We start from the raw sequence: 115,343 nt of genomic DNA, 5'->3' as shown, positions 1-115,343 counted from the left end.
CCTTCGGCCTCTGGGCCGGGGGCCGCTTCCCGGCGAAGGACATTCCCCTCTACGTGATCGCACAGGTGATCGGGGCGGTCATCGCAGCCGCCTTGCTCTGGTATATTGCCAGCGGCGCGCCGAATTATGCCGGCGGGCTCGCCTCGAACGGTTTCGGCGAGCATTCGCCGGGCCATTATGCCTTCCACGCCGGGCTGGCGATCGAAGTGGTGCTCACCTTCATGTTCCTGCTGGTGATCATGGGATCGACCGACAGCCGCGCGCCGGCCGGTTTCGCGCCGATCGCGATCGGGCTCGGGCTGACGCTGATCCACCTGATCTCGATCCCGGTGACCAACACTTCGGTGAACCCGGCGCGCTCGACCGGGCCGGCTCTGCTCGAGGGCGGGATCGCGCTCCAGCAGCTCTGGTTGTTCTGGGTCGCGCCGATCGCAGGCGGCATCCTCGGCGGGATCGTCTACAAGCTGCTCGGCGCCGAGGCCGCGAAGCGCCCGCCGATCGAAGGCGAAGCGCTCCCGGGATAATCCGGTTCCTCCCCCGCTTTGCGGGGGAGGATTTCGGTTACGCCGCGGCGCCTTCCTTCAGCCGGTTGGCGAAGCTCTTGCGGAGCTTCCGCAGCTTGGGCGGGATCACGGCGAGGCAATAGGGGTTACGCTGACCCTCGCCCTGCCAATATTCCTGATGGTAATCCTCGGCGGGATACCATTCGCCCAGCGGCTCGATCGTCGTGACGATCGGTGCCGGCCAATCGGGGCGGGCGCGATCGATCGCCGCTTCGGCCTCGACCTTCTGCGCTTCCGAATGCGGGAAGATCGCCGAGCGATATTGGGTGCCGACATCGTTGCCCTGGCGGTTGAGCTGGGTCGGGTCGTGCGTCCCAAGGAAGACGTCGAGCAACTCGCCATAGCTGATCTGATCGGTGTCGAAGGTCACCCGGATCGCCTCGGCATGGCCGGTGTCGCCGCCGCACACCTGCTTGTAGGTGGGGTTGGGGACGGTGCCGCCGATATAGCCGCTCTCGACCTTGCTCACGCCGATCACGTCGTTGAACACCGCCTCGGTGCACCAGAAGCATCCGCCGGCGAGCGTCGCGGTTTCGACTGTCATTTCATTCTCCTTGTCGCGCCCAAGATAGGTGGGGCTTGGCGCAGCGCAATCGCCCCTCTAGGCGAGGCGCGACAAAGGGAGATTGGCATGCGCGACGGTACGGTGCTGGTGACGGGCGGTGCGGGCTATATCGGCAGCCACGCGGTGCTGGCGCTGCTCGATGCGGGATGGAAGGTCGTGGTGGTCGACAATCTCGTCACCGGCTTCGACTGGGCCGTCGACAAGCGCGCGAAATTGGTCGTGGCGAATATCGAGGACGAAGCGACCATCCGCGCGACGATGCGCGACGAAGGCGTGGTCGCAGTGATGCACTTCGCCGGCTCGGTGGTGGTGCCGGAATCGGTGTCCGATCCGCTCAAATATTACCGCAACAACACGGTCGCGAGCCGCTCGCTGATCGAGAGCGCGGTGGCGAGCGGGGTTAAGCATTTCATCTTCTCCTCGACGGCTGCCACCTATGGCATTCCCGAGAAGGTGCCGGTTTCGGAGGACAGCCCGAAGGTGCCGATCAATCCGTACGGCATGTCGAAGCTGATGACCGAGTTCATGCTGCGCGACGTCGCCGCGGCGCATCCGATCAATTATTGCGCGCTGCGTTACTTCAACGTCGCCGGCGCCGATCCGCAGGGCCGCTCCGGCCAGTCGACCGCAGGTGCCACGCACCTGATCAAGATCGCGGCCGAGGCGGCGACGGGCAAGCGTGACACGGTGTCGGTGTTCGGCACCGACTTCGCGACCGAAGACGGCACCGGGGTGCGCGACTATATCCATGTCACCGATCTCGCCGCCGCACATGTCGACGCACTCGACCTGCTGATCGCGCGGCCCGAGGAAAGCCACACGATGAACGCGGGGTACGGCCGCGGCTTTTCGGTGCTGCAGGTGCTCGACGCGGTCGATCGCGTGACCAACCGCAAGATCGAGCGCCGGCTAGAGGGCCGTCGCGCGGGCGATCCGGATGCACTTGTCGCCGACAACAGCAAGATCCTGAGCACCTTGCCGTGGCGCCCGAAGCACGACGACCTCGAGGGGATCGTCAAGGACGCGCTTGCCTGGGAGCGTAAGTTGGGGGAGCGCTAGGGGCGCTTCGCAAACAGCTTGAGCTCGATCCCCCACCAGAGCAGCGCCCAGCAGCTGCCGAACGCCCAGCCCGCGAGGACGTCGCTGGGCCAGTGGACGCCGAGATAGACGCGGCTGATGCCGATCAGCCCGACCAGCAGCATCGCGACGGCGAGCACGAAGCCGCGCATCCGCCAGCCGCGCACCACCGGGAAGAGCAGGGCGGCGAGCGTCAGATAGACGATCGCACTGTTGGCGGCGTGGCCGCTCGGGAAACTGCTCGACGCTTCCTGCATCAGTTGCTGGACGAGATCGGGGCGTGACCGGGCGATCAGCACCTTGACCAGAGTCACGGCGAGTGCGCCCAGTGTCGTCGCGGCGACGACAAGCGCGGCCGAGCGGAACCGCCCCTTCAGCGCGAGGAACGCGGCGGTGACCAGCACCACCATCGTCAATATGGTCGAGCTGCCGAGCGCAGTCACGTCGCGCACCGCCGAGGGGAGCCAGTGCGGGCCCAGCGGCTGTTCCGGGTGTCCGGGCACCCGCATCGCCAGCATGATCGCGTGGTCGAGTTCAGCCGCGTCACCTTCCATCACTTCACGGCCGAATCCGATCAGGCCCAGCAGCAACAATGCCACTGCGCCCAGCGCGAAGATCGGCCAGGGGATGCGGCGCGATGCCGCAGTCTCGGGCTTCAGTTCGACCACGGATTCGGGGGGCGGACCTTCCATCCGCCTCCTAATGCCGGAACAGGATCAGAGTTGCACCCGCAGCGTCGCACGCAGGTCGCGGCCGGCGAGCGGGGCATAATCCTTGAGCACGCTGGTGTGGCGGCGCGCCTCGACATCGAAGATGTTGTTCGCCGAGAGCATCAGGCTGGTGTTCGAGCCCGCGCCGAACGGCTTCCACGAGACCGAGGCGTTGACCAAAGTGAAGCCGCTGGTCGGCGTCTCGAAATCGGTGACGCGATCCTGCTCGAAGCTGTGCTCGACTTCGACCCGGCCGGTCAGCGCATCCGATTGCGCTTCGAGCCCGCCCATCATGCGGAGCGGCGGGATGCGGGGCACCGGGCCCTGATCGACGATATCGGCGTGGACGTAATCGGCGAGCGCATCGGCGTTGATCGCGAAATTGCCGAGCTGGGCGAGCCGCGCGGAGCCCTCGACTTCGAAGCCGTAATAACGGGCATCGGCCTGGTTGTACTGGAACACCGGCAGATCGTCCTCGATCGCGCCGGTTGGCGCGTCGTAGATATAGTCCTTGAACCAGTTGTAATAGGCTGCGGCCGACAGGCTCCAGCCGTCGCCCGAACCCTTGAGCGTGCCTTCGATGCCCCACGCTTTCTCGGTGGTGAAATCGGGATTGCCGATCTCGAACGCCTGCGTGCCGGCGTGCGGGCCGTTGGCGAACAATTCCTCCTGCGTCGGCGCGCGTTCGCTGCGCGAGACGTTGATGCCGAGCCGCAGATGGCTGGCAAGCGCATAGCTGGCGCCGAGCGAGGCGGAGAGGCTGTCGAAGCTGCGGTCGAGCAAGGGGTTGCCGATATCGGCATCCGCCTGCGCGCGCAGGCTGTTATGCTCGTAGCGCAGCGCCGCTTCGGCCTTGAGTGCGCCGAAATCGAGCGACTGGAGCGTGAACAGCCCAACCTGGCTGCTCTCGGTGCGCGGCAGGAACTTCTCCTCGCCGACGATGCGCGTGTTGCGGGTCGAGAATTGCCCGCCGGTCACGCCTTCCCATTCGCCATGCGTCTCCTGGACCAGTTCGAGCCGCCCCTCGAGGCCTTGGCTGTAAAAGGTCGTGCCGACTTCGCCGGTGTTCTCGATCTCGCTGTGCTGATAGTCGGCGGCGGCGAGGCGCAGGCGGATCTGGTGGATACCTGCGGTCTCGGTGGTGATGTCGCCGCGCACGTCGAAGCGCGTCTGCTTGGCATGCAGCCGGACCGCTTCGGCCTCGATCGCCGGATCGAGCGAATAGCGGATCGGCACGCCGTAGAGGCTGTCGTAGCGCGAGACCGAGAAGCCCAGGCTGCCGCGGTCGTCGACGATCGCCGCGCCGGCGGCAATGTCCCAGGTGCGTGCCGCGGTGTTGGGAACTTCGCCCTTGAGACCGGCCGGCGCCTGGATGTCGGGATCGGCGCTCGCCGCGGCCTGCGCGCGCAGTTCGGGAGTCAGCACATAGCCGCCGCTGCGCATGTCGCCGGTCTTGGTATAGCTGCCATCGGCATGGACGACGAGCTTGCCCGCGACCGGCACGTCGACGGCGCCCGAGGCCGAGCGCTCGTCGGACGCGCTGCCATAAGTCGCGATCCCGTCGGCGTGGAGCGGGCTCTCGGGCACGCGGCGCGGGATGCGACTGTCGATGACATTGACCACGCCGCCGATCGACGAGGGGCTGAACAGCAAGGCAGAGGGACCGCGCAGGACCTCGATGCGATCGGCGGTGAGCGGGTTGATGATCGCTGCGTGATCCGCCGACGTGTTCGACACGTCGATGCTGCCGATCCCGTCGATCAGCAGCCGCGCGCGATCGCCGGTGAAGCCGCGCAGGACCGGCCGCGAGGCATTGGGGCCAAAGGACGTCGCCGAGACGCCGGGCTGCGAGGCGAGCGTCTCGCCGATCGTCGGGCGCATTTCGCGGGTTAGTTCCTCCGCCGCGAGAATCGCGGTGCCGCCGAGCACGTCGGCAGTGGCGCGGGCGCGCGTGCCGGTGACGACGATCTCTTGATTGGGCTGATCATGGTCCTGCGCGTCGGGATCCGGGGCATCGGCGGATGTGTCCGAAGTCACGGGGCTCGATGGCGTCTCTTCGGCATGAGCCGGCAGCGCGATGAAAGTGGCGGTGGCAAGCAGAAGGCTACGCAGCATGAAAAGATCCCCGAACTCCAGGATGTGCTGCGTTGCGGTAACGGCGATGATATAAAGTATCAATAGCCTTTGTCGCTTTATGCTACGGTTGGGCCGGGCACGACGGCGGCGTTATTCGTCGCTATTCTCGAGGCGTGGATCGAGCCGGGTCGCGCGCTCCCAGTCTTCGCGGGCACGCCTGGTTTCGCCTTGCCTGCCGAGAAACAGGCTGCGCTGATAATAATTGCGCGCGACATTGGGGGCGAGCCGCACCGCTTTGTCCAGATCGGCGAGCGCCTTGCCGGTGTCCCCCTTGCGCTCCCGGGCGAGGCCGCGGTTGAGCCAGGCGAAAGCGAGCCCGGGCGATTGAGCGATCGCGCGATCGAATGCGGCGATAGCGGCGTCGTTGTCGCCGTGCCACGCTGCCGACAGCCCGTCGGCGACGTGCGCCGCGACGCGGCCATTGCGACCGCGGGCGGCTGGATCGACCAGCTTTTTGCAGGCGGAGAGGTTCTGCGCGGAGTCGCGCACCGTGCAGGCATCCCACGCGCCATTCTCGGCGGCCTTGGCGATCGAACGAACGCGCTTGGCTTCCGCACGTTGGGCGAAACCGCGAGGCGCCATTCGCGAGGCCGTGACGACGACGGCTTCGTCCTGCACCTCTGCGGTGCGCGCCGCCATCTGGGCCGGCGCGGGCGCGGGTTCAGGCGCGGGCGGCGGAGGCGGCGGGGGCGCGGCCGGGGCCGGCATGGATTCCGTCGGCGGAGGCGGGAGTTCCACCGCCATCTCGGCGACCTGGCCCATGGCGCCCGGTTTCGCCGCCCGGCTGCCACGCTCTCGCGCAGGCGACGAGGGACTGGCGAGCGGAATTTCCGCCCGGGCGATTTGCGCAGGGGACGGCTGTGCAGCCGGTGCCGGCAGGGCCGGCGATCCTGTCGGCGCCGCTTCTCGCGCTGCCGGTTGGGTCGGCTGGCTTTTGGGTGCGATCTGGTCGCCGTTCGACAGCCAGATCGGTACCGCGATCACGCCGACCAGGGCGGCAGTGAGCAATGCCCCGAATTGCGGTCGACCGAGCAGCGACCAGCGCGATGCGGGCCTTGCCGGGCGTGGTGGCGCCGCGGGGGCCGGTCCGCCGCCGTCGAAACGCAGCATTGCCGCCTCGATCGCGGCATCGCGCCGGGTGTTGCGCGGCGGCGGCGGCTCGGGCAGCAGCGCCGAGAGGTCTTCGTCGCCTGCCATTCAGAAGCCCCTGCCCGCGAACATGCGGGAATCGAACGATCGACGACAGGGAACGGAAAGCGGCATCTGCCGACCTTATAGCTGCAATTGCGGGCGGGTCGAATGCGCGTTGGCCGGTGAGAGCCGTGCGGCGGCGATGCGGGATCGCCGCCGCACGGTGTCAGCGCTCCAGCCGCGCGAGCGAAGCGGCGGTCTTGGCCTGGCGGACGAGCTGGACGAACTCCGAGCGATAGCCGAAACCGTCGTCGCCGCGGGCCGCCAGCGCGATCCGCAGCACGTCGTCATAAGTCATCGTGCCGCTATATTTGCCGCCGCGCAGCAGCTCGGCGAAACCCGCCACTCCGGTGGCAAAGCGCGCATCCCGCGGCGCATCCTCGAAGCGGCGGACCTCGACCGCGCGATTGATCGGAGTCGAGATCAGCCGGCTGGTGGTCGACTTGGGCGTCTTGTAGCGGATCTTCACGAAGCCGTATTCGCTGCCCAGCCCGGTCTGCCGCTGTGCGGCCGGAGTCGAATAACGCAGGTCGCCTATCGCGCGCGGGCCGCCCATCGGCACGATTTCGTAGAGCGCAGTGACGGTCTGTCCCGATCCGACATCGCCGGCATCGACCTTGTCGTTCTCGAAATCCTCGCGCGCGAGCATCCGCGTCTCGTATCCGATCAACCGATACTCGGCGATGGCGGCGGGGTTGAACTCGACCTGGATCTTCACGTCCTTGGCGATCGGGAACAAGGTCGACGTCGCCTCGTCGACCAGCGCCTTCCGCGCCTCGCCGACCGTGTCGATATAGGCGGCGGCGCCGTTGCCGTTCTGGGCGAGCGTCTGCATCAGCGCGTCGTTGTAATTGCCCATGCCGAAGCCGAGCACCGACAGGAACACCCCCTTGCCGCGCTCGCGCTCGACAAAGCCCTTGAGCTCGTCCTGGCTGGTGATGCCGACGTTGAAGTCGCCGTCGGTCGCGAGGATCACGCGGTTGACGCCCTGCGGATCGAGATTCTGCTCGGCCAGTGCATAGGCCTGTCGGATGCCCTCGGCGCCGGCGGTGCTGCCGCCCGCGCCGAGCCGCTCGAGCACCGCGAGGATCTTGCCCTTGTCGCTTGCCGGAGTCGGCTCGAGCGCAGTGCCGGCGCTGCCCGCATAGGTGACGATCGCGACGCGATCGTTGCCGTTCAACTGGTCGAGCAGCATCGACAGCGATTGCTTGACGAGCGGCAGCTTGTTGGGCGCGTTCATCGAACCCGAAGTGTCGATCAGGAAGACGAGGTTCGCGCGGGGGCGGGTGGCGCGCTGGATCTCATAGCCGCGGATGCCGATGCGGACGAGCTTGCGGCCCTCGGTCCAAGGGCTCGGGAACACCGCGACATTGGTGCTGAACGGCTGATCGGCCGAACGCGCCGCGGCATAATCATAGGGGAAATAGTTGATCATCTCCTCGGTCCGCACCGCCGCGGGCTGAGGCAGGGCGTTGCCGGTGAGCGAGGCGCGCACGAACGAATAGGAGGCCGTGTCGACGTCGATCGAGAAGGTCGAGACCGGCTCTTCGCGCGCGACCTTGAACGGGTTCTCCGCGACGGTCGTGAATTTGTCGCGGCCGACGTCCTGATAATAGCCGGGCAGCGCGACGCGGCGATCGGATGACGCCATAAAAGCCCGTTTCGCCAGGCTCCCGACCGGCGCCATTGCCATCACCGGTGGCGGGGGCGGTGCCGGGGAGGGCATCGGTTCCGAGGCAGCATATTGGGCCATGTCGGCGGTGCGGGCGCGCTGCTCGGCGGCGGAACCGGGCGTCCTGGTTCCGGTGACGACGACTTCCTCCGCCGGCGCGGGCGCGGCGGCCTCTTCGACGGCGGTTCGGGTGCAGGAGGCGAGCAGCATGGCGGAGAGCCCACCGGCGATCAGAAGACTATTGCGGGGCATGAGACACTCCCTGGCGAAAGCGGTGCAGAATTGCCCGCCTGTCACTGGGACGCCGCCCGGCCGGATTTCCTTGGGAGCCGGCCAAAAATATTTTCAGGCGCCGTCGCCTTCCGATCCGAGCATCCGCCGCACCTCGTGCATCCGCCACGATATCGTCGCCTCGGCTACGCCGAGAATTTCCGCAGCCTCGGCATGGCTGAGCTGCTGGCCCGCCACCAGCACCACGGCGTCGCGATAGGCCGGTTTGAGCCGCGCGATCGCGCTCCGCACCCAGATCGCGTCGTGCAGGTCGCGCCCGTCAGGTCCGCGCGTGAGGCCGGCGACGACCGCCAAACGTTCGGTCAGCCCGCGAAACGATCGACGCCGGCGCTGCAGATCGCGGCAGGCATTGAACACGATGCCGCACAGCCAGGTGCTGAACTTCGCCTCACCGCGAAACATGGCGAGCTTCTCGACGAGCACGCAGCACACGTCCTGCGCGACATCGTCGGCATCGGCGCGCGATCCGGTGAGTTGCCAGGCGAGGGCGTGGATGCGGTTATAGTGCCGGTCGAGCAGCGTCGCGAACGCGGCTCGATCGCCGCTCACAGCCGCGGCAACCAGCCTGGCGTCCGAATCTTCTCCCCCCTCCGCCATCAGGGGCTGTGTGCCTCATTCAGGCCGGCGATGCCAATGGTGGCTCAGAACCAGAGCCGCACGCCGGCAACGAGGCTGGTCGTGGTGGGATCCTCGCCCTCGGCGCGTGCGAAATCGGCGGTCCGGCCGGTCTTCGCCTCATGAGAGATGCCGACATAGGGCGCGAACCGGCGTGTCACTTCATAGCGGAGCCGGAGGCCGAGCTCTGCGTCGCTCAGTCCCGAACCGACGCGGTTCTCGGGCACGTCCTGCGCCGACAGGTTGAACTCCACCCGTGGTTGGAGGATCAGCCGCTGGGTGATGCGCTGGTCGTAATAGCCTTCGAGCCGCCCGAGCAGGTCTCCCTTGTCGCTCAGGAACAGCGCGCCCTCGACTTCGAACCAGTACGGCGCCAGTCCCTCAAACCCGATTGTCGCATAGCTTCGGTCCGGTCCGGGCCCGAAATCGTGGCGGACGCCGGCCTGCACGTTGAAATAGGGGCCGATCGCGCGGCTGTAGAGCGCCTGGACTTCGGCGCTGTCGAGTCGGTCGCCGAACACGCCTTCGCCTTCGGACTTGAGCCAGAGACGGTCGATGTCGCCGCCGATCCACGCTTCACCGTCCCAGCGATAGCCGTCGCGCCCCTGCTGCGCTCGATATTCGGCGAGGTTGAACATGATTTGGGAGAAGGTCCGGCCGCCCTGCTCGCGCATCATCTGCGCGCGGGCACGCGCCATCTCCTCGGGCGGGAACTGCCGGTCGGCATAATGGTCTATCGGCGGGAGCGGCGCGGATGCATCGCCGGCGGGGAGTGCCGTCCCGGTCATCTCCATGCCGCCATGGGCCTGCGCCGCAGCGCCGTGCTGGCTGTGATCCTGCATGTCCATGTCCGGCATCGGCTGCGCGGCGGGCGGCGCCATGTCCATGCCGGGCATCGTCCTATGGTCCATGCCTTCCATGCCTTGCGCGGGCTTTGCCGGCTGCGGTGCAGGCCTGGCCGCAGGCCGCGCCGGTCGTGCAGCCGGCCGGCTTGCCGGACGTTTGGCCGCCGGTTTTTTCGCGGGCTTCTTGGCTGCCGGCTTCGTCGTCGGAGGCGTCTGCATGCAGGGCATGTTCATGCCCTGATGCTGCGAATGATCCTGCGCGCGCGCCGGCTGGGCAAGTGTCAGCGCGCTGGATGCCGCGAGCGCCACGACCAGCCGGTTCATGCCCCGTCTCCCTTCGGCCGCACGCTGACGATGCGCATCATGCCCGCCTCCATGTGGTAGAGCAGGTGGCAGTGGAACGCCCAGTCGCCGACCGCGTCGGCAGTGAAGTCCCACGTCACCTTTCCGCCGGGCTGGACGATCACCGTGTGCTTGCGGGGGGCATGATCGCCGTGCCCGGTCACCAGCTCGAAGAAGTGCCCGTGGATGTGGATCGGGTGGCTCATCATCGTGTCGTTGATGAGGTTCACGCGAACCCGCTCGCCTTCGGTGAACGGGATCGGCTCATGTTTGTCCGACATCTTCTCGCCGTCGAACGACCACATGAACCGCTCCATGTTTCCGGTCAGGTGGATGTCGATGCTGCGCGAGGGCGCGCGGACGTCCGGGTTGCGATCGAGCGCCATCAGGTTCCTGTAGACCAGCACCTTGTGGCCGACGTCCTCGAGGCCCTGGCCGGGCTCGCCGGTGCGATCCATCGGCATCGGCGCGATCGTCTGCACGCCGGGCCCTTTCCTTACCTGGGACGCATTGGAGAAGTCCCGCATCTTCATCGCACCCATGTCGGTAGCCGGCTGCTGGCCGGACGGTTCGGCCGCGGCGCCGTGATCCATGCCCGCCATCGATCCGTGGTCCATCCCCGGCATGGCGCCATGGTCCATGCCCATGTCCTTCATCGTCGCGAGCGGGCGTTTGCGAAGCGGCGGCACCTCGCCCGCCATTCCGGCACGCGGCGCCAGCGTCGCGCGCGCCATTCCGGAGCGATCGATCGCCTCTGCGACGATCGTATAGGCCTTGTCCTCCGCCGGTGTGACGATCGCATCATAGGTCTCGGCGACACCGATCTGGAACTCCTCCACTTCGACCGGACGGACGTTCTGGCCGTCGGCTTGGACGATCGATAACCTGAGGCCCGGAATCCGTACGTTGAAATTGGTCATCGCCGAGGCGTTGATGATGCGCAGCCGCACGCGCTCGCCCGGCCTGAACAGTGCGGTCCAGTTGTCGCGTGGGCCGTGGCCGTTGACGACATAGGTGTAGACTGCGCCGGTCACGTCGGAAATGTCGGTCGGGTCCATCCGCATGCCGCCCCAGTCGAGCCGCTCCTTCAGGGGCTGGTCACGGCCCGCGAGCAGGCCGGCGAGCGTCTGGCGCTGGAAGTTGAAATGGCCCGGATCGACCTTGATCCGCCGGAAGAGCGTATCCGGCGAAAGCGCGCTATGGTCCGCGAGCACGAGGACATGCTCGCGGTCCGACCGGACGGGATCGGAGTCGGCGGGATCGATCACGATCGGTCCGTAAAGGCCGAGCTGCTCCTGAAACCCCGAATGGCTGTGATACCAATACGTGCCGCTCTGCCTGATCGGGAACTCGTAGAGATAATTCGAGTGCGGCTTGATGCCGGGGAATGAGACGCCGGGAACGCCGTCGAACTGAGCGGGCACGAGGAGGCCATGCCAGTGGATCGAGCTGTCCTCGTCGAGCTCGTTGACGACGTTCAGCCGCACCGTCTGCCCCTCCCGCAGCCGCAGAAGCGGCGCCGGCACCGTATCGTTGATACCGATCGCGCCGGAACTGCGGCCGTCGACGACCAGCCTCTGGCGTGCGATCCTGAGCGTGATGTCGCTTCCCGAGAGCGTCGGCAGCGGCCGCACGATCCCCGGCGAAACCGTCTGTGCCCAGGCCGGCAGCCAGCCTGACAATGCCAGGCCGCCTCCTGCCAGCGCGGCGCCGCGAAGCATCTGGCGGCGATCGATCCTGTTCTTCATGTGTGTCCCCGTGACGGGCCTGAGCCTATGATTGCGATACGCGCGTCTGCGGCGATGCCCTCACGCCCCGTATCTTTTTCGCGCCAGCCCGGATGGGGTTTGACATCGTGTCAGAGTCAAGACGGACCGAAGCCGCTCCGCTTCAGCTGTTCGGAAAGCCTGGCGCGGGCGCGGCGCACCCGGGTTTCGACTGCCTTTTCGGTGATGCCGAGGATGGCCGCAGTCTCCGCCTGGCTCATGTCCTCGACCGCGCGCAGCACCAGCGGTTCGCGCAAGGCGGCGGGAAGCTCGGCGATCGCCGCGGCGACACGGCGGATTTCGGCGCGGTCCGCCGCCTGGGTATCCGGAAGTGCGTGATCCTCCGGCACGGCGCTCCCGGCATCGAGCGGGAGGGCGAATGCGAACATCCGCCTGACCGCGCGGCGGCGCCGCCAGTCGCGGCACTTGTTGAGCGCGATGGTCGAAAGCCACCCGCGCATCGGACGCACGCGATCGTATCTGCTCAAAGCCCGATACGCGGCGACGAACGTCTCCTGGACGAGGTCCAGCGCTTCCTCGGGATCGGCGATATTGCCGAGGATGAGGCGGTAGAGCGCGTCGCGGTGGCGGCGCATGATCTCGGCATAGGCCGCCTGCCGCCCGCCAAGGGTCAATGCCGCCAGCTCGCCGTCATCGAGAAGAGACAGGTCGAGGCTCACCGCGCGTCGGCGGTCAGCGCCTTCACCACTGCCCGATCGAATCTCTCCGCCTGATCCGGGCGCAGGATCTGCCGCATCGCGAAGACGTGCGCGAGCGTCGCCTTCTGGAGCTCGCCCATCGCCGTATGCGACCCGTCGACCGCGGCGACGACGCGCGGTCCATTGCCATGCTCGGCCTGAATGGCGTCGGCAAGCCGCGCATTGGCCGCGCGCAGCTCGAGTTCGAGCGCGTGGCGCCGGATCGCGAATTGCCGCTCGATCGCCTCGAGCCGTGCCGCCTGATCGGCATCGAGCTTCAGCTGATGGTGCAGCACCTCGTGCAGCTCGGACGCCGGTGCCCGCGCCGGGATCAGCATACGGCCAGTGAACACGCCGGCCACACCTGCGAGGAAGGCGATCAGCGCGATGCCGATCGTCCAGCGCCCGGGCCTCACCGGTCGCCTGCCAGCAGCGTCGACGGGGCGAGCGGGCTCGCCGGCCCGAAGGGCGACAGCGCTTCCGACGAGGGCGAGGCGATGACCGGGCTGCCCGCGGCGATCCCTAGCCCGAGCGCGGCCAGGCCTGCGACCACGCCGGCGCGCAGCCGTTGCGATGCTTGTCCGGCGAACGCCGCTTCCTCGCGGACGCGTGCGAATACTCCGTCCTCGATCGTCGTGAGGCCGGGATGCGGCGGGGCGGCCGCCAGCCTTCCCAATGCTTCGTCCAATGCCTTGTTCATATCGCCGCTCCGCGCCTTATCCACTCTCTCTACGCAAAAGCGGCGCCGATCCCTCGCGGATTCTGGCGCAGGCGCGGATCGGAACCGGGCCGCGGCGGCGATGAGGGGTGCGCTGCGGTCGTGCGTATAGAGGTAAACCGGCAAGCGGCTGGTGTCCCCGGAGTGTCGATTCAAATGCGCATTGCCCCTCTTCTCGCGATTGCGGCGCTGATCGCGGCGCTGCCTGCTTCTGCCCATCCCAGGCTGCTCGCGGCGACGCCTGCGGCGAATACCGCGGCAGCGCCGACCGCCCGGGTTCAGCTGGTCTTCTCGGAGCGGCTGGTACCGCAATTTTCGGGCGCCGAAGTGGTGATGACCGGCATGCCCGGCATGAAGATGCACGGACCCACGCGCCTGCCGGGCAAGGCGGGCCTTGCCGAGAATGGCAAGACGCTGGTGGTGACCTTCGCCAAGCCGCTGCCCAAGGGCAGCTACCGCGTCGACTGGCACGTGGTCTCGGCCGATACCCATCGGGTGCAGGGCAATTACAGCTTCGAGATCCGATAGGCCATGGACGCGATCGGCATCGCGGTCCGGTTCGCGCTCTATTTCGATCTGGGAGCCTTGTTCGGGCTCGCAGCATTCGGCCTCTACGCGCTTCGCGGTGAAGAGCGGAGGTCGGGCGCCGGAATCGCATTCCGGCCGTTGATTGCCGGCGCGGCGCTGCTCGGCCTGCTCTTCTCCGTGCTCGGTCTCGCTGTGCTCGCCGCGGGCATGGCCGGCGTGCCTTTGGCTTCGATCGATCGCGAATCGGTCGAAATGATCCTGGCCGGAACCGGCGTCGGCACCGCGTGGCTCGTGCGCATCGCGGCACTGATCCTCGCGCTCGCTTTCGCGCTCGTCGGGCGCAACCGGCCGGTCGCCGCGCTGACGGGCGCAGCGCTGGCAGGGGCGGTCGCACTCGTGAGCCTCGCCTGGGCGGGCCACGGCGCGATGGACGACGGCGCAACCGGGTGGCTCCATCTGGCCGCGGACATCGCCCATCTTCTGGCGGCGGGCGCGTGGACGGGCGCCTTGATCGCGTTGCTGCTCCTCGTGTTCCGGCGGCGCGGGCTGATCGATCGCGACCATCTGATCCTGTCGCACCGTGTGCTGGCAGGCTTCTCGACCACGGGCACGATCATGGTCGCGGTGATCGTCGCGTCGGGTCTGATCAACGGCTGGATATTGGTCGGGCCCGCCCATGTCATCAGGCTTCCAGCCACGCTCTACGGCCAGCTCCTTATCGCGAAGCTCCTGCTGTTCGGGGCGATGGCGGCGCTGGCCGCCACCAATCGCTTCAGGCTCGTGCCGGCGTTCGAACGCGCGCTAGCCCGGGCAGACCATGTCGCCGCGCTGAACGCGCTTCGCCGCAGCCTGGCAATGGAGACCGGATGCGCGCTCGCCGTGCTCGCACTGGTCGCATGGCTCGGGACGCTCGCGCCACCCGCGACGGGGTGACGGCAGGACATGCGGGTGCCGTCCGAAATCGGCGCTTGACCCTGACATGATGTCAGACCTTATCCGGAGCGGCGTTGGAGGAACCGATATGAACAGCCACGACGCACATGCCAGCCATGACCATGGCCACTGCCACAATCACGCCGGAAAACGGAGGGCGGCCGGTGCCGAGCCCGAAGCGGTACCGCCGGGGACAATCTGGACCTGTCCGATGCACCCCGAGGTGCGTCAGGATCATCCGGGCGCCTGCCCGATTTGCGGCATGGCGCTCGAACCCGAAATCGCGAGCGCCGACGCTGGACCGAGCGCCGAGCTCGTCGACATGACGCGTCGCTTCCGGATCAGCCTCGCGCTCGCGATTCCGGTCCTCATCCTCGAGATGGGCGGCCATCTCTTCCCGACGCTCCATCATCTCGTGCCGGAACGTTCGTCGACCTGGCTTCAGCTGTTGCTGGCGACGCCGGTGGTGCTGTGGGGCGGCTGGCCCTTCTTCGAGCGCGGCTGGATGTCGTTGAAGACCCGTAACCTCAACATGTTCACGCTGATCGCCATGGGGACCGGCGTGGCCTGGGGCTACAGCATGATCGCGACGCTTGCGCCCGGCATCTTCCCGGCCGCTTTCCGCGAGGACGGAATCGTCGCGGTCTATTTCGAGGCGGCGGCGGTGATCACGGTTCTGGTACTGCTCGGTCAGGTTCTGGAGCTGCGTGCGCGCGAGCGTACCTCCGGCGCGATCAAGGCGCTGCTCAACCTCGCACCCAAAACCGCACGCCGGATCGCGGCCGACGGGCATGACGAGGAAGTCACGCTGGACCTGATCGCCGTCGGCGACCGGCTGCGCGTGCGGCCGGGCGAGAAAATGCCCGTCGACGGCACGATCGAGGAGGGCCGCTCGGCGGTGGATGAATCGATGGTGACCGGCGAATCCATGCCCGTCGCCAAGCAGGCCGGTGCCAGCGTCATCGGCGGCACGCTCAATCAGAGCGGCGCACTCGTGATCCGGGCCGAGCGGATCGGCCGCGACACGATGCTCGCGCGCATCGTTCAGATGGTCGCCGAAGCGCAGCGCTCTCGCGCGCCGATCCAGCGGCTCGCCGACCAGGTCGCAGGCTGGTTCGTCCCTGCAGTGCTTGCGGTTGCCGTCGCTGCGTTTATCGCCTGGGGAATCTGGGGACCCGAGCCACGTTTGGCCCATGGGCTGATCGCGGCTGTGGCGGTCCTGATCATCGCCTGCCCCTGCGCACTCGGGCTCGCCACGCCGATGTCGATCATGGTGGGGGTCGGGCGCGGGGCCGGGCTCGGCGTTCTGATCAAGAATGCCGAGGCGCTCGAACGGCTCGAAAGGGTCGAGACGCTGGTCGTCGACAAGACGGGAACGCTTACCGAAGGCAGGCCTAGGGTCACTCGGATCGTCACTGCCCGGGGTTTCGAGGAAGCCGAAGTGCTGCGCCTCGCAGCGGCGGTCGAGCGCGCGTCCGAGCATCCGCTGGCTCTGGCGGTCGTCGTCGCCGCGACCGAGCGGGGGGTCACGATTCCGGCGGTGTCGGATTTCGACGCGCCGACCGGCAAGGGCGCGATCGGCACCGTCGAAGGCCGCCATGTGACGCTCGGCAACGCCCGCATCATGCGTGAGGGCGGCATCGACCTGACCGCGATGGAGCAGGCGGCGGACGAGCTGCGCCGCGACGGGGCGACCGCGATCTTCGTCGGCGTCGACTGCCGTGTCGCGGGCGTGCTCGCCATCGCCGATCCGATCAAGGCGACCACGCCCGAGGCGCTTGCGGGGCTCCGCGCCGCCGGCATCAAGGTGGTGATGCTGACCGGTGACAATCGGACCACGGCCGAGGCCGTGGCGCGCAAGCTCGGCATCGATGCAGTCGAGGCCGAGGTGCTTCCCGATCAAAAGAGCGCGGTCGTCGAGCGGTTGAAGCGCGAGGGCCAAGTCGTTGCGATGGCGGGAGACGGTGTGAACGACGCGCCCGCGCTCGCCGCGGCGGACGTGGGCATCGCGATGGGCTCGGGCACCGACGTGGCCATCGAGAGCGCCGGCGTGACGCTCCTCAAGGGCGACCTTGGCGGGATCGTCCGCGCGCGGCGGCTGAGCCAGGCCACCATGTCCAATATCCGCCAGAACCTGTTCTTCGCCTTCGTCTACAATGCGGCGGGCGTGCCGGTCGCGGCGGGGATACTCTACCCCTTCTTCGGCATCCTCCTATCGCCGATCATCGCCGCGGCGGCGATGGCGCTGTCGTCGGCCAGCGTGGTCGGCAACGCGCTGCGGCTCAATCGGACCCAGCTATGAATATCGGCCACGCCTCGAAGGCGAGCGGCGTTTCGCAACGGATGATCCGCCATTACGAGAAGATCGGGCTGATCCCGGTCCCGCCCAGGCGCGACAGCGGCTATCGCGATTATTCGGAGGCCGACGTTCATCGGCTCCGGTTCATTGCCAACGCACGCGACCTCGGCTTTCCCATCGCCGAGATCGAGACGCTGCTCGGCCTCTGGTCGGACCGGAACCGTTCGAGCAGCGAGGTCAAGGAGCTGGCCGAGGCGCGTGCGGCGGAGCTTGGCGAGAAGGCCCGGGCGCTCGAGGCAATGCGCGCGACCCTGCTCGATCTCGCGCGCCGCTGCCATGGCGATGCACGGCCGGAATGCCCGATCCTCGACGAACTCGAAGGCGAGTGACTTCGCCGCGAACCATGCCGTCACAAATCCGCAAAGCTGCCCCCATAGCTGGCGAGGCGACACGAACAGACGAGGCACCTCACATGCGTTTTCCCGGCGTTCCGAAAGTCTCGATTGTTCTCGCGCTCGGCTGGCTGGCGGTCGCCGGCACCCTGCCCGCAAATGCACGGCCCGCCCGCAACGTGATCATCCTGCTGGGTGACGCGGGCGGCCTGCCGACCCTGAGTGCGGCAGGGATCCTCGCGCACGACCGCCCGCAATCGCTGTTCATCCAATCGATGCCGAACATCGCGCTGTCCGACACCTCCTCGCTCAACCGATGGGTGACGGACTCGGCCGCGGGGATGACTGCGATCGTCACTGGCCACAAGACCAATAACGGGATGGTATCGGTCATACCCTCGGCCGACGGATCGGCGGTCACGCGGGTGAAGACTTTGCTCGAATATGCCGAAGAACGCGGTCTCTCGACGGGGGTCGTCACCAATATGGCGATCTGGGACGCGACGCCCGCCGCTTGCTACGCGCATGTCGCGGCACGTTCCAGCAAGGACGAGATCTTCCGGCAATTGCTCGCGCCCCGGTTCGGAAACGGAGTCGACATCCTCATCGGAAAGGGCCTCGCGGATGCGAATGCCTCTTTCGCCAAGCTCGGCACGACCCCGGCGATCGCCTTCGCGGGGGCCGGCTATCGCTTCGGCGGCGATCCGGCTGCCGTGACGCGCGACACCAGGCGCGCCGCGGTCCTGCGGGATGAGGATTTCGCGGCGATACCGGCCGTCGAGGGCGCGATCGCGAGCCTCAGCCGAAACGGCAAAGGCTATTTCCTGATGGTCGAATGGGACATGCACACCGACGATCCCCAAAAGGGGCTCAGGCACGCCGTCGAGATGGACGACCTCGTCCGTCGCGTCAGCGCCATCGCCGGCGAAGACACGCTGATCCTGTTCGTCGCCGACCACAGCTTCGGGCTCAAGATGCGCGGCGGCGTCCGCGCGACGCCCTTTGCCAGTCAGTTCACCGGTGCGGCCGAAGACAAGGAATCCCCGATCGCCGTGGAGGATACCCATACCGGCGAGGAGGTCGTCGCTGCCGCGTCCGGACCCGGATCGGAAAAGGTTCGGGGCTTCCTGCCCAACACGCGGCTTTTCGAGATCATGATGCGCGCGCTGGGATGGAGCGCGACCAGATAATCGCTCGTTACAGACCTTCGCCGGCCGCTCGGATCAGGGACGGAGCCGGCAGCCGGCGGAGATTCGCGCAGGGCTGCACCGCGCCATTGCCTGCCCGGGCAGCGTCACCACGAAACCGAGATGCAGCGGGTCGGGCGCGCCGGGATAATAATCGGTGCTGACGGCCTGCGCGCCGCTCGCCATGGCAGCGCGCGCCTTGGCGAGATCGTGGGCGCGCGCCTCGACCGTGTTGGCGTCGGTGCGGGTCCGCACGATCATTCCCTCCGCCACCCAGCGCCGGATGCGTTCGCCGTCGACGAGCGGGTCCTGCACGATCTGGATCGCCGCTTCGGGCTGGTCGTCGGGATACCAGCCGAACATCGTGCGCCCGGCCAGCGACGGATGTCCGGCGCGATAGACGTCGGACACGGCGGCGCGCACGTCGAGCAGGACATAGATGCGGCCGCGCGCCGCCGACAGCGCCGGCCAGCCGCGGCTGCGCACCGCTTCGCGCAGTGTCGGCGCCGCCCCGCGCACTTCGTCGGGCGTGATCAGGCGCTTGCCCGGCAGCACCGAGCGGATCTCGCCGTCCAGCGCGTCGAGAAGGCGCTTGTCGTCGAGCGGCAAGGGCACGGTGATCCCCGGGCGGCCAGAGGGCGTATCGGCGGCGTTGATCGTGATCATGATCGGCAGATGATCGGGATGCGCGCGCGACCAGCGGTCGACCTCGCCGAGGCAGCCGACCAGCGTCGCGCACGTGCTCAGATAGTCGATATCGGGGATGTGAAAGACCTTGAACCCCGGCTTGAGCATCGCCGCGCGATCGAAGCCGGTATGCTCGCCTGCCGCCTTTGCCCAGGCTTCGCCCTTGGGATCGGCGTAGCGCCCGCCTTCGGGATCGGCGAAGACGTCGATCTCGAGTTGACGGACGCTCGCGTCGAGCTGCCGGCGCAGCGGCACATGGTAATAATCGAGCCCCTCGGCGCTCTTCGGCTCCATCGCGCGCAGCTTCGCCATCACCGCCGCCGGGATCCGCGCCTTGAAGCTGTTGTGCGAGCCGATGACCTGCACGTCGTTCATCGCCGGCGGGGTCGCCGCCGCGCCGGCCAAGGCCAGCGCAGCGACGGTGAGAAGCCCCTTGATCATCAGAACTCCGTCCGCACGCCGAACAGGATCGTCCGGCCCCAATAATGGATCTCATTGTAGCGGATCGGATCGTCGCTGTAGCTATATTGACGCGCGCCGGCGAGGTTGATCCCCTCGAGGCTCACCGTGGTCTTGTCGGTCACCCTGACCGACAGGTTGCCGTCGAGCGAGCCGAACGCATCGACATAGCTCGGGGTGTTGGTGGTGCTGCCGGTGCCCGCCAGATATTTGTCCCGCCACGTATAAGACAGCCGAGCCGAGAGCGGACCGTTGTCGTAGAAGCCGACCAGGTTGAAGCTGTTCTTCGAAAGCCCGATCAGCTGGTCCTTGATGCTCCGGGAGCCCGCGGTGTAGTTCGATTCGACCGACGTATGCGTGTACGATGCCTGGATGCCGAGCCCGTCGAAAGGCTTGGGCAGGAAGGTGAACACCTGGTTGTACGCAGCTTCCGCGCCATAGACCTTGGCGTCACCGCCGTTGACCTGCGTGCTCAGCAGGATCTGCCCCCGGCCCGGGATTTCGACATAGACGTTCTGGGCGGTGATGTAATCGTCCATCGCCTTGTAGAACAGCGCACCGGTCAGCGAGCCCTTGCGGCTGAAATACCATTCCAGCGAGCCGTCGAACTGGGTGGCGACGAACGGGACCAGGTCGGGGTTGCCGCCGCTGCCGGTCGCCGCGTCGGTCGAGACGCTGATCTGCGGCGAGCTTTGCGTGACGTTCGGCCGGGTCAGCACGCGGCTGGCGGCGAGGCGCGCGACGAGGGTCGGGCTCAGTTCGGCGCGCAGGTTGAAGCTGGGCAGCCAATTGTTGAAGGTCTTGGGGAAGCTTGCCGGAGTCGGCGTACTGCCAAGGATCAGCGTGCCGCTCGACACCTGATCGGTGTGCACATAACGAACCCCGATATTACCGGTGATGCTTGCACCGATGGCGTAGTCAGCGCGGACATAGCCGCTCGCGGTCTTCTCCGTCACCACATAAGACGCGCGCTTGTCGCCGTTCGAAAGCGGCGCATTGGCCACCGCGGGGGTGAACAATTTGTCGTAGAAGACGCTGGTGATCGGCACGATCCAGGTGCGCGGCGCATTGCCCGGGACGCCGCTCAGGAAATCGTCATACGGGATCGTCTCATAGCCGTTCGGCGCGAAGCTGTTCAGTGGAACCGGCACGGTGCCCGGATCGACCGTGAAATCGCGCCGCGCATAATCGCGCTTGCGCCAATGATACTCGCCGCCCGCCGCGATCCTGCTCAGGAAGCCGTCCATCGAATGGCCGACGTCGAGGCGCGCATACCAGTCCCAGTCCTTGCTGTTCTTCGGCGCGATGTTGAACGGATATAGTCGGAAATTGGCCGGGTTGGTCGGGTCGACCGGGGTAGTGAATGTCGGGATCACCTTGTACCCGCCCGAAGCGTCATAGGTCAGCGGCGCGTTGAACTGGATGCGGCTGCGCACCGTGCCTTCGGCATAGCTCGGGTGGAAGCTGTGCGCGTACGACCAGTTGACGTTCGCCGTGACGTCCCAGCCCTCGGGCTTCCAGCTCTGCTTCAATCCGACGCTGAGCAGGTCGTGGCGGTTGAGGCTGTATTCGCGCGTGCCCATGAAGCGCACATTGTTGATCGTCGCCGCGACCACGGTGTTCCCCTCGACCTTGACCGATCCGGGCACGACCGAAACGCCGGGATCGTCGGGATAGATGTCGAGGCCGAACTCGTCATAGGCGACGTCGAGCCTTGTGCCGAGCACGTCGAGCGTCGTCTCGAGCTCGTCCGAGGGGCGCCACTGCGCGGAGATCAGCCCCGAATAGCGCTCGCGATTCTCGGTCTCGATCGTCGGACGCGTGCGGATCGGGGTGTACAGGCCTGTCGGAAGCCCGCCGGCAGCGGGAGCGGTGAACCGGTTCAGGATCCAGCCGTTATTGTACCAGCGGTCGTTGCGCACCGCCTTCGACCAATATTGCGCGCCGGCGAGTAGCCCGAAGGTGCCGTCCTCCGACTTGTAGCTGGTGATCGCGGTGGCGTTCGGCTTCACCTTCTCGGTCATCGTGGTGTAGGTGCCGCGCAGGTTGAGCGTGGTCTTGGTGCCGACGTCGAGCGGGTGGAAGGTCTTGACGTCGATATTGCCGCCCAGCGCGCCCTCGGTCATGTCGGCGGTCGGCGTCTTGACCACATCGATCTGCGACACGAACTCGGCGGGCAGCATCTCGAAGCGGAACTGGCGGCCATTGGCGCCGCCGTTCTCGATCAGGTCGTTGATCGCGACGCTGCGGCCGTTGAGCATCGTGCTCTGGAATTGCGGCCCGAGCCCGCGCACGCTGACATAGAGCCCTTCGCCGCGCGGCCGGGTGATCGCCACGCCGGTGACGAGTTGCAGCGCCTCGGCGACGTTCTGGGTGGGGAATTTGCCGATATCGGTCGAGTTGATCGAGTCGACGCCATAGGCGGCCTGGCGTTTGGTCTCGGTCGCCGCGGCGAGGCTGCGCGCATAAGAGCCGGTGACGACGATATCCTCGTCGCTGTCGCTCTGCACGTCCGCCGGGCTGGACGCCGTGTCATCGGCGGCGGCGGCGCCCGCGGTCTGCGCGCGCGCGGAGGGGGCCAGGCCCAGTGCGAACATGGTGAACGGCAAGGTCGCCCAAAGCAGGCGTGAATAGCGCGACATTTTTTGGTTTCTCCCCCGGGCCAGATGGCCGGCGGAGCCGCCAATAGGGTGGCGCTATTGCGGTTTGGCGGCGCAGCCGTTGCAGAACGGTTTAATGTCTCGGGCAGCTGGATGACACCGCACGGGATTCCCGGAGCCGTCCATCCGCAGGTCACCGTGCCTTCCTGCCCGGGCCACCCGGTTCCTCACGAGGCGCCACGCATCGGCCGACCGGCGAGGATCTCGCTTAGGATCCTGACGCTGTGATCGATGCCGCTCTCCGATATCCGGCCATAGCCAAGGAACAATCGTCGCGGACCGGCTGCGGTCGCGCTGTATCGTCCGAGTCCCTCGGTGGCGAAACCACGGCGCAGCAAGGCCGCGAGGATCGCCGCCTCACCGCCCGCGTCCACGTCCTGCGGAAGCTGCAAGGTGACGTGAAGACCGGCGGCTGCGCCTTCCACCTTTAGCCCGGGCAATGCTTCGCGGAGCCGCGTCAGCAGGTGATTGCGGCGATCGCGGTACAGACGCCGCATCCTGCGCAATTGCCGGTCATAGGCCCCCGATCCGATCAGCTCTGCAAGCGCATCCTGATCGATCCGCGGCGGACCCTCGCTCCAGCGGCGCAGTTCGGCGTTCATCGGGCCGACGAGATCAGGCGGGACGACGAGCCATCCCAGGCGGAGCGCAGGCGCCAATGTCTTGCTGGCGGTTCCCGCATAGACGATCCGGTCCGGCGCAAGGCCCTGGAGCGCGCCCACCGGTGCCTGATCGTATCGGAATTCGGCGTCGTAATCGTCCTCCAGCGCCAGGGCATCGCGCTCGCGCAGCCATCGCACCAGATATTGCCGCCGTTCGGCACTCAGAACGCCGCCGATCGGAAACTGGTGAGACGGGGTGACGAACACGGCCTCGGCCCCCGATCCGGCGAGTGCCTCAACCCGCATGCCGTGCGCGTCGACCGGTATCGGCAGGCGCGAGAGCCCGGATCTGTCCACCGAGCTCCATTCGCTGTAACTCGGATCTTCGACAGCAAGGCGCCGCGCGCCACGCGCGTAAAAGGCAGCGCAGGTCAGCGCCCGGCCTTCCGCGAAACCGCTGGTGACGAAGATGCGGGACGGGTCGGCAATCACACCGCGTACGCGTCCCAAATAATCGGCCAGCGCCCGGCGCAGGACCGGGCTGCCGCGCAAATCGCCATAGCCGAGATCGCTTGCCGGAAGGTTGTTGAGCACGGTCCGGATCGCCCGCATCCACGCCTTGCGGGGAAACATGCCGACATCGGGCATGGCGGGGCGGAGGTCGAAACGGATCGAATCCGCGGCCGGTACGTCCTGCGCGTCGGGGCCGGGCGCGCTGCTGCGATCGACGATCACCATGGGCCGGGCGCCCTGCCGCAAGGCAAGATAGCCTTCCGCGGCAAGCTGAGCATAGGCGTCGACCACGAGCGGACGCGAGACGCCGAGTTGCCCGGCGAGTGCTCGCGTCGAAGGAAGGCGGACGCCGCGGCGCAAGGCGCCTGAACGGATCGCCTCGAGCAGCCTCCGGCGCAGCTGCGACCCCAGACTCTCGGCCGCGTCGCGATCGAGTGAGAGGGGCAGGTCGGATGCCGAACTGGTCAGTAATTTTCTCCGAAAACTGGTAATTTTTTTAGGTCCAGTAGCACGGTACAGCCGATGGGCATCCATGCTGGAGAGAGAAAATGGCCATGATCGCTCTTGATGCGCCGGCAGGCGCCGCCCCTGACGAACCGATCCTCACATCGGCCACGCTTGCCCTTTCCGGGTTGATGATAGCGGCGATGAGCGGCTTCTATCTGCTGCTCTCGGCCGTGCCCGCGCACATCGCTGCCCTCGGCGGGGACTTCGCCGCAGGATTGGCGACGAGCGCGCTGATGGCCACCACGATCGCAGGGGAGCTTTTTGCCCCCCGGATCATCGCGCGGTTCGGTCGCGGCCGGGCGATGTTATTGGCGCTCCTGGTGCTGGCCGTTCCGTCGCTTACCAGTTTCTCCGGCAATATTTCGGTGGTGCTGCTGAGCTGCGCGGCGCGCGGCCTCGGACTCGGAGTCCTGCTGGTCGCGGCGTGCGGGCTCGCCGCCACGCTCGCGCCGCCGACGCGGCGGGCAGAGGCCATGGGTATTTACGGCGCGGCTTCGGCGATCCCGGCGATCTTGTGTGTACCGCTCGGGCCCTGGGCTTTGGCCCAATTCGGATCGGTGGCGATCGGAGCTGCCGCTGCCGTGCTGACGCTGGCCGGCATCGTCTGCATCGCCTTTTTACCGCGCCGCGGCGGGGATCCAGAGACGGCTGCCCACGCACATGGCCTGCCGGCGTTGCGCGCCGCCGCCTGGCCGACCACCGCGCTCGCACTCGGCGCGATCGTGATCGGCGCGACCGTCACCTTCCTGCCGCTGGCGCATTCCGAGCTGGGTATGGGCACGATCATGCTGGCCTTGCTGCTGCAGGGCCTGGCATCCGCGATCGCCCGCTGGGGTTCGGGACGGATGGTCGATCGCCATGGCCCGCAAGGCGCGATGATGCTGGGCATCGCGCTGGCGGCCTGCGCGATCCTCATGCTCGCGTTCCCGGGCGATATCGCGGTGCTCGGGGGAATGCTGCTCAGCGGTATCGCGTTCGGGATCCTGCAGACCGCCAGCCTCGCACAATTGCTCGCCCGCGCGACGGCGAGCCAGGTCGATGGCGCAAGCGCATTGTGGAATGCCGCTTACGATGCTGGACTTGGCCTCGGCGGTTTCGCCCTCGGCGCCCTTGCGACGACCTCCGGTTATGCCGCGGCGTTCATGATCACCGGCGGCGGGATCGCAGTGCTTGCCGTGACCGTCTTCCGACTTTTCGAAGCACCGAGGGCGGCGTGCTGCGCTCGGGAATCGCGCTGAGCGCGGGGGCTTCCCTGTGGGGAAAACACCCTAGGTTGGTGCTCATCCGAGGTTCATTAAAATCGCAGATATCCGTCACGTGACCGAGGTAATCACTTACGGTTTCCGGGGAGGGCCGTGCACGGCTCTCCCCGTTATTCGGCCTTTCGGACGCCGCACACGGTATGCTTTCGACCATTGACGCCCAAAGCGGATGGGGGGACGCACCCGACGGCCCTGGTGTGCCAGAGTGGAGGTGTCGAGCATCGCTGAGGGAGGCCTCCGTGTCGGAGGTTATCACGATCGGGTTGGATATCGCGAAGGCTGTCTTCCACGCGCACGGCGTGAATGCGAGCGTGAAGCAGATATTCAGCCAATGCTGAGCCGGAGCAAGCTGCTGGACTTTATTGGGCAGTAGCCGCGCTGTTTGATCGCGATGGAAGCGCGCAGCGGGGCGCACCATTGGGCACGGGGGTTTGTGGCGATCGGGCACGAGGTCCGGTTGATCCCGCCCGCTTATGTGAAGCCATTCGTCAAGCGCCAGAAGAACGATGCCGCCGATGCCGAACCATTGCTCGCCCGTCAGCCAATACAGATCGCGCATCTTCATCTCCTCGCGGAGCCTGAATCAGATCGCGCCGTTCATATCCATGGGTCCTGACCTTGGTTCGGGGCGAGCATCTGCCCTGGATTATATGACACCACAAGGAGCCGGGAGATGAGGAGTACATGAAGATTCCGGAAAAATTGGCGAACGCAATTGGCCATAATGTGCTGTAAGTTCAAGTAAACTCGCTATTTTAATCAATGGCGAAGCGATATGAGTGGAGCTGCCCCGCAGGATTATGCTCAGAGTTATGCTTCTTTATTATTACGCTTTAACGCGATGAATCGGAGTATATCATCTATGATGATAATTTAATTCTACCTGCAGAGGTAGACTCCAAACCGACGCGTTGTATCATGTCTGCCATTGAGGTACTTTCCCTATCGATGGCCACGCGTTGTCGAGTCCATCCAAGCCAAGTCGCACTTTCGCATCTAGGGTTGCCGCAACGGACCTGACGCGGACCATGCGAGTCCCGCGCGATTCTCCGTTGTCGCACCTGGTAGAGTTCTTGGGGGACGGCATGGAAGACCTTCGCGAACCGCTCGCCATGGCAAAGGGTGCGGGCGTCGCCGCGCCCGAGCCACAAGACCTTGTCGGCCAAAGCCGCGCAATCGAGCACATACGCGGCATGATCCGCCGCTTGCGGGGCCCGAGCAGCACCACTTTGATCCAGGGCGAGACTGGCACCGGCAAGGAAGTCGTCGCGCTGATGCTCCACCGCAGCAGCAATCGCGCCAAGGCGCCGCTTGTCGCGGTCAATTGCGCGGCGATCCCCGAGACGCTGATCGAGGGCGAATTGTTTGGCTATGAAAAGGGCGCGTTTTCCTCGGCCAATCACGCGCATCCGGGCAAGTTCCGGCTCGCCGACAAGGGCACGTTGTTCCTCGACGAAGTCGGCGAGCTCAGCGCCGGCGCGCAGGCCAAGATTCTGCGCTCGCTCGAATCGGGTGAAGTCTTTCCGCTCGGATCGACCAAGGCCGTGCGGGTCGACGTCCGCGTCGTCGCAGCGACCAATCGCGATCTCGCCAGCGAAGTCGAGAAAGGCAATTTCCGCGCCGACCTCTATTATCGCCTCGCGGTGATTCAGCTGCTGATCCCACCGCTACGCGATCGGCGCGAAGACATCGTTCCGATCGCGCGCGCACTGCTCGAGCGTATCTGCGCGGAGATCGGCGTTGCGGTGCCCTCCTTGAGCAAGAGCTTGCTCGCTGCGCTCGAAGGTCATGGCTGGCCGGGCAATGTCCGCGAGATGCGCAATGCGCTCGAGCACGCCGTCGTCGTCGCGATGGATCCCGAGCGGCTCGATGTCGACGATCTTCCACCGACGATCGGCGTCGGCCCGGTGCCGTCGGGCGACAGCTTTCCGCCGGGCACCGAACGCGAGACGCTGCTGCGTGCACTCGCGCGCGCCAATGGCAAGAAGGCCGAGGCGGCGCGCATGCTCAATTGCTCGCGGATGACACTGTATCGCCGGCTCGAGCGCGCCCGCCTGGACGATGTGCCGGCGTTTTCGCCAGCGTAACACCTGTCACGGCAAGTGACGGTGCACCGTCACATCCTGCCGCCGCGGCGCATTGGCCCGCCGCACTAACCCGCTGAACCTGCACATATTCCCCGATTGGCACGGCTGTTGCGATGCGGCGGCTGCGCAGGGAGCGCGGGAGATAGGGGATGAGTGAGGGCAAGGATGAGGAGGCACGCGGCGCGCCCGCGGCACCAGCGCCCCTTGCCCGCCTCTACGTCAATCACCTGCAGCTTGCCGTCAGTCTGTCCGATGTGCGCATCGATCTGAGCCAGATCCAGCCAGGGAGCCAGGTGCCGACGCATCAGGTCCGTCTGGTCAGCAGCCCCGACTATCTGTTGACGATGCAACGCGAGATCGGCGGCGCGATCGATCGCTATCAGCAGCAGTTCGGCACGATCGCGGGCGGCGCGCATGGCTGAGCTCGGCGCGGTCAATCTGGTCGGCGAGTCGATCGTGGCAGTGCTGCGCGCACGGCGTTCGTTGCTTCAGGCCGAGGGTCGGCTCGATCCGGTGCCGGCGGCTGCGGAAATCGCGCACGTCCCGCTGTCGAAACTGACCGGCGCCTCTCCGCCTACCGGAGGACTGTCGCTCACTTGCTATCATGTCGGCCGCTCGGACAGCGTGATCGGGCGCGGTCCAATGGGCGATCCTTCGCAAGGCGCCGGGATTTCGCTCGAACTCTCTTATCTACTCGCCTGCTGGTCGACGACGACGCTCGAGGAGCAGGCATTGCTCAGTTGGGCGATGCTCGAACTCGATCGCTATCCGATCCTCGATCAGGGCCAATTGCTCGGCGGCGCGACTTGGTCGCGCGGTGAGAGTGTTCAGATCGTGCCGGACGATTCGGATCCCGAGCGGCTGTTCCGTTTGTGGGAAGCGCTCAAACTCAAACATCATCTGTCGGCGCTCTACAAGGCGCGCGTTATCCGGATCGGTTACCGGCCGACCGTCGATGCGCCGCCGGTCGCGGCCAGCCGCTTCTCGTTTGCCGATGGCGATCCGATCGCGGAGCCGGCGCTGTGACGATGATGCTTGCCCCCGATCTCCTCGATCGGCGCGGACTCGCCTTGCTCGCCTTTGTCGATGGCTATGGCCGGGCCGTCGACGGACCGGTGCAGATACGGGGCGACGGCGTGCAGATCGTGCCCAAGGGGGGCGGCCGCTACGCACTGACCGCGGCCAAGGGCTTCGAGACTTATGCCGCCACCTTCGACAGCGCGCCGGCGCACGCCGCCGCGCCGATCCAGCTCGATTGTACCCCGGCAAGCCGCGCCTATCTACCGCGACGATATAAATTGCAGCTGCCACGCGATGCCGATCCGGCGCACTTGAACCAGACCGGTTCGCTGTTCCAGCCTGTGGCGATCGAATTACTGCCTGCCGCCACTGCGCAACCGATCGGCAGCGCCGTGGTGTTGCGCGTCTCGGTCAAGCGCTCGGACGACGGGCGAGCAGTCGAGCACGCACTGGTCCGCGCGCAGACCGACAACGGCCTGTTCGCGGCGCGTGGGCTCACCGACGCTCGCGGCGAGGCGGTCCTCTTGTTCCCAGTGCTGCCGCTGAGCTTCGCCGGCGCCGGCGCAACGGTCGACCGCGATATCGCCGCGCGCGTGATCGTTGACGCCGATCCGGCGGCCGCCTTGTTCCACGCCCCGGCTGATATGCCCACAGCAGCGCGCGACGCAGCGACGCGGACCGCCGGCCATCCCGATCCCGATGCGCTTGCCGCGGCGCTGCCGGCGAATTTCCCGAGCGGCACGGCTCTCCGCATCGCGGCAGGCCGCCAGTTTTCCCTCGCGCTGACCTGGACGGCGCCATGATTCGCCCGAACCGCACTCGGAAGGAGGCACGCTAATGCCCGAATATCTTGCACCAGCGGTGTTCGTAGAAGAGACGAGCTTCCGCGCCAAATCGATCGAAGGTGTGGGAACCAGCACCTGCGCGTTCGTCGGCATGACAGCGCGCGGCCCGGTCAGCCTTGCGCCCAGCGATCCGACACCGCCGCTGCTGACCAGCTTTGCCGACTATGAACGATATTATGGTGGAGTCGACGACCTCACCATCGGCGGCAATGCGGCGCGCAATTACCTTGCGCTCGCTGCGCAGGCATTTTTCAACAATGGCGGCGGGCGGCTCTATGTCGCGCGCATCCTCGGCGCGGCGGCGGCGGCCGGCGCCGGGGTCGTGCTCAATTCGGGTACTCCCGCCGCCGCCAAGAAGCTGACGCTTTCGGCGCGCACCGCCGCCGGCGCCAAGATCGCGGGCAGCGACGCCAATTTCCGCGTGACCATCGTCGAAAGCGCACTGCCGACGACCAAGAAACTCGCGCTCAAGCAGCCCGCCGGTACCTTGGTCCTCGTCGGCACCGACATGTTCGTGGTCGGCACGACGGACGTGATCGCGGCGACCGACGACGCCTGCTCGATCCTGAGCTATAGCGTGCTGGTCGAGGATCCGACCGGCCCGGTTTATGAAGCGGGCGGGCTCGGCGTGCATCCCAAGCATCCGCGCTTCCTCAACGCCGTGCTCGGCGCCAAGCCGGCTTCGGCAAGCGACGCACTGACCAATCCGATCACGCTCGATGTTGGCACCGGGGCGAGCGCGGCCGAAGCCCGTGCTGCGCTGATGAACACCGCTACCGACGGCGTTCGCGTAGTCTCGCTCACTGGCGGCAGCGACGGAACGGGCGGTCCGAGCGCCGCCGATTACGCGACGGCGCTGGATTCGCTGCTCGCGCTCGAGGATGTCTCGATCGTCGCGGCGCCTGGCGCATCGAGCTTCGCGGCGCCGCTTCCTGCCGCGGTCAATCAAAGCCTGATCGGTCATGCCGAGGCGCGCCGCGCCTATCGCATCGCCGTGCTCGATACCCCACCCGGGCTCGAAGTCACTGCCGATCCGAGCGTGAAATCGCTCAAGAGCCTGATCGACAGCAAATATGCCGCGCTTTATTACCCGTGGATCACGATCGCCAATCCGCTCGCGGCGACCGATCCCAGCCAGCCTTCACTGATCGACGTGCCGCCTTCGGGCGCGGTGTGCGGCATCTATGCCCGCAACGACGTCCAGCGCGGCGTGTGGAAAGCGCCCGCCAACGAGACGGTGACCGGCGCGCTGGCGCTGCAGCGCGACGTTCGCTTCGGCGAGCAGGAAGTGCTCAATCCGCTTGGCATCAATTGCATCCGGGCATTGTCGGGGCGCGGCATCCGGGTGTGGGGCGCGCGCACCACCAGCTCCGATCCCGAGTGGAAATACGTCAATATCCGCAGATACTTCCTGTATCTGGAGGCGTCGATAGACCGGGGCACCCAATGGGCCGTGTTCGAGCCGAACGGAGAGGCTCTGTGGGCCAATGTGCGCACCACGGTCTCGGACTTTCTGTACAATGAATGGGTCTCGGGGGCGCTGCTCGGCGCCAGCCCCAAGGAAGCGTTCTTCGTCCGCTGCGATCGCACGACGATGACTCAGAACGACTTGGATAACGGCCGTCTGATCTGTCTGGTCGGCGTCGCCGCGATCAAACCCGCCGAATTCGTCATCTTCCGCATCGGCCAGAAAACGGCCGATGCCCGCGGATAAGGAGTGAACCCGATGGCACGCGAAACACCCTTCGGCGCCTATAATTTCATCGTCGAATTCGATGGCAACGAGGCTGCCAATACCGCCCTTGGCGGCTTCTCCGACGTGTCGGGGATCGGCACCGAGATCACGCTCATGGAATACCGCCAGGGCAACGATAAAGAGAACCGGGTGCGCAAGATACCGGGGATGCACAAGGCGGGCGACGTCACGCTCAAGCGCGGCATCATGGGCCAAGTCAACTTCTGGGACTGGATCCGCATCACCCGCGTCGATCCCACGCACAAGCGCACCGTGATGATCACCTTGCAGGACGAGCAGCGCAACGCCGTGCTGCGGTGGAAGCTGATCAACGCGCGGCCGATGAAGTTCACCGGGCCCACGCTCGCCGCCAAGGGAGGCAGCGACGTCGCGATGGAGGAACTGGTGGTCGCGATCGAAGACTTGGAATTCGTCACCGAATAACAGCGAGCGAGCGGGAGCCTTCTCATGCCGTTGCCCGGCATCACTTTCACCGCGAGCCGGCCCCAGGCGCCGGGTCTGTCGTCGCGCGCCGATGTCGCCGTTTTCGTCGGCTGCGTCGCCCGGCGGTCGGCGGCGCTGCCGGCTGGAGTGCGCGGGGCGCTGGAGGCCGACGGCTGGACGCCGACGGGGGTGTTCAAGGCGGCGGCGGCGCGGATGGACAGCCTGCTGGGGCTGCCGGTGCCGGTCGAGAGCTGGTCCGAGTTCGATGCGCTTTATGCCTGGGACCGGCGCCCGATGGGCCCCGGTTCGGACCAGATGGTTCCATGCCCGCTGGGCCTCGCCGTCAAGCGCTTCTTCGCCGAGGGCGGCGCAAAGGCCTATGTCGTGCGGACCGGCGATCCGATCGCGCTCGACGATGCCGCCGCGGGGCCCGAGGCCTTCACCAAGGCCAAGAGGCTGCTACTCGCCTGGAAGACCACCAAGCCCGCCGACGCTGCGCTGCGCCAGCCACTCCTCGCCGGACTGAGCGGGCTAGGCTCTCCCAGCGACCCCGCCGATCCCGCAACCTGGACCGGCGCGGCAGTCGCTTATGCCGTCGAGGATGCGGCGCTGTTGCTGCTGCCCGACCTGATCGATTTGTGCGCCGGCGCGCCGCGCCAGGCACCGCCGCCACAGGAGCCACCGGGGCCGCCCGAAGTCTTCAAACCCTGCGCTCCTGCCGCGCCCGAGCTCACCCCCGAAGCACGCGTAGCGCGGCCCGCTCTGCTCGCCCCACGGCTGGATGCGGAAGGCTATGCGACTTGGTCGCGGGCGATCCGCTTCGCGCTCGACTTGCTCGGCCGGCCAAAGGGGCCCGCCCACCGCCGCGACTTGACCTTGGTATCGGCAATGCCTTTACCTTTCGTCGCGGAAGGCGGGTTCAGCGACGGCGAGGAATGCTGGCCGCTCGCTTTGCTCGACCGGCCCGACCTCGCCGGCCCGAAGCTGCGGCTGCTCGACGACGGCGCGGTCGGCAATGCGCGGCTGCAGCTCGCTTATCCGTGGATCGCGACACGCGATTCAGTCGATCTGCCCGAAGCTCTGGAAAGCCCCGAAGGCGCGTTGGCGGCAGTGATCGCGCGCTCCGCGATCCAGCGCGGCGCGTTCCGCAGCGCCGCCGGCGAGCCGCTGCGGACCGTGACTGCGCTCGTTCCCGAAATCGGCTCGAGCGACCTCGCTCGCGGCGTTCCTGGCAAGGCCGACTGGCTCGGCGACCGGCTGTCGTTGTTCGCCGTGCGCCGCGGGCGGATCGAATTGTTCAGCGACAGTTCGATGGCGCCGCAGCGCGCTTGGCGCCCCGGCGGCACCTCGCGGCTGATGGGCATCTTGTTGCGCGCGTCGCGCACCCTCGGCGACGATCTGGTGTTCGAACCGTCGGGCCCGATCCTATGGGGACGGATGCGCGCCGCGCTCGAGGCACTGTGCGATTCGCTGCGCGCGCTCGGCGCCTTTGCCGGGCGCAGCCGCGACGAGGCTTTCACCGTCAACTGCGACGCCGGCACCATGACACAGGCAGATATCGACAATGGTCGCGTTATCGCGACGCTGAGCTTCCTGCCGGCGCAGCCGATCGAGCGCGTCTCCGTGGTCCTGCAATTGATCGAGGCGGCGTCCGAAGCGACGCGGGAGGCAGCCTGATGCCCCTGAGCTGGAGCAAGGACCTCGCCGAGGAAAACCGAGTCCCCTACGGCAATTTTGCGTTCCACCTCGCCGTGGATCCAGTCGAGGGATCGAGCTTCGCGCCATGGGGCACGACCAATGCCGGGCTCGTCGGCAGCTTCTCCGAAGTCTCGGGGATCGAGGCGGTGATGGAGCACAAGGTCATCAAGGTCGGCGGCCATAATTACGGCACGACGATGCGCGCCGGCCCGGTGACCTTCGGGACGGTGGTGCTCAAGCGCGGCATTATCCGCACCCAATTGCTGTGGCGCTGGTGGTCGGTGTTCACTGGTGCCGATGCCGAGGCACGGGGCGGCAGCGTCCCGATCGACGGAAGGCCGGTCAAGGCCAATCGTGGCCATGTCTTGATCGGGCTGGTCCGCGCCGGTGAAGAGACTCAGCGGGTGATGGACTCGAAGAAATTGCCCGAGCCCGCGATCGCCTTTGGCTGGCGGCTGCGCAATGCGATGCCGGTCAAGTTCCGCGTCGGCGACCTCAATGCCAAGGGCACCGATGTCGCGGTCGAGGAATTGCACCTCGTGCATGAAGGCCTGGAAATGTCGGGAGTCCTCGCATGAGCGACACGCCGGCAGCCAACGCCGCCTATTTCACCGGGCCGGGATCCGACACGAACTTCAACGTGCGGTTCAACGTGCAGTTCAATCCCGCGTCGCTGCGTGTCACGCTGACCAACCAGTTCGGCGAGGATCCGCCCGAGCAGCATGCCCGCGCCACCACCGCCAAGCTCGACGTCGAACTGATCTTCGACACCACCGAAGATGGCACCGACGTTCGCGACAAGGTGAAGGAGCTGCGCAGCTTCGCAACGGCGATCCCCGCCACCACCGGCAAGGGCACGCCCAAACCGGCAAACAGCGGCGGAAACAGGGACGAGGCCAATCTCAGCCTGCCCAAGATTACTTTCCATTGGGGCACCGCGTCCTACACCGGGGTCATCGAGTCGCTGACCGAGACGCTTGATTATTGGTCGTCGGACGGCGTGCCGTTACGCGCCACGATCCAGCTCAGCATCAAGGGCGACGGCAAGGCCTTCTTCGACTATAAGAGCAAGACGGCGAGTTATTTCAGCGCCTCCGATCCGGCCTTTACCCCGCCCGACGTGATCGTGCTTCCCGCCGAGCCCAAATTCGCCAGCCTGACTGCAGCCGCCACGCGTGCCGGTGATCCCAAAGCCGGCCGCGCGCTGGCGGCGTTCAACGGAGTCGAGAATATGCGTGCCGGCGGCGGGGCCACCGCGATGGCCGGAGCCGGCGTCAACTTGTCCGCCGCCGCCGGCTTCTCGATGTCGGGCGGGGTCAGCGCGGGCGTGTCAATCGGCTTTGGCATGGGCGCTTCGGCGGGGCTCAGCGCTTCGGCCGGGATCGGCGGCAGCGTCGGAGTCGGCATGGCGGCGGGGATGGGCGGCGGCGCGGGCTTCTCGGCGGGGGCCGGCTTTTCAGCAGGCGCGGGCTTCTCGGCAGGGGCCGGTGCCACGGCCGGTTTCGGCGCGGGCGCGTCGTTCGGCATGGGTTCGAGCATGGGCGGCGCAGGCCTGTCGATGAGCGGCGGGCTTGGCGGCACGAGCGAGGGCGGCGGGGGTTTGTTCAGCTCGACCACCACCAGCGTGACCGGGTTCGATGGCGTCACCCAGACCGACACCAATAGCAGCTTCACTGGCTTCGACGGCACCACGCGTTCGAGCGGAAGCTCGACGACCAGCTTCGGCGGGTCCTCGGCGGGCATGCGCGCGGACGAGGGTGCCTTTGCCGGGCTTGGCATGTCGAAGACGACGAGCTGGAGCTCAAGTTACCAGCCGGAGCGCCTGCTCCCACCGCCGCGGCCGATGGTGACGTCGAGCTCGAGCTTCGACGTGACCGGGCGGCTCGTCGGCGGCGGGGCGGTGGTCGCCGAAAGCTACTCCAGCCGCAGCGTGACATTCTTCTGAAGGGTTCGAGATGGGCGTGATCGTGGAAGAGATGACGAGCGAAGTGGCTGCAGCCGCCGCGCCCGCACCCGCGTCCGCGAGCGGCGGCGCTGCGGCCGGGCTGGCGCGCGACGTCGACATGGACCGGCTCGAACATGCGATGCGGCGCCGGCAGCACCGCATCGAGCGGCTGTGGGCGGACTGACATGGCGCTCGACGACCCCCAGAGCCTGCTGAGCTTCGTGCCGACGCTGGAAATCGGCGGGATGGACTATCCGTCGATCGCGCCGAACCTGGAACGGTTCCGCATGATCGAGGGGCCAGGCGGGATGACCAGCCTCGAGCTGGTGGTGATCGACGCGGCTGGAGTCGCCGATGGCACGGTGACCTTTGCCTCGGGCAGCGGCTCACCGCTTGATTTGGGTGCCGGGATCCGTTTGTTCGCCGGCCCAGCCGAACGCGGCGCGGCGGAAATCTTCGATGGCCAGATCACCGGGCTCGAGGCTGAGATCCGCGAGAATGCGCCACCCTTGCTCACGGTGCTCGCCGAGGACCGGCTGTTCCCGCTTCGCCGCAAGCGCAAGACCAGGCTGTTCGAACAGCAGGCGCTGGGCGATGTCGTCAAGGCAATCGCCCGCGATTACGGCCTCGCCCCGGAGGTCCGCGATGGCGTTGACACCATTGCGCGCGACTGGCTGCAAACCGACGAGACCGATCTCGCTTTCCTGCGCCGCATCCTCGATCGCTTCGATTGCGACATGCAGATCGTCGCCGCCAAGCTGCAGGTCGGGCGCAAGGGCAAGGACCGCCGCACGCTTGTGCCGCTGCAGGCGGGTTCGACCTTGCTCGCCTGCCGAGTTACTGCCGACATTTCCGAGCAAGTGAGTGAAATCCGCATCGCCAGCTTCGATCCGAAGAGCGGCGACGCGGTCAACGAGACTAAGCCGGCGGGGGGGTACGGCCCTGGTGCTGGCAAAAGCGGCGCCGACACGCTCTCGGCCAAATTCTCGCGCGTCAGCCTCCATCTCGGTCGATTCGGGCCGATGACCAGCGGCGATGCGCAGGCGATCGCGCAAACCGAATGCGAGCGCCGTGCCCGGGCCTTCGTCCGCGCCTTCGGTACCGCGCAGGGCAATGGGCAGCTGCGCGTCGGCAGCTGGGTCGAACTCGCCGGGCTCAACCCGCGCTTCGCCAATCAATATGCCGTCACCCGCGCAGTACACCATTATGACCGCAGCGACGGCTACCGCACCGATTTTGAGGCCGAATGTGCCTATCTGGGAGACCCGGCATGAACCCCGTGGGGCTCTTCCCCGCGCCGGCGCAATGGCTTTCGGGCGCGCATATAGCCAAGGTTGTCTCGGTGCAGGACCCGCAGTCCCAGTCGCGGGTGCAGGTCCAGTTGCTGTCGGCCGATCCCGAAGGCGAGGCGCCGATCTGGGCGCGCGTCGCGGTGCCCTTCGCCGGGGATAATTACGGTGCCTTCTTCATTCCCGATGTGGGCTGCGAAGTGATCGTCCAGTTCCTCGCCGGCGACACCACCAACCCGATCGTGATCGGCACCTTGTGGAACGGCGCGACCGGTATCCCCGAGACTTTGCCGGGCAACGCCGTCGATCGCTGGGCGATCTGCGGCAAGAACGGCACGCGCATCGCGATCGTCGAGGAATCCGCGGGTCAGGAAATGGTCGAAATCGAGACGCCCGCCGGTGCCAGGGCGACGCTGACCGATCAGGCCGGTGGCTCGATCAAGCTCGAAGTCGCCGGCAACACGTTCGAGATGAGTACGTCGGGCGTGTCGATCCAGACATCGTCGCAATGCGAGGTCCAGGCGTCGACCGTCACAGTCACTGCCAGTTCGGTGAGCGTCAACACCAGCATGGCGACCTTTTCGGGCACGGTGCAGTGCAACACGCTGATCGCCAGCTCCGTGGTATCGTCGAGCTACTCGCCAGGCGCGGGGAATGTATGGTGACGCCCACGCTCCTCCCTGCGCCGACGCGCCCGCACCCCGCGGTGGCGCGCCGTCTGGCGCGCCAGCTGCCGCCGCAACAGGCGCATGACATCGTGATTCGGCCGCTCGGCGGCGGTGGCGCAACCACGCTGATCGCCACCGCGCCGATCGATAATTTCGTCGAGGCCTTGTTCGATCAGCTCTCCGCCGACGACTGGCGGACCACGCTGGCGGCTATGCACGGTGTGCGCCGCGGCCAGAGCGATCACGTGCTCGAACTCGGTCTGCCGACGCATCGCAAGGCGCAGATCGTGCTGTTCGAAGTATTCTGCCGCCAGCCGGGCTCGCCGCGGATCGACCCGAAGAAGCTCGCCGACAAGGGCATGGTGATCCGCCGCGTCCATGGCAGTCGCTGGGACGGCTGGATGAAGGCGCCACGTTCGATCGCCGGCTGGACCTTGATCCCCGATCCCGATGCCGACCCCGGGGTACGCGGTGATCAGGCGTTCCACGCCGCCAATCGCGCCGCGCGCGCGCTGGTCGCCGCGCGCAGGGTCAAGCCGCAATTCCACGAAGACGTGCTGCCGTTGCATCTCGTTCCGCCCGATATCTGCGCGAAGCTCGGACGGACAATCCTGTTCGGAGTGATCCCGGTCGGCGACAGCACGCGCAGCTCGGCACCGCCGACGCCGATCAATTATGCCGGCATGTCGGGTCAGGCGCGCATCGACCTGGTCGGGCATCTCTCCGAATTCCTCAAGCCGCGGGCGCCGACCAGCTTGCCGCGTCCCGGGCAGGCGCTCCGCCGCAAGTGGAATGCGCTCGAGCCCGCGGGCAAGCGCCCAGACGGCACTGCGCGGCCTGCCGACCAGGGACAGATCAACGCGCTCGGCATCTTCCTCCAGCAATTGAGCGTCGAACTCGACGCCTTCGGGACCAGCGCCGAGGCGCGCGCGATGATGGCGCTGTTGAAGACGATCCCCCTTCCGCTGACCAAGAGTGGCAATCGCGTCACCAGCAGCACCGACGCCGCGACCTTCGCCACCAAGGCAGTGAAGATCCTGATCGATCGCGAGCCCAATGCTAACGACGCGCTCAAGATGCCGCTCGAATGGCCTCGGATCGACACCAATCTTGGCAATCGGCTGACTCAGGCAGCGCTCAATTGCCTATCGCGGCGGCATGCCGATCTCGCCGGCTCCCCCGGCAAGTTCGAGGTCGTAACCGATCAGTTCGTGGTGCGCGGGTTTGTCCGCGTGCGCGGGCATGAAGGCTGTGCGGAGAAACTGGTGTGGAGCGCGGCCAGCGAGCGCTTCCGCGTGCTGCCGTGGTGGGACGGCGACGGGCCAGGCGTCAAGATCAAGCTGCCCGACATGTCGCAGCTCAAAAGGGTCAAGCCCAACGTATCTTTCGAGATGCCGCCGGCGATCGCCAACATGCTCAACGGCGACTTGAAAAAGCTCGCCGACGGCGACGGCAAGACCAGCGGTCCGTCGCTCGGCTTCATCTGCAGCTTCTCGATCCCGATCATCACTCTGTGCGCGTTCATCGTACTCAACATCTTCCTCGGGCTATTCGACCTGTTTCTCCGCTGGATGATGTTCATAAAGATCTGCCTGCCGATCCCAATGCCGGCGCCGCCCGAGGAGAGCGACACATGAGCGGGCCGATCCTCACCTCCTCGCGCGGCGCTGACATCCGTCCGGCGATCGGCTGGCCGCTAATGCCGGTGCCCGATGGCGACGGGCGGCTCGGTTGGCCCGATCTCGAAGCGTCGATCCGTCAGCGCATCGAATGTGTGCTGCGCACCGCGCCCGGCGAGCAATTGATGCGCCCGGAATTCGGGGCGGGGCTCGAAGAGCTGATCCATCAGGCAAACACCACCGAAGTGCGCGCGCGCATCCAGGCGCAGATCGCCGCGGCGGTCGGCGCCTGGGAGCCGCGTATCCTGCTCGATCGAGTCTCGGCGGTCGCCGCCGACGATCCGCGCGAGCTGATCGTCACCATCGCGTACCGCATTCGCGCGACCGGCTCGTCCGGGCAGATCGCGGCGCGCGTCCCCGTGGGGAGTGCCTGATGCCCATCCGCCCTCCCGCCCTAGACGATCGCAGCTTCGACGATCTCGTCGCCGATCTGGTTCGCCGTATCCCGGCGCACACCCCCGAATGGACCGACGCGCGCGAAGGCGATCCGGGGCGGACCTTGGTCGATCTGTTCGCTTGGCTGGGGGATACCATCCTCTATCGCGCCAATCTGATTCCCGAACGCCAGCGGCTCGCCTTCCTGCGCCTGCTTGGCCAGCAGATGCGCGCCGCCGAGCCGGCGGGCGGGCTGGTCGAAGTGGTCATCGACGATCCGCTGGCGAGCACCGGGGTGGTACTGCCGATGCGTTCGGCGATAGCCAAACCGGTGAATTTCGAGTTGCTCGCCGAGCTCAGCGTCCAGCCGGTGACGGGGCGCTGCTATCTCAAGCGCCGGCCTGACGCGCGCGAGAGCGCGGGGCTCGCGGATCTCGTCGCTGATCTGCGCCAGCTCTACACCGCGCCGGGCACCCCGACTGCCTATATCACCACCCCTGTGTTCGTCGACGGCGCGGCCGAGCCCGCGGGGCGCGATTTCGTCCATGACAGCATCGATGGCTGCCTATGGATGGCGTTGCTAGCTGCGACCCCCGACGCCGCCCTAGTCCAGAAGGTGACCAAGATGCTGGGCGGAGGCGACGACAATCGCCGTGTCGCGCTGACCCTCGGGCTGGCGCCGGCGATCACCATGCCCGGCACGCTCGAGGCGATTTCGGCGCGCGCGCCGATACCCTGCGTGTGGGAAATTTGCACAGGGCAGGGCGGCGGCGATCAGTATGTCCCGCTCGAAATCCTCGCCGACGGCACCGGCGGGCTGATCCGCCCGGGCACCACGCGGGTGCTGCTGCCGGGAGCCGATGATTTCGCCGTGCCGACCAACGACGTGCTGGCCGATATCAATGCCGGCATCGGTGATCGTCCGCCGCGGATCGATGATCCGGCGACGGCGGGCCGCATCGTCGCCTGGCTACGCCTCCGCCCGCTGCCAGAAGCGCGCCTGACCTCGTTCAAGCTCTCTTGGGCCGGCGCCAATGCCGGCATGGTCGAGCAGATGCAGACGCTCGGCCGGCAGCAGATCGGCCGCGGCACCGGCAGCTCGGGCCAGAGCTATCCGCTCGGCACGAACTCGGTCGATCCGGCCAGCCTGATCATCGAGGTCGAGGAGGAAGAGGGGATGCGCCCCTGGCGCCAGGTCCCCGACGTGGAGGCGGCGGGACGCGGCGAGCGCGTCTACAGTCTCGACAGCGAAGCCGGAGTGATCCGCTTCGGCAGCGGTGTGCGCGGCGCGGTGCCGGCGCCGGGCCGCGCCATACAGGTGGTGACGATGCGCGCCGGCGGCGGGTCGCAAGGCAATATCCCGCCAGGCGCGCTCAAGGGCCTCGCCGCGCCAGCCGGGGCGCCCAAGCTCAAGCTCAATCAGCCGCTGCCGCTGACCGGCGGAATCGACGCCGAACGGATCGAGGAGGCCGAGGCGCGTATCCCGGCGATGATACGGCACGGCGGCCGCGCCGTGACCAAAAGCGACATTAAGGAACTCGCGTTGCGTACCCCGGGAGTGCCAGTGGCGCGAGTCGAAGTGCTCGAACGGTTCAAGCCGCAACAGCGGCGGGGGGACATTCCGGGAGTGGTTTCGGTCATGGTCGTGCCGCAACGCGCCGGCACGGCGAAACCGTGCCCGCGCGCCGACCGAACGATGCTCGAAAGCGTCTATTCGTGGCTCGATTCGCGCCGGCCGCTCGCCACAGAGCTCTACGTCATCGCCCCCGAATATGTGCCGGTGGGCGTCACCGCGGCGGTCGAGCTGGTCGATTCGAACCAGCGCGACGCAGTGCTCGACATGGTTTCCGAAGTGATTCGCCGCCATCTCTGGCCGCTCGCGCCCGGCGGCCCTGACGGCCAGGGTTGGCCGCTGGGCCGCGCGCTCGACGACCGACTGATCGAAACCGCGATCGCGCGGGTACCGGGGGTACGCAGCGTCGCGCCGGTGCGGCTGTTCCAACGGTCGACGCGCGGGCGCAATTGGGTGCCAGTTGCCGAGGATCGCACCGGGCGCGGGCTGATCACGCTCTCGCCTTGGCAATTGCCCGAGTTGGCGATGCTCTCGGTGGGCGTCGGCAGCACTTCGTCGACCAGTCTGCCGCCGGGCGCCGAGGGCGCGGGCAGCGGCGCCGGCGGTCTCGCCATTCCCGTCGTACCGGAGCTGTGCTGATGGACGTCAACGGCCTGCCGATGTGGGAGCTTGCCGGCCGCGCGGACTTCGGTCTGGCGCCTTCGGCCAAGCCCCCCTTCATCGCGGACCGCCTCCATTTCAAGGACGCGTTCGGCCACGTCCTGCTCTCCGAGCGGCAGCCCGCGCCGGCGTTGGCCGAAGTCGAGACCTGGTCACGCGCCCAGGCATCGGCGCCGTCGCCGGTCGCCGATCAGCTCGGCGGCTTTGCATGGTGGGACGGCACCAGCAAGACGGTGCAGGCTTCGGGCTTCGCGCCGGGAACGATCCAGCTGTTCCCGCCCCATCTCGATCCGCCTTATGACGAACCGGCGAGCATGATCGGCGCGAGTGATCTGGCGCTGGGTGACGACGATGTGCTCTACATCGCCCGCGACGGTGCGCTCACCTGGCGCGACTTGCGCGACCGCTGGCGCCCGGCTCGGATCGCGCGCGATGATTTTCGCGCGGATCTGATCGCGCCGATGGCCGGCGGCGGCGTTTGGGTGTTCGACAAGCTTCACCGGCGGTTGGGGCGGGCGCGGGGCTATCCTCTGCAGTTTGCCGGCTTGCGCGACGCAGATCCGACACGGTTCGACCCGGTCGAGCCCAATCGCAATCCGCCTCGGCTGATCCGCGCGCGGGCTGCGCCGCTGGGGAGCGAGTATGAAATAGTAGCGATGGCGGCTTCCGTCGGCGGCAAGCTCGCCTTGCTGGCATGGGAACCGGGCGAGGACGCCAGCATCCTCACGCTCGAAGGTAATGCCTTTGCGCGGCGCTTTCGGCTGGAGGGGCTGCGCTACCCTTATTCGCTCGCCTGGGTGGGCGAGGATCGGGTCGCGGTGCTGGCCGGCGACAACAACAGGCCGGCGCGCCAGGCTTTCCTCTACCCGATCGAGGGCGCGCCGACGCCCGATGTTGTCACGACACCGAGCGGCCAAATTCATCCGTTGATCAACCCTAGCGAAGCGAAGTTCGCCAACAGCCTCGCTCCTGTGCCGCGTTATCTAGCCGATCCGGAGGCGGGTGTGGCGACCGTCGAGCGCCCGCTCCGCGCGCTTTCCGGCACCAAATTTGCGCGCAGTGGATCGGTGATGATCGGGCCCATCGATGCCGGGAGGCCGGGGTGCGTGTGGCATCGGCTCTATGCCGATGCGGCGGTGCCCGATGGCGGCGCGATTACGGTCAACGCGCTGGCTACTGAAGGCCGCACGCCGCCCAAGCTTCCGGGCGAGGCACAGGCGCCGGGCTGGGCGCCGCATCGCATCGCCCCAGCGCGCGCCGAAGGCATTCCCAACGCCAGCTGGGTGTCGCAGCGGAGCGAAGTGCCCTTCGCCGAAAGCGCGCTGGGCTGCATTCCCCGGCCCAATCGCGCCGGACTGTGGACCGTGTTGCTGCAACAGACCGGCCGCAAAGTGCGCCGCGTCACCGGCCGCTATCTATGGCTGCACGTCACGCTCGAAGGCGATAGTCAGGCGACGCCCGAGCTCGCCGCGCTGCGCGTCTATGCCAACCGTTTGTCATGGCGGGACCAGTACCTGCCGGCCTTTTATCGCGAGCCGCTCAGCGGCCCGGATGCGGCGGCGGCGGGACCGGCGACGCCCAACGACTTTCTCGAGCGGATGCTGCACCTCTACGAAGGCGTGCTGACCGAAACCGAAGGGCGTATCGCCGGATCGTGGCTGCTGACTGATCCCGCAGCGGCGCCCGCGAGCGCGTTGCCGTGGATCGGCAGGTGGATCGGCGTTGCAATCGATCCCGCCGACAGCGCCGAGCGCTCGCGCCAAGCCTTGCTCGCGGCGCCCTATACCGCGGCACTCAACGGAACGTTGGGCGGGCTGCTCGCCGCGCTGGAGCTGGGCACGGGCGGACGCCTCTATCAGGGCGCGCGGATCCATCCCGATGATCGTGCTCCCGCGCCGGGCGCACTTGCCGTCGCCACGGTCGGCGACACGGCGACGCGCGCGTTGGCGCTCGGCATGGCCCAGGGCGGTTCGTGTACGATGCTCACGGGCGGCGCGGTGACGCGCGGCAGCATCGTGGTGGTCGAGGGTTTCCGCCTGCGTCGCACCTTTGCGACGATCCTCGGTACCGACCTCAACGAGGAGGAGGACCCGTTGACGCTCGGCCTGATTCAATCGGGCAACAGCTTCGTCGGCGACACGCTGATCCTCGGCGATGTCGCGCGGCAGGAACTGCTCTCCTTGTTCAGGCCCGAGATTGATCGCGCGCGGAGCGGCGATACCCAGGCAGTGCAACAATTCTACGCGCGGCTCGCGCACCGCGTGCTCGTCCTGGTCCGCGGGGTGAAGGACCGTAACGAAATGGCGCGCTTGAAGGATGTGATCGAAGCCGCGGTTCCGGCGCATGTCGAGGCGAGCATGCATCAGGCACGCCGGCCGTTGATCGTCGGTGCTGCGTCCCTGGTCGGTATCGATTCGTGGCTCGATCAGCCCGAGCCCTTCGAAGCGGTGCGGCTGGGCCGCTCGATCGTCGGCGAGGGCGATTTCGTCGCGGGTTCGGGCGGGCTCGACCCGCGCGCCGACGGGCCGGTGTCGATCCGTCCGACCGCGCGGATCAGCGGACCGAGCGTGGTCAGCGCCGGGCAACGCTTCGTGCTGAGCGCGATCGGATCGAAGGGCGCGCCCGGCAGCAACATTACCCGCCACATCTGGACGTGGAACGATTGAGGAGCAACGACAATGGCGACGTTCAAACCCAATGTGCCGGTGGTCCAGCAGGATCCGGTGGTCAGCGTCGACGTGAGCGCGGCGAGCCCGCTTCCGGTGGGCAAGCACACTTTCATCCTCACCGTGGTCGACGATAGCGGCAACGAGTCCGACAAGGTGTCGATCGACATCATCGTGCAGGATACCGACCGCCCGACCGCGGTGCTCGATCTGGTCGACAAGAGCGGCAACATCATCACCACGCCGATCGTGGCGCCGGGTGCCAGCTTCATCCTGTCGGCCGCGCGTTCCCAGGACGCCACCGGCAAGATCAAGGAATATCGCTTCACGATGGATCCGGCGTAACCGCGATGGTCACGCTCGCGCCCGGTAAGGCTTTCTCCACGTCGCAGCCCTCGGTTGTGGTGGAGAATGTGCTCGATCCGGGGCGGCACGTGTTCCAGCTCGTCGTGACCGACGACAGCGGCAATGCCAGCGCGCCGGTCGATCTGGTGGTGAGCGTCGCCAAGCCCGCCCCGGATACCACGACGCCGCCGACCCGCGCACCCGACCCCGAGAGCCTGACACTCAAACCGACGGTGCTGCGCAATCTGAACCTACGAAATATCAAGCCCAAATAGGAATCGCCGATGAGCACGCTCCTCGCCACCGATCCCCTGGCAGCTCCGCTGAGGCCCGAACGCGTCAATTACGCGACCGGGGTGTTGCTCCAGGCGGAGGATTTCCAGGACGAGCAGACCTATCATCGCGGCCGCCTCGCAATGGCACTGCGCCATATCGCTGGTTTCGGCACGATCGCCGGGCTGCGCGTACGCGCGCCCAGAGCCGGCGACAATGATCTCGAGCTGCGTATCGAGCCCGGCGTCGCGCTCGACCGTTACGGCCGGCTGATCGAATTGGGCGAGCCCTATTGCATCCGTCTCGCCAACTGGTTCGCGGCGCAGGAGACCGGCAAGCTGCGCACCGCAGTACACCGCGCGCCCAATGTCGGCTTTCCTGTCGCAATCGTCGCCGACATATTCCTTTCGGCCAAGGACTGCGCACGCGGAATGACGCCGAGCGTCGCCTCGGGGCCGTTCGATGCGCTTGACGCCCTGGTCCCGGCGCGGCTCGCCGAGGAGCCGCAGCTCGAGCTGGTGCTGCGCGCCGAAGCCGATCCGATCCCGAGCCCGACCAATCACTGGCCCGATGCCGCCGCGAGCCGCGACGACAAGCTCAACGCAGTGCTCGGCTCCTGGGATACCGGACTGACCGGCGCGGGCGACGAAGAGCTCGACCCGCTCGCCGAGCAGGTCGCCGGCACCGATCTGTCGGCGGTCTTGCTCGCCCGCGTGGCGATCCCGGTGCAGCTTGCCGCCGATGCGCCGTCGAGCGTCCGCCCGGTACTCGATGCCGCGCGCCCCTCGGTCGACAACCGTGTCCGCCCCTTCATCTTCCTGCCCGGCAAATGGAGCGGTCGCGCGCCCGCCGCCGGGGCGCTCGTCGAACCTTGAGAGGAACTGATCATGACCGAACTCGCCAAGGCAAGCGGCCGCTCGATCATCGAAGTGGCGGACAGTGTCGAAGCCGCGCGCCTCGCCGGCAGCGGCACCGTCTCGCGCGATTCGCTGGAAGACGATCTCTCCGGCGGTCCGCTGATCCTCGACGGACTGCGGCGGCGGCCGCGCTATTTCGACGGCCGCTTCCTCACCGGTGCCGACCTCACCCGCGACCAGGATTATGTCCGCCAGCGCCAGGCCGACATGGCGCGCGCGAGCGGCGCCGGGGTGATCAGCGGACTGCAGGTCGCGGTCGCCTCCAGCGTCCGCGGCCAATCGGTGCGGATCCAGGCGGGGGTGGGGCTCACGCCTTCGGGCGACGTCGTCATGCTCGGCAAGCGCCAGGACGTGCCGATCCTCGACATGCCGGTGACGCGCCAACTCGACGCCGCGCTGGGGCTTTCGGCCGAGCCGCGAGTGCCGCTCGGGCGGCGCAGCGGGATGTTCGTGCTCGCACTGCGCGCCGTCGAGTTCACGGCCAATCCGATCGCCGCCTATCCGCGCAGCATCACCGGGCAGCGCACGGTCGAGGATGGAGATATCATCGAGGCGACGGCGATCACGCTGATTCCGTACCCGGATCATAGCGGCGCGGCGACGCTCGGCGCCGCGCGGCGCGCAGTGGCCAAGCAGATCTTCCTCGGCAAGCCTGCCGGCGTGTCGCAGGACGCACTGCCGCTCGCGCTGATCGGGCTCGATCGCGGCACGATCCGCTGGATAGATATGGCGATGGTTCGGCGCGAGACCGGCGCGGATTCGGGGGTGCAGGTCGCGCTGGGCGGCCGCCCGCGCGCGATCGCCGAGGCGCATGTGCTCCAGCATCGCACGCACCTGGGCGACGTACTCGATGAGCTGCGTGCGCGTTCGATGCCGCCGGTCTTCCCGGCGGCGCAGGCCTTCGCGGCGCTGCCGCCCGCCGGGCAATTGCCCGCTGCGGCGATTCAGCCGGACAATTTCGGCTTTCGCCAATTCTATTTCCCGCCGACCGTGGATGTCGACATCGCCTTCGTGCCGGTCGACGAGATTGGTGCGTTGGTCGAGGAATCGCTGTCGCTGCCGCCGATCGATCTCGAGGCGACCGCCGAGGAGATCGACGCGACCGGGATATTGGTGATGGTTCCGGTAACGCGCGCGCGCTTCCAACGCTTCGAAAATGCGCTGCCCAAAACGCGCATCCCGGCGCTGGCCGATCCGGCGGCGGCGGCGTCCAAGCCGGCGTTCGACATGCTGTCGAGCCTGATTGCCAAGCGCGTCAAGCGCGCCGAGGCGGCGGTGCGCGATGCCGAGGCCGAGGCGCGGGCGCAGGCGGAGGCACTGACCATGCAGGCTTGGCACGCCGCGTGGCAGGAAGCCATTGCCGCATTGCCGACCACCAACGGCCGCCCGCCCTTGCTGTGGTACACGCGCCGCCGCGCGATCGCGTATGACGGTGCCGCGCTCAACGGCGTTTCGATCAGCGGCGACGACGTGATCGTCGCCGGGCTGGTGTCGCAGACACTCAAGCGGCTCAGACTCGAGAAGCGCTTTGCATCGATCAATGCGCGGGCGACGGCGCTCGGCACCGCGCGGGTGATGGCGCTGCTCGGCGGACGGGCGGTGTCGGGTTCCGACATCCTCACCGCCTCGGTGATCGCCGACCTCGAAGCCGTGATCAAGGCGATCCCGACCAAGGCGGACCTGCCGAAGACCGATCCGGCGCCGACCTCGACCCCGGCTCCGACCCCGACCGGCGACTCGTCTCCCAAGCCCGCCCCCGGCGAGACCCCGCCGATCATTGTCCAGCCGCCGGTGTTGCTGCGGCCGACATTGCTCGACGCGAGCGTGCTCACTGCAGGGCCGTCGCTGAGCAGGGCGATGGCCGCGGCGCCCACCGCGACGTTGACCAAGAAGGAGGAGGCGGCCGAAGCCGAGGCGGCGCCGTCGCTGGTTCCCGCCGCTGCCGCGCTGGCATTGCGCGCGGCCACGATCAACCCTGCGGTGGCCGGGATCGCGCAGCCCGCCAGCGCCGATCTGGCGATGGCGCGCAGCGGCCTCAACCGGCTGGCGCTGGCCGTTTCGACGGGCAATCTCACTGCGCTGGCGGCCGCCAACGACATCGTGCTCGGCGACGGCGAAGTGATGGATGTCGCGCAGGATTATAGCGATCCGCGATTGGGCGAGGGGTTGGCGCGGCTGCAGGCGCAGCTCGGCGAGAGCTGGCCGAGCGCGGCCCAGGCTGTGTGGATCGGCGAGAGTGAGCGTGCGCTGTTGCTCGACAGCGCATTCCGCACGCTGGCGGCGAGCGCCTTGCCCGATCTGGCGGCGGCGATCGGCAGCGCAGTCAACGCCAAGGATGTCGGTGCGATCGACAGTGCGCTGACCAATGGTGCGGCGACGAGCTGAGCGGAGGACGGCACATGGAAGTCACCCAGCGCATCGATCGTTCGTTCGCCGATGAGCATGTCATCGGCTGCGATCCGCCGCTCCGGCCCGACCTGCCCAATGTCTGGCGGCGGCGGATGCATCCTTTCGCCGGGCGCGCGGTGTCGGACAAGGCGCTCACTGCCGAACAGGACGTGCGCTCGGGAATGCAGCGGCTCTATGGCCTGTCGCTCGCGCCGGGCAGCGTCTCGGGGCTCGAAGTAACCGCCGAGCCCGGCGCGATCGGGGCGGCGCCCGAGGTCGCACAGCTGATCGTTTCGCCGGGGATCGCGATCGCGGTGTCGGGCGAGGACGTCAGCATCGGCAGCGCGCGCCGCGTAAAGCTTGCAGACTTGCCGGTGATCCTGCGTGTCGACCATGCTGATGCGATCGAGGACGACGAGGATCCCGATGTGCTGGCCGTTTCGTCGCCGGTGGGGAGCGATCGGCTGCGGCCGGTGCTGCCGCGCCGCATTGGCCGCAACCTCGGCGGGCTCGCCGCGAGTGCGCGCAGTGCGCTATTGCCGCATGTCGCGGTGCTCGTCGCGCGGCCGGTGACCGCGACGATCCTCGGCCGGCCGATGGATGCCTGCCCGCCCGATGCGCGCGACGACGCCTATGTCGACTTGCAGCGCATCGATGGCGCGCAGCTCGCCTTGTTCCTGTGGCCAGGCGAAGTCACTGCGACCGACGGCAGTCCCGATTACGCGCTGCCCAGCTACGACAAGGCGCAGCGCAATCGCCTGGCTTATGCCGCGTTCGACAATGAGAAATTGTTCGGCGAAGACGACATGCATCCCTGGGACGCATGGGGCGTGCCGCTCGCCACGATCGGTTTCAATCCGGACTGGTCGCTGGGCTTTGTCGACCGGTTCAGCGTGGTGCGCACTGGCGGCACACCGGGCAATCGCACGCCTTTGGTGCCGATGACCGGCGACCCGCGGCTGTGGCAGGCGCGGATCGACCAGTTCGTCGGCCAATTGGTCGAGCAGCCGTCGTTCGACGAAGTGCTGCTGCGCGATACATTCGTGCGGCTGCCCCCGGTTGGGCTGCTCCCGCGCGATCTGTTCGATCCCGTGCTCCGGCGCCAGACCTTCTTCCCGGGCAGCTTCGCGCTTTCGGCCATCCCGGTGCCGCAGAGCAACCTCGATCTGGCGATTCGCGAGGCGGCGGCGCTCGCCAGTTACAACCGCAGCGCGCCCGATCGAGTCGAGTTGCTCGTGCCGGTGCCTGACACGGTCTATGAGCCGCGCCTGCTCGAGATCGAAACCGCCGACCCGCGCTTCGCCACCACTATGGCGGCATTCGCCGCCGATCGCGCGCGCTGGCTGGCGACTCGCGAGATCGGCCGCCGCCGGCTCGACCGGCTCAACGAGGCGATTTCGGGCCAGCCGGTGCGCTGGCCGGCGGCCGACCTGCCGATAGGCGAGGACAGCCCCGACCCAGGCGATCAGCCGCCGGTCGAATGCACACGCACGCGACGCTTCGACGAGGCGGGAGCGACGGTGCGGCTGCATACCATGTCTGGCGCGGCGGCATCGCTGCCGGTCGCGAAGAGCGACATTGTGTGGGTGTGGGTGCGGATTCACTCCGCGGCCAATCTCACCGGACTGTCGCTTCGACTCGGCGAGGCGACGAGTCCCGAATTCTTGGCCAATTTCAGCAAAGGCGTATTCTGGGGCGCAGCCGACGGGCTTTTCGGCAATCTGTTCAAAGGCGGCGCGCTGCCGCCGGTCGGCCGCTGGACGCGGCTCGAAGTCCCCGCATCGCAGGCGTGGGATGTGAGCGGTGGCGGGCTCGAAGGCTTCGCAGTCAACGGCGTCGAGTTCGGCCAGCGCGGTGGCCAAGTCGAATGGGGGCCTTTCGGCACGACCGACGCCAGTGGCAATCTCGCCACCTTCATCGCCGACGACGCACCTGCCGGCTCGGCATTGTTCTCCGGTACGGCTGGCCAGACCAATCCGACCGGGGGCTGGCCATGGACGGTGGTGCCCGGACGCGAGGATATTGTCGTCGGGGATTTCGGGACCGTCGAAGCCAATGGCGTTCGCGAAGTCGCGGCGCTCGATCCGTTCCGGGATCAGTGGACGCAAGACTTCCTGAAACAGGATTTCGCCCAGCTCGAGGAACTGGGGCTCGACGCATTTCTCGGCCAAATCCGCGCGCGGCTCGACGCGACCAACGATGCGATCGATCTCGGCTTTATCAGGGCCCGTTCGGACATCTACCGCGTCCGCCAATATATGCTCGGCGCGGATGCCGCCTCGCGGCTGGTGACCTCTCCGACATTGGCCGATCTCTCGGCGCGCGACGAAAGCGCGCGCGCGACCAGCGTGGGCATCGCCAATTTCCTCGATCGCATCAAGGCGTTCGAGCCGGCCACGCCTACGCCCTCAGGGTCCGATTCTGGGACCGAATCGCTTACCGCTGCGAAACCCGCCGCCGCGAACAGCCAATTGTTTGCGGCGTCGTTCGCGCCGCAATTCATGACGCTCAACATCGCATCGCCTTCCTTGACCCCGACAACGGCCAAGGCGACAGCCGAGACGCGTGAACGGACGTTGACCAGCACCGCGGCCGGCCTGCTCTCCTCGTCGACACTGGCTTCCCCCTCCGCGACGGCGTTTTCGACACCGCTTTCGATACTGCCGATCAATGCCCCGATGTTCCGCGCGCCTACCACTATCGCCCCGCCGACGAGTATCGGCCTCGCCAATATCGCGCTGACCAGCAATCGCTACGAACCCGCCGACATCCGCGGTTCGCGACCGGTGGCGGGGCTGGTCGAGCGCACGCTCAGCGTCGCCGAACGGATCAAGCCGTCGGCTTCGGCGATGGCGCTCGATTATGCGATCGCGAGCAAGGCGGCTGTGATCGGGACGCTGGCCTCGCTCATCGCGACTGCTGCCAATTCGCGCCCGCGCGGCATCGCGCTCGGCGACTTGCCGATGCCGGGCTTTCGGACGGCGGCGAGCACAGACGATGATCCGGTCTTCGTCACGCTGGACGACGTGCTCAATCCGCCCAGGAACGGCAACGGCATCTCGCAAGTCGTCGACATGGACACGCTGCCCGAGAAAAAGGACGAATCGTCCTATTTCACGGCGGCGGTGAAGGCGATCGACAACAGCATCGGGATCATGCGGATGGTCGAGGGGCGAATCGCGCTGTTCGAGGATCTGCGCGACAGCATCGAAGCACTTCGCAACGTCGTTCTGGCGCAAGCGAACCAGGCTGCGGCGTGGCTGCGCAGCGTCGATGTCGAAGTCGAGGAAGCGCGCCACGACGTCGCGGTCGCGCAGCAGCTTTATGCCGAGGAACTGGCGCGGGTGGCGGCGGTCAACGCGCGGCGCAGCGCCGTGCTGGAGACGCATGTCTCGGTGATCGCCTGGCGCCGGGTGCGCGAGGCCGATTACCGCGACTCCGCCCCGGTGCTGGAGATGGCCTCGGGGCTGGCCCCCGATCCGGTCATCGCCTGCCGCCGCGAACATCCCGACGTGCCCGAAGAACTCGACGACTATGTCGAGCTGCTGCGCGACGCGCCGGTCAAATGGTTCCCAGCGATCGCCACCGAAGTGGCGCGGATCGACCGGCTGGAAGCGGCGCGCGCCGCCATCGAAGCGATGCGTTATCGCGCGATGCTGCCGATCTTCGCGCGTACCTTCGTCCCGACCACGCGGATCATGTTCGGCGTACAACAGGCGTTCATCGCGCAGCAGCGCGTGGTGCAGGATCGCCGAACGCTGATCACGCAGATCGACTATAGCCGGATCACTGCGCTCTCGCTCGCGCAGACACATGTTCAGATCCAGCAGACGGCGAGCCTCGGCGACTTGATCGACGGGCGGCATCGCCAGCCGACGCTGACGCGCATGGCGACGAGCGAGATGGAAGCGATCGGGCAGGTTGCCGCTTGTCTGCACGCGGCCTTTGCCGAAGTCGCGCCGGTAATCCGGCTGGGCTGGGCCGAGATTCTGTCCGAATTCGACCGGCCCGCGCCGCTCTCTTCGCTTGCCGGGCTGCCCGGATGGCCCGAAGTGCCCTTGGCCGACCGGCGGACGCTGCAGGGCTTTGTCGACTGGTTGTTCGCGCGGATCGACCGCTCGCAACAGGAAGCGGTCAACGCGATCAACGAGCTGGTGCGAATCGCATTGCTGATGAGTGCGCACGCCCCCGTCGACGCGATCATCCCGGCCCGGCTGGTCGCGCCTGCGCCTGCGGTGCTCGGGACGCGCTTCCAGCTGGCGCTCGACATCACGCGTATCCGCAAGGGCATGATCGCAGTGATCCGCGACCGCAACGACCGCATCGTCTCGCGCGCTGTGATCGACGATATCGTCGACGGGCATGCGATGGCAGTGATGACGCAGAACCTGGGCGGCTTGGTTTCGCTGACCAACGATTTGCGTTTCCATCTCGTGACCGGTTGAGGCGATGGGCGTCGCAATCGCGCGGCTGAGGCTTCGCGGGCCGCCCGATCGCGCGGCCTTGGCCCGGTTCGCGATCGAGGACGGGATCCGCACCTCGTGGCCCGACGACGAGCGGCTGGTGTTGATCCGCCGCGTGGCGCTGGGGCGTACGCGGCCCGAGCAACGGCCCGACCGGCGCAGCGCGCAATTCCGCCAGGCCTGGGACCTTGCGACACAGGGGCGACGTCACGGTGGCGAGAGCAACGCGGGCGACTCCAATTGCGTGTGGTTCGCCAGTCACGGCGAGGCGTGGCGGCTGCTCGCGCGCGAACTGATCGCCGGTCGCCGCCCGGTGGCCTGGTACTGGCGACTGGCCGTGCCCGACTGGCAAGGCGAGCCGGCGCGCGAGTGGCTGGCAGCAGCGCTCCGGGAGGCATTGGCCGGGCGCGGAGCGATCGAGCCCGTCGCGCTGGTGGAGGCTGTCGTTGCCGAAGGCGGGATCGATTTGTTGCTTGTCGCGACGGAGCAGATGGCGGCGGGGCCGGTCCGACTTCCACTCGCGGAGACCAACGCCGTCGCGGATGCGGACCGGGCGGCGGAGGCTGCTGCTGCGGCTGCTGGGGGCGATCCCTTGGTGGCGCAACGCTTCGCTAACGCGCCGGTTCTGGCTGTTCGGGAAGCCTTGCCCGAGCGGCTCGTGGCCGCGATCGAGCGGTTGGCCCTGCAAATCGGTCCGGGAGCGCCAATAGCGCGCCGGCTGCTTGAACGGTTGCTGTTGCGTGGAAGCCCGGCATTGCGGCTGGCGCCACAGCAGCTCGCGGAGGCAGTGCGCAGCTATGTCGTCCTGCTCGAGACCGGCCGCGGTCCTACGGCGTCGATCGCGCGCGGGGCTGCCGGGTCGAAAGTCGCCGAGGCTGCCACCCCGGCAACGACGCAGCAGGCAGAGGCGCCGCCGGCAGGAGAGGCGGACGCTGCGGGGTGCGCGGCCGCCATGCCAGATCCGGTGCAGACGCGGGCATTGGAAGGCGAGCCGCTTGTCGCACCGCCTTCGGTCTCGCGCTTGTTCGATGAAGCCACAAGCCCCTTCGCAGGCTTGTGGCTGGTGGTGCCGGTGTTGATCCGAATGGGCTTTCGCGAATGGCTGACCGACCATCCCGATCTCGCCGCGGCCGATGGCGGGCGGCGACTGATCCGCGCGATCGGTCGGCATTTCGGTGTCAATCCCGAAGACCCGGCTTTGCTACCGTTTGTCGATTGTGTTCCCGGCGATCCCGATTTCGCCCGACCTTGGCGAGTCGCGCTCGATTTCCATCTGTGGCGCCGTGCGCGCATCCGCCTTCATGAAGTCGTGTGCCGTCCGGGCTGGCTGCGCCAGACGGAAGAGCGGCTGGTGATCGGCTTCGATCCCGAGTCGGTCGACCTGCGGTTGCGGCGCCACGCGCTCGACATCGACCCAGGCTGGACCGACTGGCTCGGGCTCAGCGTCCGCTATCTTTACGCGAAGCAGGGCGAACCATGACCGCGCCCCTGCCTTCCGAGATGCGCAGCCTGCGCGCGCTCGCGCTCCATATGCTGCGCAGCATATGCGGCGCGAAGGGTGCGCCCGGCCCCGCGGTTTCCGAAACCTCACTCCTCGCATCGATCCGCGGCGCGCCTGCGGAAGCCGACGCCAAGCTTTGCGCCTTGGCCGATCGCTTCGGCCTGAGCGACGGCGAATTGCTCGCGGCCACGCTGGTGCTCGCAGTCGAGACCGACGCTGGGATCGCCCGGCTGGTCGCGCAGGCGCAGAATCCGGTCGGCAGCGCACGCCCGCTTGCCGGGTTTCTCGCCACGATCTTCGCGGCATTCGGGCTCGATTGCGTCACGCTTGCCAGCGGCCCCGTCGCGCGGATCGGCTTGCTCGCCCTGGGCGACGAAGCGGCGCCACTCGCCGAGCGCAGCATCGGCATGCCGCTGGCGCTGGTCGCTGCATTGGGTGGCGGGTGCCTCGAACCCGACGGTATCCATCCACTGCGGATCGGACGCACGGCACTGCCCGAAGCACTCGTCGCCGAAGCGCAGGCACGTGCCGCGCGGATCGCGGCGCGCGCCGAGCCGGCTTTGCTCGTGCTTCGCTCGCCGAGCTTGCGCGAAAGCGAGGCGATCGCCGCGCTGATCGGCCAGACGCTCGCGCTCGCGCCAGTAGTGCTGGGCGAGCAGCAGCACGTCGCGCAACATGTCTGCTGGCTGGCGGCTTCCAACAGCCTACCGGTGTTGCGCCGCGCGCTTGGGCCGGGCGAGCGCTGCCGTGTCGAGGATTTCGGGGTCTGGGATGGGCCGTTGCTGCTGCTTGCCGGGATGGAAGGCGTGATCGAGGCGCCCTTGCCTTCGACCGAATGGGCACTGCCCCTGCCCGAGCGCACCGAGCGCGTGGCCTTGTGGCAAGCGGGTGGAGTCGAGGCCGCCCTGGCTGAGCAGGCTGCCGTCACCTATCGCCAGGGCGCGGGACGTATTGCTGAAGTCGCCGAACGCATGGCCCTGCTCGGAGGCGACGCTCCGGGCTGGGCCGATCTCGTCGCCGCTGCCGATGCCGGGGCGAGCCAGCTCGACTCGCTCGCGCGGCGCTCATCGGCGCAAGTCGCGCGCGAGGATCTGGTAGTGCCGCCCGAGCTGGGCGAAGGGCTCGAACTGCTGATCGACCGCATCCGGCTGCGCGACCAGCTGTCCGAAGGCCTGGGAAGCTCGCTGCGCGCACGCTACCGGCCCGGCGTGCGCGCGCTGTTCACCGGTGAATCGGGCACTGGCAAGACGCTCGCGGTGCACTGGATCGCACGCCGTGTCGGGCTGCCGCTCTACCGAGTGGACCTTGCGGCGATGACCAGCAAGTGGATTGGCGAGACCGAGAAGAACCTTTCCAGCGTGCTCGATGCTGCGCAGCATGCCGATGTCGTGCTGTTCTTTGACGAAGCGGATTCGCTGTTCGGCGCCCGCACCGATGTTGGCGACTCGCATGATCGCTTCGCCAATGCCCAGACCAATTATCTGCTCCAGCGGATCGAGGATTTCGATGGCGTCGCGGTGCTCGCGACCAACAGCCGCGATCGCTTCGATCCCGCGTTCGTGCGCAGGCTCGATGCAATCCTCGAATTCCCGTTGCCGGGGGCATCGGCCCGGCGGGCATTGTGGGAGACGCATCTTGGGGATCGGCATGATGTGACGGCCGAAGAGTTCGACCTGCTTTCGGTGACGATCGACCTCGCCGGGGGGCATATCCGCAACGTCGTGCTCGGCGCGGCGACGCGCGCGCGCAGAGCCGGGCGTCCGCTGGTCGCCGCCGATCTCGCGCGCGCCGCTGAGGAGGAATATGGCAAGCTCGGGCGCTCGGCGCCGCCGCTGCCATGGTAGCCACGGCCACCGCGCGCGCGGTGCGTCCGCCGCCCGCGCCGCGGGTGCCGCACCGGCTCGACGCGATGCCTTCTGCGCGCTCGACTCCGGAGGAGCGCCGCGCGGCACGTGACGCGCGGGCCGCGGCGGCGCGCAGCACCAGCCCGGCGATGAGCGGCGGACCGATGAGTAGCCCGGCTTATGTCGACCCCGCGTCGAGCGCGTTCACTTCCTATAGCGCAATGGTGTGTTCGGCTGACGACCTGGCGAGCGTCGCGCCGCCCACGGCACCGCTGATGTCGAGCGTGGCAGCCACGCCGATCGTCATGCCGCCGACGGGCACGCGGCCGACCGCGCCGACGGCCCGGCCCGCGCCGCCCACTGGCACTACCGGCGGTGCCGGCACCCCAAACGATCCTGCGACCGCGCCTGCCGACAGCACTGCGACGGACGGCGCGACGGCATCCGCAACGGCGCCGGGCGAGGCCGCGGCGGCACCCGCTGGGCCGGGGGGCGCGGCTGCCGCGCGCGGCGGCGGCGGAGCGGGGCGCACGGTCGCCGGCGGTCGTCGCGCGGGAGGACATGCACCGGAGCCGCGGGCCGAGCCGCCGTTCGTGCCGTTGCCGATACCGCCGCCCGCCAACGACCAGGTCCAGATCAGCCGCCAGCCGCTCGAGCGCACCGCCACGCCGTCGCCGCTGGCGATGCCGCACGGTCTCTCGGTGGTGCCCGATGGCGGAACCCAGGACATGTCGCCGGCAGTGCGGCGCTATCCGATCGCGTTCGAGGAAGCCGCGGCGGCGGCGGCGCGCAGTTATGACGAGGTCGTCGCCGCAGGCCGCAACGAGCATGAGCGGCTCCGCTCGCTTTATGCCGACCTCCAGGCGGATGCGCAGCGCCAGCTCGACGATTCGCTGGATAAGTTGCGCGACACCTTGGCCGACGCGCGCTCGGACCTCGACCAAGCCGAGTCCGACGCGGTGTTCCGGCTGGGACTGCAGGCGGACAATGCCCGTGCGATGATCCGCGTCGCAGCGCGGCGGGCGATGGGCACGGTGGCGGCGCGGCGCGCGGCGATCCAGGCGCGGATGACCGCCGCGCGCGAAGCGGCACAGGCCGTTGAAGTGACGCTCGGCGACTATCTCACTGCAGTCGACGTCGCGGGCGCGGCTGCCTCGGCCGCGTTCAGCGGGCTGCAGGCCGATCCCTCGCTCGGCCATGCCCCCAACACCGCCGCCGATTACGCCGATCAGGCGCCGCAGATGCAGGCGGCGGAGAATGAGGATATCGACGTCGCGATCCCGGTGCGCGCCGGCAATCGCGCAACTGCGTTCACCGACGGCACGGCAGTGTTCGCCGACAATCTCAACACCGCGCATACGAATTTCCAGAATGCCGCAACGCAGGCGTTTCAGCCGTTTCAAGGCTATGTCGATCGGCTCGGCCAGGCGCCGGCGCAAATCGCACGGATGCGCGACAATGCGATCAAGCAAGTCGACTCGACCGAGCGCAACTCGGCGGACGGCGTGCGCCGCAGCCGCAATTCGGTCGAGCTCGGGCTGGTCGACCGCCATCGCCGCAGCCGCGAGCAAATCGTCAGCCAGTCGACACGGGCAGCCGAGGGACAGCGAACGAGTATGGCCCGCGCCGGCGACAGCCAGTGGAGGGGCTTCACCAGCCTCGCCAGCGGGCAAGGTGCGGCGATCCTTGCACTGCACGAGCAGATCGCGGCGCAGCGCACCCAGCCGCCGGACAATTTCGCGCGCTTCGTGATCGAATCGGGCGAGCGGACCCGCCGCCTCCAGCGAGAAGCCGTGGACGCCCGGCTCGGCCAGTCGGGCGGCGCGGCGGAGCGGATGCGCCGCCAATTCGCGACGCGCGGGGCACAGATCGCGGCAGGCGCGGACAAGGGCATTGCACAGCTCAATGGCCAGCTGCGCGAGTCGGCGCGCGGCTCGGGCGCGCAGATGTTTGCCCAGATCCTCGCGCTCGACCAGTCGCTGCGGCGGATGGCCGATCCGGTGGCACAGTCGATCGACAATTTCCCGATTCCGGCCAAGGCCGAGCTCGATACGATGGAGAATGCCTTGTGGTCGGCGCTGCGCGACGCGCAGGCACAGGCAGTCGCAGCCTATATGGGGACGCCGGGCCCCGGCAGCACCGGCGAAGCCAATGCCAGCACCCCGCCGGCTGCCTCGACGAGTCCGCAGCCGCCCGCCGGGACCGGATCGAGCCCCAAGGAATTCGTCGACCTTTCCGACGACTACACCGCCGCGCCGGAGAGCGAGCAGCAGATCTTCGACCTGACTCGCTCGATCGCCGAGAGCGTGGTCGGCGACGTCACCCGCCGCGGCGACGGGCTGATGACCCAAATGACGCTGCTCGGGCAAAATCCGGAGCAGACGCTCGATCTGGTGCGCGGGCTCACCTATCGCCGCGGCCAGGCCGTGATCAAATATTATAACGAGGTCCGCCCCGGCAATCTGTGGGACGACGTCGCCACGTATATGAGCTTCGGCAATCTGCTGACCGGCGTGAGCTCGCGGGTCTACAGCGGCGACGCAGTGTATAATTACCTGCTCGGAAACCGCGCGGCGGGGGCGCTGGCCGAGATCCAGGCGGCAACCGAATGGACCAACAACGCCGATCAGGTCCAGGCGGCGATGACGTCGCTCAGCCCTGCCGACATGGCGGCAATGCGCGGATTGCCCGGCGCCGCCGAGATCATGGATTCGGTCGAAAACGACCTGGAAGGCGCCGATCGGCGGATGTTCCAGCTGCTGCGCACCGCCGACGAGACCAACGCCGCCGATCGTGTCGCGGCGGCGCGCGCGGTGCGGACCGAGGCGGCAGTGACGACTGCGCTCGACGAGAATGCCACGCGCGGCGGCGACAATGCCTTCGACGCGATGGAACGCTTTGCGCGCCAGGCGGGGACGAGCCGGCTCGAAGGCGCACGCGATTTCAATCTCACCGCCACCGGCGAGTTCGAGAGCGCCGAAGCAGGCGAGGCGAGGCGTCGAGCCGCATGGGCGAATACCGTCTCGCGGCTCGGCAATGACGGCGCGGTGCGCGCCGACGGCGCGGCGGGAGGCGAGGCATGGCTGCGCGAACTGGCGAGCCGGGAGCGCACCTATAGCGACGGCGACTATCTCTACACCGCCTCGCTGCGTACGGAGCAGGTCGATTTGCTGACCACGCTGGCGCGCACCGGGGCAGGCACCGCCGATACTCGCGCCATGCAGCTCGCGGTCGAGGACAGCCGGCCGGGCGGGGCGAATCGCGAGCGAGTCGAGCGCGCGCTCGACGATCCCGAGCTCAACGACGACATGGGCAATCCCGACGATCCCAATTCGCGAATGTCGCATCCGCGCGATCCCGCGGCCGAACCGAGCCGGCTCGAACGCGCCCAGGCGCGCGAGGCCGAGATGTACCGGGTATGGGATCGCTATCGCAATGGCGGGCGCGACACCGGGCGGACCCTGACCGAGATTCGCGCCGATCTGGGCGGACGGCTGCGACGCGGCGCGAGCGACGAGCGCGAGGGGCGGCTGATCGAATCGCAAGTTACCCGCGGGCTCACCGATCCGACTGTGGCCGCGCTTGCCTTCGAGCACGCCGTCGACCGCTGGGGTACCGACGAGGGCCTGCTGCGCAGCACCTTCGGGCGGATGAGCCGCGACCAGATCCAGGCTGCGGTCGCCGAATATGACCGAACCCACACCCCCGGCCTGTACGAACGGCTCGGGTTGTTCGAGCATTCGGACGACTATTTCACCGAATTATCAGGCGACGACCGGATCGAGATGCAGGTCCTCGCGATGGGCCAGCCGCGCAATCCGCGCGAGCGCGCCGAAGTCAGCCGGATGACGTCGAGGCTTCAGCTCGACAATGCCGGTTGGGCGGGGCAACTGCTCGCCCGCGAGGAGTATCGCCGGCTCGAGGCATCGCACAATCGGCTGATGCGCGTGATGGGAGTCAGCGAAGGCGACGCCGAGCATGTCAGCGACTTCGATGCACGCGGCAATCTGCGTTTCCGCAATCGCGAGGGCGTGATGGTACGTGCCGGGCGCTTCGACGAGCGCGGCAATTTCGCCCCCGCCGAGGGCGACAGCGTGGTGGGGTTCAGCGCGCTGATGGCGACCAACCAGTCGAACGCCCAGGCGTATCGCACCGCCACCGACAATATCGCCAACGCCATCACCACGGCGCTGGTCGTCGCCGCGGCGGTGCTCTCCACCGCATTGACCGGTGGCGCGGCGGCGTCGTTCTGGATCCCGGTGCTGACCACTTTGGGTGCCGGCGTGCTCGGCATGGCGGCGAGCTGGGCGATCAAGGGTGGGCGCTACGGCTATGAGGATGCCGGGCGCGATTTTGGACTGGCGGTGGTGCAGGCGGCAACTGCGGGGCTCGCCTCGGGGCTCAACATCGCGCGCGCCGGCGGGATGGGCGCGCTCCGCGGCGCGCTGGGCTCGAGGCTGATCTCGACCGCGGGCTTCCGCACCGTGACCCTGGCGGAGGAAGTGGTGATCGGCGGTGCGGCGGGCGCATTCAGCGGCGCCGGCACCGCTGCGTTCGACGATCGCGCCTGGGACCGCGGTGAATGGCTCTCCAATATCGGGCGCGGAGCCGAGCGTGGCTTCGGCGGTGGGGTGATGAGCAGTCTCGCCACGGGGCTGACTTCGCGGGCAGTCAGCTTGGGGGCAGGCGGGCTCGGGCGGCTGTCGGGCACGAGCGAGGCGCTTCGGCGCGGCCGCGTGGGGGACGTCGCCACGCGCTTCGGCGGAATGCGCGGCCAGGCGTGGAGCGAGAATTTCGGCACCCGGCTGCTTGGCCGCACGCTGGGCGGCGGAATCGGCAATGCCGCGTCGCGCTGGTCCGAAATCAATTATGACCGTCGTCAGGGCCGCTACGAAGGGACCAGCGCGCAGGCTGCCGACGAGATCTGGGGCGCGGCGGCGCAGGGCGGGATCCAGAGCTTTCTCGAAGGCACGTTCGAACACGCCGCCGATTCGAGCGCGCGGCTGCAGCGCTGGCGCGAGTCCGGAATGCCGCCCGAGGGAATGCCCGGAGGCCGCCCGCCGTCGCGCGCGCCGCCGGAGGAAGCGGGGGTTCACCCACCCAGCCGTGCCCCGCCGGAAGATGAGGCGGGCATGCACCCGCCCAGCCGCGCACCGCCAGAGGAACAACAAGGCGCGCCTGCTCGCCGTCGCGGCGCCGCGCCTGAGGAGGAACTCGCCGTCCGCACTATGGACGACGATGGCAAGGCGCCGCGCCGGGCAGTCGCGGCCAACGATAATCCGCTCGTCGCCACGCATGTCCAGATCGACTTGAGCACCGCCGATCCGAACCTGATCGGCCGCGTCACCGAAGGCACGGTGATCGTGCATCCCGATCCCACTAATTATGCCGGCGCCGAGGCCAATTTTCGCCGCCTGCTCGCCGCCGACCCGACGCGCGAGGCGGCGATCTACCATAATCCCGACACCAACGAATATGTCGTGATCCAGGGGGGACCCCGAGCGGTCACCGCTATCCGGCCGGACGGCGAGATGACCGGGGTCGGCGCGCAGGGCCGGATGGTAGGGCAAGGTGGGCTGGTACGCGGGCGGCGGCCTTGGATCCTGCAGGAGCATTTCCACCCCAACCGGCCGGGCGAAAGCGGCACACGGCTGTCGCGGCGCATGCCCAGCGCGATCGGTGGCGACATGCAGGTGGTCCTCGTCGAATCCGAGATCATGGGCTTCGGCGCGCGTTCGTCGCGGATCCATTTCGATGACAACGGCACGCCCAATTTCACCGATTTCGGCGTCACCCCCGGTCATCCCAAGGGGCCGCTCTGGGTCAATTATCCCGATCCGGTGACCGGAGTGCGGGTCACCGAGCATTTCGCCACGCTCGGCGATTATCATCGCGCGATGGTCAAGCTGACTGGCGACGATGCACGTGCCGCCGCCGGCGGCACGGCGGTGCGCACTGCCGATCACGACGCGCTTGATCCCGCCGGCCCCCGCCGCGCGCTGGAGCGCGGTTCGACCGAGACGGCACTCACCGATGCCGATCGCCCGGTGATCCGCGCGCTGGGCGAGCAGCTCGGGCTCAACGACCAGCAGCGTATGCACCTTGCGGGCCTGCGCGCGGCGGGGTCGACAGACCCCGAGATCGCGCATGCCGGCACCCGGCTCGACGCCACCGAGACTCGGTCGCGGCGGATGGTCCGCGATCTCGGGCTGGTCGGTGAGCCGGATTCGATGGCGCGGCTGCACTTGTTGATGAACGACCTCAGCCTGTCCGAGCCGATCCGGCAGCTGCTCGCCGACACGGTGATCGCCGCGACCCGAGAACATATGATAGCGATGGGTACGCTGGCGAAGGACGAGCCGCTGATCCTGCTCCTCCACGGCGCTCCTGGTGTCACGCCGGGTTCGGGCGCCGTCACCCGCGGCGCGCTGATCCGCGAGCACGGCATCCAATATTCGCACATCCAGGGCGGCTCCAGCGACGATTTCGGGCGCGCTTTCTACACGACGACGCGTGTGGAGGCGGCCGAGGCCTATGCAGTCAAACGGAGCCGCGCACATATGGACCCGCCGCGCGGCGAAGTGTTTCCCTTCATGCTGCGCGGCCGGGATTTCGGCCCGACCGTCGACGTCACTCCCGGCGGAGCCCATCGCGCGCTGTGGGAGCGCTATGTGGTCGAGCATTTCAACGAGTTCGGCGATCCGCGCATGATGCCGGGCGGGCCCGGCTATGACTTCACGCGGCGCCAGCAGGCGTTCGGGGTGATGGATGCCAGTGCGAACCGCGGGGTGGTTTTCGAAGGTTTTCTGCAACATCTCGCGGCGCAGACCGGCCGCCCCGAACTGGCCGCGCCGCATCTGGTGCTCGGCGAGCTCGGCGGGCCGTTCACCACCGGCACCGGCTCGGGCAACCAACAGGCGATCCGCAGCCAGCACATCATGGACATCATGAATGCGCAGCTCGGCTTCCGCCGCGCCGGCGCGGGCGCAGGAGTGGACGAGGAAGGCGCTCTGGCGGTGCGCACTGCCGATGAGGTGCCGGTCACGGCCAAGCCGCTTACCGAAACTCCGAGTGCCGAAGAGTCCGCGCTCGTCCATGCCGCGGTAGCGCCGGCCGTGGCGGTGGCCGCACCGTCACCGCCGCCGCTCATTCCCGGATCGCCCGAGCAGCTTTCCCAGAACCCTTTGCATATTGCCGACACGCCGCAAGGGCGTGCACGTCAGGCGATCGAGCGCGCGATCGCCATGACACCCAGCCCCGAAGTGCAAGAAAAGCTGCGCGGCCTGTTCGATGCGATGGAACCGCAGCACGGGCTGATCGTGGAATATCTGTCCGCGCGCACTCAGGCCGAGCGCCAACAGATCCTGCAGCGCGAGCGCCGAGCGCTGCGCGAGGTGCGCGGCGGCGCTAGCCAATTCGAGAATCTGACCCGTCGCCTGACGTTCCTCAGCGAGTTCGTCGGCGCGCCCTTCCGGGTGACGGTCGAGCATCTCGCCGAGCTGCACCAGATCGGGTTGCCGACGGTGCCCGGCCTAACGCCGGCCGCGGAGGCGCGGCTGCAGCGCTTCATGCTCGAATCGCCGCTGATCCTGCATCTGGTGCGTACCGAGAGCCATCTGGTCGGCCCGCTGCTGGCCAATTTCCGCAAAACGAGCGCCGTCGAGTTCGAATCGCATATCGAACAGCAGCTTCGCAAAAAGGGGCTCGACCCGCAGGCGCGTGCTCGGCTTGGCGAGACTTTCCCGTGGCTTCTCGGCGGCGTTGCGCGGTCGAGCGTGCGGCAGGACCTGACGGGCGTCGCGCGCGGCACGACCGAGATGCTCGGCTACGAACCCGGTGATCGCCATGCTTCGGGCGACCTGCCCATTGGCCCCCATGTCGATCTGCTCGATCCCCGACACCCCCCGATCCAGCCGACCGAGCAACTGGAGTTGGGCACGCGCGTGATCCATCCGGACTATGGCGAAGGCACCGTTGTGGCAGTCACCAATGGGCTGGCCGAGGTCAAGTTCACCAGCAGCAATCCGGCCAAGGCGATCCCCACTTTCGTGCCGCTCGAATTCGGCACGTTGTTCCGCCTGCGCGACCCGATGACCGGCGGAGAATTGCCTGTCATTCCGATTCGCGTCGATGGCGAGCTCCAGAGTGAGTTCCAGCGGCTGCGCGACTATCGCGTCGAGCAGGGCGTGGGTCCCTATATTGGGGGCAAGGGCGACACCGGCACCGTAGCCGTGGCGCGTGTCGGCGACGAGCATTTCGCGGGGACGAATTCGACGATGAAGCTCAAGGATGGGCCGACGATGACCTCGGCCGATCGCGCGGCGATGCTTGCAATCCTGCAGCATCTCGGACTGGCCTCCACCAGCCCGGCAGATGCCAACAAACGTCAGCATTTCACCCATGCCGAATTCGAAGCATTGTATCTTGCCCATCGCGAGCTGGGCACATTTCCGGACGTGGTCGAGCTGTTCGTGGATCGCACGACGTGCGAATCGTGCAAGGGTAATCTCGATGCAGTCGCTGCCTATTTCGGCATCAAGGAGCTTCGCGTGTATCATTACGAGCAGGAGCGGGGCTGGGGCCCTGACATCTATCGGCCGCGGCGGCGATGATCAGCTTCTCGCACGGCGGCACCGTTGAGAACATCGTGCCGGAGGGCGCGCGGCTGGCCTATCTGATCGAGACTGCCGATCCCGAATTCTGGAACGGTGTCACGGGCATGTCGGCATTCACCTATCGCGCGGGCAAGCTCGATCAGACGCTGTATCTCTCGCTGGATCCCGCGCTCGGTTATTACCTGTTGCTCGAATATACCGATCGCAGCCGCATTTATGCGACCGCGGCCGTTCCCGCCGGGCCAGGGCCCGGGCTGATATGGTGGGGGGGCGAGCGGATCGAGCTTCCCGCGGAACGGTTCGTGTCCTCTGCCGAGGCGCATCGCGCGATCGCTTGGTTCCTCGAGACCGGAGATGCCGATCCCGACACGAATTGGGAGCTGTTCTAGTCCGTTTCCTGTCGCTGGATCGGCAGCACCGTCGGAGCTGTCACTGTCCCCGCTTGATCCAGCAGAGGTGCACTCCTGCGTATTGGTTTCGGTGTCCCAGATGCAAAACGGCAAGGGGGCTTCGTTATCGGTGCGCTCGAGGTGTCATTAGATCGGTTGAACAGGTAATCTAGTGCCAGTTGGTGTGGTCTATCTTTAAGTGAAAAGGTATAACCTTAGTTATATGATCCAATGCGCGCGTCATAATTTGGCATGCCGGGATTCTGTGCCGAAACGACATCAGTAACGCCGACTACGTATATCTCACGGGCAATATATATCTTGTTGAATCATCTACGCTTTGGTAGATTTCAATTATGGGGCGCCCGCGGTATCTCAGGACGACATTTTGCCTTCCTCTTTGGCTCGTGGCCATGCAGCCGGCAAGGGCGGACGAGACGGATGGCCCTCAGGATCAGCAGCCGCAAACCGCTGATGAGATCGTCGTTTACGGCCGCCGGCTGGGTGTGTTGCCAGGTGTCCCTCCGGAAAACGAACTCAACGAAGGAGATATTGCAGCGTACGGCGCCAACAGCGTCGGCGATCTGCTCGATCAGGTGGGTGGCGCGGCCGATACGTCCGGTGAAGGTCCCGTGGTCTTGATCAATGGCCGGGAAACCACCGGTCTGAACACGATAAACGACCTCCCGACCGAGGCAATTCGCAAGATCCAGGTGTTGCCGCAACGCGTGGCTGGGCGACTGGGCGAACGTCCAACCCGGCGAGTGATCAACGTGGTGCTCAAGAATAACCACCGGCAGGTCACCGGAAATGCCGAGGGGACTTTCGCGACTGCCGGCGCGGGGCGAAGCTACAAAGCCGAAATCAACTTGTTGCGGCTGAAGGACGGCAACCGCGACAGCCTGGTTTTCCGCAGCGAACGCGTCGATCCGCTGTTTGAAAGCGACCGCGACATCGTCAGCGAGCCATTGACGGCACCCTATGACGCTCGCGGCAATATTTTCGCGTCTGCGATCCCGGGAACGGAGATCGATCCGGCGCTGAGCGCGCTGGCGGGGCAAATAGTCACTGTCGCGCCGATTCCAGCCGGCAATGCGGCGCCGACCCTGGCTGCGTTGGCAGCCAATGGCAACCGACCCAATTTTACCGATGTTCGTGATTTTCGCACGCTTGCTGCCGGCAAGCGTACCTTCTCGGTGAATGGCAACATTGCGCGGCAATGGGGAAAGACGGCGCTCTCGCTCAACGCGCGCGCGGAATGGGCGAACACGGACTCGCAGTCGGGCCTTGCGGGCGTGTCGCTATTGCTGCCGGCCGGTACGCCGTTTTCGCCGTTCACACGCGATGTCAGGATCGCGCGCTACGTGGGCGATGCGCTGCGCCAGCAGGGCCACAACGCCAATCTCGAACTTGGCGGCGATTTCACGACGCCGATCGGCGGCTGGAATTTGCGCGTTGCCGGAAATTGGCAACACCTCGCCGCCAGGACCGATAGCCAGGCGGCTTTCGATCCGATCCCGCTCCAGGCCGCGATCAGCGCCGGCACGGTCAATCCGTTCGGAGCATTGCCCGCCGACCTGACAGGGCTCCGGCGTAATTTTTCGCATTCGCGCAGCGACAATGCGTCCCTGCGGGCCACGCTCTCCGGGCGGGTTTTGGAATTGCCGGCGGGCGCGATGCGCGCCGCGATGACGGCGACGGTACGGACGGACCGGCTCGACGCGAAGTGGGAGTTCCTGTCGGTACCGAACGCGACGGGATTTACGCGAAACGAAGCGGCACTTTCAGGCAACCTCCAAATTCCCCTCCTCGGCGACAAGTCGCCAATCGGCAATCTGGAGCTCGACCTCAACGGCGCGATCCGCAGGTTCAACCGAATCGGGACCGTCGAGGATTTCGGCGTCGGCCTGGCGTGGCAACCGGACAGATCGCTGAATTTCCGCGGCTCGTTCGACATGCAACGGCAAGCGCCTTCGGCCCAGACACTCAGCGACCCGCAAGTCGTCTATGAAAATTACCGTATTTTCGACTTTGTCACCGGACAGACGGTCCAGGTCCGCTACATCACCGGGGGCAACCCCGATTTGCCCGTTGCCAGGCGCAGAATTTGGTCGGTCGGAGGCACCTATCTGCCCTTCGACAACGCCAATCTTATCCTGACCGCCGAATATTCCAGCCGGCGAACCACAAATCTTCAGTCGACGCTCCCTCCCGTCAACGCGCAGGTCCAGACGGCATTTCCCGATCGCTTCGTTCGCGACGCCAACGGCATTCTGACGCTCGTCGACAGCCGGCCGGTCGCCTTTGCGTACGACAATAGCGACCAATTGCACTCGCGGATCGACTTTCATGGTTCGCTCGGAAAGCCCAGCCGGGAACGCGCGGCCGGCTCGAGAAGCGATTCCGACGGCGCTTTTTCCTTCGACGGCCGGCCGCGCTTCAATTTCAGCATCGAGCACAACTGGATCCTCCGCAGCGTGCGTCGCGCCCAGCTCGGCCTGCCCGAGATCGATTTGCTGGCCGGGGGAGCGACTGGATATGGCGGAGGCTTGCCTCGGCACACCGTACGGGTTTCGGCCAATCTCGCCGGTCGGGGTGTGGGGATGCAGCTTTACGGTACCTGGCGCAGCGAAACGCTGATCAGATCGGCCGAAACGCCATCGCCAAGCGACCTCTTTTTTTCCGCGCAGACCAATGTCGATATGCGGCTCTTCGCGGATCTTGGCACGCTGGCGCCGGGCAACGCGGTTCTGAAAGGCGCGCGCCTGTCCCTGGCGGTGACCAATTTGCTCGATTCCAAGCAGCGGGTTCGTGATGGCAACGGCCTGACGCCGATACGGTATCAGCCCTATCTGCTGAACCCGCTGGGGCGCGTGATCACGATCGGACTTCGCAAAGTATTTTGAGGCGCAGCCGGGCGGGCATGCGATCTCTGTGTCAGCAGCAAATGTCGATCCGCCCAGGTCACCGCCGGAATCCAAAGCCCCGCCAGTGTTATCTGGCGGGGCTTTTCGAGTCAGTAAGCCGGCAAAATCAGACCACCGGAACCGTGACCCAATTGTGGCTGCCGTCATTGAGGTTCGGAACCCCGACAGTCGCACCACCATTATACCACTCGGTCGTGCACTTATCGCCGGTATAGCCGTTCTGCTTGGCCCAGGCGCCCGGCAGCTTCGTGCCCGTCTTGCTCGGCGAGATGCAGACCACGACCTGGCCGATGATCAGCGTCGCGCTGGTGTCGAAGCCTTCGCCGGCATCTTCATGCGCGCGGAGCACATTGGTCTGGTCGACGTTGATCGCGGTTTGCGCCTCGTTGCCCTGCAACGCGGGCGGATCATTATAGGCATCGTGATGCTCGGTGTAAGCCGGGGTGCCCTGGAACATGCAGTGCGGATTGGCGTCGCTGCCGCCATGGAACGGGTCGCCCCACCAGGTCGGGAGGTTCAGCGGATCTTCGCCTTGCTTGGTGAAGGCGGCGCAATTGCCCCGGATCGCATCCTCGGAATCGCCGAAGTCGCCGGCGATCACGTAAATGCCGACTGCCGGATGGAAAATGTCCACGGCGGGATGATAGAGCGCCTTGAAGATGTCGCAGCTGAACGCATGGGCGTACGTCGTCTTGAACGTTCCCATGAAATCATAGGTGCTGGCGCTATAATGGCCGCCAACGGCCTGCTTGATCCCGAACATGTTGACGCTGCCGCCGTTGCGATACGGGTCGCCAAGAATTTCGACATGTCCCGGGGTAAAGGTGCCGGCGCCGACGAGGGTGCCTGCAATCGCGTCGGTGATCGAGTGGGTGCCGGTTTCCACAGGTCCGGCAACCCACGTCACCGGGCCGAGCACCACCTGGCCGGACCAGATGTCGCCGCCTGCACCATCGGTGTCGTGCGCCATTGCCGCGGCGTCGCACGTCGCCTGCATTCCGGGAAGAACAACCTGCCCGGGATCGGCCGCCGGCGTCGGATCGACAAGGGTGACCGCGGCGAATGCCGGAATCGGGGCGACAGAGACTGCGAGCGCGACAATCGCGCTGGCAGAGGCTCGAAAGATCGGAATCATGGTCCACTCCTATTTTTTTGTGTGCTCATCGTCTCCCGTCGGCGACTCGAAGTTCGAGCGAGAGGCATGTGCAAATTATGTTTGGAGTTAACCCAATAGTAAATAAGATGTTTACGGATTTGTGGTAAGAATATGGCCTAGTATGAAACTAGAGATATAAGATGCTATCCAAGTATAACTTTGGTTATATTATCTATGTTGTGAATCTATCTCAGCCTTGTTTCTTTCTGAAGGCGTTCCGGACGTGTCGGGCAAAGGGGTCCTTGGGTCTGGCCGAACTGCCTGCGGCAGTCGATCTGCACTGCTCGTCGGTGATCTGATCGAGATGCGCCAGCGCGCACCTGAGGTCATCGGCCAGCGAACTGCCCGCAATGTGCGCCCGGACGAGTTCCAGCATGTCGAATAGCGCCGCCAACATGTCGACAGCTCCCAAAAAGCCGCCGTTAGCCTATGCTCCGTCTAACCGACCGCTATTGGTAGCTAGCGGACGTTCAATTTTGTCCGAAAGGGCAGACTGTCGGCGACGGCAGGACGCGAAGCCTCCGGGCTCGCAAGAGCTAGCGGGGCCGCCAGGAGGGAAATGGAAGGCGTGTAAGGGCGTACGAGTCAATTATCCGATCGACTGTCGGGCGGATCTCGAGTCCCCTGCGCCGGTGTCGGTCAACGGAGCGCGATCCTGTCCGAACAGCAGATAGAGGAACGGCGCCTCGAAGTTGGTTTCGGCCGACTGGCGAATGACGAGCGTGTCCGGCCGCTCACGGAATAGCCGGTCGCACTTTTGTCGCGAACCGCTCGAAATCTTCCTTCATGAGCTTCAGCACCGGCGCGGCGTCGGCGACCGCTACGGCATTCAATCTGTCGCCGCCGAGGCTGTCCTGCCATGCGACGACAGGCTGCAGCTGAAGGCGCCGGTTCGCTCCCGAGGGTATTTCAACCACCGTGTAATAGAAGGTCATGGCGCGCCCATTCTTTGTGCGCATCACCCGCACGAGCCGCTGCGGCATGGCATTCACCATGTAGGTCACACCGTGCGGACCGCCTTCGGATTCAGCTTCCTGCCCGACACGGTTGATATAGTCGCCGACATCGGCGTCGGCCGCGATTGCGCCGAGCGCTACCGATGGCTCGAAATTGAGCATGACGGAGCCGTCATCCATATAAGCCATTCCTCTCGGCAGTGACATGCAGCCACCGGCGGCGAGGACCAGCGCGATCGCACAGATCCTCAGGGCCAGCATTTCTTGCGATCGGTCCCGATGGAATCGTCGATCGAGAATTTCATCGATTCCGTGTTGAAAGTAGCGCCCGGGCAGTTGTCCAGCCAAGTTTCATAGGCCGCTGCCGTGTCGAGCGTTCGTCCGGTCACCTGATAGAACGCGTTGAGGAAGAACAGCTGCAGGCTGAGGTCCATCGACGACCATTGCCCTTTGGTTGCCGTCACTAATGTCTTGAATGACTCGACCGATGGCGCGCGCCGGAAGCGCTCCCGGACACTGAGCGCTTCGAGTGATTGCTCGAGACGGGTTGCATCGCGAGTCGCTTCGCCGATCTCGCGTTGCGCGACCTGGGGATCAGTCAGCCGCTGCATGATCGCAGATGAGCGGTCGCGCACGATCTGGGGGACTGCCAGGTCGGCGCCGATCACTGTCGCGAAAAGATAGGGCACGGCCTCGATGCTCGCTCCCTTGCGGATCCTGGCAGTGCGATGGTCGAACTTAAGCGGATTTTCCCAATAGGTCACCGATTGATTGCAGGGTACCGCCGAGACGACGAGCCCGCCCGTCTGCAGGACTCCGAGCGGCACGCCGCCGGACTCCGCCAGCAGATGTCCGCCGTATAATTGAAACGTGAAATCGACGAGCGTTTTGTTCTTCTCATTGGCCAAGACCGATTGCGCCGCTTGCGTGGCCAGCGCAAGCAAAGGGCCCGCGCCGGGCGCTCCCGCGAGGCCCGAGAGTGAGGCGCCTGTGGAATTGGCTCTGTCGAGCATTTCGCGAACCGCGGTATTCCTCTCCGAGGACACGTCGACCAATCGCAGACGGAAGAGCGGCGCGAATTTGGCGTCCCACGCGTCGTTGCTGTAAACGAGCAGGTTGTTGAAGTTGAGCAGCGAGTCAGGCTTCACGCCGCGCTGGTACCAGACCGCAATGGTCGAAAGTTCGCTTTCCCCGCTGGTGATATCGAGCAGGACGGCAATGTCCCTTCCATCGGATCCGAAGATGAAATCACTCAAGCGGCCGTTGCACTGTTTCAGGGTTGCCGGAACATAGGCGCCTGAAACGACAATACTCAGCGGTTGCCGATTTTGAATCGAGCGGCGGAGGCCGGTCAGCCGTCCATCGGATTTTAGTTCTGCCGCTATCTGATAGGCGTCGACCAAGTCCGAATAGCGATTACCGTCAATGGCGCCAGTCGTCGTCTCATCCGGTTTCATGAACCAGACTTTGTTGGCGCCATAAACCGGTGTTTCGACGGCCGATTTGTCGCCGAGGCCGATCATGCCCCGTTCGGCGCATCCGGCAGAGAAAAGCGCAAGACAGACAATGAGAATTCTTCGCATCCTAGCCCCCTCGAGAGTATCTCCCGCTACAAGAACGCGACTCGAGTAGAATATGAATTTCCCACCCAAGTTGAGATTACAGAAGTTGATATCCACCGTAAATAACAAAGCGTTCGTTTGGCGAGATTTAACCTGGTCGTGCCGGCTTGAAGCGGGTGGGTCTGCCCTTCTCGACGCGCCAGGAAGCTTGTGCAGATCCGCCCGCAAGGGCACGATCACAACCCCGGACTCCAGTTATGACTGGAGGAGTTTTGGGGAGCACGTCAGTTCGAATGAGTTGATTGCATCCGAAAGCGGTCGTTCAAAACGATCGGAGTGCATCCTGGAAACGGCCGTTTAGATTATTGAGAGTCGCCAATGCGGTCGCGCCGGATCGGTCATTTCGCACCGGGCAATTTGATTCCCAGCAGGACCAGCCGGTCGCCGGTGATCCCGAACCAGTGAGGTACGCCTGCGGGAATCAGGAGGACGTCGCCCGGACCAAGTGGCCTTGTCGCGCCGCCCTCGATTCGGCTTCCCTCAACCAAATTGGCATTGCTGACCTTTGAATCGGCCAGGGTGCCGCCCGAAACAAGCGTGCCTGAACCTTCCAGCACGATTGCGTATTCCGCCTCGGCGGGGTGAACAGCGGGGCGGCCTGGTTTCTTCCATATTTCGATCGCCGCCACCGTCGCACCGTCGCGGACCAAGGGGCGCCACATGAACCCTTGCTCCGGTTTCATCTCGGCGAGCATCTGGCGTAGCTGGACCTGGACATCTGCGCCGCTCGAAAATCCAGACGGATCGGCTGGTTCAGCACGGCTCGTCTGCGCGGAAGCGGCGGCGATGCCTGACGAGACGGCAAGCAGCAATGATGTCGCGCCGATCGTGAAGGCTCGAGCCATTGTCTTCACCGCAGCTCTCCCTGGTTCCATCGGGCTTGTGGTCGCCCATGCAAGCGGTTTTCCGATGGTGCCATGGGTGCCGCGATCCGGACAGTCCCAAAACTCACCACCAACGCAGATGTCCGAAAATCAGCCCAGCTCTCCCCTCATGCGTCAGAAGCCCTTCCGTAGCGTTACGAACAGCTGGCGCGGCGCGGCCGGCAGCAGCGTCTGGCCGTCGCCGCTATTGCCATAACCGCCCGAACCCACCGTGCCGATATAATCCCTGTCGAGCAGGTTGGTCACCGAGGCTTCGAGCGCGAAGCCCGACAGGAAGCCGACGCCGGCCGGAACCTTGATGCCGATGCTGGCGTCGACGACGACGCGCCCGTCGACTGACACGTCGTTGAGATAGCTGTAGTAGCGCTTCGACATGTAATTGGCGCCGACGCGGCCAAAGAACAGCTCGCCATCATAGGCGACTTCCCCCGAGGCGATGTGCCGCGGGCTATCCACGACGGTCTTGCCCTCCAGCGGGATGATCGTCACGCCGTTGAGCACGTCGTCGCGATAGGTCGAGTGGTTGTAGGCATAGGAAGCCGTCGCCGAGAGGCCGCGCATGAGGGTCAGCGTGCCCGATGCCTCGACACCCCAGGACCGCACCGAGCCGACATTCTGCAGTTCGGAAGGGCGCCCTTCGATCGGCGCGCCGACCTGGACCCCGAGCTGGCGATCGCTGAAGTCGACATGATAGCCGGCAAGCACGCCCTGGAAGCTAACCGAGCGGAAGCGGCCGCCGCCTTCGATCGTCTTCGAACGCTCGGGCCGAAGGTCGTCGACGCTCGCGACGAAGCTGGCCGGGCTGGTCGCGAACAGCCCGGACGTGCCGGCGGAGACGAACGGCCGGAAATTCTCGGTATAGTTGGCGAACAGCTCGGCATTGTCGGTGACGCGGAACAGGACGCCGACTTGCGGCAGGAACCAGTCTTGCGAGGCGATGCGCCCGGAGGAGAGCGGTCCCGCGACGATCGCATTGGCGCGGTTGCTGACGCGCACGCCCTTCCACCCGCCCGAGAGGGTGAACGCGCCGAGATCCACTCGGTCCATCACATGATATTGGAGGATCTCGGTCCCATAGTCATAGTCCCATTGCGTGAAGAAGGGATCGTGCTGGAACTGCAGGCTGTCGCGCGACGAGCCCGACAGCGTATTCGCCAATCCGTAGAAGCGGCGCGCCTGCCGGAAGTCGTTATTCTCATACCAGCCGCCGATTTCGACGGTGTTCGCGCCCAGTTCGGCGACGAGGCTGGTGATCGCGCCGAGCCGATCCATGTCATATTCGGTGGTGCGGACCGACATCGGCGCGCCGCCCGGCGTCGGGGTATAGGGCGTCCACCACAAGCCCTGGCCGTGGTTGTTGTGGTAATAGCCCTGCAGCTTGACGCGGACCTTTTCGTTCAGCGGCGTCTCGAACGTCACGCCGGTCAGCCAGTCGCGACGCAGGCCGGCCGCATCGTAATAGGCGTCGTCGAGCGTCCCGACCGGCGCCGGAAAAGTGAAGCCATAGGTCGGGAACGGCCGCGTACCAATGCTACCCGCTGCCTGCCACGCCTGATTGTTGGCGATTGCGGCGACGGCATAGGCGGTCTTCCAATCCGAAGCGAAATTGTCCCAGTCGCGCCCCAGCCGCCCGATCATCTCGGCGGACATGTCCTGATAGTCGTTTTCGCGCCGGTCGGAGAAATTGACGAAGGCCGTGATGCGCCCATCGCCGACATCGGCGACGAGCTTTGCGTTGACCTGGTGCTGGCGCTGCTCGCCGTCGCCCTTCCATTTGCCGGTATTGAGATAGCCATAGCTGATCGCGCCGCGCACGCCGCCCATGTCACCGCTCTCGAGCCGCACGAAGCCGCGGTAGGTGTCGTCGCTGCCATAGGTGCCCGATGCCGCCACGGCCATCTCACGCGAAGGATCGCGCGAGGTGAACATCAGTGTGCCGCCGAGATTGCTGACCGATGCGGTCGAGAGATTGCCCGCGCCCTGGCTGACGGTCACCGCGCCGAGATTCTCCGAGATGATCGCGCGGCTGATGTGCAGGCCGTTGTAATTGCCATAGGTCATGTCGCCGAGCGGCACGCCGTCCAGCGTGAAGCCGAGCTGGTTCTGGTTGAACCCGCGCAGCGAGATACGGCTCGACCATTCATAGGCGCCGAACGCATCCGACGACTGGAAGTTGACGCCGGGCAGCTTCTGGATCGCCTTGAGCGGAGTCGTGCCCGGGGTGAGCAGCGCGATGTCCGCCTCGCTGACGGTCTGCATCTGGCGCGTCTCGCCGAAACCATAGACGACGATGTCTGCACCGTTCTCTACCTCGCCATCCGCGGCCGTTTTCTCGTTGACCGGAGCGGCCTCCTGAGCATGCGCGAGCGCAGGCACGAGCGTGACGCTCGCAACGGAGGTGAGCAGCGCGATTACAGAACGGTTCATGATCGATTTCCCCGAATGGTGTCGCGCCGCATTGCAGTGCAGCAATGACTTCCCGGGGTCCGTGCGATGACGTAACGATGACGAAACGATCTCCTATGTGACAACCCCGGTAGCGCCGGTGAATTTGTTTCCACTCGACGGCGTGATCGCCGCTGGTCGCGGCATGCGCGTCCCCTCTCAGGGATTTCGAACTTCGTCCTGGCGGCTTCAAAATCGCCCGGTCATTCAGGCGGTCTGCGAGTATAGACTGGGGTGGACCGGCTATAGTGGATTCCTCGATCGGCGCGTAGACCCGCGAAAGCTGAGGCGTCGTTCGAAAGGGGAGAGTGGAATGCCCGTAGATAAGTTCGCGAACCGCGAAGGCGAGGCGCAGCTCCTGGTAGCCATGACAGGTAAGGCAAGTGCTGCGAAAGCGGCGGAGGGCGACGAGCCGGTGTTCGCATATATTGCCACTTTACCCCAACCGCAGCGCAATGTTGCCGAGCGCATCGATGCCTTGGCTGCCGAAGCGTTGCCGGGCCTCCGACGCGCGGTGAAGTGGGGGATGGCGTATTACGGCGTGGGCGGCGGTTGGTGCTTTTCGTCCGGCGCCTTCGTTGGTCACGTGAAACTGATGTTTATACGCGGTGCGGAGCTGCTGCCTGCACCGCCGGTCACGCCGATCGGTATGGGCAAGTCCGCACGGGGAGTGGAGCTGGCGTCGGTAGATGATATCGACGAACTCCAAATTGCTTCCTGGATGAAGCAGGCCGCCACGATGCCATTTTTCAGCAAGAGCAAGCGGTAGCGAAGCAGAAGTGGAGTTTGTTGTCGCTATCCGTTTCGCCCCACATAAACCTTTCGCGGTTCTTAAATCGATAATCGAGAGGGGGCACTCGCCCATATTGGACATCGTCCGTTTGATGTCCCTGAATTCGTAACCGGCCCTGCCGTCGCTTTTCGATGGCCGTCATCCGCGCGACCCGGAGATGTCATCAAACCGTATTCGCCGGTTCCTAGCTGACTTACCATGAGAGTGAGCAAGATCGCCTGCGAGGGAGTGCTGGGATCCGGTTGGGCTCGGCTGCGCGATCAGATAGCGCGCATGACGCGTCGCGACGACGCGGAGGACCTTCTCCACGATGCCTGGATCGGGATTGCGGTGCGGCAGACGCAGGTGGAGAACCCCGCTGCGCTCCTGGCGCGCAGCGCCGTCAACCGCGGCCTGGACGCATATCGCCGCGAGCGACGCATCGGCGCGACCCTGGTGACGGACGCCGCTGTCGCCGCAGAAGCCATCGCGGATCTCCGCCCACTGCAGGACGAGATATTGATAGTCCGCCATCGCCTCGAACGCCTGAGGGGAGGCGTGGCGCAACTGAGCCCCCGCACGCGCGAGATTTTCTTGATGCACCGGCTGGAGGGCCGTAAATATCGAGAGATCGCGCAGGATCTCGGGATCAGTCAGAGCGCCGTCGAGAAACATATCGCCCGGGCGATGGCGCATCTGACCGATTGGATGGAGAATTGGTGACGTGATCTTCCGCAGTGAGCCGGAAAATGCCAACCGGCAGGCGGGAGAGTGGCTGGCGCGACTGCACGCGGACGATCGCGCGCCCGAAGACGAGGCGGAGTTTCGGGGGTGGCTCAAGGCCGATCCTTCGCACCAGGACGCGTTCGAACGTGCCTCTGCGATCTGGGACGCCGTTGGCGGCTTGCGCAATCGGCCTCTGGCTGCCGAGCCCGATCGTCCGCGCATGTCGCGCCGCATGATATTGGCGGGAGGCGGGGCAGTGATCGTTGCGGGTGCCACGACCTTTGGTTGGCGGGAGGCGCATGCCGGTGTCTACGAGACCGGGATCGGCGAACAACGCCGGTTGATGCTGGAAGACGGCAGCCGGGTGATGCTCGATACCGATACGCGGATCCGCTTCCGGACCCGCAGCGATGTACGCATGCTGTCGCTCGGCATGGGGCGAGCGGACCTGGATATCGCTGCCGATTCCCGTCCGTTCGTGATCGAAATGGGAGCACGACGCGCGATTGCGCAGGCCGGCCGTCTCGATCTGCGCCGCGATGGCGATGCAGTGGCGTTGACCGCGATCCAGGGCAGCGCGCGGATCGACGCCCCGGGGGCCCCCGTGTCGCTTTCCCCCGGTAGCCGTATCGCAATGGGGACCGGGCGGCCGGACAAGCTCGACCGGCCGGAGCTCGACGACCTGATCGCCTGGCAGAGCGGCCGGCTCGCCTTCCGGGACGAGACACTCGCTAATGCGGCGATCGAGATGAACCGCTATACGACACGGGCATTGGTGATCGCCGATCCACAGGCCGCGGCGATGCGCGTGAGCGGGGTCTATCGCGTGGGCGATCCGGAAGCGTTTGCCCGGTCTCTCGCGCTGCTGCTGCCGGTCCGCGCGTCCTCGGACGGCGAGGCCATCCGTATTACGGCGGCCAGCGGAAAATAATTTTCGCGGATGGGGTGGGGAAATCCTGCCCGCGGTCGTCGAGGATCCGGGCGCTCGCGAGGAGCGCGGCACGGGGTACTGAAATCATGACCAGTCTAAAGCGGCAGCTTTGCCGATCGGCGGCGCTCGCGCTCACGCTTTCCGCACTCGCCATGGCGACGACCGCAGAGGCGCAGGGCAACGCGCGCCGGGTTCGCATCACGATCGCCGCACAGCCGATGGACCGTGCGCTGGAGCAGCTGGCGCGCCAGAGTGGCAGCGACATCCTGTTCACTCGCGACGCCGTGGCCCAATTGAGGGCGCCGGCGCTTTCGGGCCAGTTCGACGCCGAGACGGCGCTCCGCCGGCTGATCGCCGGCAAGCCGTTGACAGTGGTGCGGGACGGATCGGGCGCCCTGATCGTACGCGCGCAGACCGCAGCCGCCCGGCAAACGCCGACCAGCGCGAGCGAAGAGCCTGACGAGGACGAGGAAATCGTCGTCACCGCCAACTTCTCCGACGGCGTCGAGCGGGCGCTCGACGTGAAGCGCAATGCGGATTCGATCTCTGACGCCGTGGTTGCCGCGGATATCGGCAAGCTGCCCGCATTCAATATCGCCGAGGCGCTGCAGCGCGTTCCCGGCGTGACGATCGTCCGCGAAGCTGGCGAAGGCCAGTTCATCAGCGTGCGTGGGCTTGGCCCCAACTTCCAGGCGGTGACGTTCGACGGCATGCCGCTGGCGTACAACGAGAATATCCGCAATTCGGGCCAGTCGGGCCGCCAGTTCCGGCTTCAGGTGCTGCCGGCTACGCTGATCGACAGCGTCGTCGTCACCAAGTCGCCGACCGCCGATCTGATCGAGAGCGGGATCGGCTCTTCCGTCGATATCCGCCTGATCAAGCCGCTCGACCGCAAGTCCTTCGTCGCGGCCAGCCTCTATGGCGGCTATGAAGAGCGCACTGACAAGCTCCAGCCCAACGGCTCGATCTCCGCCGGCTGGCGCAACGGCGCGCATACTTTCGGCGTGCTCGCCGGCGTTTCCTACACGAAGCGCAACGTGCAGTTCGATCGCCTGCGTCTCGGCTGGCAGGACACCCCGGTCCCGGGGTTTGGCACGATTCGCGCGCCCGGCGACGCCCAGCCCTATCTCGAGCTGGAAAATCGCGAGCGGATCAGCGCCGTGGCCGGCCTGCAATGGCGCCCAGCGCCCGGGATCGAGGTCAAACTGGACGGTCTCTTTTCGCAGTTCAACAACGAGACGACCGAACGGCGCCTGACCTATTACATCCCGAGCCAGATCGCGCGGCTGGATCCGGCGACGGCTGTGGTGAGGGAGGGGCGGCTGCTGGCGGGCACGATCCGCGGTGCGCGGATCCGCAACTATGCCGAATATATGGACCAGTCGCACCAGAATTTGCAGCTGAACGGTACAGTGAAGCTCGATCTGGCAGGCTGGCGGATCGAGCCGCGCTTCAGCTATGCGCGCGCGACCAGCGATCTCGATACGCCGATCCAGCGCGTGCAATATCGCACTCCTAACGCCGCGGGTGGCAACCTCACCTTCGACTTCAGCAACGATGTGCTGAAGGACGGCAAGGTCAATTCGCTCTTCACCGATCTAGATCTGACCAACGCATCGGGCATGGTGTTCGAGAGCTTCGCGGTGCGCCCGATCAATTCGAAGGATGAGGACAAGACTGCCATCCTCAACGTCGGGCGCGACCTCGATCTCGGCATCGGCGGCTTCACCTTCACAGGATTGCGCTTCGGCGGGCAATATTCGGATCGTTACCGCGACTATCAGCGCCGCGACCGGAACAGCGCCGCGTTACGGCCGGGTGCGGCGCGAACCGATGCCTTTCTGCGCTATCCGGTGCCGTCCAACGCGTTCGACCAGTCGATCGTCAACCGTCAGGCTTGGGCGAATGTCGATTGGGGCCTGTTCAACCGGAACTATATGCTGGGCAGCGAATTCGACGGCGTGAACCCGAGTGCCTATGATTTGGCGCCTACCGCTGCCGACCTTCAGAACTCCTATCGGATCGGCGAGAAGATCGCGGCCGGCTATGGCCGCCTCGATTTCGAGGCGAACGCGGGCGGCGTTCCGCTCACCGGCAATCTCGGCCTGCGCTATGTGCGCACCCGCACCGACGTGCGCGGTACCACCGTGTCGCCGGTTCCCGATGGCAAGGGCGGCGTGACCACCGATGTCACCCCGACGACCACGCGCGCGAGCTATGCTGAATGGCTGCCCAGCGCGAATGCGATGCTGAAGTTCGCCGACAATGTGCAGCTGCGGCTCGGCGTGGCGAAGACGATGACGCGACCGTCGCTTTCAGAGCTACGCAACTCGATCAACACCAACAGCGCGACCGTGACGAGCATCTACAACCAGGGCGCCGCCGCACTGGCGGACCCGACGATCAACCTGCAGGCCACGGCGGGCAATCCCAATCTGCGCCCTTACACCTCATGGAATTTCGACGTCTCGTTCGAATGGTATTTCAACAAGTTCGGCGCGTTCACGGCTGCTGCCTTCCACAAGGACATCAGCGACTATGTCGCATCCGACTTCGAGACGCGCACGTTGGCCTTCGCCGTAAAGGACGGATCGACGTTGCCGGTGGATATCCTGGTCGCCACGCCCACCAATGTCGGCGATGCCAGGATCTCGGGCGTCGAGTTCGGCTACACCAACAAGCTGCCCTTCGGCTTGGGTGTGACCGCGACGGCGACTTTCGCCACGACGAAGCTCGAGCTCAACCGGGCCGGTGTCGGCCTGCAGACCGCGGGCATTCAGGGCGTTTCCGATGTCAGCTACTCGATCACGCCGTTCTTCGAGACCGGACCGTTCGAGATCAATCTCAGCTATACCTATCGCAGCGACTATATCACCGATGCCGGGGCGTTGGTCACCTCGCTTCCCACCGCCGAGGATGTCGTCGCTTATTATCAGAAGGGTTTCGGCATCGTCGACCTGGGCGCCAGCTACCGGGTGAAGCCGAATATCGAGCTCTTCGTCCAGGCGGTGAACCTGCTCGATCAGCGCCAGGTGTCCTTTGCCGGAACCCGCAGTGAATTCACCGAAATCCACACCTTCGGGCGCACGGTGAATTTCGGCGTCCGCGCCAAGTTCTGATTGCGGCCTTCGAAGACCAGGGGATCGCCGCATGCACTGCGGCGATCCCTTGCCGGTTTCACGATTCCAACGCTTCCGGCGAGGAACCGTGTACCAGCCGCGGAATCGATCCGATCATCCATCCGCAGCCGCAACCCGTCGAAGCTGTCCAAGGCGATTTGCGATTCGGGAGATGCGCGATGTCATCGGTTGATCCGTGTCGACGCTTGGATTGGCCAAGTTTCGGAGGATGGATCGATAGTTGATCATTCTTCGATAGCATGGCTGCGCGGGTCGCCTTCCCTGTTGATATATTCGATGCCTAAAGGCCCGGTTCCCCGATTTGAGCGATATACTCGCCTGACCAATGAAAATGTGGGCGATTCTGAGGTGATCTCTGCACCCTTCTATCCGATGCCAGCTGGTGGGGCGTTTCTGTTACCGGCAGTTTGGGCGCTTGCTTGTTGATCAAGCCTGTGCCGATCGGGTGCATATTTTCGCACTCGCATATACGATTATGCGGGATGCGTTCGCGAACATCCATTCAGCCAGCCTCAATGAAGGAATATATCTCGCCGTTCGAATGCCATCAGGTCATCGCGCGTGTTGATGTTGCCCAGCTGATGCGCGATTTCGACGGGGGTCGCTGACACCGCACGCGCCCAGGCGTTGAGCGAACGATCATTGTTCGCCTGAAGCCATGAATGCAGTGCCTCCGCCAGCGCGCAGGGCCAGAGGCCGACCACCGGAAGATCGGCGACATAGGCGGGTCCCGAGACCCCCGACAGCCGATCATGAAGGTTGCGCGGCAGGTCCGGGGAGTCACAGGGCGCACTGAGCACTGCCGCAAAACCCGCCCGCTGCCCATATGCCAAGGCTGCGCATAAGCCGCCGAGCGGACCGAGACCGGCACGTGGGCGATCTTCCAGAGAGGCCATTTCGCGATGCGTTCGGCCGCAGAGGACAAGGGCATCGCATTGCGGACGGAGCGCGTCCGCGACATGCGCGAGAAGCGTCCGTCCGTCGAGCATGGCCTCGGCCTTGTCGCTGCCGAAGCGGCGCGAGCGGCCGCCGGCGAGGATGGCACCGAGCAGTTTCATGCGATCGGCCGCAGCAGGGCGTCTGGGCGGGTGAGCACCCGCAATTCGAGCCCGGCCGTCCGGGCGCGCGCCAGTGCGAGGGCGGTCGGAGCGGAGATCGTGGCGAGCATGGGGCAATCCGATAAAGCGGCTTTCTCCACCAGCTCGTACGAACAACGCGAAGTGAGCAAGGCGAAGCCGTGATCCCAGGACAGCCCTTCGCGCAGCATCGCTCCGATGAGCTTGTCGAAGGCGTTGTGGCGGCCGACATCCTCCCGCACGAGGCGGATGGAACCGGCCTCGGTGCAGGCGGCGGCCGCGTGCACCGCGCGTGTCGCAACGCCGAGTGGCTGCGTCTTCTCGAGTGCCTGCAGCGCAGCGAATACCGCCTGGTCCTCACCCGCCCAGTGCGCTGACCGCGGCGGCAGCGGGCGCATCGCCTGTTCGAGACTCTCGATCCCGCATAATCCGCAGGAGGAATCGGCAGTGCGATGGCGGACCCGGTCCGACACGCGGATCGCCGCGCGCTGCGACAAGGTGAGGCGCAGGATCAGGCCGTGTTCGAGCGCATGCACTTCGGCGTCGAGCATGTCGCCGGCCTCGTCGATCAGCCGCTCGGTCAGCGCGAAGCCATAACCGAGGTCGAGCAGGTCGTCGGGGCTGGCCATCAGCACGGCATAACCAAGGCCATTGCACTCGATCGCCACCGGCACTTCCTCGGCGATCGCGCGCCTTTCCACATCGGCACCGCCATCGGCGCCGATCCGTGCGAATGCGAGAGTCCGCGCAGCGGTCAAATCCGAATCCGCACGGGTACCGATTTGGCCGCGGGAACATGGCTCTGCTCGGCATGATGCTCGACCGGCATCAGCACGTTCGCTTCCGGATAATAAGCGCCGAGGCAACCACGCGGGATGTCGTAGGGGGTGACGATCAGGCCCTCGCGGCGGCGCAGCTTGCCGTCTCCCGCGTCACTCTCCAATGCAACGATCTGGCCTTCGGAAACGCCTGTAGCGGCCATGTCCTCGCGGTTGATGAACAGCACGTCGCGGGTGCCTTTCACGCCGCGGAAGCGATCGTGATAGCCATAGATCGTCGTGTTGAACTGGTCGTTCGAGCGCAGGGTCATCAGCCGGAAGCGTCCTTCCGCGTCGGCGAACCCCGTCGCGCTCAGCCCGGTCGGCGCGAGGAACTCGGCCTTGCCGCTCGGCGTCTGCCAGACGCGTTCGGCCGCCTTGTTGCCTTTCCAGAAGCCGCCGGGCGTGAACAGGCGCTTGTTATAGCCCCTGAAGATCGCCGGGTACGTCGCCTCGATCGCATCGCGGATCCGCCCATAATCGGCGACCCAATTGTCCCAATCGACGCGCGGATTGGGCGGCAGGATGCGCTTGGCGATCTCTGCGACGATGCGCGGCTCGGACAGGAGATGAGGGCTCGCAGGCCTCGATTTGCCGCGCGAGCCGTGGATGCAGCTGGTCGAATCCTCGGTCGAGACCGCCTGTGGTCCGGTCTCCTGAACATCCTCCTCGATCCGGCCGAGGCAGGGAAGCAGATAGGTGATCTTGCCGGCGAAGAGGTGGTTTCGATTGAGCTTGGTCGCGATCTGGACCGACAGATCGAGGCGCGGCCAGGCTTCCTCCATCGCCGCGGTCTCGGGCACTGCACGCAGGAAATTGCCGCCGAGGCCGATCACTGCCTTCACCGATCCGTCGATCACGCCGCGACAGGTCTCGACAGTGTCGAGCCCCTTTTCGGTCGGCGGATCGAAGCCGTACAGTTCCTTCAGCCTGTCGACGGGCACCAGTTCGGTCTTCTCGGTGATGCCGACGGTGCGCTGGCCCTGGACGTTCGAATGGCCGCGCACCGGCGTCGGGCCCGCGCCGGGTCTGCCGATATTGCCGCGCAACAGCAGCAGATTGACCACCATGCGGACATTCTCGACGCCCTTCACATGCTGGGTCAGCCCCATGCCGTAGATGGCGAGCACGGCCTTGGCCTTCGCGTAGACCCGTGCCGCCTGCTCCAGCGCCGACCGCTCGAGTCCGGACTCGCGTTCGATATCGGCCCATTCGGCGGCGCGCGCCGCATCGGCGAAGGCGCGGAAGTCATGCGTGTGCTGCGCGATGAAGTCGTGATCGAGGACCGGTGGGTCGCCCACTGCGAGCGCGGCGTCGTCCCATTCGATCACGAATTTGGCGATCCCCAGCATCGCGGCGATATCGCCGCCGGCCTTCACCTGATGATATTGGGTCGAGATCTGCGTCTCGCCGCCGGTCAGCATCTCGATCGGGCTCTGCGGATTGGTAAAGCGTTCGAGTCCGCGTTCCCTGAGCGGATTGAAGGTGATGATTTCCACGCCGCGCTTGCGCGCGCTGCGCAGGTCGTGGAGCATCCGCGGCGCGTTGGATCCGACATTCTGGCCGAAGAAGAAGATCGCGTCGCAAGCCTCGAAATCCTTGAGCCGCGTCGTCCCGACCGGCACGCCGATCGCCGCCTTGAGCCCGACCGAAGTCGATTCGTGGCACATGTTCGAACTGTCGGGCAGGTTCTGATTGCCGAACATCCGCGCCATCAGCCCGTACATGTACGATGCCTCGAGGCAGGTGCGGCCCGACGAGTAGAAAGCGACCGATTTGGGGTCGAGCGGGCGCAGAGCCGTTCCGATGGCGTCGAACGCCTCCTCCCAGCTGCACGCGACATATTTGTCGGTGGCTGCATCGTAGCGAAGCGGATGGGTCAGTCGGCCGTGCTGCTCGAGGTCATAGTCCTTCCAGTCGCGCAGCTCGGTCAGCGTATGCTGCGCGAAGAATTCCGGCGTGGTGCGCAGCGTGGTCAGTTCCCACGCGGTCGCCTTCGCGCCTTCCTCGCAGAATTCGGCGGGATGGTGATCGGCGGGCTTGGGCCAGGCGCAACTGGTGCACATGAAGCCATGGGGCTTGTTCTGGCGCGCGAGCTGGAGCAGCGCATCGGGCGTGACGCGCTCGCGCGGCAGGATCTCGGCGAGCGAACGCACCGAGCCCCAGCCGCCCGCCGGGCCCGCGAAGGGCTTGATCTCGGGCTTGTCCGAACGCTGCTTCGACATGACGCCTACCCTTTCGCCGCTCGCCTGGAACCGTCTTCTGGACAATCGCCCGGCCTGCGCCAACTACAATAAAATCCGCGAACTGCGCGCGGCCTTCGTCTCAATAGAACCGCGGGATGGGCCCGCGTTGCGGCGTCTGGTCCGGCAAGTCGATCTCGACTTCGTCGACATAGCACCAGCCCCAGCCCTCGGGCGGATCGTAGCCTTCGATGATCGGGTGACGCGTGGCGTGGAAATGCGCGGTGGCATGGCGATGGGGAGACTGGTCGCAGCAGCCGACATGGCCGCAGGTTCGGCAGATGCGGAGGTGCAGCCATGGGCTGCCAATCTTCAGGCATTCCTCGCAGCCCCGCGCGCTGGGGGTTACGTCGTTGATCGTTGCGCTATGAATACACGACGTCATGCGCCCTCTCTGTCTGGCCGGCGGCAGGGATGAGGCCCGCCGCCGCATTCCTATCAGGTCCGGACCAAGGTGAGCAGATCCGGATTGATGACGTCGGCATGGGTGGTCAAGTTTCGTGCCGGGTGTGATGGACCGCATGATCGTGGCGAACGATGCAGCTTCGATCGGCGCAATGCACGCGCTATCCCAGATACTGGGAGGCAACGTGGGCGGATCAACGGGCATTAATCTGATTGCGTGCCTGAAGGTGGTGGATGAAATGCTCCGAAAGGGTGAGCGCGGAAGCATCGTGACGCCGCTGTGTGACAGCACGAGGTTCCGCGATTCACCGGGAATGGGGGTCGATGGTGCTGGCGCCTTGGGCGGCCTATCGCTTCTACGGCAACGCGACGATCCTCGCCGACAATTACGCCGCGATGGAGCGCTACACCCGCTATCTCGAAAGCCGCGCGGTCGATGGGCTGGTCGATTTCGGGCTGGGAGACTGGTTCGACGTTGGCCCCAAAAAGCCCGGCGAGGCGCAGCTGACCAGCAAGGCGTTTACGGGAACCGCGACGCGAGGCGCATGTGCCGGCTGGTGCCGTCGCTGAATTGATACTCCCTTCGTCGTCGTCGGCAAAACCAGCGTCGTTGGACGGTCGACCCGACAAGGCGATTGTCATCGGGGCCGGCGTGCATCGATATGAGGTTCGGCCGACCTGATTCCATCCGCTCCGGGGATGCCCAGCTGCCGCGGCGCAGTTATGATGCTGCGTCACACTTCCTTGGTGGGTCCGCCGGGATTCGAACCCGGGACCTCTCGATTAAAAGTCGCTTGCTCTACCAACTGAGCTACGGACCCACGCAGCCGCCCCCTAAGCGTGGGCGCGAGGCGGGTCAACCGGCGGAATGGGAACCCTTTGCCCGCCACATGTCTTGTCGGGCGAGGAGGATGTGGCTTGCGGATCGCGACGTACAACGTGAATGGCGTCAACGGACGCCTGCCGGTGCTGCTGCGTTGGCTCGCCGAGAGCGCGCCCGACGTGGTGTGCCTGCAGGAATTGAAAGCGCCCGACGAGAAATTCCCGGAAGCGGCGATCCGGGACTTGGGCTATGGCGCGATTTGGCACGGCCAGAAGAGCTGGAACGGCGTGGCGATCCTGGCCCGGGGCTGCGATCCGGTCGAGACGCGGCGCGGGCTGCCTGGAGATCCTGACGACAGCCACAGCAGATATATCGAGGCCGCGATCGGCGGCGTGCTGGTAGGTGGGCTCTATCTCCCCAACGGCAACCCGCGGCCGGGGCCGAAATTCGACTACAAGCTCCGCTGGTTCGACCGGCTGATCGAGCACGCCGCGATCTTGATCCGCATGGACGCACCGGTGGTGATCGCCGGCGACTATAACGTGATGCCAACCGACCGCGACGTCTACAAGCCTGAGCGCTGGCTCGACGACGCGCTGTTCGCACCCGAGGTTCGCGCCGCCTTTTTCCGAATGCTCGATCAGGGCTGGACCGACGCGTTGCGGACGATGCATCCGGACGAGACGATCTACACTTTCTGGGACTATTTCCGGAACGCGTATTCCCGCAATGCCGGGCTGCGTATCGACCATCTCCTGCTCAACGCGCCCGCCGCGAAGAAATTGAGGGCGGCGGAGGTCGACGCACATGTCCGCGGCTGGGAGAAGACCAGCGATCACGCGCCGGTATGGATCGAGCTGGACCTCTAGGGTCTCAGATCCGCAAATAGCGGAAGTACCAGACCTCGTGTCCCTTGCGGCGCGCCTTGCGCTCGTAGCGGGTCTCGGGCCAATCGGCCGGACGGGTGAGGAAGTCTGCGGCGCTCTCCGCCTGCCACGCGAAGTCGCGGCGCTGGTTCATCACCATCATCGCCCAGCGGCAATATGTTGGATCGTCGGTGCCGAGGCGAAACTCGCAGCCGGGCTTGAGCTTGGCCGCGATCATTTCGAGCGGGCCGTTGTTGACCATGCGCCTTTTGGCATGGCGCGCCTTGGGCCAGGGGTCGGGATGGAGCAGATAGACTCGGCTCAGGCTGGCGTCGGGAAGCCGCTCGAGCACTTCCAGCGCGTCGCCCATGTGCAGCCGGACATTGCCGAGCGCGTCGTCGCGGATATGGTTGAGCGCGCTGACCACGCCGTTGAGAAAAGGCTCGCAGCCGACAAAGCCGTGATCGGGGCGCATCCGTGCCTGGCCGGCGAGATGCTCGCCGCCGCCGAAGCCGATCTCGAACTCGAGCGGGCGGCTGTCGCCAAATAGCCGGGCGGCGTCGAGCGGGCCGTGATCGGGGACGCTGACCCTGGGCAGCATCTCCTCGAGGAGGGCGGCTTGGCCTTCGCGCAACTTGTGCCCCTTGGAACGTCCATAGAGGCGGCGGATAGTGACGGGATCGGGCATGCCGCCTGTTAGCGCCGCCACCGCGCGGCGCAACCTAGAGCGCGATTGCCATCTCGGTAGTGCGCGCCGTGCGGAGTGGGAAGACCGCGCGGTTGTGATGCGCGAGGCGGCGGTGGGTGGCCGCGCTGACCGGATTGCGCGGTTCGCGGCGCGGCAGGTCTCCCCGGGGCAGCGACGCGGTCTCGACCTGGAAGTGACGCACGCCCATCGCCACGAGTGCCTCATGCTCGCCGCGACGCTCGGCACCCCGGGCGATGACGGTGACGCCCATGCCGCGCGCCAGCCGCATCACGCCCTCGGCCATCAGCCGGCGCGAGACGCTGGCATCGATTCCGTGGACGAGCGAGGGATCGAGCTTGATGAAGCGCGGCGTGAAGCGGGCAAGCAGCTTGAGTGCGATCGGGCCTGCGGCGAAGCCGTCGAGTGTAACCGACAGGCCGCGGCGCGTACATGCGTCGGCGAGCGCGACGGCGTGGCTCAGATCGCCGCGTTCGTCGGCGTTGATCTCGATCACCAGCCGGTCGGTGGCGATGCCCTGCGCGAGCGCGGCGCGGAAGAGATGCGAAAGCAGCGGCTCGGCGAGTCCGGCGGCGGCGCCGAGCGGAATGGCGATCAGCGTTTCGCCGCCATGGACGCGGAGCGCGGCGGCGCGCTCGAGACTGCGCGTGATGCGGCGCGCCTCCAGAGCGGGGCGCTGCTCGGGAAGGAGCGTTGCCGAGAGGGCAGCGAAGCTGCGGCCGCCGATGCCCGTGGCGACGGCCTGCCAGGCGAAGGGGTTGCTGGTCCCCTTTGCGATCATCGGCTGGAAGCCGATGCGGAGATCGAGGCGCGGATCGGCACAGTTGAGCGTGACGGGGGACATCGTGGGGTTGGCGTCGGTCATGCGAGCTCCTCTTCGGAAGCTGAAATATTGGTTAACGCGCGCGCCGCCCACTCCGTGCGTCGCCGCATTGGATTCCCACCCATAGGGATTCTCCTGGGTTCCGCGCGAATGCTTCGGAGATTCCGCGAGTCGCGGTCCCAGGTTGGTTTCGGAGGCTGAGGCGAACGCTGCGATGCGTCGGCTGACGCACGCAGCGTCGGAGTGAATCAGGCGGCGCGGCGGAGCGACGGATTGGGGAGGGCGCGAATCGCCGGGCTGGCGATCTCATCGCCCTGCACGAGATGGATGCCGAAGCCGCGGAGGCGCTGGAGCACGGGCTCGCTATCGACGCCGGTGGCGATCACCTTTAGGCCGAGGCTGCGGATGCGCGGCGCGAGATCTTCGAGGACGAGGCGGCGCGACCAGCTGCTGGCGATGGCGCTGACGAGCTCCGATTCGAGCTTCACCAGCTCGGGAAGATAGCGGCCGCACAGCGCAAGCCCCGAATGGCCCGGTCCGAGTCCGACGAATGCCGTCAACGGCCCCAGCTTGCGGTGCACGTCGATGATCGCGGCGAGTTCGCTGCCTTTGAGTTGCTGATAGCCTTCGAGACCGAAGATCAGGCGTTCGGGAATGAGGCCCGCCATGCGCGCGACGCGCAGGATCGGTTCTAGATGCTCGGCCGGCGCGCCAATTCCGGCGGCCTGAAGGGGGATGAGAAGGCGCGCGCCGCTGGTGCCCAGTCCCGCCGCCATCGACAGGCGAATGGCCGCCGCCGCGCAGCGCTGGCCGAACGTGGCGCGCGCTTCACCCTCGAGCGATCCGTAGATCTCCGCCGAAGTCTCGCCGTTACGGCCGCACACGATCGCCTCATAGGCATAGACCCGATTTCCCGAGAGATCGGCGATCGGCTGAAAGGCGATTGTAAGGCCCGAGTCGGACACGGGCTTGTGCTCCAATTCGGATGTCACCGGCTGCAAATCCACCATGCGGTTCCTGTACCTCCCACATCTAGTGAAGAAATGCAGTTACCCCAGCCTTTAGGAGGGCCTCCGTACTTATCCCTAGATGTGGCGGGCGGGGTACGAAAAGGGCCGGGGAATTGCTCCCCCGGCCCTTGCGTGTCCGTTGCCGGCGCGGATCAGGCCAGGGCGGCCTTCAGATCCTCGACGAGGTCGGTCTTCTCCCAGGGGAAGAAATCGCCTTCTGCCTTGCGGCCAAAGTGGCCGTAGGCCGCGGTCTTCTGATAGATTGGCTTGTTGAGGCCGAGATGGGTGCGGATGCCGCGCGGGGTGAGCCCGCCCAGCTTGGCCAGTCCCAGGATCGCTTCCTCGATCTTGTCGTCGCCGACGGTGCCGGTGCCGTGCGTGTCGACATAAAGCGACAGCGGCTTCGACACGCCGATCGCATAAGCGAGCTGGATCGTGCAGCGCTGGGCGAGGCCCGCCGCGACGATGTTCTTCGCCAGATAGCGGGTGATGTACGCCGCCGAGCGATCGACCTTGGTCGGGTCCTTGCCCGAAAAGGCACCGCCGCCGTGCGGGGCCGCGCCACCGTACGTGTCGACGATGATCTTGCGCCCGGTCAGGCCGGCGTCGCCATCGGGTCCGCCGATCTCGAAGCTGCCGGTCGGGTTGATGTGATAGACCGTCTCGTCCGAAAGCAGCTCGGCGGGAAGAATGTCGGCGACGACCTTCTTCACATAAGCGTGGAGCTCGGCTTCCTTGTCGCCTTCGTCATAGCCCTTGCCATGCTGGGTCGACACGACGATCGCGGTGGCCGCTACGGGCTTGCTGCCTTCGTAGCGGAGCGTGACCTGGCTCTTGGCGTCGGGCTCGAGGAACGGCGCCGCGCCCGAATGGCGATCGGCGGCCATGCGCTCGAGGATCTTGTGGCTGTAATAGAGCGTCGCCGGCATCAGATCGGGCGTGTCGTCGGCCGCATAGCCGAACATGATGCCCTGATCGCCCGCGCCTTCGTCCTTGTTGCCCGAAGCGTCCACGCCCTGCGCGATGTGCGCGGACTGCGGGTGGAGGTTGTTCTCGAAGCGCAGCGTCTCCCAGTGGAAGCCGTCCTGCTCATAGCCGATGCGCTTGACCGTATCGCGGACGGTCTTCTCGACCTCTTCCTGCACGCCCGGTGCCCAGTTGCCGGCCTCGTCCATGATCCCCTTGCCGCGGATCTCGCCGGCAAGGACCACGAGCTGGGTGGTGGTGAGCGTCTCGCAGGCGATGCGGGCCTCGGGATCCTTCGAGAGGAACAGATCGACGATGGCGTCGGAAATCTGGTCGGAGACCTTGTCGGGATGGCCTTCCGAAACCGATTCGGACGTGAAGAGATAATTGGAACGCATGGTTTTCCTCAAATCGTGGGAAGGAAGCCGGGCCGTTGCCATGCCCATATAAAGCTTTCCTTATATCTTGCCCCTAGCGGCCCCACCGACGGAACGCAATCGCGAACAGATACAATGTGCCGGCGACGAGAAAGGCGAGCCAGTTGCCGAAGCGCGCGAACAAGGTCGGCGGCAGCGGACGCGGCAGAGCGAGTTCGATCGCGCCCTCCTGCCCGTGCGGAATCGATTCGAGCACGCGGCCGCGCGCGTCGATCACCGCCGAGATGCCGGTCGGAGTCGAACGCAGGATCGGCAGCCCCTCCTCGATCGCGCGCAGCCGTGCTTGCGCCAGATGCTGTGGCGGACCCCATTTGCCGAACCATGCGTCGTTCGACGGGTTGAAGATGAAATCGGGGCGGTTGCGGCGATCGACGACCTGGCCGGAGAAGATGATCTCGTAGCAGATCTGGATCCCTGCCTTGCCGAAGCCCGGAATTTCGATCGAGCGCGGGCCGGGGCCGGGCACGAAATCGACTTCGCCCATCACGAGGCGCGCGAGCCCGAGCGGGGCGAGCAACGTCCGCATCGGCAGATATTCGCCATAAGGGACGAGGTGCGCCTTGTCGTAGCGCTGGCCGAGCGTACCGGCGGGATCGATCGACCATACCGAATTGCCTGCACCGTTCACTCGACCATTATTGCCGAAGAACAGGGCCGTGCCCCCGATCAGGGCGGCGTCCCTGGGCCCGAGCTTCGCGGCAATCCGCGTGCGTACCCAGAGCGGATCGGCGCGGCCATAGAAGCGCGTGTCGGGATAGCCGTCCTCGACATAATAATTGACCGTTCCCTCGGGCCAGACGATCAGCCGCGGGGCTTCGCCCTGGCGGCCGCTCCAGTCGAGCAACTTGACCAGCACGCGCTCGGGATAGTCGGGGTCGCCGACGCCCTCCTGCCCGATATTGGGCTGCACGACGCGGACGTGAGGGGCGGCCGGATCGGGGGTGGAGGGCGGCATCAAGCCCGCCGGCGCGGTTGCCAGCACCGTGAGCACGACAGTCAGAAGCCAGATATGTTTGCGCGGCACCGTGAGAAACAGGCCAGCGGCCAGCACGGCAACTCCCGACAGCGCATAGGTCCCAACCCATGCCGCCAACTGAGCCATCAACGTCGGCAGCCAGATCACGCCGAGCGGGTTCCACGGATATCCGGTGAACAGCACGCCGCGCAGATATTCGGTGACGATCCACGATCCCGCTGCCGCAAGCACGAACGCGAGATCGGGGCCGGTGCCATCGTCGCGGCGCCTGACCGCGCGCGCGAAGCGCCACGCCAGCCCCATTGCGAAGGCGGGGTAGACCGCGAGGTACAGGGCCAGCAACACCACGGCGAAATAGCCGAGCGCGGGCGGCATCTTGTCCTGATAATCGAAGGCGTGCTGGATCCAGTTGTTGCCGACGGTGAAGTGGCCCACGCCGAACACCCAGCCGCGCAGCAGCACCGCCTTGAGCGTCGGCGCCGTCCAGCTCAGCCAGAGCAGGACCGCGACGGCGACCAGCGTGATCGGCCACAGGTTCAGCGGTGCGAAGCCCGTGACGGAGACGAGGCCGGCGATCAGGGCGACGAGCAAGGGACGGGAAAGCATCGGCGTGGGACTTAGCCGATCCTTTGGGCAAGGGGGAGGGGTGGGAGGATCTACTCCCTCTCTCGTCACCCCGGCCTCGTGCCGGGGTCCACCGTGAGGCTTGAGGAGAAGCACGAGCCTCTTGTCTCTCCGTTGCTGAGCAGTGGACCCCGGCATTTCGGCCGGGGTGACGGGTTGGGGGAGGCGAGTTAAAGGGAGGCCATGACGCTCCGTCCCTTCCACCTCGCTTTCCCGGTCCGCGACCTCGCGGCGGCACGCGCCTTCTACGGCGGCGTGCTCGGCTGCCCGGAGGGGCGCTCCTCGGAACAATGGATCGACTTCGACCTGTTCGGCCACCAGATCGTCGCGCATCTGGATCCCGCTGCGAAGCCGGTGGCGGTCGCCAACGAAGTAGATGGCCACAACGTGCCCGTGCCGCACTTCGGGGTGGTGCTGACGATGCCCGACTGGGAGGCGCTCGCGGCGCGGGTCGAGGCCGCCGGCATTCCCTTCGGGATCGCGCCGCAGGTCCGCTTCAGGGGCCAGGTCGGCGAACAGGCCACGATGTTCTTTCGCGATCCCAGCGGCAACGCACTCGAATTCAAGGCGTTTGGCGATGATGCCGAACTGTTTGCACGCTGATGGCTGACCCGGTCGTCGTCGATATCCCGCACAAATTGGGCCGCGACGTTGCCCGCGCGCGGATTGCGGGCGGCGTGAGCAAGATTGCCGAGATCGTGCCGGGAGGCGGGCATGTCGAGCAGCGCTGGGAAGGCGATACGCTCCACTTCACGGTAAGCGCGATGGGGCAGCAGGTGGCGAGCAGGCTTCAGGTGTTCGACAACCGCGTCCATGCCGAAGTCGACTTGCCGCCGATGCTCGCGCTGTTCGCGTCTAAGGTGCGGGAGAAGCTCGCCGAAAAGGGCACCAAGCTGCTCAAATGAGCGCTATTTGGCGCTCACCCGCCAGATCACGTTCCCCACATCGTCGGCCACCAGCAGCCCGCCGCTCGCGTCGGTGATGACGCCGACCGGGCGGCCGTGCGTGGTCTTGCCGTCGGGGGCGAGGAAGCCGGTGAGCAGGTCGATGGGCTTCGTGCCCTTTGCCGGGAAGCCGTCGCCGCCGAACGGGACATAGACCACTTTATAGCCGGACTTGGGCTCGCGGTTCCACGAGCCGTGCAACCCGATGAACGCGCCATTCGTCCAATTGCCGCCGAGCTTTGCGTCGCTGGCGAAGGTCAGGCCGAGTGGAGCGACGTGCGCGCCGAGCGCGAAATCGGGGCGCTTGCTGTACTCGCGCAAATCGGGGCGCTCGGGCGTGACGCGCTTGTCGACATAGCCGCCCCAGTAATTCCACGGCCAGCCATAGAAGGCGCCGAAATCGACCTGGGTCAGATAATCGGGCGGCATGTCCGATCCGAGCATGTCGCGCTCGTTGACCACGGTCCACAGCGCGCCGGTGCTAGGCTCGAACGCCATGCCGTTGGGATTGCGCAGCCCCCAGGCATAGACCCGGGCCTCCTTCGTGTCGGGGAACACCTGCAGGATCAGCGCGCGGCCGTCCTTGGCGAAATCGGCGCGCGGCCCGCCGGCATAGATCGCGCCTTCGGCCTCGAGACCGTTTTCGGCTATGTTGGAGGAAGAGCCGACGCCGACGAACAAGGTCTTGCCGTCGGGCGCGGCGACGACATTGCGTGCCCAATGGTTTCCGCCGCCGGGCAGCCCGACGATCTTCTCGGGCTTCGCGGTGATCCGGGTCTGGCCGGGCGTGAAGGGAAAGCGGACCAGTGCGTCGGTATTGGCGACATAGAGCCAGTTGCCGACCAGTGCCATGCCGGTGGGCGAATTGAGCCCGGTGAGCAGCACCGAACGCTGGTCGGCGACGCCGTCCGCATTGGTGTCACGCAGCAAGGTGATACGGTTGGGCGAGGGCACATCGGCGCCGGCCTGGCCGAGCAACAGCCCCATCACCCAGCCGGTGATCCCGCCGCCCTTGCGCGGTGGCGAATTGGTCTCGGCGACGAGGACGTCGCCATTGGGAAGGCGATAGAGCCAGCGCGGATGTTCGAGCTTGTCGGCGAAGGCGGCGACCTGGAGGCCCGCGGCCGGAACCGGCTTCGCGCCGCCGGCCCAGCCCACGGGCTTGGCGATGCCAACCGTGGGGAAGCTTTCCGAGCGCGTCTCGGTGAGCTGCGGCGTCTTGCCGGTGACCGCCTGCTCGCTGAGCCGTGCCTTGTCGGGCTGGCTGATCCAGTACCAGCCGCCGATCGCTAGTACGACCAGCAGCGCGAGCACGATGAGGATGCGCTTCAGCATAGGTTCAGTCCTCGGTCTCGACGCGCTTCTTGGGCGGATGGAGGCGCAGCCGGGTGACTTTGCGCGAATCGGCGGCGACCACTTCGAGCTTCCAGCCGCTGTCGTGGATCAGGCATTCGCCCGGCTGGGGGACATGCCCCGCGAGCACGAAGGCGAGCCCGCCCAGCGTGTCGATATCCTCATCGACTTCACCGAGCCGCGGATCGACGGTCTCGGCGACGTCCTCGAGCTCGGCGCGGGCATCGGCGTCCCAGCCGCCCCCCTCGATCGGCACGAGCAATGCGGCCGGCGCCTCGTCATGCTCGTCCTCGATCTCGCCGACGATTTCCTCGATCAGGTCCTCGATCGTGATCAGCCCCTCGGTCCCCGAATATTCGTCGACGACGATGGCGAGGTGGGTGCGGTTCGCGCGCATCTGCGCGAGCAGGTCGAGCACGCCCATCGATTGCGGTACATAGACCGGCTGGCGGATCAGCCCGGCGATGCTCGGCGGATGCGCGGCACCCGTCGCGAGGATCGCGAACACATCCTTGATATGGACCATGCCGATGATCGTATCGAGCTCGTCGCGATACACCGGCAGCCGGCTGTGCCCGGCCTCCGCGAACAACTGGACCAGACCAGCGAAGCTGGTGGTTTCCTCTACGGCGATGATGTCGGCGCGCGGCACGCCGACATCGCCCGCGTCGCGCTCGCCGAAATGGAGGAGGTTCTTGAGCATCTGGCGCTCGATCGGCGCGAGATCGCCGGCGGGCGTCTTGCCGCCTTCGTCCTCATGCTCGTCGATCGCATCCTCGATGCGGTCGCGCAGCGTTTCTTCCTGCTCGTCGCCGAACAGCAATGTGCGGATTCCCCGCCATATGCCGCCGCTTTCATGAGTGGACTCGCGGGTGCCGGTACTGTGTCCGGTACTAGGGCCCTCGGGCATGTTCGTGTTCAGTCCTCGCGTACGGGGTACGGATCGTGCAGGCCGAGATTGGCGAGCGCGGCGCGCTCCATCTCTTCCATCGCCTCGGCCTCGGCGTCTCCCATATGGTCATAGCCTAGCAGATGCAGCACCCCATGGACAATCAGGTGGCTGGCATGATCCTCGACCGATATGCCGCGCTCCTCCGCCTCGGTGGCGCATATGCCATGCGCGAGGATGATGTCGCCGAGGATGACCTCGCCGTCGTCGCTGTTCTGGGTGACGGTTTCGAGCAGGTCGGGCTGCACCATCGGGAAGGACAGCACGTTGGTCGGCTTGTCCTTCTGGCGATATTGGCGGTTGAGCGTGCGGACTTCGTCGTCGCTCGCCAGCCGGACGGCGATTTCGATCACCGCGGGCCAGTCGAGCCACTCGCCGAACGGAGTCTCGGCCAGTGCGGCTTCGGCGGCGCGGAAGGCGAGTGTCTCCCAATCGCCTTCCGGCCAGGGGGTTTCGCGCAGGGCTGCGACGTCAAGCATGTGCCGCTCCCCTCCCTGCAAGGGAGGGGCTGGGGGTGGGTGCGAGCGCAGCGAGCCCACCGCACCGGCTCGGCAAAAAGCGACAGCCGGGCATCGAGCCCGCCTGCCGCTGGACCCACCCCTTGACCCCCTCCCTTGCAGGGAGGGGAGAAGAAAGGACGTTAAGCATCCGGCCCCTCATAGGCCTGGACGATGCGCCCGACGATCGGGTGGCGGACCACGTCGGCGGCGCTGAACCACGAGAAGGCGATGCCGTCGACGCCTTCCAGTCGGCCGATCGCGTCGGTCAGGCCCGATGCGGGCGGGCCGCCGGGCAAGTCGACTTGCTTCGGATCGCCGCAGATCACCATCCGGCTGTTCGCGCCGAAGCGGGTGAGGAACATCTTCATCTGCGCCGGCGTGGTGTTCTGCGCCTCGTCGAGGATCACGAACGCGTCCGCCAGCGTGCGCCCGCGCATGAAGGCGATCGGCGCGATCTCGATCTCGCCCGATGCGATCCGCCGCTCGACCTGTTCGGCGGGCAGGCAATCATAGAGCGCGTCGTAGATCGGACGGAGATAGGGATCGACCTTCTCCTTCATGTCGCCGGGCAGGAAGCCCAGCCGCTCGCCCGCCTCGACCGCGGGGCGTGACAGGATCAGCCGCTGGACGCTGCCGGTGATCAGCTGCGCCACTGCCTGCGCCACCGCGAGATAGGTCTTGCCGGTGCCTGCCGGCCCCAATGCGAAGATCATGTCGTTCGAGACGAGCTCGCGCATGTAATGCGTCTGCGCGACCGAGCGCGGCACGATCGTTTTCTTGCGCGTGCGGATCATGATCGACGGGGGCGGGCCGCCGCCGGGCGCGTCCGCCTTGACGATGCCGGTGAACATCGGCTCGCTCGACATCGCGATCACGGCGTCGATCAGCCCGGTGTCGATGTCCTCGCCGCGGATCACGCGGGCCTGGAGCTCCTGGAGCACTTCGCGGGCATGCGCGACTGCCTCGGCGGAGCCTTCGATCACGACGCGCTGGCCGCGGGCGTGGATATAAACGCCCAGCCGTTCCTCGAGCGCGAGGATGTTCGAATCATATTCGCCGAAGAGCTGCGGCAGGAGCTGGGGCTTGTCGAACGTGACCTCGACCCGGGAGCGTTCACCGGATTGGGCGGGGACGGGCTTACGGCTCATGCGGTCCTTTCAGGCGAGGGAGTGAAGAGGTGCGGCGCGCGCGACATGCGATCGTTCCTGCGCGCGGGGTAAAAGCGACCCTCAAGGGCGAAACCGGGACGAGGTGCGGAGGTTCCACGACGCATTGCCCGGCAAGTGTGACAGGTGCGCGGCACGGTGGACAGGGGGAATGTCGACGGAGGACGCAAAGTGCGCGTGCGTTGCGTTGGAGCAACGGTCGAGCCGGTGCCGGCCGGCGTCTGCTATGGGTGGAAAGCGGACATAGGTCATTGTAGCCTGTCGGCATGAAGCATGCGGAACTGCGGGCCATTGTCCACAACGTCGCTGACTCCCTTGGGAGCGGCATCGGGCTGATGATCGGGCACTACGAGATGGATGTTTACGGAGAAGCCCAGCGCTCTCCCGGAGGCGCGATAACAGTGGATTTCCTGCAGGGCACCGTCATCGAAGGGGAGCCGTCGACCTCACTCACTGGGTCGGTCGCGCTCTATCGGGACGCGTTCGCCAGTCTGTGTTCGAAAGCTGGGGTGTCCGTAGCTGAATTCGCAGAGGCGAAGGCGCGATTCTGGACTGACGCATTGAACCGCCGCTTTACGGTGACCGTCACGGGTCAAGACGGCCGTCGCTCCACAACGGAGTACGCGGGGACGCCCGGCCAGCGCGTGAAGGTTATAGACGCTCTGGGGCGACTGCGACCCAAGCCTAGCGCCGCCTAGCGTCGGTCGCGCGTGTCGGTATACGGGCCGGTAGTGTTTCGGCCTCAGGCCGCAGCCCGCACCCTTTCCACGCCCGCCAGCGAATTGGGATCAGCGCGGACGATCTCGACTTCGATCAGATCACCGATCTGCGCATCGGTCATCAGATGGACCGATTGCAGCCAGGGCGACTTGCCGAGCATCTGGCCGGGGAGCTTGCCCTTGCGCTCGATCAGCACATTGCAGGTCTTGCCCAGCGTCGTGGCGTTGAAGGCTGCCTGGTCGCGCGCGATCGCTGCTTGCAGCCGCTGGAGACGCTCGTCCATCACCGGCTCCGGCACGAACCCGTCGGTCATCTCGGCGGCGGGTGTGCCGGGGCGGGGGCTGTATTTGAAGCTGAAGCTCGCAGCGTAGCGCACTTCGTCGATCAGGCTGAGCGTATCGGCGAAGTCCGCTTCCGTCTCGCCGGGGAAGCCGACGATGAAATCGCCCGACAGCGCGATGTCCGGCCGTGCGGCGCGAACGCGTTCGAGCAAGGCGAGATAGGATGCGCGGCTGTGGCTGCGGTTCATCGCCTTGAGGATGCGGTCGCTGCCGGCCTGCACCGGCAGGTGCAGATACGGCATCAATTTTTCGACCTCGGCATGCGCGCGGATCAGCCCTTCGCGCATGTCGTTGGGATGGCTGGTGGTGTAGCGGATGCGGTGCAGCCCCTCGATCCGGTCGAGCGCGCGGATCAGGCCGTGCAGGCCGTTGCCCGCTTCGTCGTCCCACGCATTGACGTTCTGGCCGAGCAGGGTGATCTCGCGCGCGCCGGCATCGACCAGCGCCTTGGCCTCGTCGACGATCGCGTCGAAGGGGCGGCTGATTTCGGCACCGCGGGTATAGGGCACCACGCAATAGGTGCAGAACTTGTCGCAGCCTTCCTGCACGGTGAGGAAGGCCGACGGACTCACCTTTCGCCGCGCGGGCAGCGCGCCGAATTTGGCGGTGGCGGGCATGTCGGTGTCGAGCGCGGCCTTGCCCGAAGCGGCGTCGGCGACCAGCCGGGGCAGATTGTGATAGGCCTGCGGGCCGACGACGACGTCCACCTTGGCACGGCTGACGATCTCGGCGCCCTCGGCCTGCGCGACGCAGCCGGCGACCGCGATCATCGGGTCCTTGCCGTGCTTCCGGAGGCGCCCGATGTCCGAATAGACCTTCTCGGTCGCCTTTTCGCGGATGTGGCAGGTGTTGAGCACGACGAGGTCGGCGGCATTGGCGTCGTCGGTCGGCGTCATGCCCTGCGCGGCCATCAGCTCGCCCATGCGCTCGCCGTCATAGACGTTCATCTGGCAGCCGAACGACTTGACGTGGAAGGTTTTCGGGGTCGGTTTCATTTGGGGTGGGGCTATAGCTGGCTTGATCCTCCCCTGAAAGGGGAGGGGACCGCGCGAGGCGTGGCGGAGGGGGCGTGCCGCAAACTATGTCGCTTGGGGCGACCCCCCTCCACCAGCCTTCGGCTGGTCCCCCTCCCCGTGCCGGGGAGGAACGGCCCGATACCCGATCGCCTCTTCGGCGTAGCGGAACGGGCGCAGCGGGTGGCCGAGCGCCGCGACCAGCGCCTCCTCGATCCGGCGGCGGCTTTCCGCGGCGATCGCCTTGCGGCCGGCGAAGTCGCGCGGATCGAACGGTTCGAGGAAATGGACCTTCAGTTCGAAGCTGCCCTTGCGTGCAAGGATGCGGCGGGCGTTGTTGAGCCCGCGTTCCTGCCCGATCCAGCCTATCTCCTCGCCGGCATCGCCATAATCGAGCAGTACCGGCTGCACCATCACGCCCCGGCGGCGGCGGCTCGAGCACGCGTAGCATCGGCGTCTTGAACGGCAGCAGCGACTTGCCGTCGGTGGTGGTGCCTTCGGGGAAGATCGTGATCGCCCAATTGCCGGCGAGCGCGTCACGCAACTGGTTGATCTGCTCGGCCACGCCCAGCCGGTTCTCGCGTTTGACATAGACGGTGCGGTTCATTCCGGCGAGCCAGCCGACCACGGGGGCGGCGCCGATCTCGGCCTTGGCGACGAACGCAGTGCCGCTCGCCCCGCCCAATGCGAGGATGTCGATCCAGCTCAGATGGTTCGAGACGTAGAAGACGTCGCGCTTGAGCGGCGTGCCGATCTTGACGACGCGCGCGCCGGCGATGCGCGCGGCGTGGCCGAGGAACCAGCGCGGCCAGGGCATGGGCAGGCGCAGCAGCCGCCACAGATAATACATCGGCACATGGGTGAGCACCGCGAGCAGCAGCAAAGCGACGCGGCCCCACATCCGCGCTTTTTCGGAAAGAGTCAGCCGGGTAGTGGCGCCCTCCGCGGCCTCCGCGCGCCGCGGGTTCATCGCTTCAATTCTTCCGGTCGAGCGCGACGCCGTAGAGTTCCATGCGGTGATCGACGAGGCGGAAGCCCAGCCGTTCGGCGATCTGCTTCTGGAGCAATTCGAGTTCGGGGTCGACGAACTCGATCACCTTGCCCGATTCGACGTCGATCAGATGGTCGTGATGCGCTTCGGGCGCGGGCTCGTAGCGTGCGCGGCCGTCGCCGAAATCGTGGCGGTCGAGGATGCCGGCCTCTTCGAACAGGCGCACGGTGCGATAGACCGTGGCGATCGAAATGCCCGGATCGATCGCCGAGGCGCGTTCATAGACCTTCTCGACATCGGGATGGTCTTCGGCATCGGAGAGAACGCGCGCAATCACCTTTCGCTGTTCGGTGATGCGCAGGCCTTTTTCGTGGCACAGGGCTTCGAGATCGATTTTCCGCGGCATGGCGCTGATGTAACGGCAATGCGCGCAAGGGGGAAGAGGGCAGCAAAACGCCGGCCCGGGAGGTTCCCGGGCCGGCGTTTGATTCCCACCCTCGTCGAAGGCGGTAAAGGCTCAGCGCTTGCGGCGCTTGGTGCCCAGGCCGATCTTCTTGGCGAGCGTGCGGCGCTGCTCGGCATAGTTCGGAGCGACCATCGGATAATCGGCCGGAAGATTCCACTTGGCGCGATACTGTTCCGGAGTCATCTGATAGTGCGTCATCAAGTGGCGCTTGAGCATTTTGAGCTTCTTGCCGTCTTCGAGGCAAACGATGAAGTCGGGCTTGATTGAAGAACGGATCGAAACTGCCGGCTCTTGCTTTACTTCGGGCTCCACAGCGGCGCGGCCAAGGCCAGTCAACGCACCGTGAACATTCTGAATAAGCACCGGAAGATCGGAAACTGCAACGCTATTGTTGCTCACATGCGCCGCGACAATATCCGCGGTGAGCGTGATGAGCGTTTCCTGAATGTCAGCTGAACCGTCCATGATGTTCCCTTCGACCCAAATTATCGACGACTATAAATGTCGCCTGCGAGGGCCCTATCGGACCATTACAAACCAAAGGCAAGTCATTAACCTTCAGTTACGAAAAAAATCACGGAAGCTTGCGAGCGTACGTATGAGCGTCAAACGCCAACCCCGTCTTACCTCTATAATAGTTCCTGCGCTCGCCGACCTTCTCGAAACCTTCGCGGCGGTATAGCCGGACGGCATCGTTTCCCGCGCGTACCTCCAGATGGAGCCGGACGACTCCGCGATTATGCGCTTCGGCGATGACTGCACGGAGCAGTGCCCCGGCCACGCCGCGGCGGCGCGCGGCGGGACGCGTCGCCAGCAGCAGCAACTCGGCCTCGTCGAGCGTCGATCGCGCCAGCGCGAAGCCCGCGTCGCTGCCGTCGATGCTGGCGATCACCAGCCATACGCCGGGAAGCGAAAGCATTCCCAGGCATTGCGCGCTGGTCCATGCCTCGCCGAAGCGCGGATCAAAGGCATCCTGCATGATGCGGATGACTTCGGTCAGGTCCTGCGATCCGCCTTCGCGCAACTCGGTGATGTTGAGCGTGCCGCTCATGCAAGACCGCGCTCCGCAAGCGTCCTGGCGTCGGGTGCGCGGCCGTAGATCGGGCGTGCGGGGAGGGCCGTGAATTGAGGCGGGAGCAGCCGGGCGTCCCCCGCGCAGGGGAGTGCCTCGACCCTGTCGAGTCCCGCGTCCAGTGCCGCCAGACGGCGGACCCCGCTGCCGATCGCACGACGATCTCCAAGTGCCGCGAGCGCCGCGGAGGGTATCAGCGACTGGAGCGGACCTTCGGACGAGAGCGGCGACGCCGTGAACGATTGCATGAAGACTTCACCGTGCCCCCCTTCGAGAATCACGGCAAGCGCGGTACATTCCGGATGTGCTTCGAAACCCGCTGCGGCGAGCAATGCGAGCGACGAATAGCCGAAGACTTCCGCTTTCCAGCCGATCGCGAGCCCCAGCGCGGCGGCGAGCCCCACGCGTACGCCGGTAAAGCTGCCCGGGCCGACATCGACGAGGATCCGGGCTGCGCGGCCCTGCCCGGGCAGTGCGCCGATCATCGGCACCAGCCGCTCGGCATGGCCGCGCCCAACGACTTCGTGTGCGCTCGCCAGCACTTCGCTTCCGCGCAGCAGCGCCACCGAACAGGCGGCGGTCGCGGTTTCGATGACGAGCGTGGTCAACGCGTCAGACGACGCGGTTGAACTGGTCGAACTCGGGACGGGGAAGTCGTTCGAAGATGGTGGAGGGGTCGCCATGGCCCAATGTCGAGATGAAGTTGGATTTCACATTGGGCTGATCGCTGAAAAAGGCTGCGTCAACCTTGGCGTTGTCGAATCCCGACATCGGACCCGTATCGAAACCCAGCGCGCGCGCCGCGATGATGAAATAGGCGCCCTGCAGTGAGGAGTTGCGGAAGGCCTGGGTGTAGCGCGCCGCGTCGTCGGGGAACCAGTCTTTCGCGGTCGGCGCGTGCGGGAAGAGCCAGGGGAGATGCTCGTTGAATGCGAGGTCCATCGCGATGATCACTGCGGCGGGCGCCTTGCGGATCTTGGCGGCGTTGGTGTTGCTCGAAAGATCGGCGAGCTTGTCCTTGCTCTCCTGGCTCGTCAGCCAGACGAAGCGCGCGGCCTGCTGGTTGGCAGAGGTCGGACCCATCTTCACCAGATCGTAGATGCGGCGGATGTCCGCCTCGGTGACCGGCGTGTCGTCATAGCCGTTATAGGTGCGCGCGGTACGAAAGATCGTATCCAGCCCCGCATCATCGAGGGGACGGCCCATGTGCAAATCCTTTCAGCGGGAGCGCGGCGCTAGATCGCGCGGACTTCGGTGACTTCGGGAACGTAATATTTGAGCAATTGCTCGATGCCGTTCTTCAGCGTCGCGGTCGAGGAGGGGCAGCCCGAGCAGGCGCCCTGCATCTGGAGATAGACCTTGCCCGCGTCGAAGCCGCGATAGACGATGTCGCCGCCGTCATTGGCGACCGCGGGGCGGATGCGCGTCTCGATCAGCTCGCGGATCTGCGCGACGATCTCGGCATCCTCGGGATTGTCGCCGAAATCGGCGCTTTCGGGCGGAACCGAGAAGCCGGCGGCGGTGCCGGGGTTGAACAAAGGCATGTTCGCCGAGAAATGATCGAGCAGGATTCCCAGCACGTCAGGCTTGAGATCACGCCAGTCGACGCCGGGGCCCGCAGTGACCGAAATGAAGTCACGGCCGAAGAACACGCCGGTCACGTCGCCGAACGCGAACAATGCGCTGGCGAGCGGCGAGGCTTCGGCGTCCTCGGGGGTGGCGAAGTCGCGCGTGCCCGCGTCCATCACCGTGCGTCCGGGGAGGAATTTGAGCGTCGCCGGGTTGGGCGTGGCTTCGGTCTCGATCAGCATGAACGTCATGTGGCGCCTGGGCGCCCGCGGATCAAGCGGCGGGCGGGAAACGAAAGGTTTCGCGCGGACAATCAGTCAGCGTCGTGGTGTGTCGCGCTGCTCACATCGGCATCGTGGCCGCTCTTGTCGCTGAAGAAGGCGGCGGCGAACAATCCGCAGCCGAGCAAGGTGGAGAGAAATACACCCCCGATCGTCGCGAGAATCGCCGAGAGATAGAGTGCGTCGTTGATTGAGAGATACCAGAGCGCGCCGGCGACCATCAGCACTCCGGCCAATGCGATCCACAGCATCATCCGCCGGAACTCGTTCCAGGCCTTGGCATGATCGGTACGCATTGTCGCTCCTTCAAGCACTTAGGTGGGATGCACGGCGTTGCGGTTCAATCGCCGGCGCACATCGCATATCGCATGCCGCAAAGCCGTACACCTGGGCGAAAGGTCCAAGGTGGCATGCGCGGCGGTTCGCCACTAGATGGGTGTCCATGCTTCGTTTCCTGCGGTCTCCGCTCCTCGCCTCGCTCGCGCTCTTCACGCTGGTTCCGGTCTTTCCGGTCCAGGCACAGACCGCCCCCCGGCCAGTCCAGACCGCGGACGATCCGTGGCTCTACAAGGGCAGCGACCTCGTCCATGACGATGCCTGGAAATTCGGGCGGCTTTCGAACGGCCTGCGCTATGCGGTGCGCAAGAACGGCGTGCCGCCGGGCCAGGTCTCGGTGCGCGTGCGGATCGACGCGGGCTCGCTGAACGAGCAGGAGAGCGAGCGCGGCTTCGCGCATCTTCTCGAGCACCTTTCGTTCCGCGGATCGACTTTCGTGCCCGACGGCGAATCGAAGCGGATCTGGCAGCGGCTCGGCGTGACCTTCGGGTCGGATTCGAACGCGAGCACCACCTTCACCCAGACGGTGTACAAGCTCGATCTGCCGACCGCGACGCCGCAGGGACTGGACGAGAGCTTCAAGATCCTCGTCGGAATGATGTCGGCACCGGCGATCACGCAGGTCTCGCTCAATGCCGAGCGTCCGGTGGTGATGGCCGAGGCGCGCGAGCAGCCGGGCGCGCAGGAGCGCCTCCAGGATGCGATGCTGGGGCTGATGTTTGCCGGCCAGCCGGTCGCCAATCGCAAGCCGATCGGCACCACCGCGGCGTTGGCTGCGGCGACGCCCGAGTCGGTCAAGGCGTTCCACGATCGCTGGTACCGCCCCGAAAAGGCCGTGGTGATCGTCATCGGCGACATGGATCCCGCCGTGCTCGAAGCCATGGTGCAAAAGCATTTCGAGGCGTGGAAGGTGGCGGGTCCGACTCCGCAGGCCCCCGACTTCGGCAAGCCTGTCGAAGGCCAGCCGGTCGCCGCGAGCATCGTCGAGCCGGCGGTCCCGCCGCTCGCGATGATGGCGGTCGTGCGGCCCTGGACGGTGTTTTCGGACACGGTGATCTTCAACCAGAAGCGCATGATCGATCTCGTCGCGATCCGGATCATCAACCGGCGGCTCGAATCGAAAGCGCGCTCGGGCGGCAGCTTCGTCGCCGCCGGCGCGGATTTGAGCGACGTCGCGCGCTCGGCCAACGTCACCACCGTCAACGTCATGCCGGTCGGCGCCGATTGGGAGACGGCGCTGCGCGACGTGCGCGGCGTGATCGCCGATGCGCAGACCATCGCGCCCACTCAGGCCGAGATCGACCGCGAAGTCGCCGAGATCGAATCGTCGATGAAACAGCGCATCTCCACCGCGCCGGTCGAATCGGGGATGAAGCTCGCCGACGATCTGGTCGAGGCAGTCGACATCAACGAGACGGTGACCACCCCCGAGGCATCGTACGACATCTTCAAGTCGGCCGTGACCGCGAAGATGTTCACCCCTGAAACCGTACAGGCAGCGTCGAAGCGCGTGTTCCAGGGCACTGCGGTGCGCGCATTGGTCAATACCCACACCCCCGATCCGCAGCTGGTGACCAAGGTTTCCGCGGCGCTCGCGGCCGACGTCGTCGCCAATGGCGCAAAGCGCAAGGCGCTCGGCAACGTCACTTTCGCCCAGCTTCCGAAGCTGGGCGCGCCCGGCAAGGTGGTCAGCCGCACGCCGGCTCTGGCCGAACTCGATATCGAGAAGGTCGTCTTCGCCAACGGCGTCAATCTGCTGATGCGCAAGGATTCGTCCGAAGTCGGCAAGGTCTATGTCAATGTCCGCTTCGGGCGCGGCCTCAACGGCCTGCCCGCCGATCGCCCGAGCCCGGCCTGGGCAGGCGACATGGCATTGGTTGCGGGCGGGGTCGGCAGGTTCGGGCAGGAAGAGCTCGATGCGCTGATCGGCAGGCGCCAGATGGGCTTCGATTTCGATGTGGATTCCGATGCTTTCCGCTTCGCCGGCCAGACCAACAAGGAAGATCTTCCCGATCAGCTGCGCCTGTTCGCGGCCAAGCTCGCGGCGCCCGCCTGGGATCCGAACCCGGTGATCCGCGCCAAGACCGCGATGCTCTCGGGCTATGCCGGCCTCTCCTCGTCGCCCGACGCGGTGCTCGGCCGTGATCTCGAGCGGCTGCTCCATTCGAACGATCCGCGCTGGGGCATTCCTGCGCGCGAGGCGATCGAGGCGACCACCCCGGCGAGCTTCCGCAAATTGTGGGAACCGTTGCTCGCCAGCGGTCCGATCGAAGTCGAAGTGTTCGGCGACATGGATTCCGAAGCGACGATCAAGGCAGTCGGCGAGACCTTCGGCGCGATGAAGCCGCGGCCCGCCGGCACCGCGCCTGCGCCGGCGGTCACTTTCCCGGCGCATGTCGACAAGCCGGTCGTGCGCACGCACACCGGCAAGGCCGAGCAGGCCGCCGCGGTGATCGCCTGGCCCACCGGCGGCGGCAGCGCCGGCATCACCGAGAGCCGCAAGCTCGACGTGCTTGCCGCCATCTTCCGAGACAGGCTGATCGATCAGCTCCGCAGCCAGGCGGGCGTGAGCTATTCGCCCAACGTCGCCAGCCAGTGGCCGCTCGGGCTCGCATCGGGCGGCAAGCTGATCGCATTGGGCATGGTCCCGCCCGACAAGACCGATTTCTTCTTCGAGCTCGCGCGCGGGATCGCCGCCGACCTGATCGCCAAGCCGGTCGACGCCGACGAACTCGATCGCGCGCTGACGCCGATCAAGCAGCAGCTCATTCGCCAGTCGAGCGGCAACATGTTCTGGATGCGGCTGGTCGAGGGCGGATCCTATGATCCCGCGCGGATCGCGGCGGTCAATACGCTGGCCCGCGACATCGCGACGACTTCGCCCGCCGAGGTCCAGGCGCTTGCCGCCAAATATCTCCGCCCGGACAAGGACTGGACGATGATCGTGGTGCCCGAAGCTGGGGCGAAGTAGGCGGACCTCTAATGCTCCTAATGCTCCCCTCCCTGCAAGGGAGGGCTGGGGGTGGGTGCGAGCGATAGCGAGCCCTTCCACAGCATCTCGTCAAAAAGAAAAGCCCGGGCATCGAGCCCGGCCTTTTCTTACCCACCCCTGACCCCTCCCTAAAAGGAGGGGAAAACGATGCCTCAATACAGCGCGTCGAGCCTTTCCCCGTACACTTGCTTCAGCACGTGGCGGCGGATCTTCAGGCTGGGTGTCAGTTGCTCGTTCTCGATCGTGAACGGTTCGTCGGCGACGATGAATTTTCGCACGCGCTCGATCACCGAAAGATCCTTGTTCACGCGCTCGACCGCGTGGCCCAGCGCCGCCTTGAAGTCGGGATCATGTGCCAAATCCTTGAAGTGGCACGGCGTCGCGGTGTGCGCGCACCATTCGGCGGTCCATTCGGGATCGGGGACGATCACTGCGGTCATATAGGGTTTCTTGTCGCCGGCGATCATCGCCTGGACGATCTCGGGCTGGAGGGTCAGCATCCCCTCCACCTTCTGCGGCGAGACGTTGTCGCCCTTGTCGTTGACGATGATGTCCTTCTTGCGGTCGGTGATCTTGATCCGGCCCTTCTCGTCGATCAGGCCGATATCGCCGGTATGGAGCCAGCCCTCCTTCAGGACGCGCTTCGTCTCCTCGTCGTTACGCCAATAGCCGTGCATGACCAGCTCGCCGCGGACGAGGATTTCGCCGTCCTCGGCGATCTTGACCTCGACGCCCGCGAGCGGCGGACCCACCGTGTCCATCTTGAGGCCCGCGCTCGGCCGGTTGCACGAGATCACCGGCGCCGCCTCGGTCTGGCCATAGCCCTGGAGAAAGGTCAGGCCGAGCGACTGGAAGAAGATGCCGACCTCCGGGTTGAGCGGCGCGCCGCCTGAGACCATCGCCTTCATCCGCCCGCCGAAGCGCTTCGAGATCTTGGGCAGCAAGGTCGCCTTGAGGATCAGGTTCATCGGCTGGTCCTGGATCGGCACGCCGCCCGCCGCGCGCTTGCCGCCGATCGCGACGGCGCGGTCGAGCAGATAGGCCGATAGCCTGCCCTGCTTCTCGACCGCCTTGCTGATCCGCGTGCGCAGCACTTCGAACAGCCGCGGTACCACCACCATGATCGTCGGCCGGACTTCCTCGATGTTCGAGGCGAGCTTCTCCAGTCCTTCGGAATAATAGATCTCGGCGCCCAGCCCGATCGGGAAATGCTGCCCGCCGGTATGCTCATAAGCGTGGGAGAGAGGCAGGAACGAGAGGAACACTTCGTCCTCCCAGCCGAAATCCTCCGAGATGATCGTGCAGCAGCCGTCTACATTGTGCAGGATCGCCCCGTGATGCTGCATCACGCCGCGCGGGGAACCGCCGGTGCCGCTGGTGTAGATCAGGCAGGCCAGGTCCTCGCGCTTGAAGTCCACTTTGGCGGCGAAGGCATCGGGGTCGACGGGGTGGCGGGCGATCAGGTCCTTCCAGTCGTGGAAGTCCATCGTCCCCGATTGCCCGACGCGGACCTCGTCGATTCCGATCACCATCCGTGCCGAGGACGAGCGGAGCGCGGCGGGAAGCAGCGTCCTGGCGAGCTTGGTGTTCGAGACCACGATCGCACAGGCGCCCGAATTCTCGATGATGTGCTGGTGATCGCGCTCGGTGTTGGTGGTGTAGGTCGGCACCGTCACGCAGCCCGCGGCCATGATCGCGAGATCGGTGATGCAGAATTCCGGCCGGTTCTCGGAGACCAGCATCACGCGATCGCCGTTCTTCAGCCCCAGCGCCTGCAGCGCGGTGGCGAGGCTGGCGACCCGGCGCGCCGCCTCGGCCCAGCTCGTCGGCTGCCATGCGCCGTCGGCCTTGTGCCAGAGGAACGGCTTGTCGCCCTTCTCCCGCGCCCGGGAAAAGAACATCTGAACCAGATTGTCGAACCGTTCGAGCTTTCGCATCATTCTCCCCTTGGGCGCCGCTTGGTGCGGCGTCCCGCTTATTCGGATGGACGGTTGGGGCGGGGCCCCACACGCCGGATCTCGCTCACGCTGCCGTCCTGAGCCATCACAACGCCTTCGCTGCGCGGATCGGCCCCGCCGGTCCAGCGTCCGCCGACGCGCTCGATGGCGTTGGCCTTGAGCCCGAGCTGCGCCGCCTGCACTTTCTCACCCAGCGCCTCGAGCGCCGGGATCATCGCTTCGCGCTCGGTGCCCTTCTCGATCACTGCGACCTGACCCGGCGCATAGATCAGTCCGAGCGCAATCGAATCCTGCGCCGGGAGTTTCCAGTCGACGACACCGATGATCGCCTTGGCGACCTGCGCGATGATCGTCGATCCGCCCGCCGCGCCGACCGCGAGGCGCACTTCGCCGTTCGGGGCATAAACGATCGAAGGTGCCATTGAGCTGCGTGGGCGCTTGCCGCCCTCGACACGATTGGCGACCAGATAGCCGTCCTTCACCGGAACGATGTCGAAATCGGTGAGTTCGTTGTTGAGCATCGTGCCGTCGACCGCCAGCCCCGAGCCGAATCCCCCCTCGATCGTCGTCGTCACCTGCGCGACGTTGCCCGCGCCGTCAGCGACCGAGAGTGAGGTCGTGCCCGGCACTTCGCTGGTCGGCGCGCGGATCCGCGCCGGTGCCCCCGGAGGCGTGCCGGCGGTGACGTTGGTCATGCTCGTGGTCGCGCTGATCAGAGCGGAACGGCGGGCGATATATTTCGGATCGAGCAACCCCTTGAGCGGGATCTCCACGAAATCGGGATCGCCGAGATACATGTCGCGATCGGCATAAGCGAGCCGCGAGCTCTCGGCGAAAAGATGCCAGGCGACGGGCGAGTCCTTGCCGAGCTTCGCCATGTCGAAACGCTCGAGCTGCTTGAGGATCATCAGCACTGCGATGCCGCCCGACGAGGGCGGGCCCATCGAGCAGATCCTGTGCTTGCGATAGCTGCCGCACAGCACCGGCCGCTCCTTCGCGGTATAGGAGGCGAGATCGCCGAGGGTCATCTTCGACGGATTGCGCGGGGCGTTGTTGACCGTATCGACGAGCTTCCGTGCCTGCGGACCGACATAGAAACTGTCGGGACCGAGCTTGGCGACGCGCTCCAGCAAGGCCGCCTGATCGGGATTGCGCGCAGTCGCGCCCGCCGCCAGCGGCTTGCCGTCGGCGCCGGCATAGATCGCGCGGACGGCCGGATCGACATGGCGGGCATAGGAATTGAGCGCATTGTTGAGGCGCGGCGAGACGACGAAGCCGTCGCGCGCCAGCCGGATCGCGGGCGCGAACAGGGCCGCCCAGGGCAGCTTCCCGCCGCGCTGATGCGCCAGCGCCATCGCGCGCAGCGTACCCGGCACCCCGACGCTGCGGCCGCCGGGCACGGCGTCGGAGTGGCTGAGCGGCTTGCCGTCTGGGCCGAAGAACCAGCGCGGATCGGCTGCCATCGGCGCCGCCTCGCGGCCATCGACCGTGGTGGTCGCCTTTTTCTTCGCATCATACTGGACGAAGAAGGCGCCGCCGCCGATGCCCGCACTTTGCGGCTCGACCACGTTCAAGGCCAGCATCGTCGCGATCGCCGCGTCGGTGGCGGTCCCGCCCTTGCGGAGGATCTCGACTCCCGCCGCCGCGGCGCGCGGATCGGCGGCACTCACGACCCCCTGCGCCATGGCGGCGAAGGGCACGAACAGGGCTATCAGCAGCGCGACCAGTTTCTTCATTGTGCCAGCCGTAGCGGGCTTTGGCCGGACGGCAAAGACGCTACGTCAGCGCATCCCGGCAAGGATGTCGTGGACCAGACCCGGACCCTTGTAGACCAGCGCGCTATAGATCTGCACCAGCACTGCGCCCGCATCGAGGCGGCGCTTCGTCTCGTCGGCACTGTCGATCCCGCCGGCGGAGATCAACGGCAGCGCGCCGCCGCTCGCCTCGCGCGCCTCGACCAGTTTCGCGCGTGCCAGCTCGCGCAGCGGCGCGCCCGAAAGCCCACCCGTCTCGGTCGCGAAGCTGGAGCGCAGGCTCCCGGGCCGCGAGATGGTGGTGTTCGATACGATCAGCGCATCGATGCGATTGTCCATCGCCGCCCGGATCGCGCCTTCGACACCCGCGCGGTCGAGATCGGGTGCGATCTTGAGGAACAGGGGCGTTTTGTCGCGTGCCGCGTCGCAGGCGGCGAGCAATTCATCGAGCGCCGGGCGCGACTGGAGATCGCGCAAGCCCGGCGTGTTGGGCGAGCTGACGTTGATCGTGATGTAATCGGCATGCGGCGCGGCCTTGCGGACGCCTTCGGCATAATCCGTAACGCGGTCGGCCGAATCCTTGTTGGCGCCGACATTGATGCCGAGCACCCCCGCGCGCCGCTTCAACGTGCCGACCCGCGCGAGCGCGGCATCGATGCCGTCATTGTTGAACCCCATCCGGTTGATCACCGCTTCGTCCTCGACGAGCCGGAACAGCCGCGGCTTGGGATTGCCCGGCTGCGGACGCGGGGTCAGCGTTCCCACCTCGACCGCGCCGAAGCCGAGCCCGAGCAGCCCCGGCACTGCCTCGGCATTCTTGTCGAGCCCCGCCGCGAGCCCAACCGGATTGGGGAAGTCGATCCCGGCGAGCCGCACGCGAAGCGATTCATCCAATACGGATTTTGCCGCGAAGGGAGCACCGATACTTCCCCACGCCCGCAAAGCGGCGATCGTGGCGCGGTGCGCGGTTTCGGGGTCCAGCGCGAACAAAGCGGATCGGAACGGATAGGCCATGGCGCTCGCCTTCGCATCGAGAAGGCCGAACGTCAAAAACTTCGGATGTAACGTTAAACCCTTCGGATGTGTCGAATCCGTCCAATACGTAGTCCTACGGGTGGGCTAGTCAGGCGTTGCGACCCGAGGGGTTTCCGCTTCAACGGGGGGAACCCTTTCCACTGGCCCGGCTGGGTAACCGGTCGGGCCACTTTTATCCGGGCCCCGCACCCGCTATAGACGCCCAGCAGACACAGATTCTCGGGATGGGGGCTCGAGTCGTAAATGCGGGGTGCAACCATAAGAAAACCCATCGTTACCGACATGGGCGCTGAGAATGCGCCGGCGGTGACGATCAAAATGAAGCCGGCCAAGGGTCGGCTGCTTCCGCATGTCGATTCCTATTATCTTTTCCGCGCCGGCGAGGGCGAGCTCGAAGGGCCCGAACGCGTCGATATCGGCCATATCCGCTTTCTGATCCGGGGCGAGGGCGAAATGACCTTCCCCGACGGGCATGTCGAACCGCTCAAGCCGATCATGGTCGCCGGCCCCGGCACCGCCGCGGCCAGCTATCGGATGCGCGGGCCCGTGCTCTGTTTCGGCGTCGTCCTGCGCGCGATCGGCTGGAAGGCGCTGATCGGCATTCCCGCGCACAAGGTCACCGATCACATCATCGACGGCGAGAAATTGTTCTGCGAGCGCGCGCCGAGATTGCTCGAGCAGCTGCGTGATATGACCGAGCTCGACGACATGATCGGGGCGATCGCGCCGCAGCTGATCATGCGGCAGGAGGAAGTGAAGCCGGTTCCCGAGCCGCATTTCCCCTTTCTCAGCCGGGTGCGCGAATGGGCGGCGAGCGAGGATCCGACGATCGACGCGCTCTATGCCACGATCGAGGAGACCAGCGGGCTCGGCGAACGCCAGGTCCAGCGCCTGTGCCTCGAATATTTCGGCGGGCCGCCGACCAAGCTCAAGCGCAAGTTCCGCGCGATCCGGGCGGCGATGCAGATCTTCCAGGGCGCGCCGCTCAGCGACGTGCTCGGGCCCTTCTCCGATCAGTCGCACATGATCAACGAGATCAAGCATTTCACCGGCTACACGCCTACCAGCCTGCGCGGGAGCAGCGATCCGACGCTGGCGCTGACGCTGAAGAACGAGGAATTGCACTTCCTGCCGGATGTGATCCCCGAGCCGGTTGACCTTCGCGGCAACTAGGCCCATCTGCAATCGGATAGAATCGTTCCGATTGCGAGTAAATGCGTCTTTCGAGCCTTGCCGACTATGCCGTAGTGATGATGGCCGCCGCCGCGCGCCATTGCGGCGCGTCGTGCCGCTTGAACGCGACGTCGCTCGCCGAAGAGACCGGACTGCCGCTCCCGACCGTGCAGAAGCTGGTGAGCAAGCTCGCCGCCGCCGGGCTGATCGAGAGCGCGCGCGGCACCGGCGGCGGCTTCCGCCTCGCGCGGCCCCCCGCGGCGATCACCGTCGCCGACATCGTCGAGGCGATCGAGGGCCCGATCGCACTCACGGCGTGTGTCGACAATGGCAAGCATGATTGCGCGGTCGAGGGCGCGTGCCGCGTCAAACCGCATTGGAATGCCGTCAACGGCGCCGTAAAGGGCGCGCTCGCGGGCATCACGCTCTCCCAACTTTCCGCTGCTCCGGCTCCGGCCGGGGCGCAGCATCCCGAGTCCGCTGACCGGGTCCCGGCGCTTGCCGGGGAACAGGTGTAACATGGCCACGAAGAATGCCGAGGCGCTCGCCGCCGCGAACAAGAAATACGAATGGGGGTTCTCCTCCGACATCGAGCAGGAGTTCGCGCCCAAGGGGCTGAGCGAAGACACCGTCCGCTACATCTCGGCCAAGAAGAACGAGCCCGAATGGATGCTCGACTGGCGCCTGAAGGCGTTCCGCATGTGGCAGGAGATGGAGCTTCCGCAATGGGCGAAGCTGCAGATCCCGCACATCGACTATCAGGACGCCTATTATTACGCCGAGCCGAAGGCGAAGAAGACGATCGGCAGCCTCGACGAGCTCGATCCCGAGATCCTGCGCGTCTATGAGAAGCTCGGCATCCCGATCGAGGAGCAGAAGGTTCTCGCCGGCGTCGAGGGCGCGCGGAAAGTCGCGGTCGACGCGGTGTTCGACAGCGTCTCGGTCGCGACCACCTTCCGCGAGGAATTGAAGGCCGCGGGGGTCATCTTCCTGTCGATCTCGGAAGCGATCCGCGAATATCCCGAGCTGGTGAAGAAGTGGCTCGGCAAGGTCGTGCCCCAGCGCGACAATTTCTTCTCGGCATTGAATTCCGCGGTCTTCTCCGACGGCACCTTCGTCTACGTGCCCGAGGGCGTGCGCTGCCCGATGGAGCTGAGCACCTATTTCCGCATCAATGCCGAGAATACCGGCCAGTTCGAGCGTACCCTGATCGTCGCCGACAAGGGGAGCTACGTCTCCTATCTCGAAGGCTGCACTGCGCCGATGCGCGACGAGAACCAGCTCCACGCGGCAGTGGTCGAGCTGGTGGCGCTCGACGATGCCGAGATCAAATATTCGACCGTGCAGAACTGGTATCCCGGCGACGAGAACGGCAAGGGCGGCATCTTCAATTTCGTGACCAAGCGCGCTTTGTGCGCGGGGACGAACTCGAAAGTCAGCTGGACCCAGGTCGAGACCGGCAGCGCGATCACCTGGAAATACCCCTCGTGCATCCTGCAGGGCGACGGCTCGGTCGGCGAATTCTATTCGGTCGCGGTCACCAACGGCCGCCAGCAGGCCGATACCGGCACCAAGATGCTCCATCTCGGCAAGAACACGCGCTCGACGATCGTGTCGAAGGGCATCAGCGCCGGCCGCAGCGACAATACCTATCGCGGCAAGGTGCTCGTCCAGGCGGGCGCCGAGAATGTCCGCAACTTCACCCAGTGCGACAGCCTGCTCCTCGGCGACCAGTGCGGCGCGCACACCGTGCCCTATATCGAAGTGAAGAACCCCAGTGCGCAGATCGAGCACGAGGCGACCACGTCGAAGATCAGCGAGGACCAGCTGTTCTACGCGATGCAGCGCGGACTCGACCAGGAGGCCGCGGTGGCGCTGATCGTCAACGGCTTCGCGCGCGAAGTGCTCAAGCAGCTGCCGATGGAATTCGCGGTGGAAGCGCAGAAATTGCTGGGGATCTCGCTGGAGGGCTCGGTCGGGTGAGCCACCCTTTGGACAAGGGCTGGAACAAAAAAGCCCCTCCCCTTCAGGGGAGGGGTTTGGGGTGGGGGCTGTCCATCGAGCGGATCCAATGGCTTCAGAAGCGCGCCGCCGAAATGCGCCGCAATCCGACCGAGCCCGAGAAGCGGCTGTGGCGCCACCTGTCGAATTCGCAGCTCGCGGGGCATAAGTTCCGTCGACAGGCAGTGATCGGACCGTTCATCGCCGATTTCCTGTGCCCGCAGTCCGGTCTTATCGTCGAAGTCGATGGCGACACGCACGACGGCACGAAGGATCGGTTGCGTGACGATTGGCTTGGGGAGCATGGCTATCACGTCGTGCGCGTGACCAACCTTGACGTGATGGCGAACATAGAAGGGGTGATGCGCGTCATCGCATCTGCGGTGAATGCCGCACCCAGCCGATGGAACAGCCCCCACCCCAACCCCTCCCCTGAAGGGGAGGGGCTTGAAATCGTGGCCCGATGATCCCCTTCGCTCTCCTCCTTCTCGCGCAGGACGTGCCTGCCGCGCCACCTCCTGCCGAGGGGCAGGAGGAAGAGATCGTCGTGCGTGCGCAGTTTGGGCTCACGACGATGCTGTTCGACAAGGGCGCCGACGGCAAGCTGCGCAATTGCCGGATCATGGTCTCCAGCGGCAGCCAGAAGCGCGACACAAGTGCCTGCCAGGCGACGCCGGTCTGCTATGCCAAGACCGCGGACGAAGTGACCGATTGCCGCGCGATGACTTTCCTCGAACTGGCATCGGCCGCGACGCCGGGC

The 115,343-nt window shown here is 66.3% G+C and carries 92 protein-coding genes, 1 tRNA gene, 2 pseudogenes and 1 riboswitch (2 of these 96 running past the window's edge); of the genes and pseudogenes, 49 read left to right on the top strand and 46 right to left on the bottom strand.

Annotation, left to right across the window (positions count from 1 at the left end; all coding sequences use genetic code 11):
- Positions 1 to 524: the 3' portion of an aquaporin Z gene (gene aqpZ, locus BR78_RS0112995; protein WP_029936666.1), read on the top strand. It extends 205 nt beyond the left edge of the window; the window shows 524 of its 729 coding nt (coding positions 206-729); its start codon lies beyond the left edge, outside the window; its stop codon occupies positions 522 to 524.
- Positions 525 to 561: 37 nt separating this feature from the next.
- Here the strand turns inward: aqpZ and msrA are convergent, their stop codons facing one another.
- Positions 562 to 1,107 (bottom strand): peptide-methionine (S)-S-oxide reductase MsrA, encoded by a 546-nt coding sequence (msrA, locus tag BR78_RS0112990; protein WP_029936665.1) that lies wholly within the window; start codon positions 1,105 to 1,107, stop codon positions 562 to 564.
- Between the two features lie 87 nt (positions 1,108 to 1,194).
- On the opposite strand from msrA, the gene galE reads away from it, so the two are divergent.
- The gene (gene galE, locus BR78_RS0112985; RefSeq protein WP_029936664.1) at positions 1,195 to 2,187 is read left to right on the top strand and encodes a UDP-glucose 4-epimerase GalE; all 993 of its coding nucleotides are present in this window, start codon (positions 1,195 to 1,197) and stop codon (positions 2,185 to 2,187) included.
- Here the strand turns inward: galE and BR78_RS0112980 are convergent.
- The 10 genes from BR78_RS0112980 to BR78_RS0112935 form a co-directional block, all read right to left on the bottom strand.
- Entirely contained in the window at positions 2,184 to 2,897 is a 714-nt protein-coding gene (locus tag BR78_RS0112980) for a phosphatase PAP2 family protein (RefSeq protein WP_051683330.1), read from the bottom strand. The genes galE and BR78_RS0112980 overlap by 4 nt on opposite strands.
- A gap of 24 nt (positions 2,898 to 2,921) precedes the next feature.
- A complete protein-coding gene (locus BR78_RS0112975) occupies positions 2,922 to 5,030 on the bottom strand; it encodes a TonB-dependent receptor (protein WP_029936662.1) in 2,109 nt (702 codons plus the stop codon).
- A 111-nt stretch (positions 5,031 to 5,141) separates the two neighbouring features.
- Complete coding sequence (locus tag BR78_RS20565) at positions 5,142 to 6,248, bottom strand: tetratricopeptide repeat protein (protein ID WP_037566688.1); 1,107 nt, start codon at positions 6,246 to 6,248, stop codon at positions 5,142 to 5,144.
- Positions 6,249 to 6,408: 160 nt separating this feature from the next.
- Positions 6,409 to 8,166 carry a vWA domain-containing protein gene (locus BR78_RS0112965; RefSeq protein WP_029936661.1) on the bottom strand — a complete coding sequence of 586 codons (1,758 nt, stop codon included), beginning with the start codon at positions 8,164 to 8,166 and terminating at the stop codon, positions 6,409 to 6,411.
- A 93-nt stretch (positions 8,167 to 8,259) separates the two neighbouring features.
- Positions 8,260 to 8,802, bottom strand: coding sequence for an RNA polymerase sigma factor (locus tag BR78_RS0112960; protein ID WP_029936660.1), 543 nt, complete (start codon positions 8,800 to 8,802; stop codon positions 8,260 to 8,262).
- A gap of 44 nt (positions 8,803 to 8,846) precedes the next feature.
- A complete protein-coding gene (locus tag BR78_RS0112955; RefSeq protein ID WP_029936659.1) occupies positions 8,847 to 9,989 on the bottom strand; it encodes a copper resistance protein B in 1,143 nt (380 codons plus the stop codon).
- Positions 9,986 to 11,755 (bottom strand): copper resistance system multicopper oxidase, encoded by a 1,770-nt coding sequence (locus tag BR78_RS0112950; RefSeq protein WP_029936658.1) that lies wholly within the window; start codon positions 11,753 to 11,755, stop codon positions 9,986 to 9,988. The genes BR78_RS0112955 and BR78_RS0112950 overlap by 4 nt, the downstream gene beginning before the upstream one ends.
- A 116-nt stretch (positions 11,756 to 11,871) precedes the next feature.
- Complete coding sequence (locus tag BR78_RS0112945) at positions 11,872 to 12,453, bottom strand: RNA polymerase sigma factor (protein WP_029936657.1); 582 nt, start codon at positions 12,451 to 12,453, stop codon at positions 11,872 to 11,874.
- A complete protein-coding gene (locus BR78_RS0112940) occupies positions 12,450 to 12,887 on the bottom strand; it encodes a periplasmic heavy metal sensor (protein ID WP_029936656.1) in 438 nt (145 codons plus the stop codon). Before BR78_RS0112940 ends, BR78_RS0112945 begins: the two co-directional genes overlap by 4 nt.
- Entirely contained in the window at positions 12,884 to 13,171 is a 288-nt protein-coding gene (locus tag BR78_RS0112935; protein WP_029936655.1) for a hypothetical protein, read from the bottom strand. The genes BR78_RS0112940 and BR78_RS0112935 overlap by 4 nt, the downstream gene beginning before the upstream one ends.
- A gap of 174 nt (positions 13,172 to 13,345) precedes the next feature.
- Between BR78_RS0112935 and copC the strand changes: the two genes are divergently transcribed.
- The 5 genes from copC (at position 13,346) to BR78_RS0112910 (ending at position 18,531) form a co-directional block, all read left to right on the top strand.
- Positions 13,346 to 13,717: a copper homeostasis periplasmic binding protein CopC gene (gene copC / locus BR78_RS0112930; RefSeq protein ID WP_029936654.1), complete on the top strand. Its 372-nt coding sequence runs from the start codon at positions 13,346 to 13,348 to the stop codon at positions 13,715 to 13,717.
- A 3-nt stretch (positions 13,718 to 13,720) separates the two neighbouring features.
- Positions 13,721 to 14,650: a copper homeostasis membrane protein CopD gene (copD, locus tag BR78_RS0112925; RefSeq protein WP_029936653.1), complete on the top strand. Its 930-nt coding sequence runs from the start codon at positions 13,721 to 13,723 to the stop codon at positions 14,648 to 14,650.
- A gap of 88 nt (positions 14,651 to 14,738) precedes the next feature.
- Entirely contained in the window at positions 14,739 to 16,952 is a 2,214-nt protein-coding gene (locus tag BR78_RS0112920) for a copper-transporting P-type ATPase (RefSeq protein WP_029936652.1), read from the top strand.
- Entirely contained in the window at positions 16,949 to 17,338 is a 390-nt protein-coding gene (gene cueR / locus BR78_RS0112915) for a Cu(I)-responsive transcriptional regulator (protein ID WP_029936651.1), read from the top strand. The genes BR78_RS0112920 and cueR overlap by 4 nt, the downstream gene beginning before the upstream one ends.
- Positions 17,339 to 17,421: 83 nt before the next feature.
- Entirely contained in the window at positions 17,422 to 18,531 is a 1,110-nt protein-coding gene (locus tag BR78_RS0112910) for an alkaline phosphatase (protein WP_029936650.1), read from the top strand.
- A gap of 33 nt (positions 18,532 to 18,564) precedes the next feature.
- Here BR78_RS0112910 and BR78_RS0112905 read toward each other — a convergent pair whose 3' ends face one another.
- The 3 genes from BR78_RS0112905 to pdxR form a co-directional block, all read right to left on the bottom strand.
- Positions 18,565 to 19,656 carry a Ca2+-dependent phosphoinositide-specific phospholipase C gene (locus tag BR78_RS0112905; protein ID WP_029936649.1) on the bottom strand — a complete coding sequence of 364 codons (1,092 nt, stop codon included), beginning with the start codon at positions 19,654 to 19,656 and terminating at the stop codon, positions 18,565 to 18,567.
- Complete coding sequence (locus tag BR78_RS0112900) at positions 19,656 to 22,316, bottom strand: TonB-dependent receptor (protein ID WP_029936648.1); 2,661 nt, start codon at positions 22,314 to 22,316, stop codon at positions 19,656 to 19,658. The genes BR78_RS0112905 and BR78_RS0112900 overlap by 1 nt, the downstream gene beginning before the upstream one ends.
- 185 nt (positions 22,317 to 22,501) lie before the next feature.
- A complete protein-coding gene (gene pdxR / locus BR78_RS0112895; protein WP_081855768.1) occupies positions 22,502 to 23,983 on the bottom strand; it encodes a MocR-like pyridoxine biosynthesis transcription factor PdxR in 1,482 nt (493 codons plus the stop codon).
- A gap of 14 nt (positions 23,984 to 23,997) precedes the next feature.
- Between pdxR and BR78_RS0112890 the strand changes: the two genes are divergently transcribed.
- From BR78_RS0112890 to BR78_RS0112755, 28 genes and pseudogenes are all read left to right on the top strand, one after another.
- On the top strand, positions 23,998 to 25,194 hold the full coding sequence (locus BR78_RS0112890) for an MFS transporter (RefSeq protein WP_051683328.1): 1,197 nt from the start codon (positions 23,998 to 24,000) through the stop codon (positions 25,192 to 25,194).
- Positions 25,195 to 25,457: 263 nt separating this feature from the next.
- Positions 25,458 to 25,747: pseudogene (locus BR78_RS22170) on the top strand (IS110 family transposase); the annotation flags it as partial.
- A gap of 556 nt (positions 25,748 to 26,303) precedes the next feature.
- Positions 26,304 to 27,305: a sigma-54 interaction domain-containing protein gene (locus BR78_RS0112880; RefSeq protein WP_051683325.1), complete on the top strand. Its 1,002-nt coding sequence runs from the start codon at positions 26,304 to 26,306 to the stop codon at positions 27,303 to 27,305.
- A gap of 149 nt (positions 27,306 to 27,454) precedes the next feature.
- Positions 27,455 to 27,727 (top strand): DUF3467 domain-containing protein, encoded by a 273-nt coding sequence (locus tag BR78_RS0112875; RefSeq protein WP_029936644.1) that lies wholly within the window; start codon positions 27,455 to 27,457, stop codon positions 27,725 to 27,727.
- Entirely contained in the window at positions 27,720 to 28,331 is a 612-nt protein-coding gene (locus BR78_RS20990) for a DUF4255 domain-containing protein (protein ID WP_051683324.1), read from the top strand. Before BR78_RS0112875 ends, BR78_RS20990 begins: the two co-directional genes overlap by 8 nt.
- Entirely contained in the window at positions 28,328 to 29,128 is an 801-nt protein-coding gene (locus BR78_RS0112865; protein WP_156022315.1) for a hypothetical protein, read from the top strand. Before BR78_RS20990 ends, BR78_RS0112865 begins: the two co-directional genes overlap by 4 nt.
- Before the next feature lie 34 nt (positions 29,129 to 29,162).
- On the top strand, positions 29,163 to 30,884 hold the full coding sequence (locus BR78_RS0112860) for a phage tail sheath family protein (RefSeq protein WP_029936641.1): 1,722 nt from the start codon (positions 29,163 to 29,165) through the stop codon (positions 30,882 to 30,884).
- A gap of 12 nt (positions 30,885 to 30,896) precedes the next feature.
- Complete coding sequence (locus tag BR78_RS0112855; RefSeq protein ID WP_029936640.1) at positions 30,897 to 31,349, top strand: phage tail protein; 453 nt, start codon at positions 30,897 to 30,899, stop codon at positions 31,347 to 31,349.
- A 24-nt stretch (positions 31,350 to 31,373) separates the two neighbouring features.
- Positions 31,374 to 33,026 carry a hypothetical protein gene (locus tag BR78_RS21995; protein WP_029936639.1) on the top strand — a complete coding sequence of 551 codons (1,653 nt, stop codon included), beginning with the start codon at positions 31,374 to 31,376 and terminating at the stop codon, positions 33,024 to 33,026.
- Complete coding sequence (locus BR78_RS21990) at positions 33,026 to 33,625, top strand: phage tail protein (protein WP_051683323.1); 600 nt, start codon at positions 33,026 to 33,028, stop codon at positions 33,623 to 33,625. Before BR78_RS21995 ends, BR78_RS21990 begins: the two co-directional genes overlap by 1 nt.
- Positions 33,622 to 34,992, top strand: coding sequence for a CIS tube protein (locus tag BR78_RS20555; RefSeq protein ID WP_037566685.1), 1,371 nt, complete (start codon positions 33,622 to 33,624; stop codon positions 34,990 to 34,992). The genes BR78_RS21990 and BR78_RS20555 overlap by 4 nt, the downstream gene beginning before the upstream one ends.
- Positions 34,993 to 35,002: 10 nt before the next feature.
- Positions 35,003 to 35,176 carry a hypothetical protein gene (locus BR78_RS21755; RefSeq protein WP_156022314.1) on the top strand — a complete coding sequence of 58 codons (174 nt, stop codon included), beginning with the start codon at positions 35,003 to 35,005 and terminating at the stop codon, positions 35,174 to 35,176.
- Between the two features lies 1 nt (position 35,177).
- Positions 35,178 to 36,266, top strand: coding sequence for a phage late control D family protein (locus tag BR78_RS0112830; RefSeq protein ID WP_051683322.1), 1,089 nt, complete (start codon positions 35,178 to 35,180; stop codon positions 36,264 to 36,266).
- Positions 36,263 to 36,946: a phage baseplate assembly protein V gene (locus tag BR78_RS0112825; RefSeq protein ID WP_029936636.1), complete on the top strand. Its 684-nt coding sequence runs from the start codon at positions 36,263 to 36,265 to the stop codon at positions 36,944 to 36,946. Before BR78_RS0112830 ends, BR78_RS0112825 begins: the two co-directional genes overlap by 4 nt.
- Entirely contained in the window at positions 36,943 to 38,586 is a 1,644-nt protein-coding gene (locus tag BR78_RS0112820) for a hypothetical protein (protein ID WP_197021371.1), read from the top strand. The genes BR78_RS0112825 and BR78_RS0112820 overlap by 4 nt, the downstream gene beginning before the upstream one ends.
- Complete coding sequence (locus BR78_RS0112815; RefSeq protein WP_029936634.1) at positions 38,583 to 39,002, top strand: GPW/gp25 family protein; 420 nt, start codon at positions 38,583 to 38,585, stop codon at positions 39,000 to 39,002. The genes BR78_RS0112820 and BR78_RS0112815 overlap by 4 nt, the downstream gene beginning before the upstream one ends.
- Positions 39,002 to 41,215 (top strand): putative baseplate assembly protein, encoded by a 2,214-nt coding sequence (locus BR78_RS0112810; protein ID WP_029936633.1) that lies wholly within the window; start codon positions 39,002 to 39,004, stop codon positions 41,213 to 41,215. Before BR78_RS0112815 ends, BR78_RS0112810 begins: the two co-directional genes overlap by 1 nt.
- Complete coding sequence (locus tag BR78_RS0112805; protein WP_029936632.1) at positions 41,215 to 43,902, top strand: phage tail protein; 2,688 nt, start codon at positions 41,215 to 41,217, stop codon at positions 43,900 to 43,902. The genes BR78_RS0112810 and BR78_RS0112805 overlap by 1 nt, the downstream gene beginning before the upstream one ends.
- Positions 43,903 to 43,914: 12 nt before the next feature.
- Positions 43,915 to 44,247, top strand: a complete 333-nt coding sequence (locus BR78_RS0112800; protein ID WP_029936631.1) for a hypothetical protein — start codon at positions 43,915 to 43,917, stop codon at positions 44,245 to 44,247.
- 5 nt (positions 44,248 to 44,252) lie between these two features.
- Positions 44,253 to 44,522, top strand: a complete 270-nt coding sequence (locus BR78_RS0112795) for a hypothetical protein (RefSeq protein ID WP_029936630.1) — start codon at positions 44,253 to 44,255, stop codon at positions 44,520 to 44,522.
- Positions 44,523 to 44,531: 9 nt separating this feature from the next.
- Complete coding sequence (locus BR78_RS20985) at positions 44,532 to 45,395, top strand: hypothetical protein (RefSeq protein WP_051683321.1); 864 nt, start codon at positions 44,532 to 44,534, stop codon at positions 45,393 to 45,395.
- Positions 45,396 to 45,407: 12 nt separating this feature from the next.
- Positions 45,408 to 47,822 carry a hypothetical protein gene (locus BR78_RS20980; RefSeq protein ID WP_051683320.1) on the top strand — a complete coding sequence of 805 codons (2,415 nt, stop codon included), beginning with the start codon at positions 45,408 to 45,410 and terminating at the stop codon, positions 47,820 to 47,822.
- Positions 47,823 to 47,836: 14 nt separating this feature from the next.
- Positions 47,837 to 52,270 (top strand): hypothetical protein, encoded by a 4,434-nt coding sequence (locus BR78_RS0112780; protein WP_029936627.1) that lies wholly within the window; start codon positions 47,837 to 47,839, stop codon positions 52,268 to 52,270.
- 4 nt (positions 52,271 to 52,274) lie between these two features.
- The gene (locus BR78_RS0112775; protein WP_029936626.1) at positions 52,275 to 53,768 is read left to right on the top strand and encodes a hypothetical protein; all 1,494 of its coding nucleotides are present in this window, start codon (positions 52,275 to 52,277) and stop codon (positions 53,766 to 53,768) included.
- Positions 53,765 to 55,633 carry an ATP-binding protein gene (locus BR78_RS0112770; protein ID WP_051683319.1) on the top strand — a complete coding sequence of 623 codons (1,869 nt, stop codon included), beginning with the start codon at positions 53,765 to 53,767 and terminating at the stop codon, positions 55,631 to 55,633. The genes BR78_RS0112775 and BR78_RS0112770 overlap by 4 nt, the downstream gene beginning before the upstream one ends.
- The gene (locus BR78_RS20540; protein ID WP_037566683.1) at positions 55,627 to 64,245 is read left to right on the top strand and encodes a hypothetical protein; all 8,619 of its coding nucleotides are present in this window, start codon (positions 55,627 to 55,629) and stop codon (positions 64,243 to 64,245) included. Before BR78_RS0112770 ends, BR78_RS20540 begins: the two co-directional genes overlap by 7 nt.
- Entirely contained in the window at positions 64,242 to 64,637 is a 396-nt protein-coding gene (locus tag BR78_RS0112760; RefSeq protein WP_025560465.1) for an Imm1 family immunity protein, read from the top strand. The genes BR78_RS20540 and BR78_RS0112760 overlap by 4 nt, the downstream gene beginning before the upstream one ends.
- A gap of 407 nt (positions 64,638 to 65,044) precedes the next feature.
- On the top strand, positions 65,045 to 67,543 hold the full coding sequence (locus BR78_RS0112755; protein ID WP_156022313.1) for a hypothetical protein: 2,499 nt from the start codon (positions 65,045 to 65,047) through the stop codon (positions 67,541 to 67,543).
- A gap of 127 nt (positions 67,544 to 67,670) precedes the next feature.
- Here the strand turns inward: BR78_RS0112755 and BR78_RS0112750 are convergent, their stop codons facing one another.
- From BR78_RS0112750 to BR78_RS0112725, 6 genes are all read right to left on the bottom strand, one after another.
- Entirely contained in the window at positions 67,671 to 68,699 is a 1,029-nt protein-coding gene (locus BR78_RS0112750; protein WP_025560463.1) for a hypothetical protein, read from the bottom strand.
- Between the two features lie 211 nt (positions 68,700 to 68,910).
- Positions 68,911 to 69,117: a hypothetical protein gene (locus tag BR78_RS0112745; protein WP_025560461.1), complete on the bottom strand. Its 207-nt coding sequence runs from the start codon at positions 69,115 to 69,117 to the stop codon at positions 68,911 to 68,913.
- Between the two features lie 80 nt (positions 69,118 to 69,197).
- Positions 69,198 to 69,273: riboswitch (cyclic di-GMP riboswitch) on the top strand.
- Between the two features lie 181 nt (positions 69,274 to 69,454).
- On the bottom strand, positions 69,455 to 69,856 hold the full coding sequence (locus BR78_RS0112740; protein ID WP_025560460.1) for a hypothetical protein: 402 nt from the start codon (positions 69,854 to 69,856) through the stop codon (positions 69,455 to 69,457).
- A 68-nt stretch (positions 69,857 to 69,924) separates the two neighbouring features.
- On the bottom strand, positions 69,925 to 71,259 hold the full coding sequence (locus BR78_RS0112735) for a hypothetical protein (protein WP_231478255.1): 1,335 nt from the start codon (positions 71,257 to 71,259) through the stop codon (positions 69,925 to 69,927).
- Between the two features lie 377 nt (positions 71,260 to 71,636).
- Entirely contained in the window at positions 71,637 to 72,143 is a 507-nt protein-coding gene (locus BR78_RS0112730) for a cupin domain-containing protein (RefSeq protein ID WP_029725272.1), read from the bottom strand.
- Positions 72,144 to 72,296: 153 nt separating this feature from the next.
- Positions 72,297 to 74,609 (bottom strand): TonB-dependent receptor, encoded by a 2,313-nt coding sequence (locus BR78_RS0112725; RefSeq protein WP_025560457.1) that lies wholly within the window; start codon positions 74,607 to 74,609, stop codon positions 72,297 to 72,299.
- A gap of 331 nt (positions 74,610 to 74,940) precedes the next feature.
- Between BR78_RS0112725 and BR78_RS20975 the strand changes: the two genes are divergently transcribed.
- The 4 genes from BR78_RS20975 to BR78_RS0112705 all read left to right on the top strand — a co-directional run bounded on the left by BR78_RS20975 (position 74,941) and on the right by BR78_RS0112705 (position 80,175).
- Positions 74,941 to 75,396: a DUF1801 domain-containing protein gene (locus BR78_RS20975; RefSeq protein ID WP_029725270.1), complete on the top strand. Its 456-nt coding sequence runs from the start codon at positions 74,941 to 74,943 to the stop codon at positions 75,394 to 75,396.
- A gap of 228 nt (positions 75,397 to 75,624) precedes the next feature.
- Entirely contained in the window at positions 75,625 to 76,122 is a 498-nt protein-coding gene (locus tag BR78_RS0112715; RefSeq protein ID WP_025560454.1) for an RNA polymerase sigma factor, read from the top strand.
- 1 nt (position 76,123) lies between these two features.
- On the top strand, positions 76,124 to 77,056 hold the full coding sequence (locus BR78_RS0112710; protein WP_025560453.1) for a FecR family protein: 933 nt from the start codon (positions 76,124 to 76,126) through the stop codon (positions 77,054 to 77,056).
- A gap of 86 nt (positions 77,057 to 77,142) precedes the next feature.
- Positions 77,143 to 80,175: a TonB-dependent receptor gene (locus BR78_RS0112705; RefSeq protein WP_025560452.1), complete on the top strand. Its 3,033-nt coding sequence runs from the start codon at positions 77,143 to 77,145 to the stop codon at positions 80,173 to 80,175.
- Between the two features lie 533 nt (positions 80,176 to 80,708).
- Here the strand turns inward: BR78_RS0112705 and mobA are convergent.
- From mobA to BR78_RS0112685, 4 genes are all read right to left on the bottom strand, one after another.
- The gene (gene mobA, locus BR78_RS0112700) at positions 80,709 to 81,254 is read right to left on the bottom strand and encodes a molybdenum cofactor guanylyltransferase (RefSeq protein WP_025560451.1); all 546 of its coding nucleotides are present in this window, start codon (positions 81,252 to 81,254) and stop codon (positions 80,709 to 80,711) included.
- Positions 81,251 to 82,030, bottom strand: coding sequence for a formate dehydrogenase accessory sulfurtransferase FdhD (fdhD, locus tag BR78_RS0112695; protein ID WP_025560450.1), 780 nt, complete (start codon positions 82,028 to 82,030; stop codon positions 81,251 to 81,253). Before fdhD ends, mobA begins: the two co-directional genes overlap by 4 nt.
- The gene (locus BR78_RS0112690) at positions 82,027 to 84,315 is read right to left on the bottom strand and encodes an FdhF/YdeP family oxidoreductase (protein ID WP_025560448.1); all 2,289 of its coding nucleotides are present in this window, start codon (positions 84,313 to 84,315) and stop codon (positions 82,027 to 82,029) included. Before BR78_RS0112690 ends, fdhD begins: the two co-directional genes overlap by 4 nt.
- Before the next feature lie 100 nt (positions 84,316 to 84,415).
- On the bottom strand, positions 84,416 to 84,718 hold the full coding sequence (locus BR78_RS0112685) for a UBP-type zinc finger domain-containing protein (RefSeq protein ID WP_025560447.1): 303 nt from the start codon (positions 84,716 to 84,718) through the stop codon (positions 84,416 to 84,418).
- A 344-nt stretch (positions 84,719 to 85,062) separates the two neighbouring features.
- On the opposite strand from BR78_RS0112685, the gene BR78_RS0112680 reads away from it, so the two are divergent.
- Positions 85,063 to 85,308: an alpha-L-rhamnosidase-related protein gene (locus tag BR78_RS0112680; RefSeq protein WP_025560446.1), complete on the top strand. Its 246-nt coding sequence runs from the start codon at positions 85,063 to 85,065 to the stop codon at positions 85,306 to 85,308.
- 175 nt (positions 85,309 to 85,483) lie between these two features.
- On the opposite strand, the gene BR78_RS0112675 is transcribed toward BR78_RS0112680, so the two are convergent.
- Positions 85,484 to 85,559, bottom strand: a tRNA-Lys gene (locus BR78_RS0112675).
- Between the two features lie 97 nt (positions 85,560 to 85,656).
- Here BR78_RS0112675 and xth point away from each other — a divergent pair.
- Positions 85,657 to 86,430 (top strand): exodeoxyribonuclease III, encoded by a 774-nt coding sequence (gene xth, locus BR78_RS0112670; RefSeq protein ID WP_025560445.1) that lies wholly within the window; start codon positions 85,657 to 85,659, stop codon positions 86,428 to 86,430.
- 4 nt (positions 86,431 to 86,434) lie between these two features.
- On the opposite strand, the gene trmB is transcribed toward xth, so the two are convergent.
- From trmB to lnt, 5 genes are all read right to left on the bottom strand, one after another.
- On the bottom strand, positions 86,435 to 87,115 hold the full coding sequence (trmB, locus tag BR78_RS0112665) for a tRNA (guanine(46)-N(7))-methyltransferase TrmB (RefSeq protein ID WP_025560443.1): 681 nt from the start codon (positions 87,113 to 87,115) through the stop codon (positions 86,435 to 86,437).
- A 34-nt stretch (positions 87,116 to 87,149) separates the two neighbouring features.
- Complete coding sequence (locus tag BR78_RS0112660) at positions 87,150 to 87,998, bottom strand: EAL domain-containing protein (RefSeq protein ID WP_025560441.1); 849 nt, start codon at positions 87,996 to 87,998, stop codon at positions 87,150 to 87,152.
- Between the two features lie 206 nt (positions 87,999 to 88,204).
- A complete protein-coding gene (locus BR78_RS0112655; protein WP_025560440.1) occupies positions 88,205 to 88,966 on the bottom strand; it encodes an EAL domain-containing protein in 762 nt (253 codons plus the stop codon).
- A 152-nt stretch (positions 88,967 to 89,118) separates the two neighbouring features.
- Entirely contained in the window at positions 89,119 to 90,330 is a 1,212-nt protein-coding gene (metK, locus tag BR78_RS0112650; RefSeq protein WP_025560439.1) for a methionine adenosyltransferase, read from the bottom strand.
- Between the two features lie 73 nt (positions 90,331 to 90,403).
- Positions 90,404 to 91,951, bottom strand: a complete 1,548-nt coding sequence (gene lnt / locus BR78_RS0112645; protein ID WP_029936623.1) for an apolipoprotein N-acyltransferase — start codon at positions 91,949 to 91,951, stop codon at positions 90,404 to 90,406.
- Between the two features lie 201 nt (positions 91,952 to 92,152).
- Here lnt and BR78_RS0112640 point away from each other — a divergent pair, with 201 nt between their 5' ends.
- Positions 92,153 to 92,572, top strand: a complete 420-nt coding sequence (locus tag BR78_RS0112640; protein ID WP_025560437.1) for a VOC family protein — start codon at positions 92,153 to 92,155, stop codon at positions 92,570 to 92,572.
- Positions 92,572 to 92,874, top strand: coding sequence for a polyhydroxyalkanoic acid system family protein (locus tag BR78_RS0112635; RefSeq protein WP_029936622.1), 303 nt, complete (start codon positions 92,572 to 92,574; stop codon positions 92,872 to 92,874). Before BR78_RS0112640 ends, BR78_RS0112635 begins: the two co-directional genes overlap by 1 nt.
- A gap of 3 nt (positions 92,875 to 92,877) precedes the next feature.
- On the opposite strand, the gene BR78_RS0112630 is transcribed toward BR78_RS0112635, so the two are convergent.
- From BR78_RS0112630 to BR78_RS0112565, 13 genes and pseudogenes are all read right to left on the bottom strand, one after another.
- On the bottom strand, positions 92,878 to 94,248 hold the full coding sequence (locus BR78_RS0112630) for a PQQ-dependent sugar dehydrogenase (RefSeq protein ID WP_025560435.1): 1,371 nt from the start codon (positions 94,246 to 94,248) through the stop codon (positions 92,878 to 92,880).
- Positions 94,249 to 94,252: 4 nt separating this feature from the next.
- Positions 94,253 to 95,176 (bottom strand): hemolysin family protein, encoded by a 924-nt coding sequence (locus BR78_RS0112625; RefSeq protein WP_025560434.1) that lies wholly within the window; start codon positions 95,174 to 95,176, stop codon positions 94,253 to 94,255.
- A gap of 8 nt (positions 95,177 to 95,184) precedes the next feature.
- Positions 95,185 to 95,694 (bottom strand): rRNA maturation RNase YbeY, encoded by a 510-nt coding sequence (gene ybeY, locus BR78_RS0112620; RefSeq protein WP_025560433.1) that lies wholly within the window; start codon positions 95,692 to 95,694, stop codon positions 95,185 to 95,187.
- 161 nt (positions 95,695 to 95,855) lie between these two features.
- Positions 95,856 to 96,863 (bottom strand): PhoH family protein, encoded by a 1,008-nt coding sequence (locus tag BR78_RS0112615; RefSeq protein WP_029936621.1) that lies wholly within the window; start codon positions 96,861 to 96,863, stop codon positions 95,856 to 95,858.
- A 760-nt stretch (positions 96,864 to 97,623) separates the two neighbouring features.
- Entirely contained in the window at positions 97,624 to 98,937 is a 1,314-nt protein-coding gene (miaB, locus tag BR78_RS0112605) for a tRNA (N6-isopentenyl adenosine(37)-C2)-methylthiotransferase MiaB (protein WP_081855765.1), read from the bottom strand.
- 84 nt (positions 98,938 to 99,021) lie between these two features.
- Positions 99,022 to 99,856, bottom strand: a pseudogene (locus BR78_RS20530) (lysophospholipid acyltransferase family protein).
- A 73-nt stretch (positions 99,857 to 99,929) separates the two neighbouring features.
- A complete protein-coding gene (locus tag BR78_RS0112595; RefSeq protein ID WP_025561183.1) occupies positions 99,930 to 100,352 on the bottom strand; it encodes a Fur family transcriptional regulator in 423 nt (140 codons plus the stop codon).
- 111 nt (positions 100,353 to 100,463) lie between these two features.
- Positions 100,464 to 100,877 carry a MucR family transcriptional regulator gene (locus BR78_RS0112590; RefSeq protein ID WP_029936620.1) on the bottom strand — a complete coding sequence of 138 codons (414 nt, stop codon included), beginning with the start codon at positions 100,875 to 100,877 and terminating at the stop codon, positions 100,464 to 100,466.
- Positions 100,878 to 100,986: 109 nt separating this feature from the next.
- Positions 100,987 to 101,463, bottom strand: a complete 477-nt coding sequence (rimI, locus tag BR78_RS0112585; RefSeq protein WP_025561037.1) for a ribosomal protein S18-alanine N-acetyltransferase — start codon at positions 101,461 to 101,463, stop codon at positions 100,987 to 100,989.
- On the bottom strand, positions 101,460 to 102,092 hold the full coding sequence (gene tsaB, locus BR78_RS0112580; RefSeq protein WP_025561038.1) for a tRNA (adenosine(37)-N6)-threonylcarbamoyltransferase complex dimerization subunit type 1 TsaB: 633 nt from the start codon (positions 102,090 to 102,092) through the stop codon (positions 101,460 to 101,462). Before tsaB ends, rimI begins: the two co-directional genes overlap by 4 nt.
- 4 nt (positions 102,093 to 102,096) lie before the next feature.
- Complete coding sequence (locus BR78_RS0112575; protein WP_025561039.1) at positions 102,097 to 102,690, bottom strand: malonic semialdehyde reductase; 594 nt, start codon at positions 102,688 to 102,690, stop codon at positions 102,097 to 102,099.
- Positions 102,691 to 102,719: 29 nt separating this feature from the next.
- A complete protein-coding gene (locus tag BR78_RS0112570; RefSeq protein ID WP_025561040.1) occupies positions 102,720 to 103,295 on the bottom strand; it encodes a NifU family protein in 576 nt (191 codons plus the stop codon).
- Positions 103,296 to 103,366: 71 nt separating this feature from the next.
- Positions 103,367 to 103,630 carry a hypothetical protein gene (locus BR78_RS0112565; RefSeq protein ID WP_025561041.1) on the bottom strand — a complete coding sequence of 88 codons (264 nt, stop codon included), beginning with the start codon at positions 103,628 to 103,630 and terminating at the stop codon, positions 103,367 to 103,369.
- 146 nt (positions 103,631 to 103,776) lie between these two features.
- Between BR78_RS0112565 and BR78_RS0112560 the strand changes: the two genes are divergently transcribed.
- Positions 103,777 to 106,641, top strand: a complete 2,865-nt coding sequence (locus BR78_RS0112560) for a M16 family metallopeptidase (RefSeq protein WP_025561042.1) — start codon at positions 103,777 to 103,779, stop codon at positions 106,639 to 106,641.
- A gap of 173 nt (positions 106,642 to 106,814) precedes the next feature.
- Here BR78_RS0112560 and BR78_RS0112555 read toward each other — a convergent pair whose 3' ends face one another.
- From BR78_RS0112555 to BR78_RS0112545, 3 genes are read right to left on the bottom strand one after another with little or no spacing between them, the layout of a single operon-like run.
- Positions 106,815 to 108,599: an AMP-dependent synthetase/ligase gene (locus tag BR78_RS0112555; RefSeq protein ID WP_025561043.1), complete on the bottom strand. Its 1,785-nt coding sequence runs from the start codon at positions 108,597 to 108,599 to the stop codon at positions 106,815 to 106,817.
- 38 nt (positions 108,600 to 108,637) lie between these two features.
- Positions 108,638 to 110,356, bottom strand: coding sequence for a gamma-glutamyltransferase (gene ggt, locus BR78_RS0112550; protein ID WP_025561044.1), 1,719 nt, complete (start codon positions 110,354 to 110,356; stop codon positions 108,638 to 108,640).
- Between the two features lie 45 nt (positions 110,357 to 110,401).
- Complete coding sequence (locus BR78_RS0112545; RefSeq protein ID WP_025561210.1) at positions 110,402 to 111,388, bottom strand: quinone-dependent dihydroorotate dehydrogenase; 987 nt, start codon at positions 111,386 to 111,388, stop codon at positions 110,402 to 110,404.
- Between the two features lie 303 nt (positions 111,389 to 111,691).
- Here BR78_RS0112545 and BR78_RS0112540 point away from each other — a divergent pair, with 303 nt between their 5' ends.
- The 5 genes in view from BR78_RS0112540 to BR78_RS0112520 are tightly spaced (at most 41 nt apart) and all read left to right on the top strand, a layout consistent with a single transcriptional unit that may run on beyond the window.
- Positions 111,692 to 112,582, top strand: a complete 891-nt coding sequence (locus BR78_RS0112540; protein WP_025561209.1) for an AraC family transcriptional regulator — start codon at positions 111,692 to 111,694, stop codon at positions 112,580 to 112,582.
- Between the two features lie 41 nt (positions 112,583 to 112,623).
- Positions 112,624 to 113,100 carry an SUF system Fe-S cluster assembly regulator gene (locus BR78_RS0112535; RefSeq protein WP_025561207.1) on the top strand — a complete coding sequence of 159 codons (477 nt, stop codon included), beginning with the start codon at positions 112,624 to 112,626 and terminating at the stop codon, positions 113,098 to 113,100.
- A 1-nt stretch (position 113,101) separates the two neighbouring features.
- Positions 113,102 to 114,565, top strand: a complete 1,464-nt coding sequence (gene sufB, locus BR78_RS0112530) for a Fe-S cluster assembly protein SufB (RefSeq protein WP_029936619.1) — start codon at positions 113,102 to 113,104, stop codon at positions 114,563 to 114,565.
- An 8-nt stretch (positions 114,566 to 114,573) separates the two neighbouring features.
- Positions 114,574 to 115,050 (top strand): endonuclease domain-containing protein, encoded by a 477-nt coding sequence (locus BR78_RS0112525; protein WP_231478254.1) that lies wholly within the window; start codon positions 114,574 to 114,576, stop codon positions 115,048 to 115,050.
- Positions 115,047 to 115,343 carry the 5' portion of a hypothetical protein gene (locus BR78_RS0112520; RefSeq protein WP_029936617.1) on the top strand. Its footprint extends 219 nt past the window's final position, so 297 of the gene's 516 nt are visible here — the first part of the coding sequence; the start codon lies at positions 115,047 to 115,049; its stop codon lies beyond the right edge, outside the window. Before BR78_RS0112525 ends, BR78_RS0112520 begins: the two co-directional genes overlap by 4 nt.

The sequence above is a fragment of the Sphingomonas sp. UNC305MFCol5.2 genome (assembly GCF_000712135.1).
Lineage (GTDB): Bacteria > Pseudomonadota > Alphaproteobacteria > Sphingomonadales > Sphingomonadaceae > Sphingomonas.
The sequence above is the reverse complement of the archived record's forward strand: the minus strand, read 5'-3'. Positions and strand labels throughout refer to the sequence as shown.

Excerpts from the sequence above, each read along its gene's own strand:
- cueR (WP_029936651.1), top strand. The coding sequence starts at position 16,949 with ATGAATATCGGCCACGCCTCGAAGGCGAGCGGCGTTTCGCAACGGATG.
- BR78_RS0112810 (WP_029936633.1), top strand. The coding sequence starts at position 39,002 with ATGCCCATCCGCCCTCCCGCCCTAGACGATCGCAGCTTCGACGATCTC.
- BR78_RS0112565 (WP_025561041.1), bottom strand. The coding sequence starts at position 103,630 with ATGCGTACCGATCATGCCAAGGCCTGGAACGAGTTCCGGCGGATGATG.
- BR78_RS0112795 (WP_029936630.1), top strand. The coding sequence starts at position 44,253 with ATGGTCACGCTCGCGCCCGGTAAGGCTTTCTCCACGTCGCAGCCCTCG.
- BR78_RS0112830 (WP_051683322.1), top strand. The coding sequence starts at position 35,178 with ATGGCGCTCGACGACCCCCAGAGCCTGCTGAGCTTCGTGCCGACGCTG.
- BR78_RS0112570 (WP_025561040.1), bottom strand. The coding sequence starts at position 103,295 with ATGCTGATCGAGACCGAAGCCACGCCCAACCCGGCGACGCTCAAATTC.
- BR78_RS0112595 (WP_025561183.1), bottom strand. The coding sequence starts at position 100,352 with ATGCCGCGGAAAATCGATCTCGAAGCCCTGTGCCACGAAAAAGGCCTG.
- sufB (WP_029936619.1), top strand. The coding sequence starts at position 113,102 with ATGGCCACGAAGAATGCCGAGGCGCTCGCCGCCGCGAACAAGAAATAC.
- BR78_RS0112560 (WP_025561042.1), top strand. The coding sequence starts at position 103,777 with ATGCTTCGTTTCCTGCGGTCTCCGCTCCTCGCCTCGCTCGCGCTCTTC.
- BR78_RS20990 (WP_051683324.1), top strand. The coding sequence starts at position 27,720 with ATGGCTGAGCTCGGCGCGGTCAATCTGGTCGGCGAGTCGATCGTGGCA.
- BR78_RS0112750 (WP_025560463.1), bottom strand. The coding sequence starts at position 68,699 with ATGATTCCGATCTTTCGAGCCTCTGCCAGCGCGATTGTCGCGCTCGCA.
- ggt (WP_025561044.1), bottom strand. The coding sequence starts at position 110,356 with ATGAAGAAACTGGTCGCGCTGCTGATAGCCCTGTTCGTGCCCTTCGCC.
- BR78_RS0112640 (WP_025560437.1), top strand. The coding sequence starts at position 92,153 with ATGACGCTCCGTCCCTTCCACCTCGCTTTCCCGGTCCGCGACCTCGCG.
- BR78_RS0112905 (WP_029936649.1), bottom strand. The coding sequence starts at position 19,656 with ATGATCAAGGGGCTTCTCACCGTCGCTGCGCTGGCCTTGGCCGGCGCG.
- BR78_RS0112880 (WP_051683325.1), top strand. The coding sequence starts at position 26,304 with ATGGAAGACCTTCGCGAACCGCTCGCCATGGCAAAGGGTGCGGGCGTC.
- BR78_RS0112725 (WP_025560457.1), bottom strand. The coding sequence starts at position 74,609 with ATGAACCGTTCTGTAATCGCGCTGCTCACCTCCGTTGCGAGCGTCACG.
- BR78_RS20565 (WP_037566688.1), bottom strand. The coding sequence starts at position 6,248 with ATGGCAGGCGACGAAGACCTCTCGGCGCTGCTGCCCGAGCCGCCGCCG.
- BR78_RS0112980 (WP_051683330.1), bottom strand. The coding sequence starts at position 2,897 with ATGGAAGGTCCGCCCCCCGAATCCGTGGTCGAACTGAAGCCCGAGACT.
- BR78_RS20975 (WP_029725270.1), top strand. The coding sequence starts at position 74,941 with ATGCCCGTAGATAAGTTCGCGAACCGCGAAGGCGAGGCGCAGCTCCTG.
- BR78_RS0112535 (WP_025561207.1), top strand. The coding sequence starts at position 112,624 with ATGCGTCTTTCGAGCCTTGCCGACTATGCCGTAGTGATGATGGCCGCC.
- BR78_RS20980 (WP_051683320.1), top strand. The coding sequence starts at position 45,408 with ATGACCGAACTCGCCAAGGCAAGCGGCCGCTCGATCATCGAAGTGGCG.
- BR78_RS0112955 (WP_029936659.1), bottom strand. The coding sequence starts at position 9,989 with ATGAACCGGCTGGTCGTGGCGCTCGCGGCATCCAGCGCGCTGACACTT.
- BR78_RS0112685 (WP_025560447.1), bottom strand. The coding sequence starts at position 84,718 with ATGACGTCGTGTATTCATAGCGCAACGATCAACGACGTAACCCCCAGC.
- BR78_RS0112625 (WP_025560434.1), bottom strand. The coding sequence starts at position 95,176 with ATGCCCGAGGGCCCTAGTACCGGACACAGTACCGGCACCCGCGAGTCC.
- BR78_RS0112555 (WP_025561043.1), bottom strand. The coding sequence starts at position 108,599 with ATGCGAAAGCTCGAACGGTTCGACAATCTGGTTCAGATGTTCTTTTCC.
- BR78_RS0112590 (WP_029936620.1), bottom strand. The coding sequence starts at position 100,877 with ATGGACGGTTCAGCTGACATTCAGGAAACGCTCATCACGCTCACCGCG.
- msrA (WP_029936665.1), bottom strand. The coding sequence starts at position 1,107 with ATGACAGTCGAAACCGCGACGCTCGCCGGCGGATGCTTCTGGTGCACC.
- BR78_RS0112730 (WP_029725272.1), bottom strand. The coding sequence starts at position 72,143 with ATGGCTCGAGCCTTCACGATCGGCGCGACATCATTGCTGCTTGCCGTC.
- BR78_RS0112780 (WP_029936627.1), top strand. The coding sequence starts at position 47,837 with ATGGAAGTCACCCAGCGCATCGATCGTTCGTTCGCCGATGAGCATGTC.
- BR78_RS0112740 (WP_025560460.1), bottom strand. The coding sequence starts at position 69,856 with ATGGATGACGGCTCCGTCATGCTCAATTTCGAGCCATCGGTAGCGCTC.
- BR78_RS0112950 (WP_029936658.1), bottom strand. The coding sequence starts at position 11,755 with ATGAAGAACAGGATCGATCGCCGCCAGATGCTTCGCGGCGCCGCGCTG.
- BR78_RS0112745 (WP_025560461.1), bottom strand. The coding sequence starts at position 69,117 with ATGTTGGCGGCGCTATTCGACATGCTGGAACTCGTCCGGGCGCACATT.
- BR78_RS0112825 (WP_029936636.1), top strand. The coding sequence starts at position 36,263 with ATGAACCCCGTGGGGCTCTTCCCCGCGCCGGCGCAATGGCTTTCGGGC.
- BR78_RS0112805 (WP_029936632.1), top strand. The coding sequence starts at position 41,215 with ATGGACGTCAACGGCCTGCCGATGTGGGAGCTTGCCGGCCGCGCGGAC.
- miaB (WP_081855765.1), bottom strand. The coding sequence starts at position 98,937 with ATGAAACCGACCCCGAAAACCTTCCACGTCAAGTCGTTCGGCTGCCAG.
- metK (WP_025560439.1), bottom strand. The coding sequence starts at position 90,330 with ATGCGTTCCAATTATCTCTTCACGTCCGAATCGGTTTCGGAAGGCCAT.
- rimI (WP_025561037.1), bottom strand. The coding sequence starts at position 101,463 with ATGAGCGGCACGCTCAACATCACCGAGTTGCGCGAAGGCGGATCGCAG.
- pdxR (WP_081855768.1), bottom strand. The coding sequence starts at position 23,983 with ATGGATGCCCATCGGCTGTACCGTGCTACTGGACCTAAAAAAATTACC.
- mobA (WP_025560451.1), bottom strand. The coding sequence starts at position 81,254 with ATGAAACTGCTCGGTGCCATCCTCGCCGGCGGCCGCTCGCGCCGCTTC.
- BR78_RS20985 (WP_051683321.1), top strand. The coding sequence starts at position 44,532 with ATGAGCACGCTCCTCGCCACCGATCCCCTGGCAGCTCCGCTGAGGCCC.
- galE (WP_029936664.1), top strand. The coding sequence starts at position 1,195 with ATGCGCGACGGTACGGTGCTGGTGACGGGCGGTGCGGGCTATATCGGC.
- BR78_RS21755 (WP_156022314.1), top strand. The coding sequence starts at position 35,003 with ATGGGCGTGATCGTGGAAGAGATGACGAGCGAAGTGGCTGCAGCCGCC.
- BR78_RS0112635 (WP_029936622.1), top strand. The coding sequence starts at position 92,572 with ATGGCTGACCCGGTCGTCGTCGATATCCCGCACAAATTGGGCCGCGAC.
- BR78_RS0112735 (WP_231478255.1), bottom strand. The coding sequence starts at position 71,259 with ATGCGAAGAATTCTCATTGTCTGTCTTGCGCTTTTCTCTGCCGGATGC.
- BR78_RS0112860 (WP_029936641.1), top strand. The coding sequence starts at position 29,163 with ATGCCCGAATATCTTGCACCAGCGGTGTTCGTAGAAGAGACGAGCTTC.
- BR78_RS0112545 (WP_025561210.1), bottom strand. The coding sequence starts at position 111,388 with ATGGCCTATCCGTTCCGATCCGCTTTGTTCGCGCTGGACCCCGAAACC.
- lnt (WP_029936623.1), bottom strand. The coding sequence starts at position 91,951 with ATGCTTTCCCGTCCCTTGCTCGTCGCCCTGATCGCCGGCCTCGTCTCC.
- BR78_RS0112890 (WP_051683328.1), top strand. The coding sequence starts at position 23,998 with ATGGCCATGATCGCTCTTGATGCGCCGGCAGGCGCCGCCCCTGACGAA.
- BR78_RS0112935 (WP_029936655.1), bottom strand. The coding sequence starts at position 13,171 with ATGAACAAGGCATTGGACGAAGCATTGGGAAGGCTGGCGGCCGCCCCG.
- BR78_RS0112705 (WP_025560452.1), top strand. The coding sequence starts at position 77,143 with ATGACCAGTCTAAAGCGGCAGCTTTGCCGATCGGCGGCGCTCGCGCTC.
- BR78_RS0112875 (WP_029936644.1), top strand. The coding sequence starts at position 27,455 with ATGAGTGAGGGCAAGGATGAGGAGGCACGCGGCGCGCCCGCGGCACCA.
- BR78_RS0112960 (WP_029936660.1), bottom strand. The coding sequence starts at position 8,802 with ATGGCGGAGGGGGGAGAAGATTCGGACGCCAGGCTGGTTGCCGCGGCT.
- BR78_RS0112965 (WP_029936661.1), bottom strand. The coding sequence starts at position 8,166 with ATGCCCCGCAATAGTCTTCTGATCGCCGGTGGGCTCTCCGCCATGCTG.
- BR78_RS0112660 (WP_025560441.1), bottom strand. The coding sequence starts at position 87,998 with ATGACCGACGCCAACCCCACGATGTCCCCCGTCACGCTCAACTGTGCC.
- ybeY (WP_025560433.1), bottom strand. The coding sequence starts at position 95,694 with ATGCTTGACGTCGCAGCCCTGCGCGAAACCCCCTGGCCGGAAGGCGAT.
- copC (WP_029936654.1), top strand. The coding sequence starts at position 13,346 with ATGCGCATTGCCCCTCTTCTCGCGATTGCGGCGCTGATCGCGGCGCTG.
- copD (WP_029936653.1), top strand. The coding sequence starts at position 13,721 with ATGGACGCGATCGGCATCGCGGTCCGGTTCGCGCTCTATTTCGATCTG.
- BR78_RS0112615 (WP_029936621.1), bottom strand. The coding sequence starts at position 96,863 with ATGAGCCGTAAGCCCGTCCCCGCCCAATCCGGTGAACGCTCCCGGGTC.
- BR78_RS0112760 (WP_025560465.1), top strand. The coding sequence starts at position 64,242 with ATGATCAGCTTCTCGCACGGCGGCACCGTTGAGAACATCGTGCCGGAG.
- BR78_RS0112680 (WP_025560446.1), top strand. The coding sequence starts at position 85,063 with ATGGTGCTGGCGCCTTGGGCGGCCTATCGCTTCTACGGCAACGCGACG.
- BR78_RS0112815 (WP_029936634.1), top strand. The coding sequence starts at position 38,583 with ATGAGCGGGCCGATCCTCACCTCCTCGCGCGGCGCTGACATCCGTCCG.
- BR78_RS0112800 (WP_029936631.1), top strand. The coding sequence starts at position 43,915 with ATGGCGACGTTCAAACCCAATGTGCCGGTGGTCCAGCAGGATCCGGTG.
- BR78_RS0112655 (WP_025560440.1), bottom strand. The coding sequence starts at position 88,966 with ATGGTGGATTTGCAGCCGGTGACATCCGAATTGGAGCACAAGCCCGTG.
- trmB (WP_025560443.1), bottom strand. The coding sequence starts at position 87,115 with ATGCCCGATCCCGTCACTATCCGCCGCCTCTATGGACGTTCCAAGGGG.
- BR78_RS0112910 (WP_029936650.1), top strand. The coding sequence starts at position 17,422 with ATGCGTTTTCCCGGCGTTCCGAAAGTCTCGATTGTTCTCGCGCTCGGC.
- BR78_RS0112920 (WP_029936652.1), top strand. The coding sequence starts at position 14,739 with ATGAACAGCCACGACGCACATGCCAGCCATGACCATGGCCACTGCCAC.
- BR78_RS20540 (WP_037566683.1), top strand. The coding sequence starts at position 55,627 with ATGGTAGCCACGGCCACCGCGCGCGCGGTGCGTCCGCCGCCCGCGCCG.
- BR78_RS21990 (WP_051683323.1), top strand. The coding sequence starts at position 33,026 with ATGCCCCTGAGCTGGAGCAAGGACCTCGCCGAGGAAAACCGAGTCCCC.
- BR78_RS0112775 (WP_029936626.1), top strand. The coding sequence starts at position 52,275 with ATGGGCGTCGCAATCGCGCGGCTGAGGCTTCGCGGGCCGCCCGATCGC.
- BR78_RS0112690 (WP_025560448.1), bottom strand. The coding sequence starts at position 84,315 with ATGTCGAAGCAGCGTTCGGACAAGCCCGAGATCAAGCCCTTCGCGGGC.
- BR78_RS21995 (WP_029936639.1), top strand. The coding sequence starts at position 31,374 with ATGCCGTTGCCCGGCATCACTTTCACCGCGAGCCGGCCCCAGGCGCCG.
- BR78_RS0112770 (WP_051683319.1), top strand. The coding sequence starts at position 53,765 with ATGACCGCGCCCCTGCCTTCCGAGATGCGCAGCCTGCGCGCGCTCGCG.
- BR78_RS0112900 (WP_029936648.1), bottom strand. The coding sequence starts at position 22,316 with ATGTCGCGCTATTCACGCCTGCTTTGGGCGACCTTGCCGTTCACCATG.
- BR78_RS20555 (WP_037566685.1), top strand. The coding sequence starts at position 33,622 with ATGAGCGACACGCCGGCAGCCAACGCCGCCTATTTCACCGGGCCGGGA.
- BR78_RS0112855 (WP_029936640.1), top strand. The coding sequence starts at position 30,897 with ATGGCACGCGAAACACCCTTCGGCGCCTATAATTTCATCGTCGAATTC.
- BR78_RS0112540 (WP_025561209.1), top strand. The coding sequence starts at position 111,692 with ATGGGCGCTGAGAATGCGCCGGCGGTGACGATCAAAATGAAGCCGGCC.
- BR78_RS0112575 (WP_025561039.1), bottom strand. The coding sequence starts at position 102,690 with ATGGGCCGTCCCCTCGATGATGCGGGGCTGGATACGATCTTTCGTACC.
- BR78_RS0112630 (WP_025560435.1), bottom strand. The coding sequence starts at position 94,248 with ATGCTGAAGCGCATCCTCATCGTGCTCGCGCTGCTGGTCGTACTAGCG.
- BR78_RS0112975 (WP_029936662.1), bottom strand. The coding sequence starts at position 5,030 with ATGCTGCGTAGCCTTCTGCTTGCCACCGCCACTTTCATCGCGCTGCCG.